The 115,343-nt window shown below is 43.4% G+C and carries 99 protein-coding genes, 1 tRNA gene, 1 other RNA gene, 2 pseudogenes, 3 riboswitches and 2 other annotated features (1 of these 108 only partly in view); of the genes and pseudogenes, 93 read left to right on the top strand and 10 right to left on the bottom strand.

All coding sequences use genetic code 11. The annotated features are described in order from the left end of the window. The first annotated feature begins 82 nt into the window (after positions 1–82). The 15 genes and pseudogenes from AC1ECB_RS21455 (at position 83) to AC1ECB_RS21385 (ending at position 13,647) form a co-directional block, all read left to right on the top strand. A complete protein-coding gene (locus AC1ECB_RS21455; protein WP_485665691.1) occupies positions 83–2,113 on the top strand; it encodes an ATP-binding protein in 2,031 nt (676 codons plus the stop codon). Continuing rightward, positions 2,088–2,441: pseudogene (locus AC1ECB_RS21450) on the top strand (response regulator); the annotation flags it as partial. The gene AC1ECB_RS21455 and the pseudogene AC1ECB_RS21450, both read left to right, overlap by 26 nt. Before the next feature lie 503 nt (positions 2,442–2,944). Next, positions 2,945–3,175: a FeoA family protein gene (locus AC1ECB_RS21445; protein WP_485665690.1), complete on the top strand. Its 231-nt coding sequence runs from the start codon at positions 2,945–2,947 to the stop codon at positions 3,173–3,175. Between the two features lie 18 nt (positions 3,176–3,193). Beyond that, positions 3,194–3,469 carry a FeoA family protein gene (locus tag AC1ECB_RS21440; RefSeq protein ID WP_485665689.1) on the top strand — a complete coding sequence of 92 codons (276 nt, stop codon included), beginning with the start codon at positions 3,194–3,196 and terminating at the stop codon, positions 3,467–3,469. Continuing rightward, positions 3,432–5,807 carry a ferrous iron transport protein B gene (gene feoB / locus AC1ECB_RS21435; protein ID WP_485665688.1) on the top strand — a complete coding sequence of 792 codons (2,376 nt, stop codon included), beginning with the start codon at positions 3,432–3,434 and terminating at the stop codon, positions 5,805–5,807. Before AC1ECB_RS21440 ends, feoB (AC1ECB_RS21435) begins: the two co-directional genes overlap by 38 nt. Before the next feature lie 430 nt (positions 5,808–6,237). After that, positions 6,238–6,375, top strand: a riboswitch (cyclic di-AMP (ydaO/yuaA leader). Positions 6,376–6,434: 59 nt separating this feature from the next. Continuing rightward, the gene (locus tag AC1ECB_RS21430) at positions 6,435–8,282 is read left to right on the top strand and encodes an APC family permease (RefSeq protein ID WP_485665687.1); all 1,848 of its coding nucleotides are present in this window, start codon (positions 6,435–6,437) and stop codon (positions 8,280–8,282) included. 247 nt (positions 8,283–8,529) lie between these two features. Then, positions 8,530–8,619: transfer RNA gene (locus AC1ECB_RS21425), tRNA-Ser, on the top strand. 60 nt (positions 8,620–8,679) lie between these two features. Further along, positions 8,680–8,779: signal recognition particle sRNA small type (gene ffs, locus AC1ECB_RS21420), an RNA gene on the top strand. 255 nt (positions 8,780–9,034) lie between these two features. After that, positions 9,035–10,795: a DNA polymerase III subunit gamma/tau gene (gene dnaX / locus AC1ECB_RS21415; RefSeq protein ID WP_485665686.1), complete on the top strand. Its 1,761-nt coding sequence runs from the start codon at positions 9,035–9,037 to the stop codon at positions 10,793–10,795. Between the two features lie 22 nt (positions 10,796–10,817). Continuing rightward, the gene (locus tag AC1ECB_RS21410; RefSeq protein ID WP_485665685.1) at positions 10,818–11,144 is read left to right on the top strand and encodes a YbaB/EbfC family nucleoid-associated protein; all 327 of its coding nucleotides are present in this window, start codon (positions 10,818–10,820) and stop codon (positions 11,142–11,144) included. 3 nt (positions 11,145–11,147) lie between these two features. Continuing rightward, on the top strand, positions 11,148–11,741 hold the full coding sequence (recR, locus tag AC1ECB_RS21405) for a recombination mediator RecR (protein ID WP_485665684.1): 594 nt from the start codon (positions 11,148–11,150) through the stop codon (positions 11,739–11,741). Between the two features lie 53 nt (positions 11,742–11,794). Then, positions 11,795–12,049 carry a YaaL family protein gene (locus tag AC1ECB_RS21400; RefSeq protein ID WP_028971973.1) on the top strand — a complete coding sequence of 85 codons (255 nt, stop codon included), beginning with the start codon at positions 11,795–11,797 and terminating at the stop codon, positions 12,047–12,049. 102 nt (positions 12,050–12,151) lie between these two features. Continuing rightward, positions 12,152–12,448, top strand: coding sequence for a DUF2508 family protein (locus AC1ECB_RS21395; RefSeq protein ID WP_485665683.1), 297 nt, complete (start codon positions 12,152–12,154; stop codon positions 12,446–12,448). A gap of 48 nt (positions 12,449–12,496) precedes the next feature. Further along, positions 12,497–12,781 (top strand): pro-sigmaK processing inhibitor BofA family protein, encoded by a 285-nt coding sequence (locus AC1ECB_RS21390; RefSeq protein ID WP_094604439.1) that lies wholly within the window; start codon positions 12,497–12,499, stop codon positions 12,779–12,781. A gap of 176 nt (positions 12,782–12,957) precedes the next feature. Further along, positions 12,958–13,647, top strand: a complete 690-nt coding sequence (locus AC1ECB_RS21385) for a hypothetical protein (protein WP_485665682.1) — start codon at positions 12,958–12,960, stop codon at positions 13,645–13,647. A 48-nt stretch (positions 13,648–13,695) separates the two neighbouring features. Here the strand turns inward: AC1ECB_RS21385 and AC1ECB_RS21380 are convergent, their stop codons facing one another. Both AC1ECB_RS21380 and AC1ECB_RS21375 read right to left on the bottom strand, forming a co-directional pair. Next, the gene (locus tag AC1ECB_RS21380) at positions 13,696–14,334 is read right to left on the bottom strand and encodes a C40 family peptidase (RefSeq protein WP_485665681.1); all 639 of its coding nucleotides are present in this window, start codon (positions 14,332–14,334) and stop codon (positions 13,696–13,698) included. Positions 14,335–14,487: 153 nt separating this feature from the next. Then, positions 14,488–14,862 (bottom strand): methylglyoxal synthase, encoded by a 375-nt coding sequence (locus AC1ECB_RS21375; RefSeq protein WP_485665680.1) that lies wholly within the window; start codon positions 14,860–14,862, stop codon positions 14,488–14,490. 312 nt (positions 14,863–15,174) lie between these two features. Here AC1ECB_RS21375 and AC1ECB_RS21370 point away from each other — a divergent pair, with 312 nt between their 5' ends. The 12 genes from AC1ECB_RS21370 (at position 15,175) to AC1ECB_RS21315 (ending at position 27,953) form a co-directional block, all read left to right on the top strand. Beyond that, positions 15,175–16,479, top strand: a complete 1,305-nt coding sequence (locus AC1ECB_RS21370; protein ID WP_485665679.1) for a phenylacetate--CoA ligase family protein — start codon at positions 15,175–15,177, stop codon at positions 16,477–16,479. A gap of 31 nt (positions 16,480–16,510) precedes the next feature. After that, the gene (locus tag AC1ECB_RS21365; RefSeq protein ID WP_485665678.1) at positions 16,511–16,963 is read left to right on the top strand and encodes an ACT domain-containing protein; all 453 of its coding nucleotides are present in this window, start codon (positions 16,511–16,513) and stop codon (positions 16,961–16,963) included. A gap of 133 nt (positions 16,964–17,096) precedes the next feature. Continuing rightward, on the top strand, positions 17,097–17,822 hold the full coding sequence (locus AC1ECB_RS21360) for a hypothetical protein (RefSeq protein WP_485665677.1): 726 nt from the start codon (positions 17,097–17,099) through the stop codon (positions 17,820–17,822). Positions 17,823–18,137: 315 nt separating this feature from the next. Next, positions 18,138–18,379, top strand: a binding site (T-box leader). A gap of 99 nt (positions 18,380–18,478) precedes the next feature. After that, positions 18,479–19,021, top strand: coding sequence for an acetolactate synthase small subunit (gene ilvN / locus AC1ECB_RS21355; protein ID WP_485665676.1), 543 nt, complete (start codon positions 18,479–18,481; stop codon positions 19,019–19,021). Then, entirely contained in the window at positions 19,002–19,994 is a 993-nt protein-coding gene (gene ilvC / locus AC1ECB_RS21350) for a ketol-acid reductoisomerase (protein ID WP_485665675.1), read from the top strand. The genes ilvN and ilvC overlap by 20 nt, the downstream gene beginning before the upstream one ends. A gap of 33 nt (positions 19,995–20,027) precedes the next feature. Then, positions 20,028–21,572 carry a 2-isopropylmalate synthase gene (locus AC1ECB_RS21345; protein ID WP_485665674.1) on the top strand — a complete coding sequence of 515 codons (1,545 nt, stop codon included), beginning with the start codon at positions 20,028–20,030 and terminating at the stop codon, positions 21,570–21,572. Positions 21,573–21,577: 5 nt separating this feature from the next. Next, the gene (leuC, locus tag AC1ECB_RS21340) at positions 21,578–22,843 is read left to right on the top strand and encodes a 3-isopropylmalate dehydratase large subunit (RefSeq protein WP_485665673.1); all 1,266 of its coding nucleotides are present in this window, start codon (positions 21,578–21,580) and stop codon (positions 22,841–22,843) included. Further along, positions 22,843–23,346 (top strand): 3-isopropylmalate dehydratase small subunit, encoded by a 504-nt coding sequence (locus AC1ECB_RS21335; RefSeq protein ID WP_485665672.1) that lies wholly within the window; start codon positions 22,843–22,845, stop codon positions 23,344–23,346. The genes leuC and AC1ECB_RS21335 overlap by 1 nt, the downstream gene beginning before the upstream one ends. A 66-nt stretch (positions 23,347–23,412) precedes the next feature. Then, the gene (gene leuB, locus AC1ECB_RS21330; RefSeq protein WP_485665671.1) at positions 23,413–24,486 is read left to right on the top strand and encodes a 3-isopropylmalate dehydrogenase; all 1,074 of its coding nucleotides are present in this window, start codon (positions 23,413–23,415) and stop codon (positions 24,484–24,486) included. 17 nt (positions 24,487–24,503) lie between these two features. Continuing rightward, positions 24,504–26,168 (top strand): biosynthetic-type acetolactate synthase large subunit, encoded by a 1,665-nt coding sequence (gene ilvB, locus AC1ECB_RS21325; RefSeq protein ID WP_485669379.1) that lies wholly within the window; start codon positions 24,504–24,506, stop codon positions 26,166–26,168. Between the two features lie 106 nt (positions 26,169–26,274). Continuing rightward, positions 26,275–27,204, top strand: a complete 930-nt coding sequence (locus AC1ECB_RS21320; RefSeq protein WP_485665670.1) for an ABC transporter ATP-binding protein — start codon at positions 26,275–26,277, stop codon at positions 27,202–27,204. Continuing rightward, a complete protein-coding gene (locus AC1ECB_RS21315) occupies positions 27,204–27,953 on the top strand; it encodes an ABC transporter permease (protein ID WP_485665669.1) in 750 nt (249 codons plus the stop codon). Before AC1ECB_RS21320 ends, AC1ECB_RS21315 begins: the two co-directional genes overlap by 1 nt. A 35-nt stretch (positions 27,954–27,988) precedes the next feature. On the opposite strand, the gene AC1ECB_RS21310 is transcribed toward AC1ECB_RS21315, so the two are convergent. Continuing rightward, the gene (locus AC1ECB_RS21310; RefSeq protein WP_485665668.1) at positions 27,989–28,171 is read right to left on the bottom strand and encodes a hypothetical protein; all 183 of its coding nucleotides are present in this window, start codon (positions 28,169–28,171) and stop codon (positions 27,989–27,991) included. Between the two features lie 241 nt (positions 28,172–28,412). On the opposite strand from AC1ECB_RS21310, the gene AC1ECB_RS21305 reads away from it, so the two are divergent. The 6 genes from AC1ECB_RS21305 (at position 28,413) to AC1ECB_RS21280 (ending at position 38,300) form a co-directional block, all read left to right on the top strand. Further along, on the top strand, positions 28,413–29,654 hold the full coding sequence (locus AC1ECB_RS21305; RefSeq protein ID WP_485665667.1) for a DUF445 domain-containing protein: 1,242 nt from the start codon (positions 28,413–28,415) through the stop codon (positions 29,652–29,654). Further along, complete coding sequence (locus tag AC1ECB_RS21300) at positions 29,651–30,907, top strand: DUF445 domain-containing protein (RefSeq protein ID WP_485665666.1); 1,257 nt, start codon at positions 29,651–29,653, stop codon at positions 30,905–30,907. Before AC1ECB_RS21305 ends, AC1ECB_RS21300 begins: the two co-directional genes overlap by 4 nt. A gap of 206 nt (positions 30,908–31,113) precedes the next feature. Further along, positions 31,114–33,321 carry a methyl-accepting chemotaxis protein gene (locus AC1ECB_RS21295; RefSeq protein ID WP_485665665.1) on the top strand — a complete coding sequence of 736 codons (2,208 nt, stop codon included), beginning with the start codon at positions 31,114–31,116 and terminating at the stop codon, positions 33,319–33,321. 30 nt (positions 33,322–33,351) lie between these two features. Then, positions 33,352–36,072, top strand: coding sequence for a hybrid sensor histidine kinase/response regulator (locus AC1ECB_RS21290; RefSeq protein WP_485665664.1), 2,721 nt, complete (start codon positions 33,352–33,354; stop codon positions 36,070–36,072). A gap of 22 nt (positions 36,073–36,094) precedes the next feature. Then, positions 36,095–37,336, top strand: a complete 1,242-nt coding sequence (locus AC1ECB_RS21285) for a response regulator (RefSeq protein WP_485665663.1) — start codon at positions 36,095–36,097, stop codon at positions 37,334–37,336. A 13-nt stretch (positions 37,337–37,349) separates the two neighbouring features. Further along, positions 37,350–38,300, top strand: a complete 951-nt coding sequence (locus AC1ECB_RS21280; RefSeq protein WP_485665662.1) for a diguanylate cyclase — start codon at positions 37,350–37,352, stop codon at positions 38,298–38,300. A 59-nt stretch (positions 38,301–38,359) separates the two neighbouring features. Here the strand turns inward: AC1ECB_RS21280 and AC1ECB_RS21275 are convergent, their stop codons facing one another. After that, positions 38,360–39,745, bottom strand: a complete 1,386-nt coding sequence (locus AC1ECB_RS21275) for a PhoH family protein (protein WP_485665661.1) — start codon at positions 39,743–39,745, stop codon at positions 38,360–38,362. 250 nt (positions 39,746–39,995) lie between these two features. Between AC1ECB_RS21275 and AC1ECB_RS21270 the strand changes: the two genes are divergently transcribed. The 9 genes from AC1ECB_RS21270 to AC1ECB_RS21230 all read left to right on the top strand — a co-directional run bounded on the left by AC1ECB_RS21270 (position 39,996) and on the right by AC1ECB_RS21230 (position 48,451). Further along, a complete protein-coding gene (locus AC1ECB_RS21270; protein ID WP_485665660.1) occupies positions 39,996–40,682 on the top strand; it encodes an NAD(P)-binding domain-containing protein in 687 nt (228 codons plus the stop codon). A 193-nt stretch (positions 40,683–40,875) separates the two neighbouring features. Further along, positions 40,876–42,120 (top strand): MFS transporter, encoded by a 1,245-nt coding sequence (locus tag AC1ECB_RS21265; protein WP_485665659.1) that lies wholly within the window; start codon positions 40,876–40,878, stop codon positions 42,118–42,120. Between the two features lie 244 nt (positions 42,121–42,364). Continuing rightward, positions 42,365–43,135 carry a DeoR/GlpR family DNA-binding transcription regulator gene (locus tag AC1ECB_RS21260; protein ID WP_485665658.1) on the top strand — a complete coding sequence of 257 codons (771 nt, stop codon included), beginning with the start codon at positions 42,365–42,367 and terminating at the stop codon, positions 43,133–43,135. Positions 43,136–43,147: 12 nt separating this feature from the next. Then, positions 43,148–44,086, top strand: coding sequence for a 1-phosphofructokinase (gene pfkB / locus AC1ECB_RS21255; RefSeq protein ID WP_485665657.1), 939 nt, complete (start codon positions 43,148–43,150; stop codon positions 44,084–44,086). Between the two features lie 36 nt (positions 44,087–44,122). Continuing rightward, positions 44,123–45,496 carry a PTS fructose transporter subunit IIC gene (locus tag AC1ECB_RS21250; protein ID WP_485665656.1) on the top strand — a complete coding sequence of 458 codons (1,374 nt, stop codon included), beginning with the start codon at positions 44,123–44,125 and terminating at the stop codon, positions 45,494–45,496. 58 nt (positions 45,497–45,554) lie between these two features. Further along, a complete protein-coding gene (locus tag AC1ECB_RS21245) occupies positions 45,555–46,007 on the top strand; it encodes a PTS sugar transporter subunit IIA (protein ID WP_485665655.1) in 453 nt (150 codons plus the stop codon). Between the two features lie 10 nt (positions 46,008–46,017). After that, the gene (locus AC1ECB_RS21240; protein WP_485665654.1) at positions 46,018–46,287 is read left to right on the top strand and encodes an HPr family phosphocarrier protein; all 270 of its coding nucleotides are present in this window, start codon (positions 46,018–46,020) and stop codon (positions 46,285–46,287) included. 20 nt (positions 46,288–46,307) lie between these two features. Continuing rightward, positions 46,308–48,044: a phosphoenolpyruvate--protein phosphotransferase gene (gene ptsP / locus AC1ECB_RS21235; RefSeq protein WP_485665653.1), complete on the top strand. Its 1,737-nt coding sequence runs from the start codon at positions 46,308–46,310 to the stop codon at positions 48,042–48,044. Between the two features lie 137 nt (positions 48,045–48,181). Then, a complete protein-coding gene (locus tag AC1ECB_RS21230) occupies positions 48,182–48,451 on the top strand; it encodes a hypothetical protein (protein ID WP_485665652.1) in 270 nt (89 codons plus the stop codon). Positions 48,452–48,550: 99 nt separating this feature from the next. Here the strand turns inward: AC1ECB_RS21230 and AC1ECB_RS21225 are convergent, their stop codons facing one another. Continuing rightward, entirely contained in the window at positions 48,551–50,023 is a 1,473-nt protein-coding gene (locus tag AC1ECB_RS21225; protein ID WP_485665651.1) for a sigma-54 interaction domain-containing protein, read from the bottom strand. Positions 50,024–50,533: 510 nt separating this feature from the next. Here AC1ECB_RS21225 and AC1ECB_RS21220 point away from each other — a divergent pair. From AC1ECB_RS21220 to AC1ECB_RS21195, 6 genes are all read left to right on the top strand, one after another. Further along, complete coding sequence (locus AC1ECB_RS21220; RefSeq protein ID WP_485665650.1) at positions 50,534–51,172, top strand: corrinoid protein; 639 nt, start codon at positions 50,534–50,536, stop codon at positions 51,170–51,172. 19 nt (positions 51,173–51,191) lie between these two features. Then, a complete protein-coding gene (locus AC1ECB_RS21215) occupies positions 51,192–51,992 on the top strand; it encodes a methyltetrahydrofolate cobalamin methyltransferase (RefSeq protein ID WP_485665649.1) in 801 nt (266 codons plus the stop codon). 60 nt (positions 51,993–52,052) lie between these two features. Then, complete coding sequence (locus AC1ECB_RS21210; RefSeq protein ID WP_485665648.1) at positions 52,053–53,453, top strand: trimethylamine methyltransferase family protein; 1,401 nt, start codon at positions 52,053–52,055, stop codon at positions 53,451–53,453. A 151-nt stretch (positions 53,454–53,604) separates the two neighbouring features. Then, positions 53,605–55,206 carry an L-carnitine/gamma-butyrobetaine antiporter gene (caiT, locus tag AC1ECB_RS21205; RefSeq protein WP_485665647.1) on the top strand — a complete coding sequence of 534 codons (1,602 nt, stop codon included), beginning with the start codon at positions 53,605–53,607 and terminating at the stop codon, positions 55,204–55,206. Positions 55,207–55,782: 576 nt separating this feature from the next. Next, on the top strand, positions 55,783–57,117 hold the full coding sequence (locus AC1ECB_RS21200) for an MFS transporter (protein ID WP_485665646.1): 1,335 nt from the start codon (positions 55,783–55,785) through the stop codon (positions 57,115–57,117). A 34-nt stretch (positions 57,118–57,151) separates the two neighbouring features. Next, positions 57,152–58,399, top strand: coding sequence for an S-layer homology domain-containing protein (locus tag AC1ECB_RS21195; RefSeq protein ID WP_485665645.1), 1,248 nt, complete (start codon positions 57,152–57,154; stop codon positions 58,397–58,399). A 231-nt stretch (positions 58,400–58,630) separates the two neighbouring features. On the opposite strand, the gene AC1ECB_RS21190 is transcribed toward AC1ECB_RS21195, so the two are convergent. Continuing rightward, positions 58,631–60,100, bottom strand: coding sequence for a sigma-54 interaction domain-containing protein (locus AC1ECB_RS21190; RefSeq protein ID WP_485669378.1), 1,470 nt, complete (start codon positions 60,098–60,100; stop codon positions 58,631–58,633). A 515-nt stretch (positions 60,101–60,615) separates the two neighbouring features. Between AC1ECB_RS21190 and AC1ECB_RS21185 the strand changes: the two genes are divergently transcribed. The 10 genes from AC1ECB_RS21185 (at position 60,616) to AC1ECB_RS21140 (ending at position 71,242) form a co-directional block, all read left to right on the top strand. Further along, complete coding sequence (locus AC1ECB_RS21185; RefSeq protein WP_485665644.1) at positions 60,616–61,254, top strand: cobalamin B12-binding domain-containing protein; 639 nt, start codon at positions 60,616–60,618, stop codon at positions 61,252–61,254. 114 nt (positions 61,255–61,368) lie between these two features. Further along, a complete protein-coding gene (locus AC1ECB_RS21180) occupies positions 61,369–62,793 on the top strand; it encodes a trimethylamine methyltransferase family protein (protein ID WP_485665643.1) in 1,425 nt (474 codons plus the stop codon). Positions 62,794–63,013: 220 nt separating this feature from the next. Next, entirely contained in the window at positions 63,014–63,823 is an 810-nt protein-coding gene (locus tag AC1ECB_RS21175) for a pyrroline-5-carboxylate reductase family protein (protein WP_485665642.1), read from the top strand. A 38-nt stretch (positions 63,824–63,861) separates the two neighbouring features. Beyond that, on the top strand, positions 63,862–64,656 hold the full coding sequence (gene dapB, locus AC1ECB_RS21170) for a 4-hydroxy-tetrahydrodipicolinate reductase (RefSeq protein ID WP_485665641.1): 795 nt from the start codon (positions 63,862–63,864) through the stop codon (positions 64,654–64,656). 24 nt (positions 64,657–64,680) lie between these two features. After that, the gene (locus tag AC1ECB_RS21165) at positions 64,681–65,028 is read left to right on the top strand and encodes a phenylpyruvate tautomerase MIF-related protein (protein ID WP_485665640.1); all 348 of its coding nucleotides are present in this window, start codon (positions 64,681–64,683) and stop codon (positions 65,026–65,028) included. A 449-nt stretch (positions 65,029–65,477) separates the two neighbouring features. Continuing rightward, positions 65,478–66,317, top strand: coding sequence for an ABC transporter ATP-binding protein (locus AC1ECB_RS21160; RefSeq protein ID WP_485665639.1), 840 nt, complete (start codon positions 65,478–65,480; stop codon positions 66,315–66,317). 508 nt (positions 66,318–66,825) lie between these two features. After that, entirely contained in the window at positions 66,826–67,923 is a 1,098-nt protein-coding gene (gene serC, locus AC1ECB_RS21155) for a 3-phosphoserine/phosphohydroxythreonine transaminase (protein ID WP_485665638.1), read from the top strand. A gap of 313 nt (positions 67,924–68,236) precedes the next feature. Further along, positions 68,237–69,313, top strand: coding sequence for a tetratricopeptide repeat protein (locus tag AC1ECB_RS21150; RefSeq protein WP_485665637.1), 1,077 nt, complete (start codon positions 68,237–68,239; stop codon positions 69,311–69,313). 14 nt (positions 69,314–69,327) lie between these two features. After that, the gene (locus tag AC1ECB_RS21145) at positions 69,328–70,335 is read left to right on the top strand and encodes an aldo/keto reductase (protein WP_485665636.1); all 1,008 of its coding nucleotides are present in this window, start codon (positions 69,328–69,330) and stop codon (positions 70,333–70,335) included. 22 nt (positions 70,336–70,357) lie between these two features. Further along, positions 70,358–71,242 carry an NAD(P)/FAD-dependent oxidoreductase gene (locus AC1ECB_RS21140; protein ID WP_485665635.1) on the top strand — a complete coding sequence of 295 codons (885 nt, stop codon included), beginning with the start codon at positions 70,358–70,360 and terminating at the stop codon, positions 71,240–71,242. On the opposite strand, the gene AC1ECB_RS21135 is transcribed toward AC1ECB_RS21140, so the two are convergent. Next, entirely contained in the window at positions 71,225–71,893 is a 669-nt protein-coding gene (locus AC1ECB_RS21135; RefSeq protein WP_485665634.1) for a uracil-DNA glycosylase, read from the bottom strand. The two genes, AC1ECB_RS21140 and AC1ECB_RS21135, sit on opposite strands and share 18 nt — an antisense overlap. 237 nt (positions 71,894–72,130) lie before the next feature. After that, positions 72,131–72,328, top strand: a binding site (T-box leader). A gap of 41 nt (positions 72,329–72,369) precedes the next feature. Between AC1ECB_RS21135 and serS the strand changes: the two genes are divergently transcribed. The 12 genes from serS (at position 72,370) to AC1ECB_RS21075 (ending at position 86,886) form a co-directional block, all read left to right on the top strand. After that, positions 72,370–73,638 carry a serine--tRNA ligase gene (gene serS / locus AC1ECB_RS21130; RefSeq protein WP_485665633.1) on the top strand — a complete coding sequence of 423 codons (1,269 nt, stop codon included), beginning with the start codon at positions 72,370–72,372 and terminating at the stop codon, positions 73,636–73,638. Positions 73,639–73,700: 62 nt separating this feature from the next. Beyond that, a riboswitch (glycine riboswitch) is annotated at positions 73,701–73,789 on the top strand. A 167-nt stretch (positions 73,790–73,956) separates the two neighbouring features. After that, entirely contained in the window at positions 73,957–74,346 is a 390-nt protein-coding gene (gene gcvH / locus AC1ECB_RS21125) for a glycine cleavage system protein GcvH (RefSeq protein WP_485665632.1), read from the top strand. Between the two features lies 1 nt (position 74,347). Beyond that, positions 74,348–75,694 carry an aminomethyl-transferring glycine dehydrogenase subunit GcvPA gene (gcvPA, locus tag AC1ECB_RS21120; protein WP_485665631.1) on the top strand — a complete coding sequence of 449 codons (1,347 nt, stop codon included), beginning with the start codon at positions 74,348–74,350 and terminating at the stop codon, positions 75,692–75,694. Then, positions 75,691–77,148, top strand: coding sequence for an aminomethyl-transferring glycine dehydrogenase subunit GcvPB (gene gcvPB / locus AC1ECB_RS21115; RefSeq protein WP_485665630.1), 1,458 nt, complete (start codon positions 75,691–75,693; stop codon positions 77,146–77,148). The genes gcvPA and gcvPB overlap by 4 nt, the downstream gene beginning before the upstream one ends. Next, on the top strand, positions 77,136–77,969 hold the full coding sequence (gene lipS1, locus AC1ECB_RS21110; protein WP_485665629.1) for a LipS1 family lipoyl synthase: 834 nt from the start codon (positions 77,136–77,138) through the stop codon (positions 77,967–77,969). The genes gcvPB and lipS1 overlap by 13 nt, the downstream gene beginning before the upstream one ends. Further along, positions 77,966–78,973 carry a LipS2 family lipoyl synthase gene (lipS2, locus tag AC1ECB_RS21105; RefSeq protein WP_485665628.1) on the top strand — a complete coding sequence of 336 codons (1,008 nt, stop codon included), beginning with the start codon at positions 77,966–77,968 and terminating at the stop codon, positions 78,971–78,973. The genes lipS1 and lipS2 overlap by 4 nt, the downstream gene beginning before the upstream one ends. Then, the gene (locus AC1ECB_RS21100; RefSeq protein WP_485665627.1) at positions 78,970–79,794 is read left to right on the top strand and encodes a lipoate--protein ligase family protein; all 825 of its coding nucleotides are present in this window, start codon (positions 78,970–78,972) and stop codon (positions 79,792–79,794) included. Before lipS2 ends, AC1ECB_RS21100 begins: the two co-directional genes overlap by 4 nt. A gap of 22 nt (positions 79,795–79,816) precedes the next feature. Next, entirely contained in the window at positions 79,817–81,220 is a 1,404-nt protein-coding gene (lpdA, locus tag AC1ECB_RS21095; protein ID WP_485665626.1) for a dihydrolipoyl dehydrogenase, read from the top strand. Between the two features lie 507 nt (positions 81,221–81,727). Next, positions 81,728–81,898: a hypothetical protein gene (locus AC1ECB_RS21090; protein ID WP_485665625.1), complete on the top strand. Its 171-nt coding sequence runs from the start codon at positions 81,728–81,730 to the stop codon at positions 81,896–81,898. 154 nt (positions 81,899–82,052) lie between these two features. Further along, entirely contained in the window at positions 82,053–82,373 is a 321-nt protein-coding gene (locus AC1ECB_RS21085; RefSeq protein ID WP_485665624.1) for a hypothetical protein, read from the top strand. A gap of 194 nt (positions 82,374–82,567) precedes the next feature. Next, the gene (locus AC1ECB_RS21080; RefSeq protein ID WP_485665623.1) at positions 82,568–83,728 is read left to right on the top strand and encodes an efflux RND transporter periplasmic adaptor subunit; all 1,161 of its coding nucleotides are present in this window, start codon (positions 82,568–82,570) and stop codon (positions 83,726–83,728) included. 11 nt (positions 83,729–83,739) lie between these two features. Beyond that, positions 83,740–86,886 carry an efflux RND transporter permease subunit gene (locus AC1ECB_RS21075; protein WP_485665622.1) on the top strand — a complete coding sequence of 1,049 codons (3,147 nt, stop codon included), beginning with the start codon at positions 83,740–83,742 and terminating at the stop codon, positions 86,884–86,886. Positions 86,887–86,972: 86 nt separating this feature from the next. On the opposite strand, the gene AC1ECB_RS21070 is transcribed toward AC1ECB_RS21075, so the two are convergent. Both AC1ECB_RS21070 and AC1ECB_RS21065 read right to left on the bottom strand, forming a co-directional pair. Next, positions 86,973–87,647 (bottom strand): Crp/Fnr family transcriptional regulator, encoded by a 675-nt coding sequence (locus AC1ECB_RS21070; RefSeq protein WP_485665621.1) that lies wholly within the window; start codon positions 87,645–87,647, stop codon positions 86,973–86,975. A gap of 112 nt (positions 87,648–87,759) precedes the next feature. Next, complete coding sequence (locus AC1ECB_RS21065; RefSeq protein WP_485665620.1) at positions 87,760–88,161, bottom strand: hypothetical protein; 402 nt, start codon at positions 88,159–88,161, stop codon at positions 87,760–87,762. Between the two features lie 367 nt (positions 88,162–88,528). Between AC1ECB_RS21065 and AC1ECB_RS21060 the strand changes: the two are divergent. From AC1ECB_RS21060 to AC1ECB_RS21005, 12 genes and pseudogenes are all read left to right on the top strand, one after another. Next, positions 88,529–89,551, top strand: a pseudogene (locus tag AC1ECB_RS21060) (TonB-dependent receptor domain-containing protein); the annotation flags it as partial. A 63-nt stretch (positions 89,552–89,614) separates the two neighbouring features. After that, the gene (tsaA, locus tag AC1ECB_RS21055) at positions 89,615–90,739 is read left to right on the top strand and encodes a tRNA (N6-threonylcarbamoyladenosine(37)-N6)-methyltransferase TrmO (RefSeq protein ID WP_485665619.1); all 1,125 of its coding nucleotides are present in this window, start codon (positions 89,615–89,617) and stop codon (positions 90,737–90,739) included. A gap of 186 nt (positions 90,740–90,925) precedes the next feature. Continuing rightward, positions 90,926–91,110: riboswitch (cobalamin riboswitch) on the top strand. A gap of 114 nt (positions 91,111–91,224) precedes the next feature. Continuing rightward, positions 91,225–91,947, top strand: a complete 723-nt coding sequence (cobI, locus tag AC1ECB_RS21050; RefSeq protein WP_485665618.1) for a precorrin-2 C(20)-methyltransferase — start codon at positions 91,225–91,227, stop codon at positions 91,945–91,947. Continuing rightward, a complete protein-coding gene (locus tag AC1ECB_RS21045; RefSeq protein WP_485665617.1) occupies positions 91,944–93,002 on the top strand; it encodes a FecCD family ABC transporter permease in 1,059 nt (352 codons plus the stop codon). The genes cobI and AC1ECB_RS21045 overlap by 4 nt, the downstream gene beginning before the upstream one ends. Before the next feature lie 10 nt (positions 93,003–93,012). Continuing rightward, positions 93,013–93,774, top strand: coding sequence for an ABC transporter ATP-binding protein (locus tag AC1ECB_RS21040; protein ID WP_485665616.1), 762 nt, complete (start codon positions 93,013–93,015; stop codon positions 93,772–93,774). A gap of 69 nt (positions 93,775–93,843) precedes the next feature. After that, the gene (locus AC1ECB_RS21035) at positions 93,844–94,803 is read left to right on the top strand and encodes an ABC transporter substrate-binding protein (protein ID WP_485665615.1); all 960 of its coding nucleotides are present in this window, start codon (positions 93,844–93,846) and stop codon (positions 94,801–94,803) included. Between the two features lie 156 nt (positions 94,804–94,959). Further along, positions 94,960–95,178, top strand: coding sequence for a FeoA family protein (locus tag AC1ECB_RS21030; RefSeq protein WP_021167836.1), 219 nt, complete (start codon positions 94,960–94,962; stop codon positions 95,176–95,178). A gap of 51 nt (positions 95,179–95,229) precedes the next feature. Then, a complete protein-coding gene (feoB, locus tag AC1ECB_RS21025) occupies positions 95,230–97,077 on the top strand; it encodes a ferrous iron transport protein B (protein WP_485665614.1) in 1,848 nt (615 codons plus the stop codon). Between the two features lie 599 nt (positions 97,078–97,676). Beyond that, on the top strand, positions 97,677–97,916 hold the full coding sequence (locus AC1ECB_RS21020) for a hypothetical protein (RefSeq protein ID WP_485665613.1): 240 nt from the start codon (positions 97,677–97,679) through the stop codon (positions 97,914–97,916). A 12-nt stretch (positions 97,917–97,928) separates the two neighbouring features. Then, complete coding sequence (locus AC1ECB_RS21015) at positions 97,929–99,383, top strand: ShlB/FhaC/HecB family hemolysin secretion/activation protein (RefSeq protein ID WP_485669377.1); 1,455 nt, start codon at positions 97,929–97,931, stop codon at positions 99,381–99,383. A 36-nt stretch (positions 99,384–99,419) separates the two neighbouring features. Beyond that, entirely contained in the window at positions 99,420–104,759 is a 5,340-nt protein-coding gene (locus tag AC1ECB_RS21010) for a two-partner secretion domain-containing protein (protein ID WP_485665612.1), read from the top strand. 14 nt (positions 104,760–104,773) lie between these two features. Continuing rightward, a complete protein-coding gene (locus AC1ECB_RS21005; protein ID WP_485665611.1) occupies positions 104,774–105,253 on the top strand; it encodes an SMI1/KNR4 family protein in 480 nt (159 codons plus the stop codon). Positions 105,254–105,423: 170 nt separating this feature from the next. On the opposite strand, the gene AC1ECB_RS21000 is transcribed toward AC1ECB_RS21005, so the two are convergent. Next, positions 105,424–105,591 carry a hypothetical protein gene (locus tag AC1ECB_RS21000; RefSeq protein WP_485665610.1) on the bottom strand — a complete coding sequence of 56 codons (168 nt, stop codon included), beginning with the start codon at positions 105,589–105,591 and terminating at the stop codon, positions 105,424–105,426. Positions 105,592–106,511: 920 nt separating this feature from the next. On the opposite strand from AC1ECB_RS21000, the gene AC1ECB_RS20995 reads away from it, so the two are divergent. The 11 genes from AC1ECB_RS20995 to AC1ECB_RS20945 form a co-directional block, all read left to right on the top strand. Further along, on the top strand, positions 106,512–107,378 hold the full coding sequence (locus tag AC1ECB_RS20995; protein ID WP_485665609.1) for a helix-turn-helix domain-containing protein: 867 nt from the start codon (positions 106,512–106,514) through the stop codon (positions 107,376–107,378). Between the two features lies 1 nt (position 107,379). Next, positions 107,380–107,682, top strand: coding sequence for a hypothetical protein (locus AC1ECB_RS20990; protein WP_485665608.1), 303 nt, complete (start codon positions 107,380–107,382; stop codon positions 107,680–107,682). Positions 107,683–107,946: 264 nt separating this feature from the next. Next, positions 107,947–108,495 carry a site-specific integrase gene (locus AC1ECB_RS20985; RefSeq protein WP_485665607.1) on the top strand — a complete coding sequence of 183 codons (549 nt, stop codon included), beginning with the start codon at positions 107,947–107,949 and terminating at the stop codon, positions 108,493–108,495. Between the two features lie 22 nt (positions 108,496–108,517). Beyond that, positions 108,518–108,961 carry a hypothetical protein gene (locus AC1ECB_RS20980; protein ID WP_485665606.1) on the top strand — a complete coding sequence of 148 codons (444 nt, stop codon included), beginning with the start codon at positions 108,518–108,520 and terminating at the stop codon, positions 108,959–108,961. Positions 108,962–109,358: 397 nt separating this feature from the next. Then, positions 109,359–109,595 carry a helix-turn-helix domain-containing protein gene (locus tag AC1ECB_RS20975; RefSeq protein ID WP_485665605.1) on the top strand — a complete coding sequence of 79 codons (237 nt, stop codon included), beginning with the start codon at positions 109,359–109,361 and terminating at the stop codon, positions 109,593–109,595. A 95-nt stretch (positions 109,596–109,690) separates the two neighbouring features. Next, complete coding sequence (locus AC1ECB_RS20970) at positions 109,691–110,035, top strand: hypothetical protein (protein WP_485665604.1); 345 nt, start codon at positions 109,691–109,693, stop codon at positions 110,033–110,035. Positions 110,036–110,213: 178 nt separating this feature from the next. Further along, complete coding sequence (locus tag AC1ECB_RS20965; RefSeq protein ID WP_485665603.1) at positions 110,214–111,425, top strand: IS110 family RNA-guided transposase; 1,212 nt, start codon at positions 110,214–110,216, stop codon at positions 111,423–111,425. Positions 111,426–111,519: 94 nt separating this feature from the next. Further along, positions 111,520–112,551 (top strand): hypothetical protein, encoded by a 1,032-nt coding sequence (locus AC1ECB_RS20960; protein WP_485665602.1) that lies wholly within the window; start codon positions 111,520–111,522, stop codon positions 112,549–112,551. Positions 112,552–112,559: 8 nt separating this feature from the next. Further along, positions 112,560–113,060 carry a hypothetical protein gene (locus AC1ECB_RS20955; RefSeq protein WP_485665601.1) on the top strand — a complete coding sequence of 167 codons (501 nt, stop codon included), beginning with the start codon at positions 112,560–112,562 and terminating at the stop codon, positions 113,058–113,060. 279 nt (positions 113,061–113,339) lie between these two features. Then, positions 113,340–114,107 (top strand): REP-associated tyrosine transposase, encoded by a 768-nt coding sequence (locus AC1ECB_RS20950; RefSeq protein ID WP_485665596.1) that lies wholly within the window; start codon positions 113,340–113,342, stop codon positions 114,105–114,107. 39 nt (positions 114,108–114,146) lie between these two features. Beyond that, a protein-coding gene (locus tag AC1ECB_RS20945; protein WP_485669376.1) for a hemagglutinin repeat-containing protein crosses the window boundary here: on the top strand, positions 114,147–115,343 show its beginning. Its footprint extends 1,929 nt past the window's final position; the window shows 1,197 of its 3,126 coding nt (coding positions 1–1,197); it begins with the start codon at positions 114,147–114,149; its stop codon lies off the right edge, out of view.

Below are 115,343 nucleotides of genomic sequence, written 5' to 3'. Positions count from 1 at the left end.
ACGGGCAAATAGTTGTAGCTTTAGAGCTATTGATACAGAGTGGTCAAGCGGGTTAACGCAATGATGAGGGTGTGAAAACAGAGTGATTATTAAAACCAGGCTGCTTATTATTGCGGTAGTGTTTGGTATGCTTCCTATTGTGGCTATGCTTATCGCGGGAGATCAAACAGGACTAAGCCTGCACCGGGAGTTTTATAATACAATAGCAATTGTATTAATGGTGACCATTCTTGCAGGATTGTTTAGCCCAGATATTATCAGACAGTGGCTATTTGCTAATCAGATACAGAAAATGAAAGAATTTTGCCAACAGGTAAAAATTGGCCATTATGATGTAATATTAACTGTGCCAAATGAACGCGGCAATGATGGTGACGAAAATGAATTAGTTGATTTGATGCGGGACATGAACTGGATGGTACATAGGATTAAAGTGAATGAGTTGGAGTTGCGGCAGCGCGTAGTCGATCTTGCCCAATCCAAGTCTGAAATTAAAGCACAGAAAAAAGTATTGGAAGAAGTGAATGCTGCGCAATTGCTCGTTCAAGGTCAGTTGCAGGGGCGGACTCAAGAATTAAAAGAGGCAGTTGATAAATTGCGTAATTTAATGGATAATGCCGGGCAGGGTTTTCTTTCTTTTGGTGAAGATCTAAAGGTTGCTGGCGAGTACAGTGCCGAGTGTGTTATGATTTTTAATCAGGAGATACGACATGAGTTTATTCCCGCATTATTATATCCGCACGATACAGAACAACAGGCCTTTTTGACAGCGTTATTCGGAAAAGTTTTTCAAGAAGAAGATGCTTTTCTCAGGGACAATTATCTGTCGTTATTGCCTGAAGAAGTAGAGATTGCTGGCAGTTATGCTCAAATCACATATAAATTGATTCACCACCCTGTAGACCTGGCACGCAAAGAGATATTATTGATACTAACTGATGTTACTCAGAAGCGAGAAATGGAAGAAAAGATTCAAGAGGAAAGAGATACTTTGTCTTTGGTGGTGAGGGCGGTGATCCACCAACAAGAATTTACTAAAGCCAAGGTGGACTACAAAGTATTTTGTCGTCAAGAGCTGCCAGAACTTTTGTCTTCGCAAGAGGCAGAGATTGAAAAAATTAGTGAAATTTTTCGTACGGTTCATACTTGGAAAGGCACTTTTGCTCAATTGGGCTTGCAACGTGTGGCCGAAAAACTACATGAATTGGAGTCTGCTTTAGGAAAATTACGAGATGGAACAAAGGGTAATCTTGCACCTACTGCTGTAATGGCGTGTTTTGTGGACTATCAACCTGATATACTATATGACTGGTTAGAACAAGAGTTAGAGCCATTGAGAAAAGTACTGGGTAGCCAGTTCCTGTGCCAAGATGAGACAATCGTTGTAGAAAGCTGCAAGCTGCGCCAATTGGAGAATAAGATTCGGCGTCTGCTTACCCCTTGCCAAGCCAGACCCCTTATTGAGGATTTGCGGCACTTGCGTTACAAGCCTTTTAGTGATTTGATTAACATGTTTCCTGAATACATAGCTGATTTGGCGTTAAGTCAAGGTAAAGAAATTAGCTCGTTGTCGATTACCGGCACTAGGACGTTAGTAGATCCTGAAAAATATCATGATTTTGCTAAAGCACTTGTACATGTTTTTCGTAATGCAGTTGCGCATGGACTGGAAACGCCGGATGAACGGCTGGAAGCCGGTAAACAGACACAGGGTCAGATTAGATGCCACATAGAGGAACATGGTGCAAATCTGCTGATTACTATCGCCGACGATGGAAGAGGAATTGATGGCAACGTTATAAGAAGACTGGCCATCGCCAAGGGGTTATGTAGTGAACGTACAATAGCTGATTTGACAGAAGAAGAGGTTATTCAGTTGATTTTTGCAGAAGGTTTCTCCAGTGTTGATAGTGCCAATGAATTGTCTGGACGGGGGGTAGGACTGGCTGCGGTGAAGCAAGAAATTGAAAAACTTGGCGGACATATTGAAATTATGACTGTGGTTGGCAAAGGTACGAAATTTACTTTTGTTTTGCCACTCATAAACTCTGAGTATAGGATGAGTATAAAGGAGGTGGCGCAGGAAAATGGCGCGTGTATTAGTTGTGGATGACGCATTAATGATGCGTAAAGCCATTGGAACATTTTTAGTGAAAGCCGGACATGTGGTGGATGAAGCAGCTAACGGCAATCAAGCAGTTGCCGCATATAAAAAGTATCGTCCCGACTTGGTTACCATGGATATAACTATGCCGGAAATGGATGGCATTGATGCTTTGAGGCAGATTAATACATTTGATCCACAGGCCAGGGTTGTTATGGTGAGTGCCCTTGGACAGAAACATAAAGTGTTTGATGCCTTGCAAAATGGGGCAAAAGGCTATATTTTAAAACCCTTTACTGAAGATAAACTACTATCTATTATTACCGAGTTATTAGGAGCAACAACAAGTGGACAGAAGGAATCTCTGCCTGATCTTACGGTCATGAATTCGTTTGAAATAAAACCGCTTACAGCCCAGATGGCATTTTCTATCGAAAACCAGGAGGGTGAAGTAAGAATTACGTTATTGCGCGAATTTACTCAAGCTGATTATGTTGATATGGATAAGGCTATCAAGAATATGAGGGTAAGTCAGACAACGGCGATAATATTTGATTTTACGTGTGGGAATGTGCTTAATAATAAGGCGGCACCGACCTATGAGATAATAATTGAGGAACTTGTTGCCTCAGGCGGTGAAGTGCGAATTGTTTGCTATACACTGGACTACACGGCTTACTTCCGCAATTTTGCTGGTTTGAAAGAGGTTGAGTTTGAACTTGTTAAGAAAGTAAATGCGCAGTAAGGAAAATTTTTTTAAAACAAAAAAGAGAATGGTTACTAATATCAGTAATACTTATAGGATAATATTAAAAGCTACAACAAGGGGGAAGAAAGAAAATGGTCAAATTATTAAGTCAGTTATTGCCGGGGGAAAAAGGTACAATAGCTAAAATTCATGGTAATGGTCCTATCCAACGCCGCATTATTGATATGGGAGTTGTTCTGGGGTCAAAGATTGAAGTTCAAAAATATGCACCACTAGGTGATCCTATGGAGGTTAAGGTCATGGGCTTTAATCTCTCCTTGCGAAAAGTAGAGGCCCAGAATATTGAAATTAAAATGAAATAACGCAAAGGAGGGGTGGTTATGCAAATTCAGAGTATTGATCAAGGACAATTGATGATAGTAACCGCTCTGGGCGGCTCCAAGGAAGTAAGGGCAAGACTTACTGATTTGGGTTTTACACCAGGGACGCCGGTTGGCATACTAAGTCGTAGTAATGAATCTATTATTGTCAAAGTCCGGGGCAGCCGGATTATGTTAAACAATCTATTGGCTTCTGCCATAAATGTGAAGCAAGGGCGGGATGAAGGAGGTCTTTATAGTGGCAAATACCAAAGTCAGTATTGCCTTGGCCGGTAATCCCAATTCTGGTAAAACAACTATTTTCAATAGTATTACCGGTGCTAGGCAACATGTGGGTAATTATCCGGGGGTTACGGTTGAAAAAAGAGAAGGGTTTCGGCGGTATCGGGATAAAGAATTATTAATAGTTGATTTACCAGGCACCTATAGCTTAACAGCCCATTCAGTAGATGAACTTGTGGCACGTAATTTTATCATTAAGGATAAGCCGGATGTCATTGTGGACATTCTGGATGCCAGCAATTTGGAGCGCAATTTATATTTGGCGGTGCAGCTTTTAGAACTGGAACGACCCATGGTAGTAGCTCTTAATATGACTGATGTCGCTGAGGATATGGGCACCAAAATTGACGAGCAAGTATTATCCCGGAAACTGGGGGTAGCGGTAGTTCGGACTGTTGGCAATCGCCACAACGGTATCGATGAGTTGTTAGCAGCGACTGTAAAGGTAGCTGAGGAAAAGGCACAAAAACCTTTTATTATTAACTACGGTGATGCGGTGGAAGGAAAAATTGCAGAAATCAGTGCCTTGTTAGCAGAAGAACGGCATAATTTGCACTTTCCGCTGCGGTGGTTGGCGATAAAGCTGTTAGAGAACGACCCGGAGATCCGAAATACGGTGCAAGCATTGCCCGGGGGAGCGCGGGTGACTACTGTTGTCGCTGCTGCTAGAGAGAGCCTGCAGGCTACCTTTGAGACTGATCCTGAACTGGCGATTGCTAATTTACGGTATCAGTTTGTAGGCTCACTATGTCAGGATGTTATTGTTTCCAAACGGGATGGCTGGTTAACGACTTCTGACAAGGTTGACAGGGTACTTACCAACCGGCTGTTAGGTTTGCCTGTATTCCTAGGACTTATGTGGCTATTATTTAATATGGTATTTACTATCGGAGCTTATCCGCAGGAGTGGCTTGAAGAGGGCGTAGCGGCCATTGGCGCCTATGCAGGCCTCTATATGCCGGCAGGTGATCTCAAGTCATTGGTTGTCGATGGCATCATCGGCGGTGTTGGCGGCGTCATTGTATTTTTGCCTAATATATTGTTATTGTTTTTAGGAATTGCCGTTTTGGAAGATAGCGGTTATATGGCTAGAGCGGCCTTTATTATGGATAAAGTTATGCACTCTGTAGGACTACATGGTAAATCGTTTATTCCGCTATTATTGGGTTTTGGCTGTAGTGTGCCTGCCATTATGGGTACCCGGAGCTTAGAGAATCCACGAGACCGGCTAGTGACTATTCTGGTAACACCACTAATGAGTTGCAGTGCAAGATTACCGGTATATACTTTGTTGATTGCTGCTTTCTTTAGTGAAAGTATGGCAGGTACGGTGTTATTTTCCGTTTACGTATTAGGGATATTTTTGGCTGTAATTATGGCGCGTGTTTTTCGCAGCGTATTATTCAAAGGCGAGCCAGAACCCTTCGTTATGGAGTTGCCTCCTTATCGTGTACCTACATTGCAATCCATTTGCATGCATATGTGGGAACGCAGTGTGCTCTATTTGAAAAAAGCAGGTACCATTATTCTGGCAGTTTCGATTTTGGTCTGGTTTATGGTCAATTACCCTAGTGATGTTAATTATAGTAAAGACTATCAAGAGTTAATCGCCCAAGCAGAAGCTGGTTTTAGTCAGCAAGTGGCAGAGCAGGTTGGTGCGCCGCTGAAGATTGTTGCTGTAGAAGACCATGCACCGCTGCAGATAGTAATTACTGATATAAGTACCATTAATGAAGAGTTTGAGGAGCAAGTCGAAGGGGTGGAAGAAGATAGTCCTGAATTAGTTGCTTTAACAACGGCTAAAGAGACAAAGCTGCAGGAAATACAAGCAGCTAACACTGAGTTATATCCGTGGGCCATGCGTTATCTGGAACTCAAGACTGAAAATGAAGAGCAGATTGAACACTTCCAGAAAGAAGAGGCTGGGGAAAAATTAGCCCAAAGCTATGCTGGACAGCTCGGCAAATTTATTGAGCCGGCTATTCGACCATTGGGCTTTGATTGGCGGTCAGGCATTGGTTTAATTGCGGCCTTTACCGCGAAAGAGGTTTTGGTTAGTACCATGGGTACTATCTATAATGTAGGTGAAGCCGATGAAGGGTCGGTTGCGTTGCAGCAAGCGCTGGCCAATGATAGCAGCTTTACCCCATTAATTGCCTATTCTCTGATGGTGTTTGTGCTTATCTATTCACCGTGCCTGGCAGCATTAGCAGTTATCAAACGGGAATCAAATTCCTGGAAATGGCCAATTTTTGCTACCGTATATACAACTACCCTGGCATGGATAATGTCGTTCTTAGTTTACCAAATAGGAAGTCTTCTGGGCTACTAGGGAAAAAGACGTGAGCGGGATGGATACGATAATTGTATTTATTTTCGGCTTAGTTGCGGGTGGCTATATAGCCAAAATTATTTGGCAGGAATTGCAGGGGAAAACGCGATGCCATTGTTCTAATAGCTGCGGAAATGATTGTTATTAATAAAGTCCAACCACTTCATTCAAACAAGTGGTTGGACTTTATTTATAAGAGTATATTGGTGTAATTTTCTTGGCCGTCTTTATGACAGTCCAGTCGCTATTTATAGCCGATAAACATGAATTTTTTGGGGAATGACGAGCCACAACACGCAAAAGAAAGCGTGACTGTGAGCGAAGAATCCAATATTGTTTAGTGAGTAGCCATGACATCTAGCAGGCGTTAAAGAAGCATAGGCGAACTTTATGTGCGATTAGAAAAGCAGTATGATTACAGTTAGTTAAACATAACATAATGCCGAGTTCCATTTTGGAAGCGGAGGAACCACTTTTTGGGGTTAATTTTGCCAATTAGGTAAAAGGGATGTTTTTCTCTTGTCATCCTACCCGTCAGCTAACTTCGCAGGCTAAAGCAGGGGTCGAAAGACCGACAGGTCTTTTTTTTGTGTTAAAAAAATGAATAATGAAACTGGAGGCGCTACTATGATGCGCGTACTTCGCCGATTACTTATCGGCAAGCCACTTCATAACCGGGAATTGGCTCACGAAAAACTTCCAAAATGGAAGGCATTGTCTATTTTTTCCTCAGATGCATTATCATCTGTTGCCTATGGTCCGGAACAAATAATGCTTGCGTTGGTTGCTGTTCCCAGCCTGGTAGCTTACGGGTTTATGGGGCCTGTGGCTATAGGTATTCTGTCACTGCTGGCTATTGTAGTGTTATCCTATGTGCAGGTGGCTAAAGCCAATCCTGAGGGTGGCGGGGCCTATACGGTGGCCAAGAAGAATCTGGGCAAGATGCCGGCGTTGGTGGCAGCTGGCTCAGTCTTTGCCGATTATGTACTGACAGCTGCGGTGAGTGTCTCGGCCGGCACAGCAGCTATTGTTTCGGCTTTTCCTGCCTTGGCGGGGCGGGAAGTTATCATTGATGTACTGGTTCTTTTTGCCATATTAATGCTAGTTAATCTGCGCGGAGTTCGGGAATCCTCCAATGCCTTCGTAATACCTACCTACGCTTTTTTGTTTGGTATCATCATTTTAATTGTAATAGGTATATGGAAGTCCGTTACTGTTGCTCCCTATCTGCTGCCACCAGAGTCCTTAGCCCGCCAGCAACTGGATTGGGCGATGTTGTTTGTGATTTTAAGGGCCTTTGCCAATGGTTGTAGTTCAATGACAGGGGTAGAAGCTATTGCAGATAGTGTTCCCATGTTCCGCAAGCCGGAAGCCCGTAATGCTGCTATTACTACGTACTGGATGGCTGGAACCCTGGGTTTTATGTTCCTGGGTATTACCTACCTTGTCATGCATTATCACATTTTACCGATAGCTGAGGTAACGGCTATGTCGCAATTGGCAGAAGAAATTTTTGGCCGTTCGGCTGCCTATTATTATATTCAAATTACTACAATGCTGGTGTTATATCTGGCAGGCAATACGGCCTACAACGGCTTGCCGGTGCTGTTATCTATTGTGGCTAAGGATGGGTATATGCCCCGTTATTTGGCGACACGTGGCGAGCGGTTGACATTTTCTAATGGTATTATTTTACTAACTGTCGCGGCTGCGTTGTTAATTATCGTGTTTCGGGGAAATACTGAGCATCTCATTTCGCTGTATGCTATTGGTGTATTTATTTCGTTTACTATTGCTCAATCCAGCATGGTCGTTCACTGGAACCGGGAGCGTGGTAAAGGATGGCAGGTTCGGGCGCTGCTAAATGGCATTGGTGCTACGACTACCGGTCTGGTTGTTCTTATTATTACTGTAACAAAATTTCTCTATGGTGCCTGGATTATCTTGTTGTTTATTCCTATTATGATTTATATCTTTACAGCCATCCGGGGCCACTATAACTCTATAGCCGATCAACTACATCTGCCGGAAGAATGCTATGAAAAGGGAGCGGCTACTTTTCCAGAGGGTAAACATATTGTTATTGTACCTGTATCGACAACAACGCGCGTGGTGTATGAAACCATTAAATATGCCAAAATGATTGGTGATAATATTTTGGCTGTTCATGTATCTAATAATGAAGAAACGACAAAGAAAGTTGTTGAAAAGTGGAAGCTGTGGGATCCGGGTATAGAATTAATCGTTATTCGTTCGCCCTACCGGTTACTAATGCGGCCACTCCTGCATTTTATTGAGAAGAAGGAGCGGGAAAAGGGACCAGATGATTATATCACAGTCATTATCCCTGAGTTTGAGACGCGGAAATCCTGGCACCGGCTCTTGCATAATCAGACTGGCTGGTTTTTGCGGAATACCCTTATTTGGAGGGAAAACGTTATTGTAACTACCGTTCCCTACCACTTGAAAGAATAGTAAAAGGGGGTTGTCTCATTTTTGAGGCAACCCCCTTTTACTATTCATTGATTGACTTTTATGATACTCGTTGATCTGCTGAAGTTTTGCTAGGCAGCAGCTTGACAAGCCCCTTGGTACTGGTTATAATTAAGCAGTATTCTCGCGTAGCATTTTATGTAGTCTGCATTACTGTAAAAAATGCTAACAATTACCGGTTGCATTGTATGTCCAAATAAGCTATAATAATGTTCTGTTGAGAGCACTTGGAGAGATGTCCGAGCGGTTGAAGGAGCACGCCTGGAAAGCGTGTGTAGGGGAAACTCTACCGAGGGTTCGAATCCCTCTCTCTCCGCCATATTAAATTAAGAATTGAAGCCGGCTACGGCTTTTTGTTTTCCAGGACGGGCTATAGCAGTACCGGGTCTTACGCAATAAGAACTCATGAACCGCGTCAGGTCCGGAAGGAAGCAGCGCTAAGTGATCCCTCTTATGTGCCGCAAGGGTGCCTGGTTGCTGCTGTGGTCCGTCGTGGGAAACAAGGATGTAGCAATAAGACAGACAAAAGCATAATTTCCGCATGAAGTAGCCCAATAAGCAGGCTGCTTTTTTGTTATCTAGATAGATGGAAAGGCTAAATATTATTATTAATTATTTTCTTTAAAAAGGGAAATATTTTAACGTTGTGGAATAATAAATAAGTTATAGCCTACAAATTTTAATATGTTGCATAGAGTTATAAATGAAGTTTTACCTGGATAGGTGGTGTAGGGATGGCCTATGTAGCTTTATATCGGAAATGGCGACCGCAGGATTTTGACAATCTGGTTGGTCAGGAACATATCAGCATTACTTTGAAAAATGCGATTACTACTGGCAAAATTGCTCATGCTTATTTGTTTGCCGGGCCACGCGGAACCGGCAAAACCAGTACCGCCAAAATTTTGGCTAAAGCGCTCAACTGCCAGAATGGCCCTACTGTCAGCCCTTGTAACCATTGTGACAATTGTGATAAAATTACCACTGGTACATCAATGGATGTCTTTGAGATTGACGCCGCCTCCAACCGGGGGATTGATGAGATCCGCGAACTTAGGGAAACTGTTAAATTTGCGCCTGTAGATGGACGCTATAAGGTGTATATCATTGATGAAGTGCATATGCTGACAACAGAGGCATTTAACGCTCTGCTCAAAACTTTGGAGGAACCACCGGGGCATGTGGTTTTTGTTTTGGCAACGACTGAGCCGCATAAAATTCCTGCTACTATACATTCGCGTTGTCAACGCTATGATTTCCGGCGGATTAGTGTTAAGGAGATTGAACAGCGGTTAGCCAGTATAGCAAAGCAGAGTGACCTTAGGGCTGCCCCGGAAGCGTTGCGGCTGATTGCTGTACAAGCGGATGGTGGTATGCGCGATGCTCTGAGTATTTTGGACCAGTGTTCCACCTTAGATGATAATGAGATGATAACAGCAGAGCATGTGCGGCAATTGCTAGGATTGATTGGCCACGAATGGGTGTGGCAGCTGACTGATGCGATTGCCGTGCGGGATGCACATACCATATTGTTGAAGCTTGATGAACTCATTCAACTGGGCAAGGATATCCGTCAGCTGCTGCTGGAGTTGGCTCTGCATGCCCGTAGCCTGATGCTGTATAAAGCCGCGCCTAATATTGATACTATTGAGGTGTATAGTGAGGATAAAGCGGTGCTTGCCATGCAGAGCGCCAAATTCAGTCATCAAGAACTGGTACATATGCTGGAAGTCTTACACCAGGCTGCCAATGATACTAAGTGGGTAGCTGAGCCGCGCATCGCTGTCGAGATGGCACTAATTACCCTGTGCCGGCGAGCGGCAGGCAGTGATGTAGCTGCTTTACTTGAACGGGTTGCTGCGCTTGAGGCCAAACTGGCTAACCAGCCAGCGGTAATAACCGCTGCGGCTAATCCGGCAGCGAGTATACGACCTGCAGGGCAGCCGCTAGCGTCTTCTGCTCAGCCACATAATCAGACGCTTCAGTCCAGGGGAATTTCGCAACCACACCCCGGACAGCAGCCGGAGACAGAACATCAGATATCTGCTAAACGCCCTGTTCCGGTTCAACCTGTTCCCATTCAGCCTGAGCAGGCTGCTCCCACTGTCAATGCCGCCAACCTGTCAGAGGTATGGGCAGCGATGTTGAAGGAGCTGTTAGCTAGTGGTAAGCGGTCTGTCCATGCTTGTGTCATGCAAGGCCACTTAACAGCGATTACTGACCAACAGGCGATGGTTCGTTTTACGGCGACCTTTCCTAAAGAGCGCACTGAGAAAGACGATTATCGGAACATTGTAGAAAAAACGCTGGAACAAGTCTCGGGGCACAAAGTAAGACTGATTTGCTCACTGGGTGTAGATACGCCAGCTGTCAAAACGGTTAAGCCGTCAGTGACAGTATTGCCGCCGGCACTGGCTGATTCCGAACTCAACGATCCGGCAATCAAGCAGGCTCAAATGATGTTTGGCGGCAAAGTAATTAAGATAGAAGAATAAATTATTTTAGGAGGATGATAACATGTTTGGCAATATGGGAAATATGGCTGGAATGATGAAAAAAGTACAAAAGCTTCAGGCCGAAATGGGCAAGTTGCAAGAGGAATTGAAAGCTCGTAGCCTTGAGGTATCTACTGGGGGCGGTGCAGTGAAAGTGGTTATTACCGGTGAAAAGAAGATTCAATCGATAAAAATTGCACCTTCTGCCGTTGATCCTGAGGATGTAGAAATGCTAGAGGATTTGGTAGCTGCTGCTGTCAATGAAGCGATAAACAAAGTGGATGATATGATGGCTCAGGAGATGGGCAAGTTAACCGGCGGTCTTAACCTGCCACCAGGAATGCTTTAAACCATGAGTTATATTGCGCCGATTGGCAGGCTGGTTGAGCAGTTTCGCCGCTTACCGGGCATTGGACCGAAATCTGCGGCTCGTCTTGCTTATCATGTGCTTAAGATGGATAAAAGTCAGGTAGCAGCGCTGGCACAGGCCATTGTTGAGGCTAAAGAACGGGTAGGATATTGTTCGGTTTGTTTTGACTTAACCGATACTGATCCCTGCCAGATCTGCCGGTCTGAGGGGCGGGATCAGTCAGTGGTATGTGTAGTCGAGGACCCCAAAGATGTGGCCGCCATGGAGCGTACTCGTGAATTCAAAGGTCTATACCATGTATTGCACGGTTCTTTATCACCACTTGAGGGTGTAGGTCCGGATGATATAAAAATCAAAGAACTGTTAGGCAGGGTTGGTAAAGGTATTCAAGAGGTTATAATGGCCACTAATCCCAATGTGGAAGGTGAGGCTACGGCTATGTATATAGCCAAGCTCTTAAAGCCACTAGGAGTAAAGGTTACCCGCATTGCTCACGGTTTGCCGATGGGCGGCGACCTGGAATATGCCGATGAAGTGACATTATCGAAGGCATTGGAGAATCGCCGGGAGATGTAATGTGTTTTATTCTGCCTGTTTATGGGAATACTCATTAACAGGGGGAGATGTACATGAAAACAGCGCTAATGCAAATTTTTAGTAGAGTGCTGCGAAAAAACATACCTGTTACCAAATACCAGCCTTTGAGAGATCAATTGGAACAAGCAAGGCATGAATGGCTTAGTGCTCAAAATTACTATAATAATGTGTCAGATGCAGATTTAGTTGACTATGCAGCCTATCATATTCAGGCTACCGAAAAGAAATATACATATCTGCTGAAACGAGCCCGGCACGAGGGACTCCGGGCTTCGCCGTTTGATTAGTCAACTAAAAATACCGGATTTTTATCCGGTATTTTTTCATTATTTTTAACTGGACAACATATATTGAGGTAAGTAGTACAGTATTATGTTGGAGGGATAAATATGGGTGTATGGCGCAGGCTATTAGGATTTTGGGATACCGAGGAATCTAGTACCAAAGGTAAGGATAATCTGCCTGATATAATAGATCAGGCCCGGCTAGATTGGATTGCTGCTCAAAGATACTACCTAACAGTAACTGATCATGATTTAATCGATTATGCGATATTTCTGACTAAAGCATGTGAACGCAGGTATATGTATTTACTTAAAAAGGCGCGACAAGAGGGAATTCAACACCCAGGAATAATAAGTATGTCAGGCATTACCGAGGTTGGGACTATACGCCAGGCGCTTTAGCGTGGTAAAATGAGGGAAAGGGCTGCGTTAAAGAGGAGGAACTGAGAAATGGAATTTTTGCCAGTAGCTTTAGAATTTAATGTTATCATTGCCTATGCATTCGGAATCATTTTAATTTATCTTATTGGCAGGATGTTGACGATGCCGATAAGAATTGTGCTCAAATTGATATATAATGGCTTGGTGGGCGGAATTGTGCTCTGGGTGGTTAATTTTATTGGAGCCTATTTCAGCTTTACCATCGGAATTAATCCAATTACTGCACTTATTGCTGGTTTTTTGGGTATACCGGGAGTTATTTTGCTGATTTTGTTTAAACTATTTATTAACTAAAGTATAAGTTTTTTGAACCGCAGAGACGCAGAGGGAATGTTCTCGATATACATCTCCCCTCTGCGCTCTCTGTGTACTCTGCGGTTAGAGCCGTATTCTCAAGGGCACGGTAGCACTTTTTTAATTCCCTCAACAGCCAAATAAATTACAGCATGAACAAGGAGTGTATGTGCTACGTGAATGCAGAAAAGGCGTCAGAACAGATGCAGCCAATAGTCGAAGCCTATGTAGGTGAATATGCCAGCGGTAAAAGTGAAAATGCCGTAAACCGGGCCATTTACTTAAAGAAGCAAGGTTTGGCGGTAACCATTGTTGACCTGGATACTGTAGAGCCGTGCTATACACTCCGACCCATCAAACGGGAATTGGAAGGATTGGGCATTGACGTAGTAGCCTGGGAAACAAGGGATACTACTGGTCTGGGTGAGGCGGGCAATGTCATTACAGGCTCGATGCGCTGGGTACTGCGGCGCAAAGGCAGCATCATTATGGATATTGGCTATGGCGTGCATGGGGCCAGGATTTTTAACATTATCGAAGGTGCGATTGAGAATCCCTACCTGAAAATCATTGCGGTTCTTAATATGTCACGCCCGTTTACTTCCACGGTAGACAATATTTTAGAATATGTTGCAACTCTGGGAAGGGTAGATGCGGTACTTAACAATACCCACATGGCAGAAGAAACGACTGTGGATATTGTTGAGCGCGGGGCCAGGGGGGTAACTGAGGCGGCCGAGCGCATCGGCGTACCGGTGGTAGCTACTGCTGCCGTAACGGAAATTGCTGAAAAAATTGGGTCAGCAGACTGTATGGGCAACCCGGTGTGGCAGCTGGAGCGCATCATGCCACGCACTTTCTGGTAAGAAGAGACGAAAAACCAGCCGCAAACACGGCTGGTTTTTGTTTGACTATTACTGAATATATCTTCGGGCACCAATATAATGTTCAGTGTAATAATCTTCCGATAAAGTGTTAATAGTGACTTGTTTAGCAACCGAACTGGCGTGAATAAATTTGCCATCGCCCATATAGAAGCCCACATGGGAAGCGCCGGCCTTATAGGTTGTAAAAAAGACTAAATCACCGATTTTTAAGTCGTTTTTATTTACCGCAATACCACTATTAAACTGCTCGGCAGCTGTCCGGGGGATGGTAATACCACTTTCTTTCATTACATACTGGGTATAACCGGAACAATCCCAGCCAGCAGGAGTAGTGCCACCCCACACATAAGGGACGCCCATATATTTTTGAGCATTTTTAATGATTTCAGTTGCTTTTGTATCACTACTCGCAGCAGTTTTCGGGATTATTGCAGCCCCTAACGTTGAGGATATATCGCTAGAGTTACTAGTATCTGACGTACCAAGAACCTTGCCAAGTAAGAGTGCCAGCAGAATGTTTAATAAATTACTGGAACCGCCGCTGCTTTGGGTGGAACCCGTAATATCTGAAAGTGAAAACGCCTGAGCAGGAACTGCCGGGATAAAGAGCGTGGTAAAAACGGCAAAAAGCAGCGTAAAAGCAATGTGGTGAGTGTAGCGTTTCATAGACGCCCTCCTATCGTAGGTTGTTTATTGTATTACCTATCAATAATAACACAGTCTATTTATTATGTAAACAATATAAATTTGGCATAAAGAAAAGACCTCACCTTGTAGCAGTCCGAAGGACGGTCAAGAAAGGTCCAGGCGGTACAGAAATTATGCTTTAGCGCGTAAAGACTGCAATAACAGTTTGGCAGTGGAGGCATTGGTAGCTACCGGGATGTTGTGAACATCACAGAGTCTAAGGAGTGCGGTAATATCTGGTTCATGCGGCTGGGCTGCCAGCGGGTCGCGCAAAAAGATAACCATGTCAACTTTTTGGCAGGCAACACGTGAACCAATCTGTTGGTCGCCGCCGAGTGGTCCGGATAGATAGGTTGTAATAGCCAGTTCAGCATTTTCCTTAATGATTTTTCCCGTAGTCGCAGTTGCAATTAGGTCGTATTGTGAAAGTACATCTCTGTTTTCTAAGACAAGGCTAAGCATTTCTTCTTTTTTACGGTCATGTGCAATAAGGGCAACGGTTTTCATAGGCTCACCTCATAAAAGATTAGTCTGTAGTCTTATAGTACCATAAAACGCTGGTATATAGACAAATATTCCTTGACTTTGTCATTGCTAGCTGGTAATATAATCCCCGAAATACAGTATATAAGGTATCAAGTTATTTTCTTATAGTTTAGAAGTGGAAGTGTGCCTAGGGTTCCGGCAGTATTCTGTGTCTGGTCCAAGCGGCGCAAGGCCCGGGATGGGTCACACCGTGGGTACAAAAAACCCTAGCGGAAAGTTCCTGCCAAGGAATTTTTGCGGGGGTTTTTCTATATCTAAGAGAGGAGTCAAGATATGAATACATATTGGAACAAGCCGGCAGAAACAATGGAACGGGAGGAAATGAGCAATCTTCAGGCTGGACGGCTTAGAGAAATTGTCACCAGGTTGTATCGGCAACAACCGTTTTATCGTTCCAAGATGCAGGAACAGGGCCTTTTGCCAGAGGATATTGTTACTTTAGAGGATATTAAAAATTTACCATTCATTTCTAAACAAGATATGCGCGATAATTATCCCTATGGTCTGTTTGCTGCTCCCATGTCTGAGATTGTCCGGGTTCATGCTTCTAGTGGGACTACTGGCAGGCCTACGGTTGTTGGCTACACCAAACGGGATATTGGTATTTGGTCGGAAGTTGCGGCGCGTTCCCTGGTCGCAGCAGGACTTAGCAAGCAGTCCTGTATTCAGATAGCTTATGGTTATGGCTTATTTACTGGCGGACTGGGTATTCACTATGGTGCCGAGCTCTTAGGGGCTTCAGTAATTCCCATTTCCAGCGGCAATACGAATAGACAAATTATGTTAATGAAGGACTTTGGTACTACTGCACTGGCGTGCACCCCGTCCTATGCTCTCTACATTGCAGAGACGATGCGGGAAATGGGAATCGACCCCAGGGAAACAGGGCTTCGAACCGGGATATTCGGAGCTGAGCCCTGGACAGAACGGATGCGACAGGCGATTGAAACACAACTAGGGATTAAAGCCATGGATATCTATGGCTTAAGTGAGATAATTGGTCCAGGTGTAGCCATTGAGTGCTCCGTGCAAAATGGACTGCATATCAGTGAAGACCATTTTTATCCGGAAATTATTAATCCGGTTACAGGGGAAGTGCTGCCTGATGGCGAAAAGGGAGAACTAGTTCTTACTACCCTCACCAAAGAAGGCATGCCGATGATTCGCTACCGGACCCGGGACCTTTCGGTATTGCATCGCGAAAAATGTGCTTGTGGCCGGACACTGGTTCGAATGAGCAAAGTACTGGGCCGTAGCGATGATATGCTGATTATTCGTGGTGTCAATGTGTTCCCGTCGCAAGTGGAGAATGTACTGCTTGGTATTGGCAACACATCACCCCATTATCAACTAATTGTTGAGCGTAAGGGTAATTTGGATCATCTTACTGTGTTGGTTGAGCTGACAGAAGAAATGTTTACTGATGAAGTACGTGGGCTGGAAGAACTGGAGGCCAAAATCAAAGGCGAACTGTCCAGTGTTCTTAGTGTATCGGCTACCGTGCGTCTTGTTGGTCCCAAAACCATTGAGCGGAGCGAAGGCAAAGCTAAACGGGTTATCGATAAACGGGAGCTGTAATTAATTCAATAAAAGATATGGGAGGTACAGCATGATTATTAATCAATTGTCGGTGTTTGTTGAAAACCAGCCTGGCAAGCTGGCCGAAGTATTAGGGGTACTTCATACACATGAAATTAATATCCGGGCGATGTCGGTCGCTGATACGGCTGACTTTGGCATCTTAAGAATTGTTGTTAATGAATCTGAAAAGGTACAGCATATATTGCGTGGTGCTGGTTTTACCGTCAAAATTACGCCGGTGGTTGGTATTATATTAAGCGATCAGCCGGGCAGCTTGTTTGAGCATGTGAGCAAATTAAGCTCAGCTGGCGTAAATATCGAATATATCTATGCTTTTGCCGCTAATACAGCGGATAAACATGCCCGCGTTGTGTTGAAGGTTGATAATTTGACTTTGGCGGAACGCCTAATTAGTGGTGGATGTGAAGCAACCGAACCTTATAGGGATGATGCTTGCGCTACGCCTAACTTCTATTGGTAGTAGCTTGTTTCATATTGAAATAATTCTATAAGCTTCTAAAGACCTGCAGTTACACTGCAGGTCTTTTATTAAATTACAGCGAATTTTAGTATAATATAGTATTGGTATATTACACCAAAAGGAGGCAACTGAAATGCGGAAGATGGCGCTATGCTGCCTGGTTATCCTGCTACTGATGATGAGCGTGACGGCTGCCCAGGAACGCAAGGATGAATGGAAGGATAAGAACACTGTTTTTAGTCAATTTAAAACTATAGTCATTCACACCACAATTGATCAGAATCTAAAAATGGATGAGATTGAATGCAAGAAACTGGAAGGTCTACTGGATACCGCTATCTGGCAAGAGAAACTTGGCAGGATACGCTGGTTTAGTGAAAGCCAACTGGAGAAACAGCTTGGTACACTGACACAGACTGATATAAATCTCCTTAAAAGCAGCAATCCGGAAGCGTATGCAGCGCTAGTTGCAGAGTACGGTCCTAAGGTAGTTGATGGTCATCTCACTATTGAGGTACAGCAATGGGGCTATAGCCAGCTGTACGTGCCGGAAGCATGGGAAAGCTATACCAAATATTGTAACATGCCGGTGAGAGTAATCGAATATGATGCCAAGGGCAAATCCACTACCACGACTCGATGGGAACAAGTACCGGTAGAGGCGATGCGCCTGGTTCCGGCTCATTATAATCAAATTGCCCACGCCGGACTGGCTTTTTCATTGACTAGCAGCAAAACCGGGGAAAAAGTATGGATACTGCTTGATTTGCGGGATGCAGACGGCAGCAAGGTGCCTGTTGAAATGACTGAACGCATCCTAAAGCGGGCGGCGGATCGCCTGGGAGCGCTGCTAAAATAAGGATGACAACAAATTGTTCAAGGAGATGTGGAAGGATATCCCACTAGGCGTCAATTGGAAGAATATCTGGAAGAGTCTTAAAAAACCTCTTGACAAAACACATGGGTACTGGCATAATGTATACAAAATTACATGTTGCCGTAAGGAAGTGCGTCTAGGGTTCCGCTGGTGGCAGGACTGGGCCAAGCGACGCAGAGCATAGGGGAATTTACCTGTGTTACACCGTGAGTAGAAAAGGCTCTGCGGAAAGTTTCTTACTTTTTGAAGAGAAACTTTCTGTCAGGGTATTTTTATAATTATTTGACAGCATATTAATTAAAAGCGATGATTGGGAGCAAGGCTTAACATCCTGCTTAAGAGAGCCGGTGGTTGGTGCGAACCGGTGCGGAGGTAGGCTATACTCGCCCAGGAGCTCTTTGTTGAACTGTATAGTGTGGTTTTGATACACATATACACTAGGCAATAGCGGGTGCCGTCCGTTAGCGGCAAGTTGTGAGACATTCACGACTAAATGAGTCCAAAGTAGGGTGGTACCGCGCATTTAGAGCGCCCCTATGAGCAGATACTATATCTGTTCATAGGGGCGCTTTCTTCATTCCAATAGAAAGAATACCTTTCTTATAGTGGTACTAAACTAATGGTAAAGGAGAGAATATATGGAGGTGGAAATTGTGCAGTCTAACGTTCTTTCGGTGCTAGTACACAATCAGCCAGGGGTGTTGGTCCGCGTGGCGGGGATGTTTTCCCGTAGAGGGTTTAACATTGATAGTTTGACAGTGGGTGTTACTCAGGATCCTGGATTTTCCCGGATAACAGTTGCCGTCAGGGGTAATCAGGCGTTTATTGACCAAGTGAAAAAACAGATTGAAAAGCTGGTGGAAGTAGTAGCTGTGCAGATTTTGCCACTCGATCAGTCTGTGGTTCGGGGTATGGCCCTCCTAAAAGTCAAGGCTGGCGATAATCGTTCCGAAATACTTAAACTGGCCGAGGTTTTCCGGGCCAATGTTGTTGATATCTCCGGCAGTACAGTCACTATGGAGGTAACAGGTGAAGATAGTAAGATTAGTGCTTTAATAAAACTATTGAACCCATATGGACTTTTGGAAACCATCCAAACCGGCCTTGTTGCGCTGGAGCGTGGTGAAAATACAATTTATAAATATGAGGAGAGAGAAAATTATGAGCAAAATGTACTATGAACAAGATGCACGGTGGGAACTTATCCAAGGTAAAACAGTAGTCATTATCGGCTACGGCAGCCAGGGTCATGCCCATGCCTTAAACTTAAAAGAGAGTGGTGTTAACGTAATTGTTGGTTTGTATGAAGGCAGCAAATCAGCAGCAAAGGCCCGTGAAGCCGGCCTAACAGTTATGAATGTTGCCCAGGCGGTAAAAAATGCTGATATTACTATGATTCTTATTCCTGATGAAAGACAAGGCAAAGTGTACGCAGAAGAGATTGCTCCTAACCTAAAACCAGGTTCGGCACTGGCTTTTGCCCATGGGTTTAATATTCATTTCAATCAAATTGTTCCTCCCGCTAATGTCGATGTATTTATGGTAGCGCCCAAAGGCCCTGGTCATTTGGTACGCCGTCAATTTACCGAAGGCAAAGGGGTACCCTGTCTCATTGCTGTATATCAAGACTTCAACGGCAGCACTCAGGACCTGGCCTTGGCTTATGCTAAAGGCATTGGCGGCGCGCGGGCCGGCGTATTAACTACTACCTTTAAAGATGAAACTGAATCTGACCTCTTTGGTGAGCAGGCCGTACTGTGCGGCGGCGTAACTGAGTTGATCAAAGCAGGCTTTGATACCTTGGTAGAAGCAGGTTATGAGCCGGAAATTGCTTACTTTGAATGTCTGCATGAAATGAAGCTAATTGTTGACCTCATAAATGAAGGCGGCATGGCAAAAATGCGGTACTCCATTAGTGACACTGCCGAATATGGTGATTACGTAACAAGCCGGAGAATTATTACTGATGAAACCCGTGCCGAGATGAAAAAAGTGCTGGGCGAGATTCAAGATGGTACGTTTGCCCGCAACTGGATCTTGGAAAATCAGGTTAACCGCCCGATGTTCAATGCCAGACGCCGTCAAGAGGCAGAACACAAAATTGAGACTGTCGGCAAAGAACTGCGCGGCATGATGTCCTGGCTGAAAAAGTAAGAAGTACAAATATAGGGAAAGCGAGGCAATGACATGGAAGCTCGAAGAATTCAAATATTTGACACTACTCTCCGCGATGGTGAGCAAACGCCCGGAGTAAGCTTACAAACAGAAGAAAAGGTGGAGATTGCTCTAGCACTCGCAAAGCTACAGGTTGATGTCATTGAAGCTGGGTTTCCGGTTGCCTCGCCCGGCGATTTTGAGGCTGTGAGCCAAATTGCCGCCAGGGTAAAAGGCCCGACAATTGCAGCACTGGCCCGCGCCACTGAAAAGGATATTGAAACAGCATATAAGGCTGTAAAAAAGTCTGAGAAGCCCCGGATACACACCTTTATCGCTACCAGTGATATTCATCTTGAACACAAATTACAAATGACCCGTGCTGAGCTGTTGGAGCGGGCCGAAAGGGCTGTGCGCTATGCTAAGAGCCTGGTAGCTGATGTTGAGTTTTCAGCAGAAGATGCTTCACGCTCTGATTGGGATTTCTTATGTCAGGTATATGAGCGGGCCATTGTTGCCGGTGCTAATGTTATCAATATCCCGGATACGGTGGGTTATACTACTCCGGTGGAATTTGGTGCACTCATCACTTATGTCCGCGAACATGTACCTAATATTAATGAAGCCGTCATTAGTGTGCATTGTCATGATGATTTGGGTATGGCTGTGGCCAATTCGCTGGCAGCAGTTGCTGCCGGTGCCGGCCAGGTGGAATGCACTATAAATGGTTTGGGAGAACGGGCTGGTAATGCCGCCATGGAAGAACTGGTGATGGCATTACAGACTCGTCGTGAGTATTACAACGCGGTGGCCAATATCAATACCAGGCATATTTATCGGACTTCGCGCCTTGTCAGTGCGCTGACAGGCATTGCCGTACCGCCGAATAAAGCGGTAGTGGGGGACAATGCTTTTGCTCACGAATCCGGTATTCACCAGCATGGGGTGCTTAATAATCCATTGACCTATGAGATTATGAGTCCCGAATCAGTGGGCGTTAGCCGTAATGCCATTGTGCTTGGCAAGCATTCCGGGCGTCACGCTTTCGAAGAACGGCTTAAATATCTGGGCTATGAATTTGATGCTGACACCATTAATACGCTGTTTGCCAAGTTTAAGGATTTGGCAGATCGAAAGAAGATGGTATTTGACCGGGATATTGAAGCTTTGATTGTGGAAAAAGCAGCGGTAAGGCCGGAATGGTATACGCTTACGTATCACCATGTAGCCAGTGGCAATAACATATTGGCTACAGCCTCTGTTCAGCTCAGAACAAGTGCCGGCGTAGCGGAAGCCGCTGGCTGCGGTACTGGACCTGTGGATGCTGTCTTCAAGGCCGTCGAGCAAGCTGTAGGGTTTCCAGTGGGTCTTAAGGACTATCAATTGAAAGCAGTCACTGCTGGTGAAGATGCGCTGGGTGAAGCGACTGCCTGGATTGAGCGGGACGGTCGAATCTTTAGCGGACGGGGCCTGGCCATTGATGTAATCGAAGCAAGTGCTAAAGCCTATGTCAATGCAATTAACAAAATGCTGGCTGTTTGCGGTTTTCCCGCAATTGAAGAAGCTAAAGGGAGGTAACCATCATGGCTAGACCGATGACGATGACAGAAAAAATCTTTGCCAAACATGCCGGCTTGAATGAAGTCCAGCCAGGGCAGCTTATCAAAGCTAAGCTGGATCTGGTGTTGGGCAATGATATTACATCACCGCCGGCCATCAAAGAATTTGAGCAAATTAGCAATAAGGTTTTTGATAAAGACAAAATTGCACTTGTTCCTGACCATTTTACGCCCAATAAGGATATAAAATCGGCGGAGATGGCTAAAACCATGCGGGAGTTTGCCAGGAAGCAAAATATAACCCACTATTTCGAAGTTGGACGGATGGGCATTGAACATGTACTATTGCCTGAGCAGGGATTGGTGGCTCCAGGGGAAGTAATTATTGGCGCTGACTCTCATACCTGTACCTATGGCGCAGTGGGTGCATTTGCCACTGGTGTTGGTTCTACTGATATGGCCTGTGCGATGGCAACAGGGGAAACCTGGTTTAAGGTTCCTGCCAGCATTAAAGTGGAACTGACCGGTAAACTTACTAAGTGGGTATCAGGTAAGGATGTAGTGTTAACACTTATTGGCATGATTGGTGTTGATGGGGCACGTTACCAGTCGTTAGAGTTTACAGGGCCGGGACTAGCTTCACTTACCATGACCGATAGGCTGACAATTGCCAATATGGCGATTGAAGCCGGGGCAAAGAATGGCATTTTCCCCGTAGACAGCATTACCGAGCAATATTTATCCGGGCGGGTTAAACGGGCGTATACGCCTGTTGCTGCTGACCCGGGTGCCGAATATGTAAGAACAGTTACGATTAATTTAGATAAGCTCACACCAGTAGTGGCGTTGCCGCATCTGCCGGAAAATGTGCGCCCGGTTAGCGAAATTGCTCCTACCCCCATTAACCAGGTAATTATTGGCTCCTGCACGAATGGACGGATTGAGGATTTAGCGCAGGCGGCGGCCATATTGGACGGTAAACAGGTGCATGAGGATGTTAGGGCCATAATTATCCCTGGTAGTCAGGATGTATATCTGGAAGCGGTAAAATTAGGATATGTGGAGATTTTTGTGAAAGCCGGGGCTGTTGTCAGCACACCGACCTGCGGCCCATGTCTGGGCGGACATATGGGCATAATGGCCAAAGGCGAGCGGGCAGTGGCAACAACAAATCGCAACTTTCGCGGACGGATGGGGCATGTTGACAGTGAGGTATATCTAGCCAGTCCGGTGGTGGCGGCAGCAAGTGCTGTAGCAGGCCGGATTGCCAGTCCTGAGGAGGTAGTATAATGAGGTTTACCGGAAAAGTATGGCGCTATGGCGATAATGTGGATACAGATGTTATTATTCCGGCACGGTACCTGAATACTGCCGATATGAAAGAATTGGCACTTCATGCTATGGAAGACATTGACCCAACTTTTGCCGGCAAGGTTAAAGAAGGTGACATGATTGTTGCAGGTAAAAACTTCGGTTGTGGTTCGTCACGGGAACATGCACCAGGGGCGCTGAAGGCTGCAGGTGTTGCCTGTGTAGTTGCTGAAAGCTTTGCCCGTATCTTCTACCGTAATGCGATTAATATCGGGCTACCGCTTATTGAGCTGGGTGAAGGCGATATTAATATTAAGGATGGGGATATGCTGGCAGTAGATTTAGCGGCTGGTCAGGCCGAAAACCTGGCATCTGGCGAAAAGTTCACCATACCGGCACTGCCTGGTTTTATCCAGGATATTGCGCAGGCCGGTGGTTTGGTACCTTATACGCAGCAGCAGATGACAAAGAAAAATAATTAAAGGTGAAATTGCCTCGTCATCGCACTGAGGCAATTTCTCTCCCCAGTGTTGGGTAGGGAGGTAACAATGAGTAGTAAACATATTGTAGTTATTCCTGGTGATGGCATTGGTGCCGAAATCACAGCAGAAGCTCTGCGGGTATCGCAGGCGGCAGCAAAGAAATGTGGTTATAGTTTTACTCATGAAACTAAGCAGGCCGGCGGGGCAGCCATTGATGCCTATGGTGTACCGCTGCCTGAAGATACAATAGATGCCTGCCGTAAGGCTGATGGTGTATTATTAGGCGCTGTTGGCGGCCCTAAATGGGATAATGTTGCACCAGAACTTAGAGCAGAAAAGGCTATTTTGGGTTTGCGTAAATCCTTGGAGCTATATGCTAATTTGCGACCAATCAAGGTTTTTCCTGCGCTGGCCGCTCAATCACCATTAAAGCCGGAAATTGTAAACGCAGTGGATATTTTGATTGTGCGGGAGCTGAATGGCGGCATTTATTACGGGGCTCGTCAGGAAGCAACCATAGTTAACGACGTTGAGCTGGCCTGGGATCGAGAAGGATATAGCCGTCCGGAGATCGAGCGGATTCTACGTCTGGCCTGCCGGAGCGCTATTGGACGTAAAGGTAAAGTTACGTCAGTGGACAAAGCTAATGTATTGGCTACTTCCCGTCTCTGGCGCAAGGTGGCCAACGAAGTGGCAGCAGCTTTCACGCAAGTGGAAATAAACCATATGTATGTAGATAACTGTGCCATGCAGTTGGTACTAAATCCGGGAAGCTTTGATGTACTTGTTACCGGCAATCTGTTTGGTGATATTTTGAGTGATGAAGCCGCCGTACTGTCAGGCTCAATTGGTCTTTTGCCATCAGCCAGTCTGGGTGACGGCACCGGACTATATGAGCCAATCCATGGCTCAGCACCGGATATTGCCGGGCTGGGCCTGGCCAATCCACTGGGAACCATTTTGTCGGCTGCCATGATGTTTAGATATTCCTTAGGCAGTGAACAGATAGCTGCTATGATTGAAGCTGCCGTGGATCAAGTGTTGGTTGATGGCTATCGAACACCAGATATTTATCAACAGGGACTTACCAAGGTTTCTACCGAGGAAATGGGGCAACAAGTAATCAATCGGTTGAAGTGAGGTGAACCGCTATGCTCATGACAGGTGCACAAGCTATTGTTGCATCTCTTCTTAAAGAGGGTGTAGATACAGTATTCGGTTATCCGGGTGGAACAAATTTGCCGCTGTTTGACGCGCTTTACGATTCAACGATACACCATGTGCTGACCGTACATGAGCAGGGAGCCGCTCATGCGGCTGACGGCTATGCCAGAGCAAGCGGTCAGGTTGGGGTATGTCTTGCAACATCGGGACCGGGTGCTACTAATTTGGTTACCGGTTTAGCCACGGCATTTATGGATTCTGTACCTGTTGTGGCGATTACCGGACAGGTACAAACAAATCTAATTGGCCGGGATGCTTTTCAGGAGATTGACATTACCGGCATTACTATGCCGATTACCAAGCATAATTTCTTAGTCAAAGATATAAAGAAGCTGCCTGAAATTATGTGGCGGGCTTTTGACATAGCCCGCTCAGGACGGCCTGGGCCCGTACTTGTCGATGTACCACGAGATATTCAAAGCAATACCTATGATTTTACTAATATTGAGTCTGTGTATTTACGTTCAACCCTTGTCAGGCAGTCGCCTGATCTTCCGGCCCGGATAGTCAAGGCAGCAACTGCCATCAGTGCGGCTAAGCGGCCGGTTATTATCGCTGGCGGCGGCTGTATTAGTGCCAATGCGGGTGCAGCGTTAAAAAAGTTTGCTGAGCAATGTAATCTGCCAGTTGTTACTACCTTAATGGGTATTGGTGCATTTCCAGGTGGACATAGCAATCTTTTGGGTATGACAGGTCTGCATGGTCTCAAAGCGGCTAATCACGTAGTTCATGATGCCGATGTGCTGATTGTAACAGGCAGCCGGTTCAACGACAGGGTAACAGGTGACCGTGCCAGTTATGCTGCCGGCAAGACTATCATTCATATTGATATCGACCCGGCAGAAGTGCATAAAAATGTTGATGCTGCCGTACCGTTGGTTGGTGAGATGAATATGATTCTGGGAGAACTGCTGCGGGCGGTAAAACCAGGCGATCTGTCAGCTTGGTGGGCTGCCATTAGACAGTCCCAGGCTGAGAATAACACCGTTATTCCTGAGGATGTACTTACAGCTCCTTTAGTTATGCGTGAGCTCAACCGGCAGACAGGTGGGCAAGACGTAATCTATGTTACCGATGTAGGTCAGCACCAAATGTGGGCTGCCCAGTACCTGGAAGTCAAGAGTCCGCGTGGATTTTTAACATCCGGCGGTCTTGGAGCCATGGGGTTTGGTCTGCCTGCTGCTGTTGGCGCACAACTGGCTATACCCAATAAACGGGTCGTTCATATTGTAGGTGATGGCGGACTCAAGATGACAGGGTGTGAACTTTATACTGTAGCGGTTGAGCAGCAACCGGTTATCTCGGTTGTTATCAATAATTACAGCTTGGGTATGGTCAGACAATTGCAGCATTGCTTTTATGGAAAACGGTATGCAAATTCGCTGTTGCCACATGCAATGGACTTTAAGGCCTTTGCCGGCGCTTTTGCCATTCCGGCAACTGTGACCAATAGTCTGGACGAATTTAGTGAGGCCTTTGCTGCGGCATGGCAGCGACAAGGACCGGGGCTTATTGTAGCAAATATTGCTACCAATGACCTGGTAACACCCATGATTGCTCCTGGTGGAACCATGGATGAGTACGTGAATATGGATTAGGATAAATTAGGATGAAATTTTTAAAGAGTAGTGTTATTATTACTATAATAACACTACTCTTTTTGATGAATTGGGGTCAGTACAGCCCCCAAGAAAAGGTGATACTATGAATGAAACTGTTGTCAGGGCGGAAAACTTGGGTAAGATCTATGGTGACTTTCGGGCACTCAAAGGCATTTCTTTTAGCATTAAAGCCGGAGAATGCTTTGGCTTTCTGGGACATAATGGTGCAGGCAAAACAACAACCATGCAGATGATGTATGGCATGTCCACAGTGGAAGAGGGTGAATTATGGCTATTCGGTGAGTCCTTCCGGTTAACGCCACCAGCAATTAAAGCCAGGTTAGGGGTTGTATCCCAGGAAGACAATCTCGATGCTGCTTTGACTGTTATTGAGAATCTTGAAGTGTATGGTCTAATATATGGGTTAACCTGCACTGAGTCGCGGTTGCGGGGCAAAGATTTGCTGGTGTTTATGGGGCTGGAGGATAAGGAAAATAGCAATATTGAAAGCTTATCAGGTGGTCTGAAACGTCGCTTGGTTATTGCCAGAGCACTAATGAACCGTCCGGATCTTGTTATTTTAGATGAACCTACGACCGGCCTTGATCCCCAAGCAAGGCATTTGGTGTGGCAAAAACTACGGAGCCTCAAAGCGGAAGGGGTAACCTTGGTGCTGACGACGCACTATATGGAAGAGGCCGTACAGCTATGTGACAGTTTGGTGGTCATGCATGAGGGCTCTATCCTGGCTGAAGGCAGCCCACAGTATCTAATAGCAACCTATGTCCGGCCTTATGCCATTGAAGTGCATCTGCCACTATCGCAGGTACCGGAAGGGCTGGCTGATAAGGTATCAGCCTGTGGCGGTGAGGTTATCCGGGTGCTTGACAGCTTATTTTTGTATGCTGACGATGGGGAAAGTTTATGGGATAGCCTTGCCGGATGGGGACTACCCAAACATGCTTGTTTGCTGCGAACCTCCAACATGGAAGATGTATTTTTGAAACTTACTGGTATGGGGGAAGAAGCATAATGGCAGCTTTACGAATTTTTTTCCGCCATATGGCGGTATTCCGTAAAATTTGGTTTACCAATATTATGTTTAATTTTATTGAACCATTGCTCTATCTTACCGCTATGGGTTATGGTCTGGGAACCTTTGTGCAGGATATGGAGGGCATGACGTATCTTCAATATATTGCGCCTGGGATGGTGGCTTCTTCATCCATGTTTGCTGCGTCCTTTGAGTGTACCTATGGCAGTTTTATCAGGCTGCATTACCAAAAGACATTTCAGGCTATGCTGGCCGGGCCGGTTACTGTTCGGGATATTGTGGCCGGGGACATTCTGTATGCCACCTTTAAGAGCATGATCTTTGGGCTGGTCATTTTAACGGTTATTAGTATTTTAGGTCAGACTCAGTCCTGGTGGGCACTCCTTATTCCTCTGTTTCTGGTTATTCCCGGTCTGACGTTTTCGCTATTGGCTATTTGCTATACAGGCATAACTGCTAATATTGATAGCTTTAATTACTATATTACCTTGTTTTTGACGCCAGCCTACCTATTTTCGGGTGTTTTTTTCCCGATACATTCAATGCCTGGCTGGGCGCAGGTAGTGGCCTGGCTTAATCCCATCTTCCATAGTGTTGAGGTATGCCGGGCTTTGGCACTGGGAAACACAAACCCCGGCCTGCTGGTGCATACCGGGGTGCTTGCGCTATTAGCGATGGTGCTAATGCCGTTGGCTGTACGATTAATGACCAAAAGGCTGATCGTATAGGCTTATATGTAATACCCCGGTAAACCGGGGTAATTTCACCGGTAGCTAAGGTGATGACGGCGGTTTGGCATTTTGAGCCGGGTAATTTTGGGGAGAGTGTCTGAGACAAAAGTAACTCGTCCACAGGTGCGGCAGTGGGTAGTGCCATACATGGTGTGATCTAAATGGATTTCAGGGCAGCCGGTAATTGTATGCCATAACCAGTATAGTATTGACATTGTCTCAACTCCTTTATTAGATTAATCTTATTGTACTTCACTCTAGGCGGTATGGCAAAGGACGATGTAGTTGGCATGCTAGTGTAGTGGCAGTTAATAGGTACTGACAGGCTGCCATATCGTCTAAGCTCACGAAATGGCCGGCTACGTGCTGGCTTTCAATAATTGGCAAAAATCAGTGGTAACAATGCTTTAAGCGTGTAGTATTAGTAATAGATTTTTAAGAACAAGAGGTGCTGGGTTGACTGTTAATAATGCTTATAAAGCAGGGTTGACTTTGATTGGGGCTGCAACTGGTTTTGCTTTAAGCTATCCGCTGCAGTATAGCTTCTGGGGCGGCTTGATTCACAGCGGTTTTGGGGCTGCTATGGTAGGGGGTTTAGCCGACTGGTATGCGGTAACTGCGCTATTTCGTAAACCGTTATCCATTCCTTACCGGACAGCGATTATCCCTAAAAACAGGGATCGCATCTTTAAGGCCATTGTGATAATGGTTGAGGAAGAGATTGTAACAGCAGCGAATATTAAGGAAACGCTGGAAAAGGCGGGGATAGCCCGGCTGGTGCTTAGCTATGTCAATAAAACTGAGTCCAGACAGCAACTCTACTCTTTAGCAGGTGGTGTGGCCAGGGAAGCCGTCTATGCGATGGATGCTGTCAAGCTATCCCCAGCGCTGGAGTTACTGCTGCAAGAGCATCAGAATAAAATAAGGCTGGCACCGCTGTCCGGACAAGCCCTGGAATGGTCTCTTGCCCAAGGCTTTGCTGATAAAATAATTGAGTTGGCCATTGCTGAAATAAAACATATGGCAGGCGAGCCATACCTAACCGAGTTGATTGCCAGTATATATACTCAGGCATTGAATGCATATGCGTCCAGGAATAATCAGCGTAAGCTGGTTGGTTGGCTAATAGAAAACCTCCTAAATCTTGATCCCATGACCGTAGCGGCCTTAATTCAGGACAAGCTTGTCAGCTTGCTGGAAGAATTGGAGTCTGGGCGGGAACTACCGCTGCGTTTGAGTTTACGGGCCTGGTTGGCTGAATTTGCCAGTGGTTTGCAGCAGGATTCAGTATTGGCAGCAAAGGCTGAGGCTGTGTTACGTCCCTTACTGGTAAAGTTGGCCGAACACGTGGCTGATTTGCCGGCGTCCCAGCCAGAACTTACCGTGGGCTGGGTCACATGGGTGGTAAAACAACTGGCAAAGTTGGCAGACGACGCTGCGGCTGACGAACAAAAAATGGCTTGGGTTGATCGCTATGTGGCTGTTTTACTGGCACGTTGGGTTAGCCAAAATCATGGACAGATCGGGCAAATTGTCAATACTTATCTAGAAAGCTTCAGTAATGATGAGTTGGTGGTGTATATTGAGGATAAAGTGCTTGATGATTTGCAGATGATACGAATCAATGGCTCGGTTGTCGGTGGTCTGGTTGGAATGCTGCTATTTTTTATTAGCTATGTGGTAGGGGTGAAATTATGAAAACGGTGAAACGGCGGGCGAATGCTGTATTGGCCGCTGCCGCAGGCTTATTTGCGCTGGCGTTGACGCTAAAATATAGTTATCCAGGCAGTAGTATGGTAACTGGCTTGTTGACTATTACAGAAGCTAGTCTGGCAGGCGGTGTTGCCGACTGGTTCGCCGTGACAGCACTATTTCGGCGGCCACTTGGTTTTCCTTATCATACAGCGCTGATTCCCCGTAACCGGGAACGGGTTATTAGTGCACTCTCCCGGGCCGTTGAACAGGATTTTCTTAGTAAGCAGGCCATAAAGGCACGGCTTAATCAGGTTAACCTGCTGGATAAAATATTTGCCTATAGCCAGAGCACCGCGATGCGGCCAATAGTTAAGGGAGGCATTGAAAAAGTAATCATTGAACTGGCAGAAACCATTGATCCGACTGCTATCGCCAAACTGGGGGAGCGGGTGTTTAAACTTCTGTTGAAACGCCAGTCGCTGGTGCCTTATGTAACTGCAGGTATCACCTGGACGCTGCAGCAGGGAAAAGACCGCGAAATCTATGGTGTCATTGTGGATAAACTGACGGTATTGGTACGTCAATCTGAAACTAGAGATGCTATTTACCGGTATTTAGAACAAATAATAGAAAAGACCGCTAACACGAATTGGTTGTCAGGATTGATTACCGGGTTCTTGGAGATGACCGACGGAATTAACCTGACAGATGCTGCTGATGTATTGCATCAAGAGCTGATCAAAGCAGTGGATGAACTTGCGGATGAGCAACATCCGGTGTGCCTTTGGTTTCAGGAGGAACTGGGAAAAGTTGTTGTAAGGCTGGAAACACCGGAATGGAAAAGGACGATTGATAATTGGAAAGATGAGTTATTAAACCGCATTGAACTTGCGGAACCACTGAGAGCTTTGGCTGAGGCAGTATTGACAGCCTGTGCGCAGCCGACAGTCTACCGGGGCTATGTAGTAGACTGGCTAACCGCTCAGGCTGCTAGCTATTGGCAGCAGTTTAAAGAAAATGCGGCACTGAAAAACCAGGCTGAGGATTATTTAAAAAGTCTGATCCTGAAGGTTGTCGACCAGGAGCATGCGCTTATTGGCAAAATAGCCAGCCGGGCGTTAAACAAGCTTTCGGACGAGGATCTTAACAAGTTTATTGAAGATAAGGCCGGAGAAGATCTTGACTGGATTCGGATTAACGGGGTCATTATTGGCGGGCTGGTGGGAGTGGGTATGGCGATTTTTAGACTGCTTTAGACTAGAAAGCAGTGAGAAGTCTGGCACAGGCCAGTCTTTTTTCTTTTATGAGTGTTGCAGGAGTTTGCTTTTATTTAAAGAATGTACTAAAATATGGTTTTTGAAGAAATTTATTTATTTTTTGATAAGAAAGGACAAAAATTTACAGAAGAAAAACTCAAAATGATTCTGCGAAGAATTTGGTGGCTTTAGGGGGCGGATTAGATATGAGCATCAGAACGAAAATGGTGTTGATTTTTTCGGTTTTGTCGGCGATTATTCTGTTAATTGCTTCAAGTGCGGGCTACTTTTTTACGAAAGATCGCATTTCCGAGAATATTGAAAAGCAAATGACGGCAACTATAAATGCACATGCTAATAAAGTTGATGGTTGGTTAGTGTCTAAAATGAAAGAGGTTGAAATTACAGCCGGAACTATCCAGGCTGTGGGCAACTATGAAATTACAGCTGCAATGCTGCAGGGGTATAAGAGTGTGGACGGAGAAGTGAATGACGTTTACTTTGGTTCAGTAGATGGCAAACTGGTAAGTGGCGACGGCTGGGTACCACCGGCAGGTTATGACCCGCGTACACGCAGCTGGTATAAGGATGCTATGAGAGAGAAAAAAACGATTTTTACTAATCCTTATACTGATGCTAAAACAAAACAAATGGAGGTATCGGTTGCGCTTCCCTGTCAGTTAGCCTCCGGACAAATTTTAGGCGTAGTAAGCGCAGATATATTACTGCAAAAGATGGATGAAAATATAAGGGGAATTAGTTTAGAGGGGCAAGGGTATGCTTTTTTAGTTGATAAAACAGGGGTTATCTTAGCTCATTCAGATACTGATATGGTGTCAAGTAATCTGTTCGAATCGGAAAAAATGCAGGAAATTTCTAAAGAGGTAAAAGGAATATTGGGGAAAGAACAAGGGATTAGATATTATCGGGAAAACGGCAAAGATATGCTTATGGTATATAAACAAATCCCATCTACGCAATGGACTTTGTGCATCAATGTTGAACAGGCAATTATTTTTCAGTCACTGACATATATGAAATGGCTGTTTATTAGTATAACAGTAGTATCTATTCTTATGGTAATAGCGGTAACCTTTGTTGTAGCCCGCCGTATTACAAGGCCTCTGGATATTTTAACACAGCAAGTGGAATTGCTGGCACAAGGTGATCTTACCGTACACGCAACGGTTTCGGGAAATGATGAGTTTTCGAAGCTGGCCGGCGGTTTTAACAAAATGGTAAATGATTTTCGCGCAATGATAGATGATATTCATAGTTCGACGGCAGCACTGCAAAGCAGTTCAAGCAAATTAGTTGATACTGCGTCGCAGGTGGCGGCAAATACGCAGGAAATGAGTGCTACTGTTAGCATGATAAGTGCAAATGTGGAACAGATTTCTGCCGGTGCGGAGGAAAATGCCAGTTCTGTAGAACAGGTCAATCATAATGTTGAGGCAGTTGACAAGATGGCCGGCGAAGTGTCAACCATCGCGAAAGATGCAGTTAATGCGTCGGAGCGGGTAGCTGAAGAAGTGAAACAGGTTAGTATTCTGATTGAAGATGTTTCGCAAAGCATAAGCAAAGTTGCGGCTTTCGCTCAGGAGGTGGCGGTATCCTGTAAACGATCCATTACTATTACGGAGGAAGCTAAAAAACGCTCTTGTGAAACTAATGATATTATCCGGAAGCTGAATAGTTCATCGAAACAGATCAACAGTATTGTCGGCATTATACGCACAGTAGCGGAACAAACCAATATGCTGGCGCTGAATGCCACTATTGAAGCGGCTGGTGCCGGTGAAGCCGGAAAAGGCTTTGCTGTGGTTGCCAGGGAAGTAAAAGAACTGTCCAAAAGGACAACCGAAGAAGCCGGGTATATTGCGCGGCAAATCGAAGAGATGCAAAGTGATATGAATGAGGCGATAGCCGTAGTAGGGAAAATCACGGAAGTCATTGATGAAACTATGGATATAACGCAGGCGATTGCCTCAGCTGTAAGTGAACAATCGCCGCAAGGTGATTATGTTATTGAGGCTGTAGCTACAGAAATGAGCAAACGGACAACGATAAGTAAAGAAGTGGCTGTTATCGCTACCAAAAGTGCGCATGTTGCGCAAACGGCGATGGAAGCAGCGAAAAATGTTGACGATATGTTCCATACCACCGCTGATATTTATAAGATGGCTGATGATGTGGCCAAAAAAACGGAAGAAATGGCTTTGATGACGAATAACATTTCGTACGCCACTCAGGAAATGGCCAGAGGTAATCAGGATATAGCCCAAAGTATACAAGAAACGGATAAAGCGGTTGCAGATACCGCAATGAAAGCTTCTACGGTGAGTGAGTGTGCTTTTGATGCTGAAAATATGGCCAACCAATTGAAGGCGCTAGTAGATAAATTCAAAGTATAAGAACAATTCTGGTTGTGGCAGGTGATCAGCTTGGAACTAGACAGTAGCCTTTTGGATGAATTCGGCCTTGAAGCAAAGGCCCATATTGCGTCAATTGAGGCAGGTCTTTTGCGTATGGAAGCAGGAGAAAGTGATTACGAGACTATCAACGGGATCTTTCGTGCCGCTCACAGCATTAAAGGTACTGCTAGTTTTTTTGAACTAAACAAGATTGTAGAACTAGCTCACGTCATGGAAGATGTATTTGGAGAATTTCGAGAGCTGCAGATCGAAGTCAGCGCGGACATGGTAGATGTTTTACTTGTGGCTGCTGATGTATTGAAGGGACTAATAAATAACCTGGCAGACAGTGAGAATTATGATACGACTGACACTGTGGCCTCGATTAAAAACATTTTAAATAGTTTACAACAACATCCGGATCAGTCGTCTTCTTGTTCGGAAAAACCTTCGGCCTGGGATTTATGGAACCAGCTTACAAGCAGTGACGAACAAACGGTGGAAGCGCCAGTGTCAACTTTTCAGGCACCAGGCAACTTACTGGAGGTTCAGCCTGTTGATGGTAGCGGGGCAACGGTTGTTGCACAGCAGCCAGGATTGAGTAATCGCAGTGAGAAATTCCATGAATTTATTATCGAAGATAGCGTTCGAGTGAATGTTGGTTTATTGAATGACTTGCTTACTTTAGCAGGAGAAATGGTTCTTAGGCGTAATCAATTGCTCAGAGTGGTTCAGGATCAGGGTAAGCAGGTAGCGCAGTTGGAAGTAGTAGCAAACGATATTGATGAATTGACTACGCAGTTGCAAAAAAAAATTATGAAAACCAGAATGCAGCCGATTGCCAATATTTTTAATAAATTTCCGCGTATTGTCCGCGATTTATCCCGTAAAGTTGGCAAGGAGGTTGATTTGGGCCTGCAGGGAATGAATGTTGAGCTGGATCGTTCTTTTATCGAGGCCCTGGCTGATCCGATAACCCATTTGGTACGTAATGCACTTGATCACGGTATTGAAGCACCGGAAATACGGGAGATGAATAATAAGCCGGTTACAGGTTCTTTAGATTTACGGGCTCACCATGAGAACGGGCGAGTAATTATTGATGTTTGTGATGATGGCGCCGGCATTGATTGCAAAAAAGTAAAGACTAAAGCGGTGCAACGTGGAGTTGTTAGCGAAAAAAAGATTGATGAAATGTGTGAAGCTGAGGTGTTCAATCTTATTATGACGCCAGGCTTCTCTACTGCAGATCAGGTCACAGACCTTTCCGGACGCGGTGTTGGTATGGATGTGGTAAAGACTAATATAGAGAAATTGGGCGGTAAGATTGAAATTTTCTCTGAATTAGGTATAGGCACCACAGTGCGCTTGGTTTTACCGCTAACACTGGCTATTATTTCCGCTTTACTTGTGGTGGCAAAGAAGCAGACTTTCGCTATACCCCAAGCTAATGTACGGGAGTTGCTGCTGATCCAACCTGGTGAAACCGGTGAAAAACGGATCGAAATAGTGAATAAACGGCCAGTGCTGCATTTGCGGGGGCGCCTAATGCCGCTCGTTATACTTGGGGAAATACTTACTGCCAACAGCACGCCTGACCCAGAGAAGAATTATGACTATCTTAGTCAGAATGATGAAATCCTGCGCGTTTTAATAGTTAAATCGGGTAATCTGGTTTATGGTCTGGCAGTCGATGCTGTTTATGATAACGAAGAAATATTGGTAAAACCTCTCTCACTTGCACTTGGCAGTTGCGGTCTTTATTCCGGTATGACAGTTCTTGGCGATGGCAGTATTGCAATGATCCTTGACACGGAAAGCATTAGGCTTCGTGCAGGAATTTTAGTTGCAGAGGATACGGCTTTGCCCATGGATGTCCGGGAGAACAAGACCAGCGACGAAGACAAGCAATATTTATTACTGTTTCAATGTTCAGGCGGTGAAATGCTCGGGATAGATTTGGCAATGGTGTCAAGAGTAGAAGAAGTAGAACTGTCACGGCTGCAAAAAATTGGCGCAAAATATTATGTTACCTTTCAAGGGCAGACAACTAGAGTTATCTGGCCGGAGCACTATTTGCCTATTTCCAAGCGTAAGAATAAACTTGCCAAAGTGTATGTCATCCTGCCGAAGCGGGTAAAATACTCGATTGGGATTATTGCCGAGAACATTCGGGATACTGTTTTTACCAAGATATCATTAGATAAAGATGGGGTTTGCGGTACAGGTATTCTGGGGTCGGCACTGATTAATGATATCATAGTCACGTTAGTAAATATGCATGAACTATTTGTTACCGCAGCTCCTGAATATTATAATCGGCTCTCCGATTGCCAAAGAATTGGTGAAAGATGTCATTCCGATGGAACGATTAAAGCTAGAAAAATTACAGTATTACTTGTAGAAGACATGCCATTTTTTTTGAAAGTTGTTAAAAGCTATCTGGAAAGTGACGGCTATGCGGTGGTTACTGCTGAGAATGGACGTGAAGCTTTAGATAAATTGCTGCAAAGTAAAATAGATGCGGTAGTAAGCGATATCGAAATGCCTATTATGACTGGAATTGAACTGGTGCGTGCCATTCGTGCCGATGAAACCTTGCGGCATTTGCCGGTGATTGCTCTTACTTCTCTAACGGGAGAGTCCAATAAAGAAAAAGGACTAAGGGCAGGATTTGACCAGTATGAATATAAGCTTGACCGGATACGACTGCTTGATAGTTTGCGCGATGTCTTGCAGAACCGAGCGTAAACTAAAAAAAGGTGGAGATAAGATGGCTCGTATACTTATTGTCGATGACTCTTTTGTGGCCAGAATGAGTTTGTCCAACATTATGATAGCACTTGGGCATAATGTCGTTGGTGAAGCTATTGACGGAATCCAGGCTCTCAGGGAGTATACCAAGCTGAACCCGGATATAGTGACCATGGACTTGACAATGGCTGGCAGCGATGGAATTCAGGCTACTGCTGCAATTCTTGCTGAATTTCCAGATGCTCGAATAATTGTAGTCAGTGCACGGCAGGATAATCGGATTATTATCGATGCCTTGGAACAAGGGGCCAGACATTTTATTATAAAACCTGTTTCTCAGGATAAGGTCATGGCTGTGTTGAATAATGTTCTTCAGCAAACATTTGACAAGCAAAAGCAGATAGAACTTATCCGCCGTCTGAAAGAAACTTATGATAACGATGCTAGTTTGCAAGCAGGTAACAAACAACAATCAGCGCGAGTGTTGATTGTGGATGATTCAGCTGTAGCACGTAAGCTTCTACGGGAAATTATAACAGAATTAGGACATATGGTAGTTGGCGAGGCTGCTAATGGTACGCAGGCATTTGTAGAGTATACTAATTTGCACCCGGACCTGGTGACTATGGACTTGACAATGGAGGGTCTGGGTGGAGCCGAAGTTATCTCTAAAATCATTGCTGTTGATCCCGAGGCCAGGATTGTAGTAGTAAGTTCCATGGAGGTGCGCAAGGGAATTATTGACGCACTGGAACGGGGAGCCAGGCATTTTATTGTAAAACCTATTCGTAAAGAGACGGTAGCGACTGTAGTGAACAATGTTTTGCAGCAGGAATTTAATCTGCAAAAACATATAGAATGTGTGCGAAAACTGAAACAGACTGAGGATTCGTTAGCTCTATTAGAAGATGATGCAAAAAAAGTTGTACCTCCTTATGCTATTAGTATTGCGGACAAAAGCTTGCTGCATATATTCATAAACCAAAGTATTACGTTGACTAGTTGTGAGACTTTATTTTTGGAATTGGAAGAGCATCTTAATGATACGCCGCTGCGGGTGTTGCTTGACTTTGGAACCATGACGAGGCTGGATGATCAACTACTGCTAAAGATTAATGAATTGATTGAGGCAATCGAAAACAATTGCGGTATAGTTAAGGGGATTTCTAATGATAAGAAATTCGTTGATAGGATTACTTCTACACAAATAGAAAATAAGGCTAACGCATTAGCAGATATATTGAACTTTTTCGAGCATTGAAATAGGAGGAAATATGTCGCAGATTTTAATTGTCGATGATAGCCTGGTGGAAATTAAAATAATTCGCAGATTTCTTGGCGATGAATATGAAATATTGGAGGCAATTAACGGCCAGCTTGCGCTTGAATTGGCTAAAGAAAAGAAGCCGGATTTGATTCTGATGGATATAATCATGCCTGGAATCGATGGTCTATCTGTTTGCAAGGCACTTAAAGCAGAGCCAGCGACTGCTGATATTCCCGTAATTTTCATTACGTCCATATCGGATTCGCAAAATGTAGTTAAGGGATTTGAGGCCGGAGGACAGGATTACATAACAAAACCTTTTTACTCTCCTGAATTATGTGCAAGGATAAAGGTACATCTGGACCTGAAAAAATCCAAGGAAACTTTGCTGAAATATGCTCAGGAATTAGAAGCCAGGAATGAGAAATTGAATGTGACGCTGGCAAAAATTGAGACTACTGCTATGACAGATTTTTTAACAGGTTTATCAAACCGGTGGTGTATGACCAAACGGGTCAAAGCGGAAGCAGCCCGCCTGGCGCAAAGTAAGGGCAAGACAACGCTTATTTTAGGTGATATTGATAATTTCAAACGAATAAATGATACCTACGGACACGACTGTGGTGATTTGGTGCTCAAAGATGTTGCCAATATAATGAGCTCAGTTTTGCGGGAAGAAGATGCCATAGCGCGCTGGGGTGGCGAAGAATTTTTGCTGATGCTGCCTGATATTGATCTGACAGGGGGCTTGATTGTTGCTGAAAGAATACGGAAAGTTATCGAAACGGCCAATTTTCGTTATGATGAAAAGAATTTGTCGGTGACAATAACGCTGGGTGTGGCAGAGTTAGATCGAAATTTAGGCTTTGATGAAAGTATTAAAAATGCAGATGAAGCTTTATATAAAGGCAAAAGTATGGCTAAGAATTGTGTTGTTCTTTATCAGAAACTTCCGTAAGCTCACCAACTTGATAAAAACAGGCACCAGGCTCAATTGAGCTTGGTGCCTGTTCGCAGTTACAGCCTCAGAGACGCTTCAGCCGCCAGTGGCGAGCGTTCGCATTCGTCATGGTTTAAGGTTACTTGAAAACAGAGGTTGCTGCCTTTCATTTTTTCTGCTGCATAGACCAGGCCGTTGGTGCGGCTGTCGAGGAAGGGATGGTCAATTTGTTCCGGGTCGCCGAGGAGGATAATCTTGGTGCCCAGGCCGGGGCGGGTAATGACTCCTTTGGCTTGACGGGGTGTGGAGTTTTGCATTTCGTCAAGAATAATCCAGTATTTTTGGAGTGAGCGTCCCCTCTGATAAGCCAGGGCTTCGGTTTGCACAATCCGTTTGTCAAACAGCATCTGTACGGTGTCTTCAGCTTGCTCGATTTCTTTGGGATCGGTTATGTTATGACTGGACATAAGGGTAAATAAGTTGTCGCGAATGGCCCGCATGTACGGATCAATTTTGTCCTGCTCAGAGCCGGGGAGGAAGCCAAGGTCCTCATCCATTGGTACATTGGGGCGGCAGATTAATAGGTGATGGTAGGCACGGGGGCGGCAGTCAAGCTGGTTGTATAGTCCGACAGCCAGCGAATAGAAGGTTTTGGCTGTGCCGGCCGGACCTTTAATAATAACAAGTGGCGCTTCTTCCGCGCTCAGCATCAGGCATTCTTGCATGAATACCTGACCGACATTGCGCGGCGAAACGCCAAAAGGATTGCGACTCCGGTACTGTAACTGCACGACTTTTTGTCCGTCAAAACGCCCAAGCGCAGTATGACGGTCATTATCTGTAGAACGGATTAACAAAAATTGATTGGTTGCAAGCTCAATAGGGGTCATTCTATGGCTGGCTTCATCAAAAACCTGGAGCTTGTCAGGGTCTAAAACATTGCCATCGTCTTGATGAAAAGTGTCGATAATTCCGGAAGAGGTATATACTATAGCGCGGCCAGTATACTGTTCTTCGACACTGGCTACTTTTTCGTTACGGAAGTCTTCGGCGTGAATGCCTATAATGGAGGCTTTTACTCGCATGTTGGTGTCACGGCTGACTAAAATGGTGTCCAGATTGTCTTCAGCCAGACCTTTACATACTTGCAAAATGCGGTTGTCATGCTTTCCTTTCTCCCAGTACGGCGGCATTGGGGTATCCAGGTGGTTGGCTTCAATGCGCATTAGTCCACCTTGTTCATTGAGTGTGACACCAGTCATAAGATTGCCCTGGGTTCGGAAATTGTCAATCATCCGGCTGACCAAGCGGCTATTGGTGCCGCGTTCGCTGGTTTCAGATTTGAATCGGTCAAGTTCTTCCAGCACTACCTCGGGAATGATTACCGTGTGTTCGTTAAAAGCAGTCATCGCATAGGGAGAGTGTAACAACACATTGGTGTCTAACACATAGTACTTAATCAAAAAGCAATCCCCCTTCTTATCTAAACATAACTGAGTAAAAAACGGTAAATAGTTAAGTGGTCTGCCTATATATTTAATTGTACGGGCAAAGTTGAGGGAGTATGTTAGCATTTTGTAAAATAGAAGTTAAATTCTAAAACAGGCTTTGCACCACCTAGCGTCTGGAAACATATATTACAAGAAGCTTACTATATTGTATGAGCATAAGACAGGAAATGTAACCTTACAATGGATGGGGTGGCTGAAAAGAATGAGGCATATCGGATTAATTGGCGTTGGCCGAATGGGCAAAGTATTGGCAGGGAAGTTAGCCGGCCATGTGAAACTGAAAATCTTTGACCGTGAGGATAGCCGACTACAGGCGGTAGCGGAGGAACTGGGAGTTTTGCCTGCAGCCAATCTGGAAGAACTAGCTGAATTGGGAACGATTATTCTGGCAGTCCCTGACAGGGAGGTCATCAGTTTGATAAAAGATTTTAACCAACTGCACCAGCCAGTAACTATCATTAATGTTGCTACAAATGTAGCCCAGCATGCGCTGGAATCAGCATCAGCAAAACAGGTCGTCTGTATTGGGGCTAAATTTGTTGCTCAGGCCAGTGAAATGGCATTAGGCGCCGAGCCGGTTATTATCGTAAATGAAAAGCCCGCCGAACTGGCGTTACTGGTACAGGAGATTTTTGCGCCGGTAGGCAAAATTATTATTGGTAATGCGGATATTGTAACCTATATAAATACGCAGGCGGCCGAAAAGGCCTTGACAGCTGCCGTGCTTATTGAAGAAACATTGCGCTGCCAGCCTTATGCCAATGCGGATGTAATAAAAAGCGCAATCCGTCAGGTGGCTGCCGGGATAGTGAAAGCCTACGCTGATGATGACCTGGGTCCGTTTGCCCGCGAGATTGTCAGGGCGATCAGGGCGAAACTGCGAATGTGAAGTAAATAAAGGCAGTGTATTCATTGGGAGATGCCATAAGGCGTCTCCCAATGATACATTTCGGCAGGATAAAAGAATTTTATCACGAATAATTTTTAATGCCGGTTATGACTGGAAAACTTGTCAGGTAACACCTTCGGAGTACCAGAAAACGCACGCACGTCATTAGTTGGAGAATAATAGGGGATAAGCTATGAAAGAAACCTTTCGGGCGTTACAACATCGCAATTATCGATTATTTTATTTTGGCCATGGTATGTCGCTTATTGGTACCTGGATGCAGCGGACGGCAACTGTTTGGTTGGTATATCGTTTGACACAGTCACCAGAGGTATTGGGTACTGTTGATTTTTCCGGCCAAATTGCAGGAGTTGTGCTCATTCCGCTTGCAGGGGTATTTTTAGACCGTTGGAACAGATATCGGGTGATCCTTTGGACGCAGGTATTAAGCATGGTGCAGGCACTAGCATTGGCCGCACTGGTATTTAGCGGTACAATTGCGGTATGGCAGATTGTTGTGCTTAACATGATACTAGGGATGATTAATTCATTTGATATGCCGGCCCGGCAGGCATTTGTTGCTCAGATTGTGGAAGACAAGGCGGATTTGCCTAACGCTATTGCCTTAAATTCTGCGATGTTTAATGGTGCACGGATTATTGGACCTTCAGTGGCAGGACTGGCGATTGCTGTCTTTGGTGAGGGGTTATGTTATTTGTTTAATGGGCTGAGTTATATTGCCATCCTCGGGGCACTATTGGCAATAAAGCTGACAAGGCCGCAGACGCCGGCAGTTGATTCGGAAAATATTCTGGAAGGCTTGAAGGAAGGCTTTGTTTATACCTATAAGCTGCTGCCTATTCGGATGGTGCTTTTACTACTGGTGCTGGTAAGTTTAGTGGGTTTTCCTGTTTTGCCGCTGATGCCGCTATTTGCCGGACAAGTGCTCCACGGTGGCTCAGAGACACTAGGCTGGTTAATGGCGGCCTTCGGCCTGGGTGCGCTTATGGGTACCATTTTTTTAGCTTCCCGCAAAACGATAGTAGGTATTGAAAAAGTCATTACAGCAACTTCAATTGTTTTTGCGGTGGGATTAATCGGATTTTCGCTATCAACAACACTATGGATATCGCTCAGTATTGCTCTTGTTATGGGTTTTGGAATGATTGCCCAGTTGGCCTCAACCAATACGATTGTGCAAACGCTGGTAGATGAGGATAAGCGTGGACGGGTGATGAGTCTATATGTATTGTCTTTTGGTGGTATTGGGCCAATTGGCAGTTTGCTTGCCGGTCATATGGCAGGTCTGATTGGGACTGCGGCTACCTTTATCATTGGCGGTGTGCTGGTACTGCTTGGCGCAGTAATTTTTGCCTGGCACTTAACGGCCTGGAGGTCTGAAGCACAGGCTGTATTGGCCCAAAAAGGTGTTTTATAACTGCGTGATGCACTGCCGTATATTCATGGCTGAAAGTAATGTACGGTTGAGAAGTTTAGGGGCGCTAAAAGATAAAAAAGACAGTAGATGGTGCAGCTCAGATTGATGCACCATCTACTGTCTTTTTTATATATTTATAGATAAGATATTGACAGTTGAGAATAATCAGAATATAATCATATACAAGAACAAACAATCATAAATGAGCAAAAAGGATTAGCGTGGAAAAAATGGGGATGTAAACATGTTATATGAGGAAGAACGCAAGTTGAAGATTGTTGAATATCTACAGGAGTATTCAAGGGCTTCTGTACAACAGCTCAGCAAAATATTCCAGGTATCGGAATCAACAATTCGCAGGGATTTGCAGGAATTAGAGGATGCAAAACTCTTAAAAAGAACCCATGGTGGTGCTGTGTGTCTGGAGACTGTCAATTTTGAACCAACTTTTATAGAAAAAGAAGATCAATTCCAAAAGGAAAAAGAGAGTATTGCCAGAAAGGCCGCAGAGTTTATTCAGGATGGAGATACCTTAGTAATTGATTCAGGAACTACAACTGCCTATTTAGCTAAAGAGCTGAAAAGGTTCGCTAACTTAAAGGTTGTAACTAACTCGCTTATATTAGCTCAGGAGCTACAGGGAGTGGAAGGGATAGAGGTTATTATTACTGGTGGAACGTTGCGGCAAAATACATTGGCGATGGTCGGCCCGATTACGGAGCGTTCTCTTAGTATGCTGCAGGTGGAGAAGGCGTTCATGGCAACAAACGGACTGGATCTGCATAAGGGGCTAACAACTCCGAATATTGTGGAAGCAGCTACAAAAACTAAGATGATTGATATAGCCAAACAAGTTTTCTTATTAGCAGATTATACAAAGATCGGGAAGGTAGCCTTTGCTAAATTTGCGGAGGTATCAAGAATTGATACCTGTATAGTTGATGATAAAGTAACACAGGCTGTAGTTGATAAAATGGAGAAATTAGGTGTTCAGGTTTGCATAGTAACCCCATAGGAGGCGATTAGTTTGAAACCATATGTAGTTACGGTTACCTTAAATCCTGCAATTGATAAAACAGTAATTGTTGATAAGCTGCAAGTTGGCGGATTGAATCGCGTACAAAGTGTACGAATGGACCCGGGGGGCAAGGGAATTAATGTCGCCAGAGTGTTACAGCAATTTGGTATAAATGTTACTGCCGCAGGATTGATTGCTGGTGCTCAAGGGCAAACCCTGCTGCAATATCTGGCTTTAGAAGGAATCACTGCTAACTTTTTGACAATATCCGGTGAAACGCGAACAAATTTGAAAGTGGTTGATGCCAGTTCCAATATTACAACTGAAATCAATGAGGCTGGTTTTGCGGTAGGGGAAAAAGAAATAAATACTTTTAAGATTCAGCTTGCAAAACTCCTGGAAGGTGCTTCTTATCTAGTTTTGAGCGGGAGTTTGCCGCCTCACGTCGAGTATGGTATTTATCGCGAATTGACGGCAATCGCTAAGAGTAAAAATGTGAAAACCATCTTGGATGCAGATGATGAGGCTCTTTTCGCCGGGATACAGGCAGCACCTTTTGCAATTAAGCCTAATATTCACGAGTTGGGAAAATTAGCAGGTCGCGAAATGGCAGATGATCAGGACATTATTCGTGCAGCCCGAAAGATTATGGAAAAGGGTATTGAGCTTATCATTGTTTCCATGGGTGCGCAAGGCGCCATTATCCTGGACAGGGAGGAAACCTATCGAGTAAGGACTGGTTCTATAGTACCCCAAAGTACAGTAGGGGCAGGGGATTCAATGGTTGCAGTGCTGGCCTATTCGCTGCTAAATCAGCACTCTTTGGCGGAAACAGCGCAGTGGGTTACTGCCGCAGGGACGATAACAGCTTCCAAACCGGGTACACAGGTATGTTCACTGGTAGAAGTCCAACAATTTTTGAATAAAGTACAAGTCGAAAGAATGTAACGTCAACAAATTCTAAAATGAAGGGGAGGGTTTGATGTGAAAAAGATTCTAGCGGTTACAGCTTGTCCGACAGGTATAGCTCATACCTATATGGCTGCTGAGGCTCTGCTGCAGGCGGCGAAGGAAAAAGACGTTGAGATCAAGATTGAAACCCGTGGTGCAGTAGGAATTGAAAATGAATTAACGTCAGAGGACATTTCCGCAGCTCATGCTATTATTGTTGCCGCGGCTACAGATGTAGAAGAATCTCGTTTTGCCGGTAAGCCGGTTGTAAAGGTTGCCATTGGGGAAGCAATTAAAGATCCCAAGAGTGTGATTGACCAAGCGTTAGCCAGGAAGCCTTCTGAACAGAATTTTGTTGACCAGGAGGCACAAAGCAAAGAAACAAAAAAAACGCAAATGACAGGACCGTACAAACATCTGATGACAGGTGTGTCGTATATGTTGCCGCTCGTTGTAGCCGGTGGTTTGCTGATTGCGCTTTCGTTCCTATTTGGCATTGAAGCTTTTAAACAACAGGGAACGTTGGCGGCGGCACTGATGGATATCGGTGGCGGTGCGGCGTTTGCTCTGATGGTTCCGATACTTGCAGGTTTTATTGCATTTTCGATTGCGGAAAAGCCTGGTCTTGCTCCAGGGCTTATTGGCGGGATGCTGGCAACTAAGGTTGGAGCAGGTTTTCTGGGCGGGATTATTGCCGGATTTCTGGCAGGTTATGTTGCAAAATGGATGAAAGAGAACATTAATTTGCCAAAAAACTTTGCCGGCCTGGTACCAATATTGATTATTCCCTTCTTTGGCAGTGCGATTGTTGGTTTGCTGATGATTTATGTGATTGGTAGTCCAATGAAAGCTGTTATGGACGGACTTAGCGGTTGGCTTACCAATCTTGGCACAGGGAATGCAAGTTTGCTGGGCTTGCTTTTGGGGGCAATGATGGCCTTTGATATGGGTGGGCCGGTAAATAAAGCGGCGTACACCTTTGCGATTGGGCTGCTTGGAAGCGGTCTGTATGGACCTATTGCCGCTGTTATGGCTGCAGGGATGACTCCTCCCCTTGGTTTGTGGCTGGCTACTGTTCTTGCGCCAAAGAAATTTTCCGTTGAAGAGAGAGAAGCTGGCAAGGCGGCGGGAGTGCTGGGTATTTCCTTTATTACCGAAGGGGCTATTCCGTTTGCGGCAGCCGATCCTTTCCGTATTATTCCTTCCATTATGGCTGGCTCTGCAGTTGCCGGTGCGTTGTCGATGGCATTGGGGGCTACGTTAAGAGCGCCGCACGGCGGAATTTTTGTACTCCTGATTCCCAATGCGGTGGGTAATTTGGCCATGTATGTGCTTTCTATTCTTGCTGGAACCGTAGTGACAGCATTATTAATCAGTATAGTAAAGAAGAATAAAACGTCTGTATAAAGGTGAATAAATAGAACGACGCAAGAAGTGTTTTTAAAATAACAGGAGGTGCAATGCTGTGGAAATAGTAAATATTATTAAAGAAGAAACTGTTTTTCTGGAATTAAATGCATCAAGCCGGGACGAATGTTTACAGGTAATGATTGATGGCATGGAAAAGGCTGGATTTGTGAACGATAAGGCGGTCTATTTGGCTGCGGTGAATGAGCGGGAACAAAAAGGGTCAACAGGTATCGGCTTTGGTGTGGCAATTCCTCACGGCAAATCCAGCGGTGTAGCTGCTGCTGGTTTGGCATTCGCTAGACTGGCTAACCCGGTTGAGTGGAATTCTTTGGATGGAAAGCCAGTGCAAATTATATTTCTTATCGGTGTACCTGACAAAGATGCCGGGAACGAGCATATGAAAATTTTAATTGCTTTATCCAGGAAATTAATCCATGAGGATTTTCGGAAAAAGCTATTGGCGGTTAATTCATCGGTAGAACTTTATGCAGTTCTGCAATCTATTTAGGAGGTGCAGTATGATCGTTGTGGAAGGCGTATTGCAAAATAAGACCGGTTTTCATATTCGCCCGGCGCAGTTGTTTATGGAAAAAGCAAATGAATTTAAGGCTAATATTATGGTTAGAAATGAAGAAGGCCTGGAAGCTGATGGTAAAAGTATTTTAGGATTAATGACCATGGGCTTTGAATATGGATCTAAAATTGTAATTGAGGCCAGCGGGGATGACGAGGAGCTAGCAGTAAAAGCACTCCTGGAGTTGGTCAACAATAAATTTGGCGAGGAATAACTTTTGAAAGGTGAAAAGCAATGGCTGAAATCAGATTATCTGGTATAGGGGTTTCGGAGGGAATTCGGATTGGGAAAGTAATTCGCTATGCTCATAGTGTTCATGATCAGCAATTTAATGATATATCAGAAGCTGACGTTGTCCAAGAAATAAAACGGCTTGCAGAGGCCAAAGAAAAATGCATTCAGGAAATTGAACAACTTATTGAGCATGCACAGCAGACAGTTGGTGCTGAAAAAGCAGGTGTTATTCAGGCGCAGAAAAGCTTTTTGCAAGATCCCACATTTTGCCCTGAAATGGAAAAGCTAATAAGTAAAAAACTATTTTCAGCCGAAAAAGCAGTTGATCAAGTTGTAAAAAAAGTTATGTCAATATTTGAAAATATGCCGGATGAATATATGCGGGAACGGGCTGCTGATGTAAGAGACGTCGGTAACCGGCTGTTGGCAGCTTTGACTGGAGTAAAAGGATTAGATTTGGGAGATATTCGTGAGGAAGTTATCCTGATTGCGGATGATCTAGCGCCTACCGATACCGTACTGCTTAATAAAAAATATATCCAGGCTTTTGTTACGCAAAAGGGCGGTAAAACGTCACACACCGCCATCTTTTCCAAAACTTTGGGTATTCCTGCTGTTATTGGAATTAGTGTGGGACTTGAGCAAATTCAAGCTGGTGAAACCGTTATCGTTGATGGCACGGCTGGCCTGTGTATTGTTAATCCTGAGGAAGAAACGATTCGTATCTATTTAGAGAGAATGGCTAAAGAAGCTAAAGACGAAAGTGCTTTAGCGGCTTATGCATCCCAAAAGGCTATTACCAAGGACGGATATCAAGTTGAGGTTGGGGCGAATATTGGTACGGCAGCAGATGCTCTATATGCTCTGGAACAAGGAGCCGAAGGCATAGGTTTGCTAAGAACGGAGCTTGTATATATGTCAGAAGCCAGTTTGCCGGACGAAGAAAGGCAATTTACACTGTACCGGGATATTGTCCGGGTTATGGGGAATAAGCCGGTAATCATTCGCACGTTAGACATTGGTGGTGACAAAGAACTTTCTTATTTGAAGATACCTAAAGAAATGAATCCGTTTTTAGGGTATAGAGCTATACGGCTTTGCCTTGATCAGAAGCCGCTATTCGTAACGCAATTACGGGCGATTTTGCGCGCGAGTGCCTATGGTAAGGTAAAAATAATGTTTCCGATGATATCTAGCCTTGAGGAATGGAGAATTGCCAAAGGCATAGTGGAAGAAGTCAAAGAGCAGCTTAGAGCGGAAAGCAGTTCTTTTGATGAGGAAATCGAAGTGGGTATCATGGTGGAAGTGCCTTCGGTGGCTATCCTGGCAAAGCAATTTGCCAAAGAGGTTGATTTTTTTAGTATCGGTACGAATGATCTTGTTCAATATACGTTGGCGGTTGACCGGATGAATGAGAAAATTGACTACTTATACGACCATTTTAATCCAGCCATTATCAGTCTTCTCCAGAATATTGTGAATGCCGCTCATGCTGAAGGAAAATTCGTCGGGATGTGCGGCGGTATGGCTGGAGATCCTAAGGCCGTTCCACTGCTATTGGCATTGGGTTTGGATGAATTTAGTATGTCGGCGACCGCGATTAGGAAAGTAAAACACACAATAAACCAGCTGGAATTGGAGAAATGCCAAAGTTTGCTGGAAGATGTTTTGCAAATGAATACTGCCCACGACATTCGGTTAAAGCTGGAATCTTTCTACAATGAAAACGGAATTTGATTCAACTCTAATTGGCTATTACCGGTAATATAATCCTGCAATACCTTACATAAGGGGTTGCGGGATTTTTCTTTTAGTAGCAGTATGAAGAATGTTTGCATATTATGTAACAAAGAAGCGTGAAAGGAGGGGCTTGCGTGGCGAATAAAAAACGCCCTTATTGGGAAGAACCGGAGATTGAAGATTGGGATGATGACGAAGAAGACTGGGAAGATGAAGAGAATGCCAGAGGAGACAGGCAACTACTGCCTTTTATTGCAGGTTTGGGGTTAGGAATAGGGTTTGGCTGTTATCCCCGGCGATATTGCTATCCGCGGCGATATTGCTATCCTCGCCGGTACTGTTATCCACGTCAGTACTGTTATCCGCGGCAGGGATGTTACCCACGTCTCTGTTTCCCACTTTAATAGTTTAATAGAGATGTACTATTTGGCTTCCTAATTTGGAAGCCTTTTTTATTTAATGCAATATATTCACGGCAGGAACCGGCGCGGCATACATAACGCTTACGGTAAAGGGGGATTAGTTGTATCGCTGATAGATTGGGCTTTATATAAAACAGAGTTAATTCCAAACCGGCGGAGGTGATAATGCAAATTTTGCCTGGTAATACCTAGTTGAATAGCGCACTGGCTGACATTGCCATTATTTAGTATTAGTGCACTCTCAATGGTTTGTTTCTCATATTGATGTACAAGTTCAGGCAGTGATTTGTTAGCTGTTGCTTTAATATTACTTAAGCCGGTGATTTCTTGATCACTCATAAGTCTTTTCTTTAAAATCCTAGGTAGATGTTCATTAGATAATATTGCTTCTGTGCTTTCAGCCATACTCATAGCGCTTTCAATTACATGCTCTAACTCGCGAACATTTCCCGGCCAACGATAAGAGAAGAATAGTTGCAGCAAATCTTGTGCTACGAGTTTTATATTCATGGCAAGTTGATCATTGAACCGGGATACAAACTCTTTTGCGAGCATAGGTATGTCCTCCGCTCGCTCGCGTAACGGAGGAATATCTAGAATAACGGGTGTCAAACGGTATAAAAGATCTTCACGAAAAGAGCCGTTGCGGGCCATAATAAATAAATCCTGGTTGGTTGCGCTGATTATCCGGCACGAAATTTTGCGTTCCTTATTATCGCCCAGACGTCGAACTGTTTTATCCTGCAGTAATCTTAATAACTTTGCTTGTAAAGAAATAGACAACGAGTTTATCTCATCCAAAAATAAAGTTCCATTCTCGGCCTGCTCAAAAAACCCAGGGGTATCTAAGGCTCCAGAGAATGCGCCTTTAATTGTTCCCATCATAAGACTTTCCATTAGAGTTTCTGGTATCGCCGCACAGTTTACAGCAATAAATGGGCGAGAGTTGTATGCACTTGCATTATGTATGCCTTGTGCAAACAACTCTTTACCTGTGCCTGTTTCGCCTAAAAGCATAACAGTAGATTGGTTTTGCGCTACCTTGCGGGCTTGTTTTAGGGTTTTTTGGATTTCGGCGCTGTTACCGATAATATCTTCAAATGTATAAAGGGTACCATTGGTGATTCTGTTAGACTTTTTATTGTTAAATGAATTTAATACCATGGTAAGCAATTCGTTTATTGATGGCTTATCTCTACCGATTGAGATAACGGCAGACAAATCTCCATTATGAAAGAATGGGTATGAATTATAGACAATATCGACTTTTTTGCCGGTGACCGTTGTATAGGTCAGGTACTGATCTAGCAAGGGTTCGGGATTCTTTGTTACAGCATAGCGTTGGAAGTTTTCAGGCTCCAAGTAATATACGTCAACATCTTTTTTTCCCACCACGTGGTTATGGGTTGTCCCATCCATTTTTTTATGAGCTTTATTGCAGATAAGAATAGTTCCATCAACGCTCACCGCATAGACTCCATCTGATACCACATCAATAATGGAATGCAATAAACGGTTTTCAATTTCTAAATCTTCATAAGTTTTTTTTGCCATTAAATACAGCCCCTTACCACTAATTCATGACGTTTATAAAAAATATGACAGTATTATCATCACCTGAAAGAATATCTTTCAGTGGTATTATAACGCTTCTTATATTAGTTAACAAGCCTTATTTCTATTGAATATTCAGTAAATAATGGTGCCGTATATATGGCTTTTTTCTTGCTATTCAAGTGAAAGGAACTTTGTCAGTAGTGAATTGAGTCAGCGTTACTCTGGTTAAATTGATTGAATTTGCTATATAAGTGTCCGAGGTTAACTAGTAAAAATGATTCAAAATGAATCCTAAAGTAAGCTTACTGTTAAAAATTTATTGAAAAAAGCATAAAATTTGTTTTTTTAATAAGCAATATTAATACAACATACAAGAATGGCATGAAACATGCAATAGATAAAAGCGAAGGCACAGTAGCTATGAATGTAAGTAAGATTCATAGGAGGTAAATTTTCAGCGATTATTGTGTCATAACTAATAACATATTTATAGGAGGTATGTATTGTATGAGTAATTTTGATAAGTTAGCTGAAGCGGTGTATCATGGTGACGATTCTGAGGTAAAGACGATCACCCAAGGTATGATAGCATCCGGCGTGAGTCCGATGGAGATTGTCAGCAAGGGTTTGCTGGCTGGCATGGACATAGTTGCGCCCAAGTTCAAGGCAGGAGAAATGTTTATTCCTGAAGTTATGATGTCGGCCAAAGCATTGTCGGAAGGGTTAAAAATTGTCAAGCCGCTATTGTCCGCGGAGGATTCGGCCAATGTGTCTACCTTTGTCATGGGAACGGTAAAGGGCGATCTCCATGATATCGGCAAAAATCTCGTAGTCATGCTTCTCGAAAGCGGCGGTTTCAATGTAGTGGATCTTGGTGTAGACGTTGCACCTGAGACTTTTGTAGCGGCAATCAAAGAACATAAGCCCCAGATTGTCGGCATGTGCGCACTGCTCACAACTACGATGATGGCCATGCAGGATACCATTGATGCGATCACAGAAGCCGGTCTGAGAGATAAAGTGAAGGTCCTGGTTGGCGGCGCTCCCTTATACCCGGAGTTTGCCGATAAAATCGGTGCTGACGGTTATTGTGTTGATGCTGTGGCTTGTAAGGAAATGGCTGCTGAGATGGTAGTTAATAAGTAATTAATATGGGGGTTACATCGTGCTAATCGTAGGAGAACTGATTAATACGAGCCGGAAGGCCATCAGTGAAGCGGTTGAGGGGAAAAATGCTCAATATATTCAGCAAGTGGCGAGAGAACAGTTAGATGCAGGCGCTAACTATATTGACGTCAATTGCGGCAATAAGGTTTTTAATGAAGTGGAATATATGGAGTGGCTGGTAACTACCATTCAGGAAGCTGTACAGGCACCTCTTTGTATAGACAGCCCGAATCCCTTGGCACTAGAAGCCGGCTTGTCCTTGGCTAAATACGGTACGCCAATGATTAATTCCATTACAGACGAGGGTCCACGGTTTGAGGCAATCCTGCCCTTCGTATTGAAGTATAAAGCCAAGGTAGTTGCCCTGTGCATGGATGATCATGGCATGCCTGAGACGGCGGCTGACCGTATGCGGGTGGTGGACAGCTTGTATGGTAAATTGACTGCGGCAGGGGTTAAAGACGATGATATCTATTTTGATCCTTTGGTAAAACCGGTAAGCAGCGTGCAGACAGCAGGGGTTGAAGTGCTGGAGACCATCAAGCTGATTAAGCAAAACTATCCCAAAGTTCACTTTATGTGCGGCTTAAGCAATGTGTCGTACGGGCTGCCTAACCGGAAGGTGCTGAATCGGTTGTTTGTGGCTCAGACCATGACATTGGGGATGGACGGGTATATTTTGAATCCCACAGATAAGAGCATGATGGGTGTTATCTATGCCGGCACGACCCTGTTAGGAAACGATGATTACTGCATGGGCTATTTAAAAGCTCATCGCAAAGGACTTTATGAAGAGTAAACAAATTATAGCAAGCTTCAACTTTCAAGGGGGAGCTATTCTTAAGGAGGAATAAAACACATGCAGAGATATCAGACAGTTTCAGCGGAAGAAATTGTAAAGATCCATGAAACCTCTCTTAAAATCATGGAGGAAGTTGGCGTCATCTTTAGTTACGCGCCGGCTAGGGAAATTTTGGCCAAAGGCGGTGCTAAAGTTGAGGGAGAAAGAGTCTATTTTCCAAAAAGTATGGTAGAACAGGCATTGAAACACACTCCATCCTCTTTTACCCTGCATGGCCGCAACCCGGAAAAAAGTGTTGAAATTGATACTGAACAGATGTACTTTGTGGGTCCCTATGGCTCGCCTTTCGTCTTAGATCTGGACAAAGGCCGGCGGCCTGGCACATTAGATGACTTTATTAAACTGGTAAAACTATGTCATAAGATGGATAATATCGATATTCAAAGCCACATCTCCTGCGAACCTGGCGATACTGATCCCAATACTCGTCATATGGACATGGTTTACAACACAATTAAGTACAGTGACAAACCGCTTATGGGCAGTGTTTTGGGCTATGAAGCTGCTAAAGATAGCATTGAAATGGCGGCAATTGCCCATGGCGGCCTAGATGCCATCAAAGATAAGCCTGTAATTATTGGTATTTCCTGCACATTGACGCCACTTAGCTATGACGACAAAATGGCCGGCGCTATCATCGCTTATGCCGAATACCGCCAGCCTCAATTGATCAACTCGCTCTGCCTTGCCGGAGCGACCTCGCCGGCAACTATTGCCGGGAGCATTGCTGTGCAAAATGCGGAAATTTTAGCAGGGATTGTTTTGGCTCAAACAGTAAATCCTGGCACGCCGATTGTCTATTCCGCTTCTGGTTCCAGTACAGATATGCGTTATGGCAATCTATCTATTGGCGCTCCCGAAGGCGCACTCTTCTCCCTGGTCAATGGACAACTGGCAAAATATTATAATCTCCCTTGCCGGATAAGCGGCACTCTTTCCGACACCAAACAGGTCGACGCCCAAGCCGGCTATGAGTCCATGATGACCTTGCTGATGGCTCAAATGGCCGGCGGCAACTTCATTCTCCATGCTGCCGGTATTTTAGATACTTATAATTGTACATCTTTCGAGAAATTAATGATAGACGACGAAATTATGGGGATGGTAAGAAGGATTGGCCGGGGCGTTACCGTAAGCGACGATACGTTGGCATTTGATGCTATTAAAGAAGTCGGTCCCCGTGGCGAATATATCACTAACAAACATACCTTCGCTAATTTCCGCAAAGAGTTTTTCCAAGCGCAGTTGAGTGATAGAGCCAGAGTTAACCAAGACGGTTTAACCATCGAGCAACGGGCTAATGCACGCTGGAAAAAGATGTTGGCTGAATACGCAGAACCATCATTGCCTGCAGATATAGACGCTGCTTTGAAGCGCTATATGGAACAAAGAAAGTAAGATTGTGAAACCCCATTCCCCTCTGTGGAGGGGTGCCGGGAGGGCGGGGTGGTTATCCTATGCCGGCCACGCCGTTGCTTTGCGGCACCCCTCCGCAGAGGGGAATGGGTATAATTTAGGTTTGTGTATTGAAATGTAGGGGGAATGGCGAATGAAAAATGGTAATGGTTCTATTGATAAACTATTGTTTTGGCCGCCCTTAGTATTAGTCGGTATTATTTGTGCAGCTATTATAACCAATCCCGAGGCAGGCACTGCCGCAGTCAATAAAGTATTTGCATTTTTAACCGGCCCGATGGGCTGGAGCTATGAGCTCTTCATATTAGCTAACTTTGCAGTAGTGCTTTATTTTGTGTTTGGCAAGTTTGCCAACAAACGTTTTGGTGGCGATAAACCTGAGTTTAGTACTCTTAGCTGGCTGGGAATGCTATTTTCCGCAGGCACTACAGCAGCCATTGTTTACTGGGCTCCCATTGAGTTTTACTTCTATTTATCCTCGCCGCCTTTTGGCTTAGAACCATTTTCACCGCAGGCTATGGCCGTGGCATCCTCGTACCCGTTGTTCCATTGGGGGCCAAGCAGTTACGCTGTCTATGTGGGGATTGGTGTTGTATTTGGCTATATATTCTTTGTTCAAGGCACCGATGTATTCAGGCCCAGCGCGGCCTTTCAGGCAGTTCTGGGAGACTTCGGCGGCAGATATGCTGGCAAGGTGATTGACATTTTTTACATGGTTGGCATGATCGCCGGCATTAGTACTTCCATCGGTTTGGGGACACCGCTGTTAAGTGAGGTTGTCACCAAGATTACAGGTATACCACATACGCTTGGCCTGGATGCGGCAATTCTTATTATCTGGACAATTATTGTCGCCATTTGCGTATATGGTGGACTGGATAAAGGTATCCGATTCTTAAGCGACTTTAGGAACTGGCTGGGTTTTGGGTTGCTGGCCTTTGTTTTAGTAGTTGGTCCGACTGCGTTCATTTTCAACAATTTCTTTGATAGTTTGGGCGTAATGCTTAACAACTTTATGAGAATGAGCTTATATACTGATCCGGTTCAGAACTCCGGTTTTCCCCAGGGATGGACAATTTTCTACTTTGCCTGGTTTACTGCTTTTGCTATCGGCACAGGAATGTATCTTGCCAGAATATCCCGCGGCAGAACGGTACGGGAGTTTGTTCTTGGTGCGACACTTTCGGGGGTAACTTGTGTATACACCTATTTTGCGGTATTTGGCAGCTACACGCTTGACTTACAAACACGGGGAGTACTCAATCTGGGGGAAATTATTAAAGCACATGGTGTTCCCAGGGCCATTGTCGAAATATTTGCCACATTGCCTGGCAGTTTTATCATCTTACCCCTGATTCTGGTGCTGCTATTTATCTCAACCGCAACTGTTATTAACAGTATTGCCTATACTCTCGCTATGGTTACGACAGCAAAGCTGGAGGAGGGTGAGGAACCTGCCAAGTGGAATCGCGTATTTTGGGCGATGGTTTTGGGTGGCCTTTCGCTCACCCTGATATTCCTGGGGGGGATGAAGCCGCTTCAGGCTGCTGCCGTTGCTGGTTCCTTTCCGGCTATGTTTATCATTGGGATTATTATATATGGTTTTATTAAGCAGGCAGGTAATGACTGGCTCGATTCAGATTCGGAACTCCCTAGGAGTACACATAATTTCAGCTCAGCTAAAGGTTCTGAAGTAGTAGTGACTGAGTCGCGTAATGATGATGAGTCCTGCTGATGCTGAGTGAGTAAATTCATAATTTTTGTTGTTGGTCGATAGGGACGACACAATCACCGCGTTGGCTACGCACAACTTGAGAGAAAAATACAAGGCTAAGCTGGAAGAAACCCAGGCTTACCTTGTATTTCTCACTCTATGGCTAGAATGTATATGGAGTTTACTGCTAAGAATTGTAGTTCAGATAAAGCTTGATGGCGAAGAATATTTGGTCAATTCTTATGTATCACCAACGGCGGGCTGGGGACATTTGGCTGTAGTTAGATTTATAAATCCCATCATTTAATAGCAGATCATTATAAGAAATTGGAATCTGGATGTTTTACTAGTTATTATCGGAAAGCCTGTTAAATAGAAGAGACGAATATGGTGCCTTAGCAGTTGTTTAAGCAAGATACAGGGTACTATTGCTACATTAGTCAGAAAAGTCCAATAAGTTGTGCGGTCGATAAGCTTACGGCAGAAGAAATATCGTCAGCCGTTCAGAAGTTGCTAGTAGCATCCAAATCGAGGCAAATGAGAATTGGTTGGAGCAGATAAATAGGACTTAATACTATTGTGAGAGGAACTGATGATATGAAGCAATCAGTATCAATTGAAGATCATCCTTATTCACCTTTTCTTCGAAAATTAACAATTTACACAAGCGGCGGTCCATTCTTGGATGGGTATATTCTGGTAATTATTGGTATTGCCTTAATCCAGTTGGAACCGTTCCTCAAGTTGGATTCCTTTTGGTTAGGGATGGTTGGCGCATCTGCCTTAGTGGGATTGCTGGTAGGCGGCGCTTTCTTTGGTTATGTGACTGACAGGATGGGAAGACAATTAATGTATCAAATTGATTTAATTGCTATTATTGTTTTTTCAATTGCGCAAATGTTTGTCACAACAGCAGCAGAGCTTTGTGTATTGCGATTTTTGATTGGAATTGCTGTAGGGGCAGATTATCCTATTGCCACTGCTTTGCTTACCGAGTTTTCTCCGCGAAAGCATCGAGGAATAATGCTGGGTGTACTAATGTGTACTTGGTATCTAGGGGCAATTTTTGCAGGACTTATCGGCTACTGGATGCTTGAATTAGGCCCCTCTGGGTGGAAATGGATGCTGGGCAGCTCGGCTATTCCGGCAATAATCCTTGTTATTGGCCGCTGGGGAACGCCAGAATCACCGCGTTGGCTGGTGAATAAAGGACAAGTTGAAAAGGCACGTGATATTATCAAGCGTGTTTATGGACCTGAATTTGATGTAAGTGATTTACACGAAAATAGTGAGAATGTACCTACTGAAGTCAGCAAATTATTACAAAAAGAATATTTAAAGCGGACATTTTTCATAGGCCTATATTGGATGTTTCAGATAGTTCCGTGTTTCGCTATCTACACCTTCGGTCCGCAGATACTGGGGGCTTTCGGTCTAAGCGGGGGTAATCTTTGGGTTATTGGCTATGCCCTAATCAGTTTGATGTTTTTACTGGGCTGTATTCCTGCTCTGTTTTGGGTGAACTCAATAGGCAGGCGCCCTTTGCTTATTTGGAGTTTTGTTATTATGACAGCAGGTATGCTGATTTTGGGTGTCGTGCATGATGCTCCGTTCTGGATGGTGCTTTTAGGGTTTGGTGCTTATGCATTCTTTTCCGGCGGGCCCAGCATATTGGATTGGGTGTACCCTAATGAGCTTTTTCCAACTGAAATTCGTGCTACGGCAGTAGGACTGGGGACTTCTATCAGCCGTATTGGTGCAGCAATTGGTACTTTTGGCGTTCCTTATTCTATTAATTATCTCGGCATAGAAAAAACAATGCTAGTAGGTGCATTCATAACTTTTCTTGGTTTGCTGGTGTCCATTGCCTGGGCTCCGGAAACTAAGGGAATGTCGCTTGCCGAAGCTAGTTCAGTAGAGGACACAAAGTAGGAAATATTTATGAAGAATTCAAGGAGGTAACTAGATGAAACAAAATAGAGCAGCTGCATTAGCCCTGGTGTTTGGACTAAGTATTGCGGGGACGGCTTTTGCTACCAATCCTTTCGCGGATGTTCCGGTGAAACATTGGTCATATGATGCTGTTCAGAAGTTGGCTAACGATGGTATCATTACCGGCGGCGATGGCAGTTATCAAGGTGAACGTGCAGTTAGCCGTTATGAAATGGCTGCCGTTGTTGCTGGCGCGATAGCTCATGCTGACAAAGCCAATGCGGCTGATAAAGCCCTTATTGAAAAATTGGCAGCTGAGTACCAAGCCGAACTGGAAGGTCTAAATGTCCGCCTGACTAAGGTGGAACAAAAGCAGGGCAATATTAAGTTTTCCGGGGAGTACCGCGAGCGTTATGAGTGGACAAAGGTTGATCCTAATAGTGGTACAGACTCTACTACACTGAAGACTCGCGTACGTGTAAATATGGCTACACAGATCTCCGATGATTTAATTTTTAATACTCGGCTCCACAGTGAGTCAAAAAAAATTAGCGACAGCGGCGATGTGTATATAGATCAAGCCTATTTATCGGGCAAACTTTTTGATGGCGTGAAATTTACGGCAGGTCGGATGGTTATGTCTGTTGGCAAAGGTCTTGCTTGTGATACTTGGCATGACTGGGATGGTGCGAAGATTAGTTTTGGAAATAAGGTAAAAATAAGCGCCGGTACTGCCAAGTATCATAGTACATCAGGTTGGGATTCACCAAACTATGCCTATGCTGATATGAACTATGCGTTTAGTCCTAAGTTTGATATGAGTTTAGCTTATTTTACCGATAGCCGGGATTATAATGAGTATAAGACAAAAACCATTGGTTTCAGTTATGCGTTCAACGATTTTGTTTTAAGATCTGAATATGGTAAAAATGGAGCGGAAGCCGCGAGACAAGCAAATAATGGCTCTGATGCCGAAGCTTGGTATGGCAATCTGAAATACCGGGGTGCTGACGGTTCTAAATTACATTCCTATGGTGTTTGGGTAGCCTACAGAGAGGCCGATAAAAACTTTGACCCAGAATGGTGGAGTACTCCGGAATCCAGCGATGTAGCTGGCGGCCTCGCCGCTTTTAACGACACCAAAGGCTTTGAATATGGTGTTGAGTACACTGTATTTAAAAATGGCATTCTAGCTGTACAATATAATGATATGATAGATAAAAATGGCAATAGCCCAAATGGTAGACGCAATCTTATTACTAGCTTATCCTACTCCTTCTAGCTTTACGTGGAATGCAAATCTTGCATTACTGCTTGTTACATTATAATATTATGAAAATACTTACTGACAGGCAGAATAAGTAACAAAGCAAAAATACACTGGCGAGTCATTTATAGACAAGCTAGTGTATTTTCTTTTGTAAAACATCTGAACATATTTTGTTATGACTCTGGTTAATGGAGATTGAAACTTTGATATTTGCTATACTATCGGCGCGGCATAAATAACGCTCTAAGGTAAAGGGGAACTAGTTGTATCGCTGATAGAATGGGCTTTAAATAAAACAGAATTAATTCCAAGTTGACGGAGATGATAATGCAAATTTTGCCTGGTAATACCTAGTTGAATAGCGCATTGGCTGACGTTCCCATCATTTAGTATCAGTGCGTTCTCAATGGTTTGTTTCTCGTATTGACGTAGCAGTTCAGGGAGTGATTTGTTAGATGTTGCATCCATATCACTTAAGCCCGTAGTTGATTGAACGCTCATAAGTCTTTTCTTTAAAACCTTAGGTAAATGTTCATTAGATAATGTTGTTTCTGTGCTTTCAGCCATACTCATAGCACATTCAATTACATGTTCTAACTCGCGAACATTTCCTGGCCAACGATAATATGTGAATAGTTGCATCAAATCCTGTGCTATGAGTTTTATATTCATAGCGAGGGAATCATTAAACCGGGATACAAACTCTTTTGCTAGCAGGGAGATGTCCTCCACTCGCTCACGTAAGGGAGGAATATCCAAAATAATGGGTGTCAAACGGTATAAAAGATCTTCACGGAAAAGGCCGTTGCGGGCCATAATAAATAAGTCCTGGTTGGTTGCGCTGATTATTCGGCACGAAATCTTGCGTTCCTTGTTGTCGCCCAGACGTCGAACTGTTTTATCCTGTAGTAATCTTAATAACTTTGCTTGTAAAGAAATAGACAACGAGTTTATCTCATCCAAAAATAAAGTTCCATTCTCTGCCTGCTCAAAAAAACCGGGTGTATTTAATGCTCCGGAAAATGCGCCCTTTACAGTTCCCATCATCAGGCTTTCCATTAGAGTTTCTGGCATCGCGGCACAGTTTACAGCAATAAATGGACGAGAACCGTATGTACTCGCATTATGTATGCCTTGGGCAAACAACTCTTTACCTGTGCCTGTTTCACCCACGAGCATCACGGTAGATTGGTTTTGCGCCACCTTGCGAGCTTGTTTTAGGGTTTTCTGGATTGCGGCACTGTTGCCGATAATATCTTCCAATGTATAGAAGGTGCCATTGGTAATTCTGTTAGTTTTTTTAGTGTTAAATGAGTTTAATACCATGGTAAGTAATTCATTTATTGATGGCTTATCTCTGCCGATAGAGACAACGGCAGATACTTTTCCATTCTGAAAAAATGGGTATGCATTATATACAATATCGACTTTTTTGCCGTTGATAGATGTATAGGCCATATAATGATCCCGCAATGGTTCGGGATTTTTCGCTATAGCATGCCGTTGGAAGCTTTCAGATTCCCAGCCATATACATCAAAGTCTTTTTTACCCACCACGTCGTTGCGGTTTATCCCCTCCATTTTCTCAAAAGCTTTATTGTAGATGAGAATAGTTCCATCCATGCTCACAGCATAGACTCCATCTGATACCATATCAATAATGGCATGTAATAAACAGTTTTCATTTTCTAAATCTTCATAAGTTTTCATCATCAAAACAGCTCCCCCCTGTACGATTTCAAAATATTCTATAAGTTCTCTGAAAATATTCGTATCATCTGAAAGCAAACCTTTCAGTGTATTGTAACGCTTTTAAAAGTGCTTTACAATCCTTATTTTATTGGGATATTTGAGAATATGATGGTGCAGTGTACGATGTTTTTTGAGGTCTGGTGAAAGGAATACTTTCAATAATGGATGGAGTTGGTACTACTTAAGTTGGTTTAATGGAATGTTGTTAACCAAGCAATCAAGGTTTACCAGTTAAAATGACCCCAAAATGGTTTTATTCATTAGTAATTGATTGAATAAAGCATGAAATTTTTGAAATATTGCTATTTTTTACACTGTTTTTATAGCATACCAAAAAGAATGGCACGGATTGTGCAATAGTTAAAGGCAACGGCACAATAGCTCTGGAAGTAAGGGAAATCTTAAAAGGGGTGGGTTTTCTTGCAGTGGGTATTGTGTCCTAACTACATAACAAATTTCTGGGAGGTATGTATTGTATGAGTAGTTTTGAAAAGTTAGCAGAAGCGGTGTATCAGGGGGATGATTCTGAGGTAAAGACGATCACCCAGGGTATGATAGACTCCGGCGTGAATCCGATGGAGATTGTTAGCAAGGGTTTGCTAGCAGGCATGGACATCGTTGCTCCCAAGTTCAAGGCAGGAGAAATGTTTATTCCTGAAGTTATGATGTCGGCAAAAGCATTGTCGGAAGGGTTAACCATTGTCAAGCCGCTATTGTCTGCGGAAGATTCGGCCAATGTATCCACCTTTGTCATGGGAACGGTAAAGGGCGATTTACATGATATCGGCAAAAATCTTGTAGTCATGCTTCTCGAAAGCGGCGGGTTCAATGTGGTGGATCTTGGTGTAGACGTTGCGCCTGAGACTTTTGTTGCGGCCATCAAAGAACATAAGCCCCAGATTGTCGGCATGTGCGCACTGCTTACCACTACGATGATGGCCATGCAGGATACCATTGATGCGATCACAGAAGCCGGCCTGAGAGATAAGGTGAAAGTGTTGGTTGGCGGCGCTCCATTATACCCGGAGTTTGCCGATAAAATTGGTGCGGATGGTTATTGTGTTGATGCTGTGGCTTGTAAGGAAATGGCTGCTAAGATGGCAGCTAATAAGTAATACGGGGTTACATCGCGCCATTGGTACTGAAGTATAAGGGCAAGATGAATAACTGCATGGGCTATTTTTTAAAGCGTATAGAAAAAAAGTTATGAAGAACAGGGGGAATTTGAAATGAATTTAGAGACTATGACGGAAGACTTAAAGCAGATACATCTGGCGTCTATGAGAATTCTTGAAGAAACCGGGATGAAGTTTCTTCATCCAGAAGTAATTGAGATCCTAAAGAAAAATGGGGTTAGAGTTGTCGATCAAACGGCTTATTTTACAAGAGAACAAATAATGGAGTGGATTGGTAAAGCTCCGTCATCCTTTACGATGTATGCTCGCAATTCGAAGTATGATATTACAGTTGGCGGCGATAACGTCGAGTGTTTTCCAGCCTATGGTTCGCCGCTTATATTAGAACTTAATGGCAACAAGCGACCGGCACAGATGAAGGATTATGTCCAGTTTTTGAAGCTTTACCATCAATGCGGCCATTTTAACGCAAATGGAGGTATGATTGTTCAACCCGCTGACATGTCCGGTCACTATGGTATTGGTGCATTGTTATATGCTACGCTGCTTCATTCGGATAAGTGCATTGTTACTGGATCCGGCAAGGTCGATGAGGTAGAGGCTCTTATGGACATGTTAGGCATTGTTTTTGGTAAAGATGACCTAGTAAGAAAGCCAAGGGCAACGACAATTGTCAATACCAATACGCCACTGCAATTAAGTCATACTATGTTAGAAACATTATTAGTCTTTACTAAGTATTCTCAGCCGGCAGTTATCGCGGCTTGCGCCATGGCGGGGACAACTGCACCGATAACCTTGGCGGGCACAATGGCCTTGAGTAACGCTGAAGTTTTGGCAGGTATTGCCGTTGCACAAATGATGAACCCTGGCACTCCTGTGGTTTATGGATCCCAAACCACCACCTCTGATATGAAATCTGGCAGCATTGCCAGCGGTTCGCCAGAAGGAGCATTATGTTATCAGTGCGCGGCACGCCTGGCAAAAGCCTATGGACTTCCTTGCCGGGGCGGTGGTGCTGTATCAGATGCGAAGTCGCTATCAATACAAGCAGGCTATGAGAGTATGCTCACACTATTAGCGACACATGGGGCAAAAACCAATATCATTATCCATGCTGCCGGTATTGTTGACAATTATGGATGCGTAAGTTATGAAAAACTGATTGCGGATTTTGAGATAATCGGTATGGCAAGGCGTTACTTAAAAGGAATAGAAGTTAACGAGGAGACCCTTGCAGTTAACGTAATTAATAGCGTAGGCATTGCCGGTCATTTCTTAACCCAGGCTCATACTATGCGGCACTGTCGTAAAGAACCTTTCTTGCCGGAAATAAGCCTTAGAGGAGCTGTTATCGGTGATCCAGCCGAGCAACTGCTAAAGAATATCAATAATAAGATGGATAATATGCTGGCAACATACACAAGACCGGAACTGTCTGATGATATTAAACAAGAACTCAAGCAGTATCTCGTAACTAAAGGTATTAACAAAGAAGCGCTTGATAAATTGGGTTAGAAATAAGGAAAGCAACGAAGTGAAGATAACATAATGCTTCAAATTGCCTTTTTAAGTGCAAGTATTAAAAAAATTTCGTGACTTTAATTAGCTGGATTTAGTGGTGCAAGTTCTAACTAATGTGAGACAAATGTGAAAATGGGTCGTGTTAAACTAAAGTTCAACGCGGCCTTTTCACTACCCTGGCGTTCCCCTGCACTATTTTATAACAGAGGTGTTTTTGATAAGTACAATAGTTGGATGTATAGGTGCCGGTAATATTGTAAAGGCAATTCTTGCGGGAGTAGAGAAGAGCGGCGTTTATTTTCCGAATCAGATTGGAATTTTCGATGTCTCACAAAAAGTTTGTGATGATTTTAGGGAAAAGGGGTACGCCGTTTTTTCATCAATTGATGATTTGGTTAAAAGTGCTCGCGTTGTTGTAGTTGCTGTAACGCCTCAAGTGATTGATTCGATTATGCATCAAATTAAGATTGCTTTATCTGCGGAAACAGTTTTTCTTTCTCTTGTAGCAGGAGTCAGTATCAAATGGTATCAGGAACGGTTGGGAAAAGGCTGTAGAGTAATTAGGTGTATGCCTACTCTAACGGCCCAAATGAGATTGGGTGCTTTTGCAGTTTCTTGTGCTGAAACAGTATCTGACGATGACTATAAAGAGGTTGAATGTTTTTTGTCAAGTTGCGGTATTGTAGAAGAAATATCGGAGTCGCTTATGTGTGAGGTGGTTCCAATTAATGGATCTGCCCCGGCTTATTTTTACCATATGACTCGTGTTATATTGAAAGAAGCCGTACATATGGGATTTGACGAAGATACTGCATTACGACTTTTTGCCCAAACCATGAAAGGCAGTGCAGAGATGCTGCTGAATTCCGGGATGAGTGCTGAAATGTTGGAGGATAAGCTCCGTTTGAAGGGAGGAACAACACTCGCAGCGCTTGATAAAATGGACGAACTAGGCTTTGACTATTGCTTAACAGAGGGTATAAGAGCCTGTGTTTCACGTTGCAAAGAGCTTGGTAATTTATAATTATTTGGTAGTGATCGAGGACAACGGAGGGATTGGATATGAAAGTAATCATTACCGCTCCACGGGGGAAAAATGGCAGATTAATTACTAAGGCTGCGTTTTATCGACAAGGTATTGAAATTGTGGCCGGAATCGCCCCGTCAGGCAGTGACTATTGTGGCACTGATATCGGGGTTGTGGCGGGCTTGGGTGTTACGGTAGGCGCGCCGGTGGTGGACGACTTGACCCAGGTTATAGAAAACTGCGATATAATCATTGATTTCTCTACTGTTGAGGCATCCATGACTGTCCTGGAGCTTGCGGTGCAGCATGGTAAAGCTATGGTATGCGGTACCACTGGCTTTTTACCTGAGCAGTGGGACAAGATGCGGAAAGCGGCAACCTGCATTCCATTTTTATATGCTGAGAATACTTCCCGCCCAGTCAACTTGATGTATGTACTCGTGGAACTTGTGGCAAAAAAAATGGGCGAGGAGGCAGACATCGAAATTATCGAAATGCATGACCGGGACAAAAAAGATGCCCCTAGCGGTACTTCCCTTTGGATGGGACAGGCTGTGGCCAAAGGTCTTGGACGGAACTTAGATGAAATCAGCATTCCCGGTCAAAATGGCAGCGGAGCCAGAGTGCCAGGCAGCATCTGCTACCATTCGGTGCGGGCCGGCGATATTTCCAGCAGTCATACGGTGTTATTCGGTTTTCAGGGTGAACGGCTGGAGATAACCCACCATGCTCACAATCTTGAGTGTTTCGCTGAGGGCGCTTGCGCCTGCGCCGCATTTCTTGAGGGGAAAGCGGTGGGGTGGTATACAGTGCAGGACGTTCTAAAATAATAAAGTATATTTTGGAGGGATAATATGCCATTTATAAAAGTAGATGTGTCATCGCCAGTATCGAAAGAAAAGGGACTGGCACTAAAAGCGGGATTAGTACAGGCAATTCAATGTTTTCCAGGCAAGGCTGAAGCTGGATTAATGGTACAAATCGTTGACAACTGCACATTGTTTCTTAATGGTAATCAAGATGGGGAAACCGCTTATGTAAAAGTCGAAGTCACGAAAGATCTAAATGACACAACTAGTAACAATGCTACTGCTGCTATTTGTTCACTACTAGAAAAGGAATTATCCATTCCCCAAAATAGGACTTATGTGACTTATGAAAGCATTAGTTATTGGGGGTGCAACGGTAAGAATTTTTCATAGGACTAAGATCAGCTAACAAAAGTCAATCTAGGACTAGGGGACGATGATATTGTCTTGATTTGAGTTGGCAAGACAATGCCGTCCCCTAGTTTTCAATGAAAAACAAAGAAGATGCCGAATACGCTTTGAGGTTTAAGTGTATTAAATAAAGCAAAAAAATAACCAATCCCGATGCAGGCACTGCCGTAGGTAACAAAGTATTTGCCTTTTTAACTGACCCGATGGGATTGGGACATATGAACTCTTTTTATGGCAATGCTTACTGGCAGGCAGAATAAGTAACAAAAGCAAAAATATACTAGTAAGTCATTTGTAGACATACTAGTATATTTTTTTTATAAAAAATCTGAATGATATGTTGTTATGACTCCGGTTAATGGAGACTGAACCTTTGATATATGCTATACTTAGATTTAAAAAAGACACAGTACATAGTTGGTGAGGTTATTATGATTTGCATAGAAGGTTTAGTGAAAAAATACGGGGAACGGACAGCTGTAAACAATTTAAATCTGACGATTGAGCAAGGCGAAACATTTGGCTTGCTTGGTCCCAATGGGGCGGGGAAGACTACTACGATACGAATATTGACTATGCTTACTCGCCCGACTGCGGGCACTGTTACCATTCATGGGTATCGTCTGCCGCAGGAGGAACTGGCCGTTAAAGCGGTTATTGGCGTTGTGCCGCAGCATTTTAATCTTGACATAGATTTAACAGCCCGGGAAAATCTCAACTTACATGGTCGCTTGCATCACATGCCGCGAGCCGGGCGGGAGCAACGGGTCGAAGAGCTGCTGGATTATGTTGAACTGAAAGAGCGGGGCAATGACATGGTGAATACTTTTTCCGGCGGCATGAAGCGGCGGCTGATGATTGCGCGGGCACTGCTGCATCAGCCTAAGGTGCTTTTTTTAGATGAGCCTACCGTTGGACTGGACCCGCAGGTTAGGCGGCGGCTGTGGGATTTGATTCGCCGGTTAAATGCGGATGGCTTGACGGTGTTATTGACTACCCACTATATTGAGGAAGCCGAAAATCTTTGTAAGCGGGTAGCCATTATGGAAAAAGGGCAACTGATTGCGCTTAACAGTCCAGGTGCATTATGTGAGCGGCTAGGTAGTTATGTTGTTGAATGGTGCGAAAGTGAAGGCACGCAATATCGTTTTTTTGCCAGTCGAGCGGAGGCCGCCGCATTTGCCGGTACTCTGGCGGTTAATGCTACGCTGCGAAACACTAACCTGGAAGATGTTTTTATTGAATTAACTGGCCGCAGAGTGAGCGGCTAAAGCCGTAGCCATGACGAGATTGCCAGAGAATATGAATAAGCGTAACACTTGTGTCCGGTATTTAGCCCCCAAAGCTAGAAATGGTTTTGTTGGTTTTTGTACAAAATACACTTGACTGCTGGTAGCGCATATTGTATAATCGAAACCAAGTTAAAATAGTTTCTACACGATGAACAGGAAGTTGATTGCTGTGAGCTTTCAGAGAACTGGTGGTTGGTGCGAGCCAGTGTGAGTAGCAATGAATTCCGCCTGGGAGTGGCTGATGATGAATCTGACGGGTCCGCCCGGTATAGCGGCAAAAGTTGGCTGAAAAGCAACATGGGTGGCAACGCGGGAGAATGCTCTCGTCCTTGTAGAGGATGGGGGTTTTTTTATATATATTTAACGTTGTCTTTTCCGTTGTGGACGGCTTGAAACTGGGTGGTACCGTGGGATTTCTATCCCGCCCCAATACCTTATCTATTGGGGCGGGATTTTTACTTTACTATTACTATTATGAGGTGATTTTGTGAATAACAGTGTTAAACGAGCCTATAATTTTAATGCCGGACCGGCAGCATTGCCGCTGGCAGTTCTTAAAAAGGCCCAAGCAGAACTGCTTGACTTTAATGACACCGGCATGTCTATCATGGAACACAGTCATCGTGGTAAAGCGTATGAAGTTGTTCATAACCGGGCCATTGAACTCTTAAAAGAATTGCTGTCAATACCGGAAGGTTATGAGGTCTTATTCTTGCAGGGGGGCGCCAGTCTCCAATTTTCTATGGTCCCGATGAACTTTTTACCTGCTAACAAAAAAGCAGGCTATGTGATGACAGGTGTCTGGTCTGAGAAAGCCTATGCTGAGGCCGAAAAACTAGGTGAGGTATTTGTAGCCGCTACCGCTAAAGAAGGAAACTATTGCCAGATACCGGCTCTTAAAGAAATTAACTATGATGCTGATACGGCTTATCTGCATATTACCTCCAACAACACAATTTATGGCACCCAGTGGCATGCTTTTCCCAATACGGATGGAGTGCCATTGATTGCCGATATGTCCAGCGATATTTTGTCTTGTCCTATTGATGTGAGCAAATTTGCGCTTATTTATGCCGGGGCTCAAAAAAACATCGGGCCTTCGGGTGTTACGGTTGTTATTATTCGCCGTGATTTTTTAGAACAGGCTGAGAAAAAGGTTCCAACAATGCTCCAATATGCTACCTTTGCTAAACACAACTCTTTATATAATACGCCGCCCACCTTTGGTATTTATATGATGAAATTAGTGTTGGAATGGATGAAAGAGGAAGGTGGTTTGCTTGGTATTTACAAGCGTAACCAGGAAAAAGCAGCCCTAATCTATGATACTATTGATGCCAGCAATGGCTTTTATAAGGGGCATGCTCAGCAGAGTGCCCGTTCATTAATGAATATCACTTTCCGTCTGGCTGACGAGAACCTGGAGAAAAAGTTTTTGGAGCAAGCTAAACAGGCTGGTTTTGTGGGTCTAAATGGTCACCGTTTGGTTGGTGGCTGCCGGGCTTCTGTTTATAATGCCGTACCCTACGATTCCTGCCAGGCGCTGCGCGACTATATGCTTGCCTTCCAAAAGGAAAATTCCTAACTTGCGCAAATATTGCATTAATGTAGTTGAATACCAGGACGGAAAATGGCGATTAGTGCTCATGAACTCGACGAACCATCTGGGTTTTTTGTATAGCGGTATTGAGCAAAAAGGGTTATAGTAGTTATAAAAGGCGAAATTGCCACTGTTAGTGAGCACTTTCGCCTTTTAGCTATTTATTTTCTAGCGTGTTGTAGATATGTTGTTTTTGGGGATAATTTTGGCAATAATAGCAGGGATTATAGTAAAAGACGCGAACATATCATAGTAGTTAATAACAATTACAGATAAACTCAGTAAAGGAGTTGTTAATATGAATCAAGATAATGGTTGTAATGAAGCTGGCTGCGGCTCGTCCTGTGACTGCGGTTGCTCCGGTTGTGGCCCGGTTGTCGAGGAAAGTCAATTTAGTAAAGACATGCAGGAACTTTATGATGCCGGTAAAACGGCTGACGTGCTGGCAGCGTGCAGCAAGCTGCTAGCTGGAGAGCCTGATAATAGTGAAGGCTATTTTTGGCGCGGCGTAGTGGCAGCTGTCGCTGGTAACTTTGAGCAGGCGATTACCGATTACAGCAAGGCAATTGAACTTAATTCCCGCAAGGCAGTTTATTATTCTTACCGTGGCAGTGCATATGCCATGCTTGAGGATATCAAAAATGCCGTGATGGATTATTCGCAGGCGATGTTTTATGATCCTAAAGATTGGATGAATTACGCAAACCGTGGTGTGCTGTATCTTAATAACAGCATGTTTGAGCATGCTATTGATGATTTATCCAAAGCTCTTGAGTTAGAGCCGGCAGATATGGCATCTTACGTAAATCGGGGTGATGCCTTTGCTGCCCGCAATTTGTATTCAACAGCGATTGCCGACTATAATAAGGTAATTGAGCGCTTCCCGGAAGAACCCACTGTATTGATTAAGCGGGGACAGGCTTACAATGAGATCGGTCTCATTGAGGAAGCATTGGCTGATTATAATAAAGTAATTGAGTTGGAACCAGAAAATATGCAAGCTATTGCCATTAGAGCTTCTATCTATATGGGCCAGGAAAGAACCAGCGAGGCCGTTGCTGATTTTAGCCGCGTTATTGAGGGCGATCCTAGTGATGACAGACCATACTTTTTCCGGGGCATTGCCTATGCCGCCCAAAAGAATATTGATGCGGCCATTGCTGATTTTACCCATGCGTTAGAGCTTAATCCGGACAATGTGCTGGCTCACCATAATAAGGCATTATGCTGTGAAATGCAACAGCGTACCGCTGAAGCTATTATTGCTTATAAAGAACTTATCCTGCGAGCCAGGCCAGAGTCACCGGAAGCAGCTCATGCTAAGGAACGGCTGCAGGCTTTAGAGCAAGAAGCAGATGGAACGCAATTGCAATAGGAGGGATTACTTCGATGGAAAATAGACGTTTAGGCCGAACCGGCTTTTTGGTAACACCCATTAGCTTTGGTGCATTGCCTATGCAACGCTGTACAATGGAGGAAGCTGGTGAAGTGCTTATTGCTGCTTTGGATGCCGGGATAAACTTCTTTGACACCGCCAGAGCCTATACGGACAGTGAAGCCAAAATTGGCAGGTACATAGCCGGCCGCCGCAGTGAGTATTTTCTGGCTACGAAAAGTATGGCCAGAACCAAAGCAGCTATGATTGAGGATATTGCTACTAGTCTGGCTACAATGAAAACCGAGTATATTGATATCTATCAACTGCATAATGTCAAGACTGAAGAGGAATGGGAAGCTGTTATGGCGCCAGACGGGGCACTTGCGGCCTTGAAAGAAGCTAAAGCTGCAGGGAAAATTCGTCATATCGGCATAACCGGCCATAATGTGGATATGCTTATAAGGGCGGTTAAAACTGGTGAATTCAGTACTGTGCAGGTACCCTTTAATTGTGTGGAACAGCGGGCTATGAACGACTTGTTTCCTTTGGCGAGGTCGCTTGACGTCGGTATGATTGTGATGAAACCACTGGGGGGCGGCCTTATTGACCATGTAGACTTAGCATTACGCTTTGTATTGCAACAGGAAGGGGTAGTTGCTATTCCAGGGATGGACCGGGTAGAGCATGTTACTGAGAATTTGGCTGCGGCCCAAAATTTTAGACCACTAAATCCTGAGGAAACGGCCAAACTGACTGCCTTAGCCGCGGAACTTGGCCCTAATTTCTGTCGCCGCTGTGGCTACTGCATGCCTTGTGCTGCTGGAATTGATATTCCACAGATGTTTATTTTTCATTTACAATATACAAGATATGGATTAAAGACGGCTATTCCAGCGCGGTACCAGGGGGCTAAGGTCAAAGCCTCGGCGTGCATCGAATGCGGGGAATGCGAGGAGCGTTGCCCTTACAATCTGCCCATTCGGGAGCGGATAAAACAGGTGGCCAAAGACCTCGGGTAGTAATACAAGGAGGAATATATATATGGCCGAAGATAACAAGTTTGATATTGCCATTATCGGTGGTGGCCCAGCAGGGCTGTCTGCCGCATTGACAGGACGCATTCGCAATAAGAACATTGCTGTGTTTGAGCATCTCGATTTTAGTGAAAAACTGCAAAAAGCGCATAAGGTTGATAATTATTTGGGGCTGCCGGAGGTTAGCGGCAAAGGTCTAATGCAGCATTTTACCGGACATGCGCTGGCCCATGGGCCGAAGCTTGTCAAAGAAAAGGTGATGAACGTATTTCTCGGTGACAATATGTTTACACTGCTCACACCGCAGACTACCTATGATGCCAAGGCCATTATATTTGCTACCGGTGTGGTAAGTACCCTTTTATTCGAAGGCGAGCGGGAGCTATTGGGCCGGGGAGTCAGCTACTGCGCTACCTGCGATGGACGGATGTTTGAAGGAAAGGATGTAGCTGTTATTTCTTATACTGAGGAAGGGGAGAACGAAACGGTATTTTTAAGTGAACTCTGCCGTAATGTCTATTTTCTGCCGCAGTATAAAGGTGACTTTACTAAGCTGCGGGCACCGATTAAGGTACTTACAGCCAAGCCGAAGGCCATTGTTGGTGACGGACAAGTGGAAAAGCTAGTAACAGATAAAGAAGAAATTAAATTGCATGGGGTCTTTATTATGCGTCAGTCCGATCCTGTTGAAAATCTGTTGCCAGGCTTGGAATTAGATGGTGAAGTCATCAAGGTCAACCGGGACATGTCAACTAGCATCCCCGGGGTATTTGCCGCCGGTGATTGCACTGGTAAACCCTGGCAAATTGCCAAGGCCACTGGCGAAGGGCTTGTTGCTGTACTGAGTGCGATAACGTATATTGATAAAGTAGACTTAGGTACCTTTGCTTAATCTGCTAATTTTTCGTTCATTGTATAGTTCTAGTAAGTTTGGAATGGTTTCAGCTTTCAAGTCATTACCAGGAGCCAGTTCCTGGCATTTTTCTACAGCGGCTTTCATGTCATAATATACCTCCCATTTGGCCTTAACCAGATCTTTGCCGGTTAGTCGCAGGAGGTAAGCCGGATGGTAAGTGGCAATCGCCGGGATGTTATGTTTTGTGGTGAACCAGTGCCCCCGGTCTTTGGTAATGCGAGCGGTGGGCCCAAGCAGATATTTTAGTGCTACACTGCCTAAAGCAATAATAACTTTTGGCTGTATCATTGCTATTTCTTTATCTAACCATAGACTAGCGCAAAATTCACCTTCCTCTACGGTTGGAGTGCGATTTTTATTGGGTCTGCATTTTATAACATTTGAAGTGTAAGCTTTATCTCTTGTTACACCTACGCTCCATAAGGCCTTATCTAATAATTGACCGGATGGTCCTACTAAAGGCACCCCATATTCATCCTCGACGCCACCGGGTCCTTCGCCAATAATAGCTAATGGGCTACAAGCAGAACCATTGTATGATGTTGGCCCATGATTATTTTCTTGACACAATTTACATTGGTTGCAGGATAATATAGCACTTTCAAGATCAGAAATAGAAGAGAACATGTACTATGGCCTCCTTGCTTGGTAGTAGTTGTTTACTTTGAATATGGTTTAGTTCGCGTAACTTACAGGAAAATCCTTTTGTGAAAAAGGATAATAAAAGATCGGTACAGAAAAAACTTTAATGGTTATGTCAAGGGTGTTTAGCTAGTCGTGGATGATACGGTGCTGCCAGTACTTTACATTCTGTGCTGAATAATGTATAATTTTATAATACATAATAATTGTATCTTGATATCGTTAGATGCAATGACAGGGCATGCATGATGGAGAGTTTTCAGAGAACTGGCGGCAGGTGCGAGCCAGTAACAACATTATGCTATCCACCCTCTGAGCATGCGGTGATGAGCCGCACGGTCCACGTCCGTTATGCGTGTCGAGTGGACTGTTGGTAGTCAAGCAGGGTGGCAACGCGGGAACTAAATTCCCGTCCCTATCATAAGGGACGGGAATTTTTTATGTTAAGGAGGAAGAACCATATGTTGGATATTAAATTTGTGCGGAATAACCCTGAAATTGTGGAACAAGCACTAAAAAACAGGGGATCGGCGATGAGTTTGGCCGAGTTTATCAAGCTTGAAAAAGAACGGCGGGAGCTATTAGCTGAGGTTGAAACGCTCAAAAACAAGCGGAATACTGTTTCGCAGGAGATTAGTCAAAAAAAGAAAGCCCGAGAAAATGCCGATGATATGATTGCCGAAATGCGGGAAGTAGGCGACAGTATTAGCGCAATTGATGCTAAGATAAAGGAAGTCGAAACTGGGCTTGCCGACATTATCATGAGCATACCCAATGTGCCACATGCTTCTGTACCTGTAGGCAAAGATGAACAGGACAATCAGGAAATGCGCCGCTGGGGTATGCCGAAGGAGTTTGTTTTTGAGCCGAAAGCCCATTGGGAGATCGGAGAAAAGCTGGGGATTCTTGATTTTGAACGGGGCGGCAAGGTAACAGGGGCGAGATTTACCTTTTACCGGGGCTTAGGATCCCGGTTAGAGCGTTCACTTATCAATTTCATGCTGGACCTTCATACCAAAGAGCACGGCTATACCGAATTTTTCCCCCCTTTTATTGTCAACGAGGCCAGTATGACCGGTACAGGTCAATTACCCAAGTTTGCCGAGGATATGTTCAAACTGGAAGGTCTGAACTATTATCTTATCCCAACAGCCGAGGTGCCTATTACTAACCTTCATCGCCAGGAAATTTTGGATGCTAAGGATCTACCGCTCTGTTATACTGCCTATAGTGCCTGTTTCCGGGCTGAGGCCGGTGCGGCCGGTCGCGATACTCGCGGCCTTATCCGTCAGCACCAGTTTAATAAGGTAGAAATGGTTAAATTCAGTTTGCCGGAAGAGTCTTATAGCGAACTGGAAAAGCTGACCCTTAATGCCGAAAAGGTTTTGCAGCTGTTAGGTCTGCCATACCGTACCATGCTGCTAAGTACGGGTGATATGGGATTTTCTTCGGCCAAGACCTATGACCTTGAGGTCTGGTTGCCCAGTTTTAACACTTATCGCGAAATCTCATCCTGTTCTAACTTTGAGGATTTCCAGGCCCGGCGTGCTGAAATCAAGTTCCGCCGTGAGCCCAAAGGTAAGCCGGAATTTGTTCATACCCTAAATGGCTCCGGTGTAGCAATTGGCCGGACAGTAGCTGCTATTTTGGAGAACTATCAGCAGGAAGACGGTTCAGTCATTATCCCTGAACTGCTGCGCCCCTATATGGGTGTTGACGTGATCAAATAAAATAGATTGACAGTAATTCTTGTCCTTTGCTACAATTGAATTAACAATCAAATATTTTTGGGATGATGGTTATAGGAGAGACCGCTTGACTGCGGCGCCGAAGGAGTAAGCACTTTGTTAAACTCTCAGGCAAAAGGACTATAGCAGGACTATACTCTGGAGAGTACATCCGCTTACGCGGGTGTCACCGATGGGGAGCCCTATAGGGCAAATCTCTCAGGTACAATGGACAGAGGCAAAGGGAATCGTTCCCTTTGCCTCTTTTTAGTTTGTCCGAATGTACGTAGTACCATTTTACTATAGAAAGGGGAAATAATAATGAATATTCCTAAAGAATTTAAGTATTCCCAAGATCATGAATGGGTGAAAGTTGAGGGGAATACGGCGACCATTGGTATTACTGACTATGCCCAGTCACAGCTTGGGGATGTTGTCTTTGTAGAATTGCCGGAATCCGGGACCGAGCTAGCCGTAGGACAGGGACTCGCGGTAGTAGAATCAGTTAAGGCCGTATCAGATGTTTATACCCCTATTTCAGGCCAGATAATCACTGGTAATGAAAGTATAGCCGATGCACCGGAGCTTGTTAATCAAGACCCATATGGTGAAGGCTGGATTGCTAAAATTGAAATCACCGACAGTGCCGAACTTGCTAAACTGTTAGACAGCGAAGCCTATGAGCAGTTGGTGGCTGAGGGAGGGCATTAACATGCCGTGGAGCTATCTGCCGCACACCCCGGAAAACCGCAAGGCGATGCTGACGACTGTGGGCGTGGATGAGGTTCAGGATTTATTTGCCGATATTCCTGCTAATTTGCGGCTGAACCGCCCGCTAAATTTGCCGCAGGCTATGTCTGAACCTGAATTGGCAGCCCACCTGGCGGCTATGGCTGGTAGGAATGCGAGTATTGCTGAGTATACTTGCTTTCTTGGTGCCGGTGCTTATGACCACTACATACCCAGTGTCGTGGACCATGTGCTTAGACGTTCAGAATATTATACAGCATATACCCAGTATCAGCCAGAAATATCGCAAGGGTACCTTCAAGCTTTATGGGAATACCAAAGCCTAATTTGTGAAATAACCGGCACGGCAGTAGCCAATGCCTCAATGTACGACGGGGGCACAGGTCTGGCTGAGGCAGCGATGATGGCAGCCGGCGCTACCGGGCGTACCGAGCTCTTGGTGGCGAAGACAGTCCATCCCCATTATCGTGAGATCCTGAACACCTATGCGATTGATCGGGGTTATACCATCAGCGAGCTTGGCTATCTGGACGGTCAAATCGGCCTTCAGGAATTACAGTCCAAATTAAGCAAGAAGGTGGCGGCAGTCCTCTTGCAGACACCTAACTTCTTTGGCTGTGTGGAGGATTGTAAAGCAATTATTGATATGACCCATGCGCAGGGAGCGCTCATAATCGCAGTGGTTGACCCTATTTCTCTTGGCATTTTAGAGGCTCCCGGCAAACTCGGGGCTGATATTGTGGTTGGCGAAGGCCAGAGCCTGGGAATTCCCATGTCTTTTGGCGGCCCATACCTGGGTTTTTTTGCTGCTACAGAAAAACTTATGCGTAAAATGCCGGGCCGGATTGTCGGGCAGACCACCGACAAGGAAGGCAAACGGGGGTTTGTTCTGACATTGCAGGCGCGTGAACAACATATTCGTCGGGAGAAAGCAACGTCAAACATTTGCTCCAATGAGGCACTATGCGCCTTGGCGGCAGCGGTATATTTGAATACTGTCGGCAAGGCGGGCTTCGTGCAAGTGGCAGAGCTGTCTCTCCATAAAGCTCATTATGCCTACAAACAGTTGATCGCTGTCCCAGGCTGTGAAGCCGTCTTCAAAGCGCCTTTCTTTAAAGAATTTGTTGTACGTCTGAGCAAGCCTGTTGACGAGATCAACAAACAACTCCTGCAGGACAAAATCATTGGCGGCCTGGATTTAGGCAACTATTATCCTGAGCTTGCCGGTTGTATGCTCCTGGCTGTGACTGAAAAACGTTCACGCGAGGAAATTGACCGGCTTTGCGCCAGATTGGGGGCAATGGCATGAGGACGAAAACCAGTAAAGCGCTGATTTTTGAACTAAGCAATCCAGGGCGCAGGGCAATTGACTTGCCAGTTTGTGATGTGCCGCAGGAGGATATTCAGCGGCTTATTCCGACGCACTTAGTAAGACAAGAACAGGCAGCACTGCCAGAGGTCAGTCAGCTTGATTTGATGCGCCATTACAACAGCTTATCTGAGCGGAATTTTGGCGTTGATTCCGGTTTTTATCCGTTAGGCTCCTGTACCATGAAATATAACCCCAAGATTAATGAAGATGTCTGCCGCCTGCCAGGGTTTGCTCTAATTCATCCCTTGCAGGACAGTGAAACCGTGCAGGGTGCACTGCAATTGCTCTACAACATGGAACAGTATTTGGCAGAGATTGCCGGTATGGATGCTATTACTATGCAGCCTGCAGCCGGTGCCCATGGAGAATTGACCGGGATTAAGCTGATTAGAGCCTATCATCGTCACCGGGGGCAAAACCGTACCAAAGTAATTGTGCCTGACTCAGCTCATGGCACCAATCCGGCTACGGCTGCCGTCTGCGGCTTGGATATTGTCGAGGTAAAATCACATCCTGATGGCGCAGTTGACCTTACTGCGTTAAGAGCTGCTGTCGGTAATGATACTGCTGCATTCATGCTGACAAATCCCAGTACCTTGGGCTTGTTTGAGAAGAACATTACAGAGATTGCTCAAATCGTTCATGATGCCGGTGGTCTCTTATATTACGACGGTGCCAACGCCAATGCCATAATGGGCCTGATCCGTCCTGGTGACATGGGCTTTGATGTCGTACATTTTAATTTGCACAAAACCTTCAGCACGCCGCACGGCGGCGGCGGGCCCGGTTCAGGCCCGATTGGTGTAAAAAAAGACCTGATTCCCTATTTGCCGAGTCCCTATATTGTTCAAAAGGCTGGTAAATTCAGCTTGGCAGCAGACCGGCCGCTGTCGATTGGCAAGGTGCATTCTTTCTATGGTAATTTCGGGGTTATTGTCAAGGCTTACGCCTATATCCGGACGATGGGGCCTGACGGTCTTACGGCCTCAAGCCAAGATGCCGTGCTTAACGCAAACTATTGCTTAAGCAAACTAAAAGAAGATTATTATGCTCCTTTTGAAGGGTTTTGCATGCATGAATGTATTATTACTCCCAAGTATCAGAAGGCGCACGGCATCCATACCCTTGACATTGCTAAACGGCTTTTGGATTATGGCTATCATCCGCCAACCATTTATTTTCCGCTTATTGTCGAGGAGGCCATGATGATTGAACCCACCGAGACTGAAAGTAAGGAAACGCTTGACGGCTTTATTGCGGTAATGCGCTGCATTGCCAGGGAGGCCGAAGCAGACCCTTCTCTGATTACCAAGGCGCCGCACACTACTGTCGTGGGTCGTCTTGATGAAACGACTGCTGCCCGTAAACCGGTGGTAAAATGGCAAAAGTAAACCGGTTGCCGCTACCTGATACCATTCGGTTTGTCTATCCTAAGCAAACCAGGCCGGTAAGTGTGACAGGCACAAAATGTGAACTTAATTGCGCCCATTGCGGCGGACATTATCTAAAACATATGAAACCGCTGGCTGAGATAGCTACAGTTGGCGCTGACAACAGCGCCAGTTGGCTGGTGAGCGGCGGTTGTCAGGCTGACGGGGCAGTGCCGATTGCAGAGCATATTGTTCGGTTGGCTGAACTTAAACGCAGCAAGCGGTTTAATATGCATGTCGGTCTGGTAAGTGCTGATGTTATTGAGCAGCTGGCAACTGTGGCAGATTGTGTGTCTTTTGATTTTGTCGCCGATAACACCACAATCCAGGAGGTATTTGGTAATCGCCGCACCGTTAACGACTATGTAGCCTGCTACCAGGCACTCAGGCAAAAAGTTAAGGTAATGCCGCATATCTGCATTGGTCTCAAAGGTGGTGAAATCCGTGGCGAGTATCAGGCGCTGGAACTGTTGCAGGAGCTTGGTGCGGAGTCGCTGACCTTTATCGTCTTTATGCCGACACGGGGCACACGGTTTGCTGACAGGCAACCGCCCAACATTCTGGAAACTGCCCGGCTATTAAGTCATGCCAGACTGACTTTTCCCCATATCCCGCTCCATCTTGGCTGCATGCGGCCAGGAGGACGCTATCGGGAGGAGCTAGATAAATGGGCTGTTCGAATTGGTTTTGATGTGATTGTCAATCCGGCCCCCGTGGCCGAGAGGCTGGCTGAAAAGCTGGGACTTACCCTATCGCGGGGAGAGGAGTGCTGTGTACTATGAGCTGGTGGAGACTGTCGGCAGGGACGGCTTGCGTAGTAGGTAAAAAACAGCTCAAGACAGATGTACTCCCAACTACTGCCTACATTATGTTGGGGGAAAAATGCCAGAACAGTTGTCATTTTTGTGCCCAGTCCAGGGATAGTTCAGCCCGGTCAGATAGGTTATCGCGAATCACTTGGCCGGAATTCCCGGCACAGGAGGCTGCACAAGCAGTTGGCACAGCCTTTCAGGCCGGTCAACTTAAGCGCGCTTGTCTCCAGATTGTCAAAGACCGCCAGAGCTGGCAGGCAAGTATTACTGCGTTGGCAGCTTTAACACAGGAAAGCAGTGTGCCTGTCAGTATTTCCACTGACATCGAGACTGTAGCGCAGGCCCAAGAACTGTTTGCCAGGGGGGCAGAACGCATCTCCATTGCACTGGATGCTGTTACGGCTGAATTGTATCAGCGGGTAAAAGGCGGTGAGTGGACTAAACGCTGGGAACTCTTAAAACGGTGTGCTTATGAATTCCCAGGCAAAGTTAGCACCCACCTGATTGTCGGCCTTGGCGAAACCGAAGAGGAAATGATTACGACAATTGGGAATTGTCAGGACAATGACATACAGGTGGGCCTATTTGCTTTCACACCTGTACGGGGTACCGTTTGGGCGGATAAACCGCCACCTGTTATCGAACAATATCGCCGGGTACAGATAGCGCATTTTCTGTTAAAAAAGGGCTACAGCCGGAATGTTTTTCAATATCGGAATGGCAGACTAATTGGAGTTAGTTTACCTCAGACGGAAATGGAAGCTGTTTTGACAGACGGAAAAGCTTTTGAAACCAGCGGCTGTAGTGGCTGTAACCGGCCTTACTATAATGAACGTCCTGGCGGGGTTATGTATAACTATCCCCGGCCACTTACTGTAGCAGAGGTTAAGCAGGCCTTAGTAGAAAGCGGACTGATCAGTGTTACTGAGGACGGTTGGAGCGGAGCTCAGTACAAAGAGAGGAATCTGACATGAAGTGGCGAGTTATTCGTAGCGGCATAGGTCAGGCTGCCATTAACATGGCGGTGGACGAGGCGATGTTAAAAGCATATGCTGGTGGACAAGTGCCGCCGACCATCCGCTTTTACGGCTGGCAGCCGGCAGCTGTCAGTATCGGTTATTTTCAAAAAGCTGCCGCCGAGATTGATATTAGTGAGTGCCGCCGTCAGGGGATTGACGTTGTCCGGCGCCTGACAGGCGGTCGTGCCGTGCTGCATGACGCTGAACTAACCTACAGTTTAGTTGTCAGCGAGACGCACTCACTTGTTCCCCCTACCATTACGGCTTCCTACCGGTTTTTTAGCCAGGGATTGCTGGATGGACTCAAAGCGCTGGGTATTGAGGCGCAAATGAGCGTGCCCAGGGCTGCTTACAGCCAGACCAAACGTTATCACACATCGGCGACCTGTTTTGATTCACCTTCCCATTATGAGATAACCTTTGACGGTCGCAAATTAATTGGTAGTGCCCAAGTTCGTAAAGAGGGTGTTATTTTGCAGCATGGTTCGCTGTTACTAAATTTTAAACCTAGGCAGCTGGCCTCGTTGCTTAATCTCCCAAACCCTGAAGCGAAAGCTTCAGTAGCCGGAATGCTTGGCAAACGCGCTATCTCGTTAACCGAAGCGGCCAAGCGGGAAATTAGTTGGGAAGAGGCCTGCCAGGCAATCCAGACCGCCTTTGGTTTGGCATTAGGTGTAGAACTGGCGGCTGACAGCCTGAGTCAAGCCGAGCAAAGAGTGGCGGAGGAACTGGCTGCGACAAAATACACGCAAGGCTCATGGAATTTACGTCGTTGAGACAGGGAAGGAAGGAATAAACATGAACTATGATGTGGCTGTCATTGGCGGCGGTCCGGGCGGCTATGTGGCTGCGATCCGCGCCGCACAACTTGGTGGCAGAATATTGTTAGTTGAGAAGGACAATATGGGGGGCGTGTGTTTGAATCGTGGCTGTATCCCCACCAAGACCTTATTAAAAAGTGCGGAGAAATGGCAAGATTTAGCACGGTGTGCTGAATTTGGTCTAAGGGCGGATGCAATCGGTTTTGATTTTAACGCCATAAACGAGCGGAAAAACAAAGTGGTGGCCGGACTTAGAGGCGGTATCGAGCAATTAGTTAAGAGTAATGACATTACGGTAATTCGTGGTGTTGCGGCACTAACCGCTCCCCAGCGTCTGACGGTTAGTAATGTGTTAGGAAAAGAAGAGTTTGCGGCCAGTAAAATAATCATTGCCACCGGCTCAATCCCTAGCAGTATTCCGGTTCCAGGCCACCAGTTACCGGCTGTTATCACAAGTGATGAGCTGCTGGAACTGACCGAAGTGCCTAAGAGCATGCTAATCATTGGTGCTGGTGTGGTAGGGATTGAATTTAGTGCAATAATGAAGGCCTTTGGCTGTGATGTAACCGTGGTTGAAATGCTGCCAACCATATTACCAATGGTGGATAGTGAATTAATCAAACGTATGGGAGTTATCCTGCGCAAGCAGGGGATTAAAACGCTGGCTGGGGCCAAAGTAACTACTATTGAAGAGTCTGCTGGCGGTGTGGTAGTAAAAATCGATACCGGCAAAGGTGTACAGGAGTTTCCGGTAGAAAAGGTGCTTGTTGCTGCAGGCCGTCGCCCAGTGACGGAAGGATTAGGCTTAGATATGCTAGGTGTGAACTTTGACCGTGCAGGTATTAAGGTTAATGAACACATGGAAACCAATATACCAGGCATTTATGCCATTGGCGATGTTACCGGTCAGAGCATGTTGGCCCACACGGCATCAGCTGCTGGCATTACAGCAGCCGGAAACGCTATGGGGTTGAGTTCGGTTATGGACTATAGCGCAATTCCCAGTTGCATATTTACCACACCGGAAATCGCTATGGTTGGGTTGAACGAAGACGCAGTTAAGGCGCAAAATATTGAGTACAAGTCCAGTAAATTTAATTTTGCCGCAAATGGTAAAGCGGTAACAATGGGTGAAACTGATGGACTGGTAAAAATTATTGCCGCGGTGGCTACCGGCAAGATACTGGGAATGCATATCCTGGGGCCGCATGCCAGTGATCTTATTATGGAAGGTGCGCTGGCAATTAAAAACGGGCTAACCGCCAAAGACATTGCTAATGTCATTCACCCTCATCCTACATTGTCTGAGACTGTTATGGAAAGTGCCTATGGTATATATGGTGATATTATTCATCAGGTGAAGCTGAAGGGCAGCAAATAACAAACCCCGGCAGGATGGCTGTTATCCTGTCGGGGTTTGAGTGTTAACAAGTCAGTAGGGTGTTTCAAGGATTCGATTAACTTAAATTGTCCTGGCAATTTCAGATGCATGGTGCAATGCATCTAGTCCGTTTGTTGTTTTAAAAAGTGGACAAAAATGAATTTCATTTTTGTTCACTTTTCTATTTTTGATTATAGAGTAATGGTTTGAATAGGGAGAGTATCTGCTGTTACACATCGAAATTTTTTGCAAATATAAAAAGTATAAACCGTAGCGGTGGATACTGCTCATATCAAACGATCTGCATTATAATACAATTAATCCAAATCGAGAATTGTTATCAAACATCTGTCAAAATGTAAGGAAGGTGAGGCTATGTTTAAGTATAATGATCAAAGCATTATCTGCTGGTTGAGGGAGTGGGTTGCTCCGCTTTGCAGTGGAAGGAGTGGCAGAACGGGTAGAGACTGCCTGGAGCCTGTCCAATAAAAAAAGGGGGGGATAGAGTTGAGTAACGGTACTAATAGTAGAGTTGATTATAGTTTTCAACATAAGAAATGTGTACGTCGACCTAGTAGTTTTGATATGCATGATTCAAAGCAGGTATTCAGTGAACTGAGCATTAATGAAGGCGATATATTTCTTGATATGGGCTGCGGTGCCTTTTGGCCCACCTAAACATATGCGTTTATCACCGGAGGAAGTCGAAAGGGCAATGACCCAGTACGGATTTGAAATGATCAATCTAGTTGACCTTGGTTATAACTATATGATTCAGTTTAGTGCTAAATAAGTATTTAAAGTACCAAGATTATTTTGAGGAGTGAAGAAAATGATGAAAAAATTCTTATTTGGTTTTTTAATGATGACTATGGTCGCAAGCATGAATATCGGTATTTGTAGCGCAAATGACGGGGATGGTCATGAGGCATATGCAGAGGAGCAAATCCGTATAGCTGAAATGGCTAAACCGGTTGTTCGTGACCTGGAATATCCAGAGTGGGGATTTCGAATTCATGCCTGGATTACCGGTATGGGAAGCGAAACAGTTGCGCATGTCCAAGTAATCGACATGAATTCTAATTTGGTAATCAAGCAATTGGACAGGAAGTGCAATTACATGGATGTCATCCCTGAATATAGCAGCAATTAGTAAGAAAAGATAAACAAAACAAAAATCATTGATATTTGAAAAGAATATCAATGATTTTGTTTTGTTTGACATAGATTTAGAAAATTGTAGCGGCAGATACTGTTAAAGCAAATGTATTCGTTTTATAGTATAATCAGCAATCAGGTAAAAGGGATCATTCGCAAAAAGTTGTTAAAGAAAAGGAAGGTGAGATTTTGTTTGAACAACAATTATTCAGGAAATATATGCTGGTGGCAGGAATGATTTGTTCCGCGTTGCTATTTGTAGGATGCGGCAACAGTAAGCAGGCAATGCCGGTTCAGCCAAAAGAAGTAGCTGTAAAGGCGGTAACCGTTGTACAAAAAGATACTCCTGTTGTGTATGAGTACGTGGGTGAAGTTACTGCTACGGAACAAGTGGAACTTAGATCCAGAGTCTCCGGTATTATCGTAGAAAAGCTGGTAACAGGCGGTGCTGCCGTGCATCAGGGGCAGCCATTGTTTCGCATTGATTCCAGAACATATCAGGCGGCGGTGCTTATCAGGCAAGGTAATATGGCAGAAGCCAGTGCCGATTATAACAGAGCTGAACTTGATTTAATTCGTTATCGTAAACTGGCAAAACAGGGTGCGATTTCTCAACAGGAGCTAGACAATGCTGAGGCGGCGGCACAACAGGCTGCCGCCCGGGTGGAAACCGGGCGAGGCATGGTGGAACAGACAGAAGCAGACTTAGCTGATACTTTAATTACTTCACCAATAGATGGGCGAATTGATATTAAAGATTTAAGTGTAGGTAATTATGTTGATGCCGGTAAAACAGTTTTAGGCAATATTTGCTCAGTTAATCCGGTGTGGGTCAAATTTAGTATGAGTGAAACGGAGCATCTCCGGTTTATGCGTATGGGCAATGGACAGTTGCCGAGTCAGTGGGAGCATCTTGCATTGTATCTTAGTGATGGGACAGATTATGGGCTGGAAGGCAGGGTTACTCAGATTAACAGCGTAATTGCCCAGAATACGGGAACGATCAATTTGCAGGCTATATTTCCTAATGATCAAAACATCTTGGTGCCAGGGATGTTTGTGCGTGTCAGGTGTGAAGGAGAATTCCGTAAAAATGCAATGCTTATTCCGCAACGGGCAGTTCAGGAAATGCTAGGTAAGAGTTTTGTTACTGTTGTGGGTGAAGGGAATAAGGCGGAAAGCCGCGCAGTTAAACTGGGGCCGCATGTTGGTAATCTATGCGTTGTGCAAGAAGGCTTGCAGGCAGGGGATTGTATTGTTATCGAAGGTTTCCAGAAAGCACAGCCGGGAACAACTTTAAAAGTAAGTATGGTTACAATTGAGGATTTATCGGTTAAAGCCGATAAGTAGGGGGTACTCCAATGGCGAAATTTTTTATTAACCATCCTATTTTTGCAATTGTTTTGTCAATATTGATTGTAACAGGAGGCATAATATCCGCTTTTTTTCTGCCGATTGCTCAGTATCCGCAAATTATTCCCCCGCGGGTGGCAATTACCGGCAATTATATGGGGGCTAATGCCAATACTGTGGAAGAAGCTGTGGCCTTGCCAATTGAATTAAAAGTCAATGGTGTGCCCGATATGACGGAAATGCAGTCAATTTGTTCTGACAACGGCTCTTATACACTGGCTGTTAATTTTGATATGAGTAAAAATGCCGATATGGCTGCTGTTGAAGTGCAAAACCGTATGTCACAGGCTGAACAGCAGCTGCCGGATACTGTTAAGGATGCCGGTTTAATAGTTAATAAAGTGTCGGCAGAAACGGTGATGTATTTTGCGCTTTGTTCGCCGAATAACACCTATGATAAAGGTTTTCTCAAAAACTATGGCGATATAAACTTTGTAGAAGACTTAAAACGTATCAAAGGTGTAGGGAATATCGCGGTATATGGCGGAGCGGATTTTGCGATGCGGATTTGGCTCCAGCCGGATAGAATGGCTAAAAGCGGCATTACGACAAATGATATTCATCAAGCCATAACCAGTCAAAATATTCAGGTTGCTCCCGGTAAAATCGGACAGTTGCCGGCTGTTCCCGGACAGGAATTTCAATACACTGTACGGGTTAAAGGCCGGTTGGTTAAACCAGAGGAATTTGGTCAAATTATTGTTCGCAATAATCCGGATGGTTCTTTGGTGCGGTTGGCAGATTTAGCCAGAGTGGAACTGGCTGACCAGCATTCGGATATTTTGGCTAATTATAATAAGGGTGATACAGTAATTTTCGGTTTGCAGTTAACTACAGATGCGAATGCCTTGGAAACAGTGAAAGAAGTTAAGCGGGTTCTAGCGGAGGCAGCTGAGCATTTTCCTAACGATATGGATTATAAAATCGTAATTGATAATACAAATTTTATCAAAGAATCGCTGAAAGAGGTCCTTAAAACCTTCGCTGAGGCGTTTTTGCTTGTTGTTCTTGTTGTATTTTTGTTTTTGCAGACATGGCGAGCCACATTGATTCCGTTATTGGCTGTGCCGGTTTCGTTGATTGGTACATTAACCGCTTTTCTTTTCCTCGGGTTTTCTATTAATACCCTCACAATGTTTGCTATGGTATTGTCAATTGGTTTGGTAGTAGATGATGCAATTGTTGTTGTGGAAGCTGTCGAACATCATATCCGCTATAACGGATTTTCGCCACGTGAGGCTACAATCCGTGCTATGAATGAAGTATCAGGCCCGGTTGTTGCGATTGCTTTTGTACTGATATCGGTATTTGCGCCGGTTGCCTTTTTAGGCGGTACAATGGGTGTGCTGTATAAACAATTTGCCCTTACTGTGGTTATTTCCATGGCCTTGTCAGCATTTGTTGCCTTGACCTTGACACCCGTATTATGCAGTTTGCTTTTAAAACCTATTGATGCTGAAACAAAACCAACATTCACTGGGAGAGCGTTTCATTCGTTTAATGTTTGGTTTGAGCGTATGACGGTGTCTTATGGTAGAGGCGTAAGAAAAAGCATAGAGCGGACTACTGTCTGGGTATGCTTTTTGGGGATTATGCTTTTTAGTATTGGCGGCATTTTGAAGGTTCTTCCGCCGACGTTTGTGCCTGAGGAAGATCAGGGGTATTATTTGACAATTATTACCTTGCCTGAAGCAGTCAGTTTATCCCGTACTTATGAAGTGGTCAGAGAAATGGGTGACATTATCAGGTCTAACCCAGTAGTAAAAGAAACAATTGCCATGATGGGGTATGATGTACTTTCTGATGCCAATAAACCTAACAGCGGCTTGGTATTTACCGTTCTAAAACCGTGGGATGAACGAAAGACACCGGATTTACATGTTCAGGCACAGGTACATAAAACATATATGGAACTGGCTGAGATACCGGGAGCTATGGCAATGTCTTTTAACTTTCCTACCATTCAGGGGATAGGCAGTTATGGCGGATTTACTTTCATGCTTGAGGACCGGGGCAATAACACCATTGATGAACTTGACCACGTAGCGCGGGAACTTATTGCCGCTGCCCGTAAACGCCCGGAACTGGGATTGGTCTATACGAATTTTCGGAGTGATATTCCTTCCTACCGGTTTGAAGTTGACCGGGAAAAGGTAAAAAAAATAGGAGTGGCAGTTGATGATGTTTTTAATGCACTGAATGTGTTTTTAGGAGGACTCCAGGTAAATGATTTCAATAGTTTTGGCCGTACCTATAAAGTAATTATGCAGGCCGAACCTGAGTTTAGATCAGATGTAAGTGCATTACGCTTCCTTTATGTCAAAAATAGCGCTGGTACAATGGTACCGCTGGATACGTTAGTAACTCCGGTTATGGAAAGCGGCGCGGCCGTCATAAAACGCTTTAACGGTTTCAGAGCTGTTCAAATAGGCGGCGGGCCGGCTCCGGGCTATAGTTCAGGACAAGCACTTGCGGCGCTTGAAGAAACCGCTAATGAAGTATTGCCGCAAGGCTTTGGCTATGAATGGGCAGATATAAGCCGTGAAGAGAAAGACGCTGGCAATAAAACTCCGGTTTTATTTGGGCTTTCGTTAATGTTTGCCTTTTTGTGCTTGGCTGCGCTATATGAAAACTGGCGGATACCTTTTGCCGTGCTGCTTGCTGTGCCTGCGGGAGTATTTGGTGCTGTTTTGTTTCAGTATATTGCTAATTTGACGAATAATGTGTATATGCAAATTGGTTTGATTACACTTATCGGGCTGGCAGCAAAAAATGCCATTTTAATAGTGGAATTTGCCAAATTGAGGGTCGATAAAGGAATGAATCCTGTCGAAGCGGCTGTAGAGGCTGCAACATTGCGCCTAAGGCCGATTCTTATGACCTCGCTGGCATTTATTATTGGCTGCCTGCCGCTTGCTTTGGCTACAGGAGCCGGTGCCGGAGCGAGGAATGCAATGGGGACATCCGTGGTCGGCGGTATGATAATGGCAACTACAGTCGGTATTTTTTTGATACCGGTGCTCTTTGTCCTGATTGAACGTCTGGCAGGAAAGTCAAAACTGTCAATAGCAAAGGAGAATAATATTGGTGGATAATGGAATAAAGCAGTAAAAAGAAAAAGCATCACCATCTTTAAAAGATGGTGGTGCTTTTTCTTTTTAGTTGAATTGAAAATGTGCAATTAATCAATTAATAAGGAATATAGTTTTTCTTTTTGAAGAATTTTAATTTTTTTATCATTTACTTCTATAATTTGGTCATCGCATAGAGTTTTTAATTCCCGGCAAAGAGACGGGCGGGATACATTTAAGTTTTCGGCCCATGATTTTTTGGAGTAAGGTAAATAAATGATATCATGAGTAGTATTATCGTTGTTATTAAGTAAAAAGTACGCTATTTTTTGTTTAATTGATGAATATGAAAGTAATTCAATTTTTTTATTTAATTGCGTGACATGAGTAGCAGCAAGGCTTAACATTTTGTGGAAAGTATTATTTTTGTATAGCAGGTCTATTAAGACATTCCTATGAATTAAAATAATCTCACTGTTTTCTTTGGCTATTACGTCAGACTGATGGGGTTGGTCTAAGATAGGTGCTGCCCCTCCAAAAATTTCACCTTTTTTTCTATACATAACACTGATGATTTTTCCCGAGGGGAAATTTTTTTGAGCCTCAATACTGCCTTTTATAATGATGCCAACATAAGTTCCAGGCTGATCTGCTCTAAATATAAACTCATTTTTTTTATAATTGCAGATTTTATATTCAGTTTGAGACAAAATATCTTTTATTTCTGTTTTTTCTTTACCTTCAAATAGAATGCTTTTCTGTAATACATCTACAATTCTATCCATTGTAGCCTCCAATTTTAAACCCATAAAAGGAATGAATAGATTGGTAATTGACTTCTTGTTTTAGTACATTACTTTTCTATACCTGTAAAATGGTAACTATTCATGCTGGACATTAATATAAAACAAGTCTCTTTCGGGAAATGCTTTTTTGTCCGTCCATGGACTTTTCAGGCCAAATGTAGCCGCAAAACCCAAATTTCTTTTCTAAGTTTTTATATTCAATAGACAGCAACAGCAATTTTTGTTTTTTACTAAGCGTTTCAATAACAACAAAATTCCCTTCAGCTTTACGAATGATGCCGACCTGGGTAGAGCGACTGTCGTCTGATCCGATAATAATGGCACCAACTTTGGCATTTTCTGGCATCGTCTGTATGATCCAACCCTGATTACGGGCGTTTGTTAGCCAGAATTTTTCATCTCCTTGCCAGTCAATGCCTGGTGCTGGTACTAGTTTATCAAACTCGCCGGCAATATAACCAGACACTTGGTCAGTAGGATAACCCTTATACAAAGGGCTGGAACTGCAGTCTCAGGTGTCTGCTGAGACAGGAGTAATACAAAGCATTAAAAAAACGAGGATATATAATAGTTGCAACTTTATCAATGTGCAGTTTCCTTTCATTCTTGCGAATAAGATTATTCTTATTTAACAATATAATTTCTAATTTATATTGTCAATAAGAAATTATTTTTGATTTTATACAAAGTGTAGCAGCAGATACTGTTCAATTAGAACAGAGCATAATAGAAATTAACTGATAATGAATTTCATTATCAGTTAGATAGCGGTCAAGATTCAAAATTTATCAGTATTGCAAATGGTGTTATAAAAGACTTTCAAAACAGATAATTGCGGCTATAGTTGGCAGCAAAGCAAGCAAATCCAAAATCATAAGCTGTTGTATGGCGTAGATTATCGCAATCTGAAGTTTGATATTTCTTCAAAGAATTTTAATACGGCTATGGAAGGAAAAATGAACGGTTATTTCCTTCAAGATAATTGGCAGGTAACTAAGAAAGCTTTAGTCGGTTTAGGTTTACGCTATGATCAGTATAAAGCTGAGGATCATTTAATGAATACGGAGCTTACTAATGAATTTCAATTGAGTCCTAAAGTAAATATGACTTATCAGCTAACCCCACAAGAAGCTGTTTATGCCAGTGCCAGCAAAATTTTTAGATCTCCTGTCGTGACCGATTATTCCCGTTGGTTTTCTAACTATTATGACACATCATCGGCAAAAAACCGCAATAAGTATAGTAAAGACAAGTATGGAGATTCTGAGACTCTGACTTTGGCAGAATGGCAAAAACTCATTGGGCCATTAAAACCGGAAAGCGGCATGGCCTATGAAATAGGCTGGAAAAAGCAATTTAATGCTAAATTTAACGGACAGATAACCGGATTTTATAATGATATTAATGATTATGTCAATACGTACATGGGTTCAGGCATTACCGCAGGTCCGCCAACTTATAACATAGATAATGCAAAAATAAAGGGGGTAGAGATAGCGACAGATTACCAGTTTAACCACCACTTAGGACTAGTATTGAATTATACTACGCAAACCGCAGCTAAAAGTGGAGACAGACTTGATCCTGAAGGGATACTGGATTTGACGGATATCCCCCAAAAGACTATTAATTTAGGTCTGTACTACAACAATCAAAAAGGGTTTCAAGCCTCTTTAAACGGCCGCTATCGAAGTGAAAAGAAGGTTGATACCAATACTACTTTAGGCGGGCATACACTTGTTGACGTAGCTTGTGCTTACAGCAGAAATAATTCCACGATAGCTTTGGCTGTTAATAATATTTTTGATAAAGACTATCAAGAAATTTCCGGATTGGAAATGCAGGGAACTACCTACAATTTGTCCTATCAATTGGCATTTTAAAGGAATATTTGTTATATAGGCAGAAAAAATTAATTTAACCGAAGTTAAAGGAGTGTAACGAATATGAAATTAACCGAAATAGGCAGGGTTGAAAGTCCTTATAGCTCACCGGCTGACCCTTTTGAGATGCGGCAAAGCAGCAGCCGGATAATCATACATGATGAATTTGCTGAAGGCTTGTACCGGCTTAATGAGTCTAAGCACATCCAGGTTTTTTTCGGGTTTCACCTTGCGGAAGGCTATAAACTCAAAGGGCCAACCTATACTGGGGAGGTAAAAGGGGTTTTTGCTTCACGCAGTCCGAAACGGCCATCGTCTATAGGTATGACCACTGTAAAACTGCTTGGTATAGAGGGAAACTTGCTGCATGTACAGGGATTGGATGCTGTAAACGGGAGTCCGGTCTATGATTTGAAACCGTATGTTCCGTTTCTTGATACTGATGTTACAGAGAAAGAACGTTTGGAACACTTAAAGTATAATCCCAGAAGGGATTTTATTCAGGCTATACGAGAAAAAGACGCAGTCCGCTGTCTCATAAAGACTGCGGAAATTCATGGCCATTTTTGTCCGGGAATTGCACTGGGGGTTATGGCTTCCATGTATGGGCTGAGTCAACAGGGGATTGATCTTTCTCAATCTGACGGCATGGAAGAGCTTATTGCCGTGGTCGAAATAAATGCCTGTTTTACCGACGGGATACAAGCTGTTTCTGGATGCACACTTGGAAACAACTCTCTAATATACCGTGATCTGGGACGCACGGCGGTTACTTTTGCCATGCGAGGCGAGAAAAAAGGAGTACGCGTCCGGGTGCGTCCGGAATTCCGCGCTCACATTGACAGCTTGGCGCCGGAGTTTTACCCGCTTATGGATAAAGTGATTAAGAACCGGTCATGGAATCCCGACGATGAAATACTCTTCAGGAAAACGGCGCGGGAAGTTGCCTTTGCTATGGTGCAGCTTCCGTTCGAAGAATTGCTGGCTGTCGAAACGGTTCAACCTGATTTGCCGGTCTATGCGCCGGTAACTGATACTGCCGTTTGTGATAAATGCGGGGAATTGCTTATGGCAACAAAGTCGGTAAAGCAAGGGGAAAACCAAGTGCTTTGTCGTGTGTGCGCAGGTCAGGAATATTACCAAGTCAAGGGACAAGGAATAGTATTAAATAGACAAGAGAAGAAATGACTGGAATAGATGCTTATAGGAGCGGGTTCAAGGTATCTGGATTATAAAAACTAAAAAGAACAAATTGTATTCATAGTACTTTTGTCGTGGTACAAAAAACAATGAATTAATAAGCCATGAAGGCTAACACGTCCTGTAGGGCACAGTTTGTACTTGACTTTTTTCACTTTTAATCATACAATTTAGTTAATTCCATAGGGAACAGGTGCCCGATTGGGCTTAATAGGGAAGCCGGTTCAAAGCCGGCACGGTCCCGCCGCTGTGATGGGGAGCCGGTCTGCAATAAGCCACTGAAATAGAACATTATTTTGGGAAGGCGCAGACTAGCAATGATCCTAAGTCAGAAGAACTGCCTGTTTAACAATCACCGTTTAACCTACGAGCGATGGGGAGGGGATTTGTGTGCCGATTTTAGGCAAACAATCTCTGTTATCTCCATTGAATGGTGACAGAGATTTTATTTATGTTAAGGAGTTGTTTAGTATATGGCAGGAATTTTTTACGGCATCGGCGTGGGGCCTGGCGATCCCGAATTACTAACTTTGAAGGCGATTAACGCTATTAAAACAGCAGATGTAATTATTGCTCCACGGACGGAGAAAAAGGATGAAAGCACGGCAATGTCTATCGCCCGTCCTTATATTCAGGAAAGCAGCGAGATTTTAGAATTGGTATTTCCGATGAACTATAATGCGCAGGCACTGTCTGATGCTTGGGTGAACAATAAAAAGACCATCCTGGAACTTTTGGATGCAGGTAAAAAAGTGGCCTTTTTGACATTGGGCGATCCCATGCTGTACAGTACCTATATGTATGTACATCGCTTGCTGGAAGATTCCGGTCATGAGATTATCAATATTCCGGGAGTGAACTCCTTCTCGGCCATTGGCAACCGCCTGGGGATGGCGCTCGCGGAGGGTGGCGACATTCTTAGCATTGTGCCGGCAACCATTGATGATGAACGGCTAGAAAGAGTGCTGGCTGTATCTGACAATGTTGTACTCATGAAAGTATACAAAAATTTTACCGAAATTGTTGAAAAATTAAATAGACACGGTATGGTGGAAAACGCTGTTATGGTTTCGAAATGTGGTTTGGAAGGTGAAGAAATCATTCATGACCTTGAAACTAATGGCAGCAAAAAGGTGAACTACCTGTCAACCATTCTAACGAAACGCTCCAAAGTGAGTAAACATGCATTGGCATGAGCACTAGCCCGTTAACACCGCTGCTCCGTTATAAACAAGCCAAGGTGCGGGTGGCGGGTCTTGTACTGTTGGCAGCTATGGTGCTATTCACTTTGGCCGCTATCGGGTTTGGCCGGGCAGATATTAGCATGGCTGATACCGCCAATGTAATTTATGGACAACTTACAGGTAATCCGGAGGCTTACGCCCATATCAATGCAGCTAAGATTGCTATTATTTGGGATATCCGTCTGCCGCGTATTTTAGCTGCCATTATAGTTGGCGGGGGACTGGCAGTTGCAGGTGTCGTTTTTCAGGCACTGTTAATGAATCCGCTGGCTGATTCGTATACTATGGGAGTATCGACAGGGGCGGCATTTGGCGCTAGTGTGGCTATTTATCTCAATGTTTTTGCGCAGGGCGGTCTGCCGGTAACCTTGTTTGCCTTTGGTGGAGCGGTGGCGACATTACTTATTGTTATGTCTATGGCTCGTGTAGGTGGCTATGTATCATCAGCCAATCTGATAATTGCCGGGATTATTGTCAGCAGCATCTTATCGGCGGCTATTAGTATGGTCAAAAGCCTGGCCGGCGAGCAGGTATCTGCTATTGTCTCGTGGCTTATTGGCAGTCTGGCGGCTAAGAGTTGGGAGCATGTGCTGTATGGCTGGCCGCTGATCCTGGCGGCCTGCTTTCTTTGCTACTATTATGCCGAAGATTTGAATATCGTATCTTTAGGGGATCGGGAAGCCCGTAGCCTAGGTATTAATGCCTCCCGTCTCCGAACAGTGCTGTTAGCCGCCGGTGCACTGATTACGGCAGTATGTGTAGCTATTGGCGGTATTATTGGTTTCGTTGGCCTGATTGTACCGCATATGGTCAGGATGCTGACAGGCTCGGATAATAAGGTGCTCATTCCACTGTGTGGTTTAACAGGCGGAATATTATTATTAACTGCCGATACCTTTGGGCGGTCGGTGGGCAATGTCGAGATACCTGTTGGCGTGTTGACGACCCTTTTGGGCGGCCCGTTCTTCGTTTATATTTTTAGGATACGTAACAAGACGCTTGGGTAGGGGCGTTACTATGATAAAAGTAGAAAATATACAATTTGGCTATGGGGCTAAACCTGTGCTCAAAGACATCAACCTGAATATCAGGCACGGTTGCTTTTGCGGCATTGTCGGGCCCAACGGCTCAGGCAAGACAACACTGCTAAATCTTATTACCGGGCAGTTGCAGGCGACTTCCGGCAATATTAGCATTAAGGGGCGGGATATCGGTTCTTACCGGATTGAAGAACTGGCCCGCCATATTGCTGTTATGCCGCAAAACATGGATATCAAATTTCCCTATACTTGCCTGGAGATTGTTGGCATGGGGCGCACTCCCTATAAAACAAGACTGCAAGGGCTGACTGACCAAGATGTGGCGATTATTGAAAATGCCATGCGGCTTACAGATACACTTGATTTTGCCGGACGGTTGGTCACCGAGCTCAGCGGCGGGGAAAGACAGCGGGTACTATTTGCTAAGGCCCTGGCGCAGCAGCCGGAAGTTTTATTTTTAGACGAATCCTTTTCTAATATGGACATTTACTATAGTATTAAGTGCCTGAGCCTGTTGAAAAAGTTATCTATTCAGGAAGGGCTGACAGTGGTGTCAATTATTCATGATCTTAACCTTGTCAGTACCTTTTGTTCTGAGGCCGTTGTTTTAAAGGCGGGTCAACTGATTAAGTATGGCTCGGCTCCGACTGTACTTGACCCTGAACTTATCGGTGAAGTATTCCACATCAAAGTGGTTCGGGCGGGTGAGACAGGTTTGGCCGTCCTCTCCAATCTATAATAGGAAAAGATTTGGCTTGTAACCCTTTAGGGGTGTAGGTGGTTAAGAAATTCCTGGAGGAAGTGGATTATGAAAAATAAAGCGTTTTACTTGGTTATTCTTCTTCTCTTGCTGGCAGTTATAGCTGGTTGTGGTACTTCCAAACCTGCAGTCACAGCTAACGAGGGTATAATAAAAATTACCGATGACCTGAATCAGACTATAGTCCTTAAGCAGCCAGCCAAACGAATTATTTCTTTGTACTCCGCACATACCGAAAATCTATTAGCATTGGGTCTTGAGGCTGAGATCATCGGCGTCAGTCCGGCAGAATCTGATCCGGCGGCCAAAAACAAGCCTGTATTTGACTATCGGGCCGATCCGGAAAAGGTATTGGCGGCTGAGCCTGATTTGGTCATTATTAGACCGTTTATTAAGCAAAGTCACCCTGATTTTGTCAAGACTTTGGAGCAGGCTAATATCAAAGTAGTTTGTCTTTATCCGGAGAAGTTTGAGGAATTTGACAGTTATATTAAAAAGCTGGCCATCCTGACAGGCAAAGAGCAGCAGGCTGACGATAAACTGGCTGCTTTTCATGCTAAGCTTAACCAAGTCGCCGAGCATACAGCTAAGGCGCCGATTAAAAAACAGGTGTATTTTGAGGCCACAGCAACCGAATACCGGACAATTACGCCTGCTAGTATGCCGGGGACAGTGCTTAAACTGGCTGGAGGGCTAAATGCGGCCGCCGATGCGCAGCCTTTGAAAGCTGCAAGCAGTATTGCTGCTTACGGCAGCGAACGTTTATTAATGAAGGCTGAGGAAATTGATATTTTTCTGGCACAACGCGGCCCGATGAATCCAGGCGTTACGCCTGATAGTATAAAACAGCGTCCAGGATTTGATAAGATAAAGGCAGTACGAGAGGGTAAAGTCTATATTGTTGACGAAGGGGTTGTCTCCAGTCCTACCTTCCGGCTGGCTGAAGGTGTTGAACAATTGGCTAAACTGATTTATCCCGAAGTATATAATGATCAATCAGAAAAATGAAATTGCAAGAGTGTAAAAGTCCTGCTTGACAAGGTGTCATTGAATTCATATAATAAAACTGAGAATAAATATCAGTTACGCGTCAACATCAAAATGGCGCAAATTTTTTACGTAAGCGCTGATAATGATTATCAATACTGAAGGGGGAAATATATCATGACACTTTCACAAGCAAAACGTGGTCAGCGTCTTTTAATTGCTGCCATTCCTAATCCAACTATCCGGGCTCAAGCCATTCGCTTCGGTATTGCCGAGGGCGCTGAAGTAGAATGTTATGAAAAATTGCCTGCTGGCCCAGTTGTTATCGGCAGAGGCAAGCAAGAGATTGCGATTGGGCGCCGTTTAGCCGAAAATATTGAGGTGCAGCCAGCTTAGAGGGAGAATTATTACAATAGAAAGGCTCTCAGGTAGCCAGTGGAGGAAAGAATGGACCATTGTCATAATAACTTAACTCATTTAGATATTCCTGAGGGAGCTAAGAAGATAGTTCTAGTGGGTAATCCTAATGTGGGAAAGTCAGTGTTTTTTAATGCATTAACAGGCATGTATGTGGATGTGTCGAATTTCCCGGGGACCACTGTTGATATATCTCATGGCCGTTATGGTAAAGATGTAGTCATTGATACGCCCGGCGTATATGGTATTTCCTCCTTTAATGACGAGGAAACGGTGGCCAGAGATGTTATTTTGTCTGCTGATTTAATTTTAAATGTAGTTGATGCTGTGCATTTGGAACGTGATTTATTTTTAACGCTGCAGGTTATTGATACTGGTATTCCTACCATTATTGCCATAAACTTAATGGATGAGGCTGAAGAACAAGGGCTAAAAATAGATCTTGATTTGCTTGAGGATCTATTAGGTGTGCCAGTCATTGCGACAATAGCAGTTAAGGGCAAAGGTGTTTCTGAGGTCAAGAACCGGATCTTTGAAGCTCGTACCGGGATCATACCTTCAAAGCTGAAGAATAGGCTGGAAAGTATGATGAACCGGATTGGTTCCTGGGGTGAAGCATTACTTGTACTTGAAGGTGATCCTCATGTGGCTGAGCGCCATGGGGTACCGCCAGGTGAATTGCGGGAGGAGATTTATCACGACCGCCGTCACCGTGTGAATGATATCGTCAAGCATGTAGTAACCGAAACACAAGAAGGTGCGACGTTTGGTACTATACTAGGCCGGTATATGTTGCGGCCCTGGACAGGTATACCTATCTTTGCTCTAGTACTATACGCTATGTATTATCTGATTGGCGTTCTTGTAGCCCAGGATATTGTCGGCTTTACTGAGGAAACAGTCATGCAGGGCCTGTATGAGCCGGTAGTGCGGGATTTTGTTGGACGCTTTATTAGTGAACAATCGATAATTGGTACGATCCTAATTGGTGAATTTGGTATATTAACGATGACGGTAACCTATGTCCTGGGACTGCTGCTGCCCTTAGTTGTCGGTTTTTACTTTGCGTTGTCAATTATGGAGGATTCAGGTTATCTGCCGCGGCTTGCTACACTGGTTGACCGTGTTATGACCAGTATTGGCTTAAACGGACGGGCTATTATTCCCTTAATTTTGGGTTTTGGCTGTGTAACTATGGCGACTATCACGACGCGAATTTTAGGAACCAAGCGTGAGCGGACAATTGCGACCGCGGTGCTGGGTCTGGCTATACCTTGTTCGGCACAACTTGGTGTTATTGCCGGTATGTTAGCAGGCATTGGCGCCAAATTTATTGCGATTTACATTCTGGTTATTTTATTGGTATTAGGGATAACAGGCAAGATTCTCCACAAAGTATTGCCAGGAGAGTCTTCGGATCTCTTGATTGATTTGCCGCCTATCCGTTTACCACGTGGTGAAAATGTATTAAAAAAGACAGTAACCAAGTCGTATGCGTTTCTCTTAGAAGCTACGCCTCTATTTATGTTGGGAGCACTTATTATTTCAGGGCTGCAGCTTAGCGGATTGTTGGAAAGTATTCAATTAGCCTTAGCCCCGCTAACAGAAGGGTTACTAAAATTACCAAAAGAGACAGCAACTGCTTTTATTATGGGTCTTATTCGCCGCGACTTTGGGGCGGCTGGTTTAAATGATATGGCCCTTACACCGGCACAGACCTTAGTATCACTGGTAACTATTACGCTGTTTGTGCCGTGTGTTGCCACTGTCATTATGATATTTAAAGAACGGGGCAATAAAGAGGGCGCTTTGATTTGGCTTAGCTCGTGGGTATTTGCATTCCTCATTGGTGCGATTGTAGCGGCTTTTGTTATTTGAGTTAACAAAGCAGAGGTGATTCGTATTGGAACAGCAACTTTGTCCCCAATGCAAGATGACCTGTGATTCAGGGAAGATACGCTGCCCCCGATGTAATAAGCTGCTTTTAACCCAGTGTAATGGGAATTGCAGCAAGTGCAAGGGAAAAAATAAATGTTCCGGATAGAAAGAACCCCCAGAGTCTTTGGCTCAGGGGGTTTTCTTGTGCGCCTGGCATGACAGTAACTTGGCGGTGCTCCCCCCGAAGGATGAAACGGCTGGACAAAGAAGGGACAAGGTTTGAGTCTGCGCTATGGAGGCAAAGGTGAAAAAAGAGTGTTTTTTTATGTCTAAAATTTGTACTCACACCCTCAAAATGGTTTTTTTATACAAAATTGTATAATTTACAAAGGGAATTTATGGTTTTTATAGAATTAATAGTTAATTAATAATTTATTAATAAATTATTAATTAACTTTATGGTAGAAATACTCATTATGTTTGGTATCTGTACCGACATTATTTTGTGTTTTACACATAACTAAATTCGCAGACCATATAGTTGTCGTGTGTTATTGCGATTGACTTTTTATATTTAAAAACAAAATAGGAGACCATTAATGATCCAGAATACTCACAAATATTTACTATTAACTAAGATTTGCATATTTATCCTAATAACTCCACTTACCGCCACAAACATTACATGGGCGGCGCCGCCATCCCAAACCGCCATTGAAGAACAAAATCGCAAAGCACGCCAAGCAGAACAAGAACGTATTCAACGTGAACAGGGTAAGGATATTTTACTGCAAAAAGGAAAACAAAGCCTAGAAACTGTAGAATTGCCTGACGAGTAACCCAGCTTCACCATAAACACGATTAAGATTGAAGGATATGAAGCAGCTAAATTTCCTTGGGTATGCCACCTTATGAACAAGTACCAAGGTCAAAAGATTGGCTGGCAAGGAATAAACAACATAGTGAAAATGCTGACCAATGCCTTTATCGACCGCGGCTATATAACAACAAGAGTGCTTATTCCCGAGCAAGATATATCGTTAGGTGTTCTCACCTTGCAAGTTGTTCCCGGGACGATTAAAGAAATTAAGCTGTCAGATACTAAAATTCGGGTCGACTGGAAAAGCGCTTTTCCCGCAAGAGCCGGAGATATCCTTAACTTGCGTGATTTGGAACAGGGACTGGAGCAAATGAAACGTGTTCCATCACAAGATGCGGAGATGCAACTGTTACCGGGGGATAAGCCCGGTGAAACAATAGTACAAATCACAGTAAACCAGAAAAAACCTTGGAGAATTGCGATGGCGTTAGATGACTCCGGCAGCAAAGCCACTGGCAAACTGCAAGCGGCGGGGACGTTTACCTTGAATAACCTCTTTGGCGTCAATGATTTATTCGATATTTCCTTTAATAGTGATGCAGAAAGAAATAACTATCAATATGGCACTCGAGGAGAAAATTTTAGTTTTTCAGTTCCTCAGGGATATTGGACTTACTCTCTATCAGGCTCTGATTTTAAACATTACCAGACAATTGACAACTTGGGAACTGCAATTAGATCATCGGGACGAACCCGAAATCTTGAATTAAAAGCGGAAAAATTAGTATATCGCGATCAGAAACGAAAAACCAGTTTAGGCGTTGGTCTGATAAAATCGTTAAGTAAATCCTATGTAGGTGATACTGAGATTGAGATTCAGCGACGAAATACTTCAGCCGTCAAACTGTCGATCAACCACAGGCAATATAATGGACAAACAGTAGTTGACTACAATCTGGCATACAAGCGAGGTGTACCTTGGTTTGGAGCCCAGACTGATCCGGCAGATAGTGATAAAGACCAGCCAACCACTAAATATAACATTTTGACACTGGACACTAGCTTAACAACCCCAGTTACCATCGGCAAAACCAAGGTTAACTACTATGCTGTTTTTCACATGCAATATACCAAAGACTTGCTGTACGCTGCGGAATTCCTGAGTATAGGCAATCGCTATACTGTGAGGGGATTTGACGGCGAACAGACACTTGCCGCCGAAAATGGGTGGTATTTCCGTAACGAAATAAGTAAGCCAATCAAAGAATCTAATTCGGAAGTTTATCTAGCCCTAGACTTTGGTAGAATTGGAGGAGCATCTGCCAACCAAGCCCTTGGTAAAACCTTAGTTGGCTCAACGGTTGGTATGCGGGGTAACCTGGCAGAAGCCCAATACGACATATTTATCGGTATACCAATTAAACACCCGGCTGGTATGAAAGTGGCGAATCACGTTTTCGGATTCCAACTGCTTTATCAGTTATAGGTATGGTTTAAAAAATCACATTTTAGGAGGGGAAAAATGACAGGTTTTTCGTCAAAGAAAAGTAAGCTTAAAAAGCTAATAGCCTGGATAGCGCTAGGTGTATTTAGTTTGCAGCCAGCCCTTAGCGGGGCTCAAGTGGTAGCCGATACTAGTGCAGCAGCTAAAAATCAACCTACCATAAACAGCGCTCAAAACGGTACGAAGGTCGTACAAATTACCACACCGTCAGCAGCTGGGATCTCGCGTAATCTATATCAACAATTTGATATAGATAGTAAAGGACTTATACTTAATAACTCATTTGCATTAACCAAGACTCAACTTGCAGGGTACATACAAGGCAATTCCAAGCTAGCAGGCGGTTCCGCCCGTATCATCCTAAACGAAGTTACCGGTAAAAATATTAGTAACCTTGGCGGTTACTTAGAAGTAGCCGGTCAACGGGCAGATGTAATTATTGCCAACCGTAATGGTATTGTTGGCAATGGCTTTGGCTTCATTAATACAAGCCGGGGAGTTCTTACCACTGGCGCGCCCGTATTTGGTGGCAGCGGCAGTCTGGACGCATTTCGCGTCATCGGTGGTAATATAAGTGTAGAGGGAAAAGGCATTAATGCGACCCAAACTGACCGTGTTGATCTAATCAGCCAGGCAGTCAAAGTCAACGCTGGTATCTGGGCCAAAGAACTTAACGTGGTAACAGGCAGGAACAATGTTGAAAACAACACCCTAACCACCCAAACTATCTTTGTCGACATCCCTCCAATCCATACTTTGGAAGGGGAACGTCAAAAGTATGTCCCCCAAACTATCTTTGGTGACAACAATCAACCCCAAGTTGCTCTTGATGTTAGCGCCTTAGGAGGAATGTTTGCTAACAAAATAAAACTGGTAGGTACAGAACGCGGCGTGGGCGTAGCCAGCAAAGGCACATTAACAGCCACGAGTGGGGATCTCATCCTAAACAATAAGGGTAAAATAACGTTGGGTGGCAAGATTACTGGCAGCGGTAACATAACTATTAACTCTGCGGATGACATAAAATCCACGGGAACAGTTGTAGCTGGCAACACTATCAAAGTAGAAAGCAATTATATGAACAATACCGGGACACTAAAAGCTGACAGTCTGACCATAAATGCGAAAACAATAGCCAATACCGGTGGCTCCGCCATGATGGCAGGCAACAAAAATATTACGCTTAACGCTTCAAATTTGATAGTAAATAAAGATGACGCCACCATTTTTAGCAAGGGAAATATCATAATCGGCGGCATTGACAAACGAAAAAACGGACAACCGGTTGACAGGGCCAAGGCGGATGACATAAAATCCACGGTAATAGTTGTAGCTGGCAACATTATCAAAGTAGAAAGCAATGATGTGAACAATACCGGGACACTAAAAGCTGACAGTCTGACCATAAATGCGAAAACAATAGACAATACCGGTGGCTTCGCCATGATGGCAGGCACCAAAGAATTTAGGCTTAACGCTCCAAGTTTGATAGATAATAAAGATGGCGCCACCATTTTTAGCTCGGTTCTGAATCAGTCGGCCACGATTAAAGCTAATGGTAATATAACCATACATGCTGATGATATAACGAATAAGAGAGCTGTTATTACCGCAAAAAATATTCAGATAACCACCAGGCAGGATATAGTCAATCAAAATAGCAAAATAACAGGGGATATAGTCAACCTTGTTGCTGGTCTTGATATCAAGAATGAGACAACAACCAATGTCGTCAAGACAGGAAATAAAATACAATACGGAAGTAGCGAAAAGACAATAGCCGGACAAACAGCAGAAATAAGCGCAACCGGTGATATAACGCTCGCTGCTGCCCGGGATGTACAAGTCGTCGGCGGGCAATTAACGGCAAAAAAAAATATAACCATTGATGCCGGACGCAATTTAAACATTAGTACAGTAGCCACAAATGAAAAAACCATTGCAAAAAATTATCTGCATGATATAACTACCAATATAGTCAGCAACATCCAAGCCGATGGAAAAATAACCATGGCAAGCAAGCAAGATGCCAATCTAAGTAGTGCGCAAATAGAGGCGGGTAAAGACCTCACCCTCAAATCAACCTCCGGCAATATTAACATTAACACAGTTAGCGATAAAGAAACCCTAGATGAAAAGACAGGTTCAAGCAAGAACTGGACCAGAAAAAGTCCTTATGATGAAATCATAATCAACAGTAGTCTGCAGGCTGGCGGTAATATTAATGTTAGCGCAGTAAACCAGCAAAATAAGAATAATACAAACGGCGGTAACATCAATATTGCAAGCAGCGATATATATAGTGATACTGGTGCAATTAAGATCAATGCAGATAAGAATGTAACCATCCAAGAAGCTACCGAACAGCACGTATCACGGGTACAAACTCATAAGAAAAAAAGACGTTTATTTTCATCCAAAACAACAGATAAACTCGACTATTCCTTAACGAACGAAGTAGAAGGCAGCAGCATCTCCGGTGAATTAGTAGATATTAACTCAGGTAAAGACCTTACGATAAAAGGAAGTAACATTGTTGGAACAAAGGATGTCACACTCCATGCCGATAGCGATGTAAACCTTACCATTGCTAAGGAAACCGGTGTTGACGGACACTACAAAAAAGTTAAAAAATCCGGTATTTTTGGCGGTGGCGGCTTATTCGGCATCACAATCGGAAAGCAGTCAACAACGACAACGCTGGACGAACAAGTTAAGGCCGAAATAGGCAACGCCATAGGTTCCGTTACTAGTAACGTCAATATTACCGCCGGCAACAACGTTAAGAGTGAAGGCACGCTTATTACCAGTGGTAAAGATACCAATATTACCGCTAAAGATGTCACCATTGATAACAGCATCAATACTTACGATAGCCAATACAAATATGAATTCAAACAAAGCGGACTAAGCATTTCCTTAGGTGGCGAGCTTATAAATGCTGGAACTAGTTTGGCAAGCAACATAGAAAACGCAGGCTATGTACAAGACAAACGACTTAAAGCACTCTATGAATACAAAGCAGTAAAAGATCTAAACACACTAAAAAATCTTAACAAAAATCTTAACAACATAACTAAGGGGTTAAACGTTAACATAAGCATAGGCAGTAGCAAAACAACCATGGAACGAACTATCCACGAGGAAACAGTCAACATGTCTAGCCTGACTGCAGGTGGAAATGTTTCTATCAAAGCTACTCATGAGGATGTCAACCTTGACGCTACAAGCATAAACGCAACCAATGTAAAACTAGATGCAAAGAAAGACCTAAACATCGGATCAGCCCAAAACATAGAGAAGACTAACACCAACAGCAAATCAAGTTCAACATCTGTAGGAGTTTCTGTTTCACCATCAGGTAATGTTAGTGGAGCAAGCATCGGTGGAAGTTCCAGCAAAGGAAAAGAAAATGAAGAAATCAGCACATATACCGAAAGCGTAATCATTGCCAACGATACTGCGATTCTAAAATCTGGTAAAGATGCCAACATTCTCGGCTCCCAGGTCAAAGGCAAAAACGTATTGGCCGCTGTTAGCGGCAACCTCAACATAGCTAGCCAGCAGGACACCGCTAACTACACAGCGAAGAATCAAAATGGTGGGATTAGCATTGGTATTGGTAAAGATAGTACCACCCAGGGTTCTGTCAGTACAGGCAAAACCAACTCTGACTACAGCAGTGTTATTGACCAGGCAGGTATTTACGCAGGACAAGGTGGCTTTGCTATTTATGTTGGAAAGAACACCGACCTGAAGGGGGCAGTTATCTCCAGCGATGCTACGCCGGATAAGAATAAAATCTCTACGGATACTCTTACTTACTCGGATATTCAAAATAAGGCGGAGTACAGCGCGAGCAGTACAGGTGTTAGCTACGCAGCAGGCAAAGATGTAAAGGATAAAGATAAAGGTCTTACTCCTAATATCGGTGTAACTGCTAATGGCGATGCTAGCAGTTACACCAAATCAGCGATTGCTAATGGTACGATTGAAATACGAAGCAATCCAAACCAAGATATCAGTGGTTTAAGTCGTGATACTGCTAATGCAGTGAATGCTTTAGACAAAATATTTGATAAGAAAACGGTTCAAGAAAAGCAAGAACTAGCTAAAGTATTTTGTGAAGAAGCTTTTAAAGCAATTGGCGAATTATCTAGAAATCAACAAGATAAAGCGGATATTGCCTGTGGATTGGCTGATAAGTATGATGAACAGGCCAAAAAAGACCGTGCTAATGGAAATATAGAAAAGGCTGAAAAAGATGAAAAACTAGCACAACAATATAGGGATATACAATCACAACTTGCTCCATGGGGTGAAGGTGGAACAAACATAACAGCATTACATGCTTTGATTGGTGGTCTTTCCGCTGAGCTAGGTGGAGGTAGCTTCTCTTCAGGTGCTGTTGGCGCAGGAACTGCTGAGGCAAGTAGAAATATTCTTAAAAATTTATCGCCAGATTTACAACAATGGGGTAGTGCCATAATTGGTGCTGCAGCAGCAAAAGTAATAGGAGGCAGTGCTGATACAGGAGCTGCTACTGCGGTATCAGGAACAGCTAATAATGACCTTGCTCATAGAGCGAGTGGAATAGCAAAGGGAATAGTTGATGGCCTAAAAAGTGATGTAGAAGGAATTTACTTTGTATTTGCCAATCCGAAAGAAACGATAGATGCCATTAAAGATACAGCAGGGGCAATATATGTTTTAGGAAAAGAACAAGGATTTGGCGCAGTCTTTAAAGAGATAGCAAATGCAATAGGTGGGGATTGGCTATCACAGTACAATAACCTTCAAAGTGCTTTTTCAAATGGAAGTATTGATGAAAACACTTATGATTATCGTGTGGGAATTTTATCAGGCGAAGCAGCGTACTTCATTGCAAGTACCGTTCCAGAACCTGAAAAATTAGCGGTGAGTCCAAAGTTAGTAAGTAAACTTGAAAAAATTAGCAAAGCGAGAAATGTTGAAGTCACAGCAGATAGGATAAAAAGAGTTGAAGTAACTGGTGAAGCTCGTAGATATTGGACTCAAGCAACTGAGGTTGGTGGTATTAAAGTTTATCAGAGAAATGATTTGATAAACCCAAATCTTGTAGATGATTATGGCAGAACAAATTTACAAAGAATGCAGCAGGGAATTGCTCCCATTGGCCCAGATGGTAAATCTATAAATTTGCATCATATGACCCAAACGAATGATAGTGCAATAGCTGAAGTTACTCAATCTTTCCATCAGGAAAATACAAAGGTAATACATATTAACCCTAATACTATTCCATCTGGAATTGATAGAAATGCATTCGACGCTTGGAAGAAGAATTACTGGAAGAACAGAGCAACCGATTTTAAGTAATAGGGGGAATTCACATGAGTTTTAGAGATTATGAAGATGCAATAAAGCTAATCGAAAAGAATAGTGAAATGACCAATTTTATAGGGGGAATATCAGAGGCATTAATTAGGAAAGCAGAGAAAAGATTGAATTTATCTTTTCCAAAAAGTTACAAAGAGTTTCTACTTAAGTTTGGAGCAATTTGTTTTGGAGCGGAAGAGATTTACGGAATTGTTAGAGAGGATTTTGATAATTCGCGAGTCCCAGATGCAATTTGGTATACTTTAGAAGAAAGAAAAAAGATTAATTTACCAGATCATTTACTTGTTATTTACGATACGGGAAGTGAGGAACTCTTCTGCTTGGATTTTAGTAAACAAAATTCTGATGGTGAACTTAAAGTAGTTGTATTTGTTCCTGGGGTTGATTTGGAATACCAAAAGTATGAAGTTATTTCAAGTGATTTTGGTGAATTTTTGCTTCAAAGAGTTAAGTTGGAATTGGAAATTTCATAGAAATGAAAACATAGTATATCAAAAGTATAAAGTATATTTGTTAAATAAAAGGAGAGGTCAACGGAAAAAATCCGCTGACCTCTCTCTTTATCTCAGGTGTCGTCTAGTGATTAAAATAGCAGTTGGATAAGATTACCTATTAATAATTCCTAAAAATCAAATCTGGTGAATCAGAAGGACTTTGACTCATTATTGCCACAAAACGGACAACTACCACCATAGCCATTGCCGGAGCAGTTGCCACAATAAGTACCGCCACAATCCTTACATTTCATCAAAGAACCAAAATAAGGTGCATCACTACCACAATTCGGACATTTTCTTACATTATCGTACATTAATAAAACCTCCTTTGTAATAATAATTTTAATATATCACCTGTCGTTGATGACGAAAACGGAGTTTTCGTCACAGAGGTTCTTTTATGTAATTTATCATGAATCCAGTAAAATCAAGGTTTTATTGAATCTGACTCATTAAATAATAATCAAATATGCATCAGTCTATCATCAGAGTTACCATAGTGACTTCTGATGATTTTTTATTAACGGGTACAATAAAATATATTACCAGATGAAAATCGTACAACAGAGATCACCCGGTAAGCTAATGACAAATCTCTGTCACATGTCACACTGTCACGGATAAAAATTATTTTTATAAAAATCACCAAAATGATGTTACACTTTCCCGGTTTTGTAATATTTAAATATTAAATTTAAAAAACGGAAAAATAGTTATTAATAGTTACACCAGCCGCCAATATATAAGGATTTTAAAAATAACAGCAGTTCCCAAACCATAAAAGGAATTAATAAAGTATCCTGTTCCTTCATAGTTCTCTTGTAGTTCTCCATTTGTTCCTCTTGTTTAAGAGAAACCTTTTGTCTTTTATATTTATACCGTCACAAAATAATAATTATTTACGCACCCCAATACAATCAGAGCCATATTTCATAATATTTGAGGTAATTTCTTATCAAATACAACAAGAGCATTTAAAATATTTTTAATAAAAGTGTAATTTTTATGTTACACATCCCATATTTTGTAATATTTATATATTAAAATAAAAAAAGGAAAAACAGTTATTTATAGACGCGGAAATAGAAAAAATATATAAATAAAAGAATAAATGACAGTGCGAAGCGAAGCGGAGCACTACGCGTTAATAAATTCCTACCGTTTGAGTTTATTATGGACGATTCACCACCACAAAAAAATAATAAATAATCAAAATCAAACGGAGGATTATACCATGAAAATTAAAAGAAAACCCTTAACACCTGAACAACAAGAAGAATTAGATAGAAACTGGGAATATATGTGTAGTCTCATTCTATCCAAGTTCTCCGGTAAACTCGTCACTCCGGAAGAATATGAACAGGAAAAACGCGAACGCCAAGAAAGAGATGAACGATTCAAACGTCTTATTGAACAAGAAGAAAATATCAACAGTTGGAAACAACTAGACTTTGAAACCCTCAATACCTTACTCATTAAGTACAAACTAACCAATGACGAAACCTATTTTATCCAAGTATGGGACAAATACCTCAAAGACCTTACCCAATCTTACCTTAATAAATATGTTATTCGAGGACTTACCGTTACCGCCAAACGATTATTTTTAGTTGACCATCAATATTACCACCTGCAAGATGTACTTTATCCCGTATTGATAAAAGCCATACACCAATGGACACCCAATGACCGAACCAGAAATACAAGAGACATCGCCGCGTATTATAAACAGGCAGTACGTAATTTCACCGGCAATATCAATAACCGCTATAACCATAAAACGTATCAAAATCTATCAATCAAGCAACTCGATTTTAACAATGAGGAGGAATTGATCATGTTACTACAGGCCGAACCCACTTTAAAAGAGCATTTTGAACATCGCGCCAATTTAGACGTAATCATGATGGACAAGTACGTTGAAACCTTTATAAAAACCAAACTCACCAAAGAACAAAGTATGTTATTGGGTTTACTCATAACAGAACGACTACCGATCACGGAAATCGCCAAATACATGAAAACCAGTCGAATGACGGTATACCGCAAAATCGAAGAAATCAAAACACTATGGCAACAATACGAAGAAGGGAGCAACTAACATGAGAGAACCAGATATTTGTCCAATTTGCAAAAAAGACTTTAGGGGTCAACCGAAGAGTAGCACCAAGTTAACCCAACACCTTCGCAAGAAAGAAGACCCATTTCACCAATTATTGAGTCGATATACAAAACGTTGGCCAGCAGCACCATATTGGATATGTATGAGAGACCTTAAACCCCAGTTAGATCAACTAGTCGAGAAATATGGATTACCAAAGCATTATAGCGAAGAACATGTAATTCACGAAGAAGACCCGAATTTAGAAATGACAGACAACTGGGACGACATAACAGGCAAATAGACTTTACAGTTTTCACTATCCGCAGAAAAAAATAACCTTAACAGCTGACGCCACAAAGGATGTCCCATAAATCACGGGACATTTTTTGTGGCACTCTCAAGTATCACACTTATATTGTGTTACTTTGGAAAAATAATCACGAATATAAACAGCAGTTACCTTCGTATAACATTTCAATATTCTTCCATAGAATCCGTTTACGATGAATGTATTACAATATATAATAATTATATAACAAGGTACGTTAAATCTAGGGGTGAAGCTATGGAATTTGTTGAACCAATACGTAATAAGAAACAGATAAACGCATTAAAAAACTATTTACGAGGACAGAATATAAGAGATTATTTACTCTTTGTCCTCGGAATCAATAGTGGACTTAGAATATCGGATTTACTAAAACTCACTGTCGAAAATGTTAAAAATCAAGCTAGAATAAGCATTAGAGAACAGAAAACAGGCAAAATGAAAGATTTTCCCCTCTCCGAAACCTGTAAGAAAGCAATCAATGAATACCTGAAAACAACCAATATAACTGACGGTTATTTATTTACCAGTCGTAAAGGTAGCAAGCCCATAACCAGAGTACAGGCATACAGGATATTGAGTGAAGCAGCCAAAACAATAGGAATAACGGAATCAATCGGAACACATACATTACGAAAAACATTTGGATACCACGCATATATAAATGGCACAGATATAACCAGAATTCAAAAACTCCTCAATCATTCAGCGCCAAGTGTGACATTATCATATATTGGCATCACCAAGGAAGAATTAGATAATGTTTACATAAGTCTCAACCTATAAATTGTAAGTGGGAGGTTTTATATTGCTGACACAAAAAAAATATCAACAATGGATTGAGGATATAAGAGAAAGTCATTTTCCGTTACCAGATATAATAATCAAGGATATGGATAATTGGCGACATAGATCAATACTGGCAAGAGCATTGTTTAGAGTAAAAAAATATGCACCTGCTATAGAATTGTTTAAATCAATACTTGATGTTGAAGTAAATACGGAAGAAAAAGATTGTTTTAGTCTTTCCGAGGTAGAGGATAGGGTCTGGTGTTTAATGGAATTGGCAATGTGTTTATGGGAAGTAACAGGAAAGCGCAAGGAGGCACTACTTTATTGTCATGAAGCGTTGCTATTTATTAATAGGTATCCGAAGCAATTTAATTTTATGGATAAATGTGAAGTCTGGAGCGAAATCCAAGACTTTATTTTTTTTACGTCAAGGAAAAGGGTTAGAAAAAGCAAAAAATAGTGTAGTGGTGAGGCGGTGGCGATAAAAATAGAATTTTAACTGTTACAAGTGTAAAATTTACCCATCGACTGTCACTTTACACCTTTTTTAATCAAAATAAGACCTATATATTAAAATAATTAATAACTGATTCATACAGGCGATGATATTACACTTGATGGCAAAAAGAAATGAAGTGGCTGTTAAAATTTTACATGCAATATTAGTTTTACACTTCTAGATGTAAAGTTTAAAGGTATGGTAATTTATATAAAACATCATATAAACGGTATCCATAGTGACACTGAGTGATTGAATAATTATCCGTTAGCAATAGCGGATTTTTTTAATGTCCGAAATCTCATCGACAATATATAATTAAACAAATTATGGAAGATTGTGTAAGGAGTGGGGATTGATGAAGGAAGAATATAAAAAACGATATCGAGAGATAGGGGAAAGAATAGTCTTTTATCGTACTAGACGAGGAATGACACAAGAAGACCTGGCGATACAAGTAAACTGTAGCGCGAAGTATATTGATCAAATTGAAAACTATGACATGAATAGTGAATTTTCATGGTCGGTCAACCTGTTATTTGATATTTCTGATGCCTTAGAAGTTGATGTACTCATATTCTTGGGATGCCTTTAAACCTTTGTCAGGACATTGACAGAGGTATTTTTTATTAAAAAACCATTTACGCATGAAAATCGATTGGATACGATTAAAAACAAAGAAGGTGTACCATGAACGCCAATTTTTATCCGATAAATCCCAAGTGTGGCATATGTAAAAAATTCTATTCACCCAAGGATGATGATGATTCAGGATTATGTCCGAAATGTAGACCAGTAGATTGTCCGCCATTAATTAATAAACAAAAATTCAATATTGAAGATATTATTGAACCAGGTCCTTATGGCGTTAGGATTACGCAAATGATACCAGCTATAAAAAAGGCAATAGAAGAAGATTCAACAGAGAAATTCAGATTACTCCAGAAGGTTTATTTTTATACCTTCAATAAATCCTTAAAGTATCTTACGAAAGGGGAGCGAGCATATATCGAGAATCACCTGATGCATCATTAAAAAAATATTTACACCAGCTACTTATACAAATAGGTAGTTAGTGTAAGGATTTTTTTATCCTTATAGTCGGTCACGTAAAGACATGGATAGGCTGCCGCACCCTTGCGGGCTAGTAATAGCTTACGCTCTTCTACGAAGGTTGCCGGTATGATTTATGATGACAAGTTAAAGGAAAGTGATGCAAATCATACAAAAACAACAAATGGCCTATTGTGGTATCGATACCCATAAGAATACGCATACCGCAAAAGTCATTGACTGTTGGATGAAACCCCTTGGAGAAATAACCTTTGAGAATCGACCAGGAAAGTTTGATAAATTTATTCATGATATTAAGAAAATCACTGGTTCATTAAACCCTATTTTTGGACTAGAAGATACCAGAGGCTATGGACGCAATCTAGCGATATATTTAACAGGGCATAAATATATCGTAAAACATGTAAATCCTGCGTATACCAACTCCGCTAGATTAAGCGCACCCACTGTTTTTAAAGATGATGACTATGACGCTTTTTGTATTGCCAAGACGTTACGCGATATGACTGATACTTTACCAGATGCCAATCATCAAGACATATTTTGGACAATCAGGCAATTAGTAAAGAGACGTGATTCCTTGGCTAGAAGTGCAAAAATGCTGCAAAATCAATTACACACGCAACTCATGTGCAGTTATCCAAGTTACAGGAAGTTCTTTACCCTGATCGATTGTACCACTGCGTTATATTTTTGGGAGCATTATCCTTCTCCGAAACATCTTGAAGGGATTACTCCAGAAGCATTAGGAAAAGAACTGCGTGAGATTGGTAGAAATGCCTGTTCAACTAGAAAAGCGCAAAATATATTATCTCTGATTGAATCAGATGGTGATATACAAAAGGAATATCAATCAGAACGGGACTTTATCGTCAAAAGCATGGTACAGGAAATACGCTATAAACATGCATCAATCAAGGAAGTAGATAAACAATTGGCGATTATACTACCTCAAACAGGTTACAAACTAGAAACCATGCCAGGAATTAATCTTAATACTGCTAGTCATATTATCTCTGAGATTGGCGATATTAACCGTTTTCCTAATGCTGATAAACTAGCAAGGTTTGCGGGAATAGCACCTGTGCTATTTTCCTCAGCTGGAAAAGGTAAAGAACAACGAAGTAAACAAGGCAATCGCGTATTAAATGCTACATTATATTTTTTGGCGGTTCAATTAGTATCAGCTAGAGGTGGAAAACCAAGAAATAAAGAATGCTATGAATACTTTCATCGTAAAGTCAGTGAAGGCAAGAAGAAGTCTCAAGCGATTACCTGTATCCAAAGGCGGTTAATCAACATCATATATGGGATGATGAAGAACAAGACAGAGTATGTTTTAAAGGATTAATTTGGAATTTGTTGAAATTTAATAAAAGGTAAACACGCTAAGTTTATGACCTTTGACAAGTAAATGGGATTTATTTTGATTATTTTTCTATCTTATGAAGGGTGCGGTTATTAGCAGCGATGCTACGCCGGATAAGAATAAGATTAGTACCGATACATTGACGTACTCGGATATTGAGAATAAGGCAGAGTATAATTCAAATAGTATGGGAGTAAATATTGGAATCGGCAGTAACGGAAGAATCAGGTTGACACCGAATATTGGTATGCTTGCCAGCGGAGATGCGGATAGTACTACGAAATCAGCTATTTCTCCTGGAACTATTGAAGTTCGTAGCAATCCAAATACAAATATTAACGGACTCAGTCGTGATCCCAGTGGAGCACTAAATGCTTTAGGCAAGATATTCGATAAGAAGACAGTTCAAGAGCAGAAAGAATTAGCCAATGTATTTAGTGAAGTAGCATTTAATGAGTTAGGTACATTAGCGATAAAAAATGGCTGGTTAGATGGTGGACCAGAGAAAACTACAATATATACTGTACTTGGTGGTTTGGTTTCTAAACTTGCTGGTGGTAGTTTTGCTTCAGGTGCAGCAAGTGCTGGAGTTAATGAACTTCTTGCAAATGAGTTATTAAAGATTCAAGATCCTAATTTACGACAACTGGCTAGCTATATTGTTGGTAGTGCTGCTGCAAAAGTAGCTGGTGGCGATGCACAAATTGGCGGTAGTGTCTCAGTTAGTGAGACGAAAAATAACCATGATGGAGTGCATGAGGTACTCATTAATGGAACTACATTCTTTCTAGCATGTGTTACTGTCCAGATAATAAACGGACAGAAGCAATTAGTTGTGGCTGGTCAAGCCATAGCAACATGGGCTTCTGATACTGGAACATGGATAGCTAATGAGGCAAGCAGTGCATGGGATGATTTGGTTCTTTGGGCTGGTGATGGAACGCCAGGCAATAATCAGGCTCAAAATAAGCAGGCAAGGGATGCTGCGAATAAACATGGTTTAAACAAAGAGCAGAAACGAAAGCTACATGATGAAATAACAGGGCAAAATTATACTTATAAAGAAATTGAGGAAATCGCGGAAGCTATAAAAGAAGGAAACTTATGAGGTGTTCTATGAAGAGGAAAATAGAAGAAAGAATGAAGATGCTTTTGGGTCAACCATTTCTTAGTATAGGGAGAGCGGGAAATCTTCTATGGCTTTGTTTTGGTAAAAATATTGCCGTCAAGGATAGAAATGGTAATGAAAAAATTAAAAGTACCTACGCTTTAAATGTTCAATGTGCATGGAGGTTAAGAAAGGAAAGTAAAATAATAGTAGCATCCGGCGATTTTTATCTACCAAAGACAGGTATGAGTGACGATAATGTTTTCGAATGGGATAAAATTGGGGCTAATAGATTTGATGAAAAAATAGATGAATTTAAAAAGGCTCTAGAATCAAAAGTGATTGTTACGGAAGTATCTGCTGATGAAATAGGTGGGTTATACATTAATTTTGACTCAAAAGTTAAATTGGAATTATTTCCTAACGATTCTCTTGAAGATGAATTTTGGAGATTTATAGAGTTTAATGGTCAAAATAGTGAACATTTAATTGTCTTTGATAAGGAGTAGTTTTCATAAAAGAGAGGTCAGCGGACGTAAAATCCGCCGACCTCTCTTTGGTGCGCCCGGCACGGGCGCAGTCTAACGGGTGAAAATCCCAAGTGCGGGTTGATAGTGCCAAGCACAGAAAGATACAAGGGGACGGTTATTAAGGCCTCAATCGGAAGTTTTGCGCGCAAAAAGGCTCAACTAACAGCTCCCAGCTGCCAGTTGAGCCAACAGTGTCAAGGGGACGGGGTCATTGACAAGAATAAGAGAAAGAAATAAGATAAGGATGGGGGTGAAAGCATGCCAAGAACAGCAAGAAAGAAGAGTAGAAGCGGAATTTACCATATAATTATAAGAGGAATAAACTGGCAGACAATTTTTGAAGACGAAGAAGATTGTGTCCAATTTGTTGAGGCGCTGAAACGATATAAAGAAAAAAGCGGATATGAAGTTTATGCATATTGCTTGATGGGAAATCATGTACACCTGTTGATGAAGATAGGAATAGAGCCATTGGAACAAGTAATGCGCCGACTATGTGGTAGCTATGTATATTGGTATAACAATAAATATCAGAGAGTAGGTAATCTATTTCAAGATCGATTTAAGAGTGAACCAGTAGAAGATGATCAATATTTTCAAACAGTACTAAGATATATTCATCAAAATCCAGTTAAAGCGGGACTGGTAAAACACGTTGAAGAATATAAATGGAGTAGCTTTCACGAATATGTAAATCAAGCAAATTTGGTCGATAAAAATTTTCTACTTGAAATGATAAGTGACGACAGAGAAAAGAGAATACGAAAGTTTATAGAATATACTAACGATGTAAGAGATCATGAATGTTTAGATATTGATAATAATGTCAGACAACGAATAGCGGACGAAGAAGCAAGAGTTATAATAAAGACGGTATGTAACTTGAAAAATGTGATAGATTTACAGCAACTTGATTGCCAAACAAGAAATACGTACTTAAGAATACTTAAGCAGAAGCATAACTTATCAATTCGACAAATTGAAAGACTCACAGGAATTAATAGAGGGATTGTTTTAAAAGCATGAGTAAAGTGTCAGTAACCCCGTCCCCTCGACACTTTTGATATCAAGAATGAGACAACAACCAATGTCGTCAAGACAGGAAATAAAATACAATACGGAAGTAGCGAAAAGACAATAGCCGGACAAACAGCAGAAATAAGCGCAACCGGTGATATAACGCTCGCTGCTGCCCAGGATGTACAAGTCGTTGGCGGGCAATTAGCGGCAAAAAAAAATATAGCCATTGATGCCGGACGCAATTTAAACATTGGTACAGTAACCACAAATGAAAAGACCATTGCAGTAAATTATCTGCATGATATAACTACCAATATAGTCAGCAACATCCAAGCCGATGGAAAAATAACCATGGCAAGCAAGCAAGATGCCAATCTAAGTAGTGCGCAAATAGAGGCGGGCAAAGACCTCACCCTCAAATCAACCTCCGGCAATATTAACATTAACACAGTTAGCGATAAAGAAACCCTAGATGAAAAGACAGGTTCAAGCAAGAACTGGACCAGAAAAAGTCCTTATGATGAAATCATAATCAACAGTAGTCTGCAGGCTGGCGGTAATATTAATGTTAGCGCAGTAAACCAGCAAAATAAGAATAATACAAACGGCGGTAACATCAATATTGCAAGCAGCGATATATATAGTGATACTGGTGCAATTAAGATCAATGCAGATAAGAATGTAACCATCCAAGAAGCTACCGAACAGCACGTATCACGGGTACAAACTCATAAGAAAAAAAGACGTTTATTTTCATCCAAAACAACAGATAAACTCGACTATTCCTTAACGAACGAAGTAGAAGGCAGCAGCATCTCCGGTGAATTAGTAGATATTAACTCAGGTAAAGACCTTACGATAAAAGGAAGTAACATTGTTGGAACAAAGGATGTCACACTCCATGCCGATAGCGATGTAAACCTTACCATTGCTAAGGAAACCGGTGTTGACGGACACTACAAAAAAGTTAAAAAATCCGGTATTTTTGGCGGTGGCGGCTTATTCGGCATCACAATCGGAAAGCAGTCAACAACGACAACGCTGGACGAACAAGTTAAGGCCGAAATAGGCAACGCCATAGGTTCCGTTACTAGTAACGTCAATATTACCGCCGGCAACAACGTTAAGAGTGAAGGCACGCTTATTACCAGTGGTAAAGATACCAATATTACCGCTAAAGATGTCACCATTGATAACAGCATCAATACTTACGATAGCCAATACAAATATGAATTCAAACAA

The organism is Sporomusa sp. 246TCP1, assembly GCF_057319775.1.
The sequence above is the reverse complement of the archived record's forward strand: the minus strand, read 5'-3'. Positions and strand labels throughout refer to the sequence as shown.

Excerpts from the sequence above, each read along its gene's own strand:
- lipS1 (WP_485665629.1), top strand. The coding sequence starts at position 77,136 with ATGGCAAAAGTAAACCGGTTGCCGCTACCTGATACCATTCGGTTTGTC.
- tsaA (WP_485665619.1), top strand. The coding sequence starts at position 89,615 with ATGAAATTAACCGAAATAGGCAGGGTTGAAAGTCCTTATAGCTCACCG.
- AC1ECB_RS21200 (WP_485665646.1), top strand. The coding sequence starts at position 55,783 with ATGAAGCAATCAGTATCAATTGAAGATCATCCTTATTCACCTTTTCTT.
- AC1ECB_RS21295 (WP_485665665.1), top strand. The coding sequence starts at position 31,114 with ATGAGCATCAGAACGAAAATGGTGTTGATTTTTTCGGTTTTGTCGGCG.
- AC1ECB_RS20955 (WP_485665601.1), top strand. The coding sequence starts at position 112,560 with ATGAAGAGGAAAATAGAAGAAAGAATGAAGATGCTTTTGGGTCAACCA.
- AC1ECB_RS21075 (WP_485665622.1), top strand. The coding sequence starts at position 83,740 with ATGGCGAAATTTTTTATTAACCATCCTATTTTTGCAATTGTTTTGTCA.
- dapB (WP_485665641.1), top strand. The coding sequence starts at position 63,862 with ATGAAAGTAATCATTACCGCTCCACGGGGGAAAAATGGCAGATTAATT.
- AC1ECB_RS21380 (WP_485665681.1), bottom strand. The coding sequence starts at position 14,334 with ATGAAACGCTACACTCACCACATTGCTTTTACGCTGCTTTTTGCCGTT.
- AC1ECB_RS20990 (WP_485665608.1), top strand. The coding sequence starts at position 107,380 with ATGAGAGAACCAGATATTTGTCCAATTTGCAAAAAAGACTTTAGGGGT.
- AC1ECB_RS21300 (WP_485665666.1), top strand. The coding sequence starts at position 29,651 with ATGAAAACGGTGAAACGGCGGGCGAATGCTGTATTGGCCGCTGCCGCA.
- ilvN (WP_485665676.1), top strand. The coding sequence starts at position 18,479 with ATGGAGGTGGAAATTGTGCAGTCTAACGTTCTTTCGGTGCTAGTACAC.
- AC1ECB_RS21030 (WP_021167836.1), top strand. The coding sequence starts at position 94,960 with ATGACACTTTCACAAGCAAAACGTGGTCAGCGTCTTTTAATTGCTGCC.
- AC1ECB_RS20965 (WP_485665603.1), top strand. The coding sequence starts at position 110,214 with ATGCAAATCATACAAAAACAACAAATGGCCTATTGTGGTATCGATACC.
- caiT (WP_485665647.1), top strand. The coding sequence starts at position 53,605 with ATGAAAAATGGTAATGGTTCTATTGATAAACTATTGTTTTGGCCGCCC.
- lpdA (WP_485665626.1), top strand. The coding sequence starts at position 79,817 with ATGAACTATGATGTGGCTGTCATTGGCGGCGGTCCGGGCGGCTATGTG.
- leuC (WP_485665673.1), top strand. The coding sequence starts at position 21,578 with ATGGCTAGACCGATGACGATGACAGAAAAAATCTTTGCCAAACATGCC.
- AC1ECB_RS21285 (WP_485665663.1), top strand. The coding sequence starts at position 36,095 with ATGGCTCGTATACTTATTGTCGATGACTCTTTTGTGGCCAGAATGAGT.
- AC1ECB_RS21195 (WP_485665645.1), top strand. The coding sequence starts at position 57,152 with ATGAAACAAAATAGAGCAGCTGCATTAGCCCTGGTGTTTGGACTAAGT.
- AC1ECB_RS21445 (WP_485665690.1), top strand. The coding sequence starts at position 2,945 with ATGGTCAAATTATTAAGTCAGTTATTGCCGGGGGAAAAAGGTACAATA.
- AC1ECB_RS21035 (WP_485665615.1), top strand. The coding sequence starts at position 93,844 with ATGAAAAATAAAGCGTTTTACTTGGTTATTCTTCTTCTCTTGCTGGCA.
- AC1ECB_RS21375 (WP_485665680.1), bottom strand. The coding sequence starts at position 14,862 with ATGAAAACCGTTGCCCTTATTGCACATGACCGTAAAAAAGAAGAAATG.
- AC1ECB_RS21010 (WP_485665612.1), top strand. The coding sequence starts at position 99,420 with ATGACAGGTTTTTCGTCAAAGAAAAGTAAGCTTAAAAAGCTAATAGCC.
- AC1ECB_RS21440 (WP_485665689.1), top strand. The coding sequence starts at position 3,194 with ATGCAAATTCAGAGTATTGATCAAGGACAATTGATGATAGTAACCGCT.
- AC1ECB_RS21280 (WP_485665662.1), top strand. The coding sequence starts at position 37,350 with ATGTCGCAGATTTTAATTGTCGATGATAGCCTGGTGGAAATTAAAATA.
- AC1ECB_RS21395 (WP_485665683.1), top strand. The coding sequence starts at position 12,152 with ATGGGTGTATGGCGCAGGCTATTAGGATTTTGGGATACCGAGGAATCT.
- AC1ECB_RS21165 (WP_485665640.1), top strand. The coding sequence starts at position 64,681 with ATGCCATTTATAAAAGTAGATGTGTCATCGCCAGTATCGAAAGAAAAG.
- cobI (WP_485665618.1), top strand. The coding sequence starts at position 91,225 with ATGGCAGGAATTTTTTACGGCATCGGCGTGGGGCCTGGCGATCCCGAA.
- AC1ECB_RS21070 (WP_485665621.1), bottom strand. The coding sequence starts at position 87,647 with ATGGATAGAATTGTAGATGTATTACAGAAAAGCATTCTATTTGAAGGT.
- gcvPA (WP_485665631.1), top strand. The coding sequence starts at position 74,348 with ATGCCGTGGAGCTATCTGCCGCACACCCCGGAAAACCGCAAGGCGATG.
- AC1ECB_RS21020 (WP_485665613.1), top strand. The coding sequence starts at position 97,677 with ATGATCCAGAATACTCACAAATATTTACTATTAACTAAGATTTGCATA.
- feoB (WP_485665614.1), top strand. The coding sequence starts at position 95,230 with ATGGACCATTGTCATAATAACTTAACTCATTTAGATATTCCTGAGGGA.
- AC1ECB_RS20950 (WP_485665596.1), top strand. The coding sequence starts at position 113,340 with ATGCCAAGAACAGCAAGAAAGAAGAGTAGAAGCGGAATTTACCATATA.
- AC1ECB_RS21360 (WP_485665677.1), top strand. The coding sequence starts at position 17,097 with ATGCGGAAGATGGCGCTATGCTGCCTGGTTATCCTGCTACTGATGATG.
- AC1ECB_RS21000 (WP_485665610.1), bottom strand. The coding sequence starts at position 105,591 with ATGTACGATAATGTAAGAAAATGTCCGAATTGTGGTAGTGATGCACCT.
- AC1ECB_RS21365 (WP_485665678.1), top strand. The coding sequence starts at position 16,511 with ATGATTATTAATCAATTGTCGGTGTTTGTTGAAAACCAGCCTGGCAAG.
- AC1ECB_RS21345 (WP_485665674.1), top strand. The coding sequence starts at position 20,028 with ATGGAAGCTCGAAGAATTCAAATATTTGACACTACTCTCCGCGATGGT.
- AC1ECB_RS21265 (WP_485665659.1), top strand. The coding sequence starts at position 40,876 with ATGAAAGAAACCTTTCGGGCGTTACAACATCGCAATTATCGATTATTT.
- AC1ECB_RS21335 (WP_485665672.1), top strand. The coding sequence starts at position 22,843 with ATGAGGTTTACCGGAAAAGTATGGCGCTATGGCGATAATGTGGATACA.
- AC1ECB_RS21150 (WP_485665637.1), top strand. The coding sequence starts at position 68,237 with ATGAATCAAGATAATGGTTGTAATGAAGCTGGCTGCGGCTCGTCCTGT.
- AC1ECB_RS21180 (WP_485665643.1), top strand. The coding sequence starts at position 61,369 with ATGAATTTAGAGACTATGACGGAAGACTTAAAGCAGATACATCTGGCG.
- gcvPB (WP_485665630.1), top strand. The coding sequence starts at position 75,691 with ATGAGGACGAAAACCAGTAAAGCGCTGATTTTTGAACTAAGCAATCCA.
- AC1ECB_RS21225 (WP_485665651.1), bottom strand. The coding sequence starts at position 50,023 with ATGGCAAAAAAAACTTATGAAGATTTAGAAATTGAAAACCGTTTATTG.
- AC1ECB_RS21315 (WP_485665669.1), top strand. The coding sequence starts at position 27,204 with ATGGCAGCTTTACGAATTTTTTTCCGCCATATGGCGGTATTCCGTAAA.
- AC1ECB_RS21390 (WP_094604439.1), top strand. The coding sequence starts at position 12,497 with ATGGAATTTTTGCCAGTAGCTTTAGAATTTAATGTTATCATTGCCTAT.
- AC1ECB_RS21045 (WP_485665617.1), top strand. The coding sequence starts at position 91,944 with ATGAGCACTAGCCCGTTAACACCGCTGCTCCGTTATAAACAAGCCAAG.
- AC1ECB_RS21400 (WP_028971973.1), top strand. The coding sequence starts at position 11,795 with ATGAAAACAGCGCTAATGCAAATTTTTAGTAGAGTGCTGCGAAAAAAC.
- gcvH (WP_485665632.1), top strand. The coding sequence starts at position 73,957 with ATGAATATTCCTAAAGAATTTAAGTATTCCCAAGATCATGAATGGGTG.
- AC1ECB_RS21040 (WP_485665616.1), top strand. The coding sequence starts at position 93,013 with ATGATAAAAGTAGAAAATATACAATTTGGCTATGGGGCTAAACCTGTG.
- AC1ECB_RS21210 (WP_485665648.1), top strand. The coding sequence starts at position 52,053 with ATGCAGAGATATCAGACAGTTTCAGCGGAAGAAATTGTAAAGATCCAT.
- AC1ECB_RS21145 (WP_485665636.1), top strand. The coding sequence starts at position 69,328 with ATGGAAAATAGACGTTTAGGCCGAACCGGCTTTTTGGTAACACCCATT.
- AC1ECB_RS20970 (WP_485665604.1), top strand. The coding sequence starts at position 109,691 with ATGAACGCCAATTTTTATCCGATAAATCCCAAGTGTGGCATATGTAAA.
- AC1ECB_RS20985 (WP_485665607.1), top strand. The coding sequence starts at position 107,947 with ATGGAATTTGTTGAACCAATACGTAATAAGAAACAGATAAACGCATTA.
- AC1ECB_RS21085 (WP_485665624.1), top strand. The coding sequence starts at position 82,053 with ATGATGAAAAAATTCTTATTTGGTTTTTTAATGATGACTATGGTCGCA.
- AC1ECB_RS20960 (WP_485665602.1), top strand. The coding sequence starts at position 111,520 with ATGAAGGGTGCGGTTATTAGCAGCGATGCTACGCCGGATAAGAATAAG.
- ptsP (WP_485665653.1), top strand. The coding sequence starts at position 46,308 with ATGGCTGAAATCAGATTATCTGGTATAGGGGTTTCGGAGGGAATTCGG.
- AC1ECB_RS21140 (WP_485665635.1), top strand. The coding sequence starts at position 70,358 with ATGGCCGAAGATAACAAGTTTGATATTGCCATTATCGGTGGTGGCCCA.
- serS (WP_485665633.1), top strand. The coding sequence starts at position 72,370 with ATGTTGGATATTAAATTTGTGCGGAATAACCCTGAAATTGTGGAACAA.
- AC1ECB_RS21100 (WP_485665627.1), top strand. The coding sequence starts at position 78,970 with ATGAAGTGGCGAGTTATTCGTAGCGGCATAGGTCAGGCTGCCATTAAC.
- AC1ECB_RS21370 (WP_485665679.1), top strand. The coding sequence starts at position 15,175 with ATGAATACATATTGGAACAAGCCGGCAGAAACAATGGAACGGGAGGAA.
- AC1ECB_RS21185 (WP_485665644.1), top strand. The coding sequence starts at position 60,616 with ATGAGTAGTTTTGAAAAGTTAGCAGAAGCGGTGTATCAGGGGGATGAT.
- AC1ECB_RS21190 (WP_485669378.1), bottom strand. The coding sequence starts at position 60,100 with ATGATGAAAACTTATGAAGATTTAGAAAATGAAAACTGTTTATTACAT.
- AC1ECB_RS20975 (WP_485665605.1), top strand. The coding sequence starts at position 109,359 with ATGAAGGAAGAATATAAAAAACGATATCGAGAGATAGGGGAAAGAATA.
- AC1ECB_RS21270 (WP_485665660.1), top strand. The coding sequence starts at position 39,996 with ATGAGGCATATCGGATTAATTGGCGTTGGCCGAATGGGCAAAGTATTG.
- AC1ECB_RS20995 (WP_485665609.1), top strand. The coding sequence starts at position 106,512 with ATGAAAATTAAAAGAAAACCCTTAACACCTGAACAACAAGAAGAATTA.
- dnaX (WP_485665686.1), top strand. The coding sequence starts at position 9,035 with ATGGCCTATGTAGCTTTATATCGGAAATGGCGACCGCAGGATTTTGAC.
- ilvB (WP_485669379.1), top strand. The coding sequence starts at position 24,504 with ATGACAGGTGCACAAGCTATTGTTGCATCTCTTCTTAAAGAGGGTGTA.
- AC1ECB_RS21005 (WP_485665611.1), top strand. The coding sequence starts at position 104,774 with ATGAGTTTTAGAGATTATGAAGATGCAATAAAGCTAATCGAAAAGAAT.
- AC1ECB_RS21260 (WP_485665658.1), top strand. The coding sequence starts at position 42,365 with ATGTTATATGAGGAAGAACGCAAGTTGAAGATTGTTGAATATCTACAG.
- AC1ECB_RS21240 (WP_485665654.1), top strand. The coding sequence starts at position 46,018 with ATGATCGTTGTGGAAGGCGTATTGCAAAATAAGACCGGTTTTCATATT.
- AC1ECB_RS21410 (WP_485665685.1), top strand. The coding sequence starts at position 10,818 with ATGTTTGGCAATATGGGAAATATGGCTGGAATGATGAAAAAAGTACAA.
- AC1ECB_RS21220 (WP_485665650.1), top strand. The coding sequence starts at position 50,534 with ATGAGTAATTTTGATAAGTTAGCTGAAGCGGTGTATCATGGTGACGAT.
- ilvC (WP_485665675.1), top strand. The coding sequence starts at position 19,002 with ATGAGCAAAATGTACTATGAACAAGATGCACGGTGGGAACTTATCCAA.
- AC1ECB_RS21135 (WP_485665634.1), bottom strand. The coding sequence starts at position 71,893 with ATGTTCTCTTCTATTTCTGATCTTGAAAGTGCTATATTATCCTGCAAC.
- AC1ECB_RS21310 (WP_485665668.1), bottom strand. The coding sequence starts at position 28,171 with ATGTCAATACTATACTGGTTATGGCATACAATTACCGGCTGCCCTGAA.
- AC1ECB_RS21160 (WP_485665639.1), top strand. The coding sequence starts at position 65,478 with ATGATTTGCATAGAAGGTTTAGTGAAAAAATACGGGGAACGGACAGCT.
- AC1ECB_RS21320 (WP_485665670.1), top strand. The coding sequence starts at position 26,275 with ATGAATGAAACTGTTGTCAGGGCGGAAAACTTGGGTAAGATCTATGGT.
- recR (WP_485665684.1), top strand. The coding sequence starts at position 11,148 with ATGAGTTATATTGCGCCGATTGGCAGGCTGGTTGAGCAGTTTCGCCGC.
- leuB (WP_485665671.1), top strand. The coding sequence starts at position 23,413 with ATGAGTAGTAAACATATTGTAGTTATTCCTGGTGATGGCATTGGTGCC.
- AC1ECB_RS21430 (WP_485665687.1), top strand. The coding sequence starts at position 6,435 with ATGATGCGCGTACTTCGCCGATTACTTATCGGCAAGCCACTTCATAAC.
- lipS2 (WP_485665628.1), top strand. The coding sequence starts at position 77,966 with ATGAGCTGGTGGAGACTGTCGGCAGGGACGGCTTGCGTAGTAGGTAAA.